This window comes from Chryseomicrobium excrementi (assembly GCF_002798305.1).
Taxonomy (GTDB): domain Bacteria; phylum Bacillota; class Bacilli; order Bacillales_A; family Planococcaceae; genus Chryseomicrobium; species Chryseomicrobium excrementi.
In genome coordinates this window covers 455,841-571,183 of sequence record NZ_PCGR01000002.1, presented here as the reverse complement: position 1 = coordinate 571,183, position 115,343 = coordinate 455,841, and the positions used below count along the sequence as shown (strand labels likewise).

At 42.8% G+C, this 115,343-nt stretch carries 100 protein-coding genes and 1 riboswitch (2 of these 101 cut by a window edge); of the genes, 24 read left to right on the top strand and 76 right to left on the bottom strand.

Annotated features, from left to right (window positions below; genetic code table 11):
• On the bottom strand, positions 1-68 hold the 5' end (the start) of the coding sequence (gene pdxS / locus CQS04_RS07400; protein ID WP_100353521.1) for a pyridoxal 5'-phosphate synthase lyase subunit PdxS. It extends 823 nt beyond the left edge of the window; 68 of the gene's 891 nt are visible here — the first part of the coding sequence; the start codon lies at positions 66-68; its stop codon lies beyond the left edge, outside the window.
• Between the two features lie 318 nt (positions 69-386).
• Between pdxS and CQS04_RS07395 the strand changes: the two genes are divergently transcribed.
• Complete coding sequence (locus CQS04_RS07395; protein ID WP_100353520.1) at positions 387-959, top strand: HRDC domain-containing protein; 573 nt, start codon at positions 387-389, stop codon at positions 957-959.
• Between the two features lie 427 nt (positions 960-1,386).
• Positions 1,387-3,063 (top strand): diguanylate cyclase domain-containing protein, encoded by a 1,677-nt coding sequence (locus CQS04_RS07385; RefSeq protein ID WP_100353518.1) that lies wholly within the window; start codon positions 1,387-1,389, stop codon positions 3,061-3,063.
• Between the two features lie 113 nt (positions 3,064-3,176).
• Here the strand turns inward: CQS04_RS07385 and CQS04_RS07380 are convergent, their stop codons facing one another.
• The 4 genes from CQS04_RS07380 to CQS04_RS07365 all read right to left on the bottom strand — a co-directional run bounded on the left by CQS04_RS07380 (position 3,177) and on the right by CQS04_RS07365 (position 6,586).
• Complete coding sequence (locus CQS04_RS07380) at positions 3,177-3,821, bottom strand: L-fuculose-phosphate aldolase (protein WP_100353517.1); 645 nt, start codon at positions 3,819-3,821, stop codon at positions 3,177-3,179.
• An 11-nt stretch (positions 3,822-3,832) separates the two neighbouring features.
• Positions 3,833-4,900 (bottom strand): S-methyl-5-thioribose-1-phosphate isomerase, encoded by a 1,068-nt coding sequence (gene mtnA / locus CQS04_RS07375; RefSeq protein ID WP_100353516.1) that lies wholly within the window; start codon positions 4,898-4,900, stop codon positions 3,833-3,835.
• Entirely contained in the window at positions 4,897-6,102 is a 1,206-nt protein-coding gene (mtnK, locus tag CQS04_RS07370) for an S-methyl-5-thioribose kinase (protein ID WP_100353515.1), read from the bottom strand. Before mtnK ends, mtnA begins: the two co-directional genes overlap by 4 nt.
• 229 nt (positions 6,103-6,331) lie before the next feature.
• On the bottom strand, positions 6,332-6,586 hold the full coding sequence (locus tag CQS04_RS07365) for a helix-turn-helix domain-containing protein (protein WP_100353514.1): 255 nt from the start codon (positions 6,584-6,586) through the stop codon (positions 6,332-6,334).
• Positions 6,587-6,916: 330 nt separating this feature from the next.
• Between CQS04_RS07365 and CQS04_RS07360 the strand changes: the two genes are divergently transcribed.
• Positions 6,917-7,687 (top strand): phosphotransferase, encoded by a 771-nt coding sequence (locus tag CQS04_RS07360; RefSeq protein ID WP_100353513.1) that lies wholly within the window; start codon positions 6,917-6,919, stop codon positions 7,685-7,687.
• A 231-nt stretch (positions 7,688-7,918) separates the two neighbouring features.
• On the opposite strand, the gene CQS04_RS07355 is transcribed toward CQS04_RS07360, so the two are convergent.
• The 7 genes from CQS04_RS07355 to CQS04_RS07325 form a co-directional block, all read right to left on the bottom strand.
• On the bottom strand, positions 7,919-8,857 hold the full coding sequence (locus CQS04_RS07355; RefSeq protein ID WP_100353512.1) for a hypothetical protein: 939 nt from the start codon (positions 8,855-8,857) through the stop codon (positions 7,919-7,921).
• Positions 8,858-8,884: 27 nt separating this feature from the next.
• Entirely contained in the window at positions 8,885-10,336 is a 1,452-nt protein-coding gene (locus CQS04_RS07350; RefSeq protein ID WP_100353511.1) for an MBOAT family O-acyltransferase, read from the bottom strand.
• A 36-nt stretch (positions 10,337-10,372) separates the two neighbouring features.
• Positions 10,373-11,761 (bottom strand): AMP-binding protein, encoded by a 1,389-nt coding sequence (locus tag CQS04_RS07345; RefSeq protein ID WP_100353510.1) that lies wholly within the window; start codon positions 11,759-11,761, stop codon positions 10,373-10,375.
• Entirely contained in the window at positions 11,754-12,002 is a 249-nt protein-coding gene (locus CQS04_RS07340; RefSeq protein ID WP_100353509.1) for an acyl carrier protein, read from the bottom strand. Before CQS04_RS07340 ends, CQS04_RS07345 begins: the two co-directional genes overlap by 8 nt.
• A 444-nt stretch (positions 12,003-12,446) precedes the next feature.
• The gene (locus tag CQS04_RS07335) at positions 12,447-16,553 is read right to left on the bottom strand and encodes a tetratricopeptide repeat protein (RefSeq protein ID WP_100353508.1); all 4,107 of its coding nucleotides are present in this window, start codon (positions 16,551-16,553) and stop codon (positions 12,447-12,449) included.
• A 257-nt stretch (positions 16,554-16,810) separates the two neighbouring features.
• Entirely contained in the window at positions 16,811-17,689 is an 879-nt protein-coding gene (locus CQS04_RS07330; RefSeq protein ID WP_100353507.1) for an AraC family transcriptional regulator, read from the bottom strand.
• Positions 17,690-17,779: 90 nt separating this feature from the next.
• Positions 17,780-18,514: a class I SAM-dependent methyltransferase gene (locus CQS04_RS07325; protein WP_100353506.1), complete on the bottom strand. Its 735-nt coding sequence runs from the start codon at positions 18,512-18,514 to the stop codon at positions 17,780-17,782.
• 121 nt (positions 18,515-18,635) lie between these two features.
• Between CQS04_RS07325 and CQS04_RS07320 the strand changes: the two genes are divergently transcribed.
• Entirely contained in the window at positions 18,636-19,268 is a 633-nt protein-coding gene (locus tag CQS04_RS07320; protein ID WP_100353505.1) for a hypothetical protein, read from the top strand.
• 78 nt (positions 19,269-19,346) lie between these two features.
• Here the strand turns inward: CQS04_RS07320 and CQS04_RS13775 are convergent, their stop codons facing one another.
• From CQS04_RS13775 to CQS04_RS07310, 3 genes are all read right to left on the bottom strand, one after another.
• Positions 19,347-19,514, bottom strand: a complete 168-nt coding sequence (locus CQS04_RS13775; protein ID WP_165775490.1) for a hypothetical protein — start codon at positions 19,512-19,514, stop codon at positions 19,347-19,349.
• A gap of 287 nt (positions 19,515-19,801) precedes the next feature.
• On the bottom strand, positions 19,802-20,254 hold the full coding sequence (locus CQS04_RS07315; protein ID WP_100353504.1) for a HEAT repeat domain-containing protein: 453 nt from the start codon (positions 20,252-20,254) through the stop codon (positions 19,802-19,804).
• A 202-nt stretch (positions 20,255-20,456) separates the two neighbouring features.
• Positions 20,457-21,281, bottom strand: a complete 825-nt coding sequence (locus CQS04_RS07310; RefSeq protein WP_100353503.1) for a hypothetical protein — start codon at positions 21,279-21,281, stop codon at positions 20,457-20,459.
• A gap of 157 nt (positions 21,282-21,438) precedes the next feature.
• Positions 21,439-21,618, top strand: a riboswitch (cobalamin riboswitch).
• 132 nt (positions 21,619-21,750) lie between these two features.
• Between CQS04_RS07310 and CQS04_RS07305 the strand changes: the two genes are divergently transcribed.
• Entirely contained in the window at positions 21,751-22,281 is a 531-nt protein-coding gene (locus CQS04_RS07305) for a hypothetical protein (protein ID WP_100353819.1), read from the top strand.
• A 7-nt stretch (positions 22,282-22,288) separates the two neighbouring features.
• On the top strand, positions 22,289-23,209 hold the full coding sequence (locus CQS04_RS07300) for an ABC transporter substrate-binding protein (protein ID WP_100353502.1): 921 nt from the start codon (positions 22,289-22,291) through the stop codon (positions 23,207-23,209).
• Here the strand turns inward: CQS04_RS07300 and CQS04_RS07295 are convergent.
• Complete coding sequence (locus tag CQS04_RS07295) at positions 23,202-24,599, bottom strand: bifunctional metallophosphatase/5'-nucleotidase (protein ID WP_100353501.1); 1,398 nt, start codon at positions 24,597-24,599, stop codon at positions 23,202-23,204. The two genes, CQS04_RS07300 and CQS04_RS07295, sit on opposite strands and share 8 nt — an antisense overlap.
• Before the next feature lie 53 nt (positions 24,600-24,652).
• On the opposite strand from CQS04_RS07295, the gene CQS04_RS07290 reads away from it, so the two are divergent.
• The 6 genes from CQS04_RS07290 to CQS04_RS07265 are packed head-to-tail and all read left to right on the top strand — an operon-like array spanning position 24,653 to position 27,958.
• Positions 24,653-25,231 carry a bifunctional adenosylcobinamide kinase/adenosylcobinamide-phosphate guanylyltransferase gene (locus CQS04_RS07290; RefSeq protein WP_100353500.1) on the top strand — a complete coding sequence of 193 codons (579 nt, stop codon included), beginning with the start codon at positions 24,653-24,655 and terminating at the stop codon, positions 25,229-25,231.
• Complete coding sequence (cobS, locus tag CQS04_RS07285; protein ID WP_100353499.1) at positions 25,185-25,931, top strand: adenosylcobinamide-GDP ribazoletransferase; 747 nt, start codon at positions 25,185-25,187, stop codon at positions 25,929-25,931. Before CQS04_RS07290 ends, cobS begins: the two co-directional genes overlap by 47 nt.
• Positions 25,904-26,512, top strand: coding sequence for a histidine phosphatase family protein (locus tag CQS04_RS07280; RefSeq protein WP_100353498.1), 609 nt, complete (start codon positions 25,904-25,906; stop codon positions 26,510-26,512). The genes cobS and CQS04_RS07280 overlap by 28 nt, the downstream gene beginning before the upstream one ends.
• On the top strand, positions 26,437-26,835 hold the full coding sequence (locus CQS04_RS07275) for a bifunctional adenosylcobinamide kinase/adenosylcobinamide-phosphate guanylyltransferase (RefSeq protein WP_165775489.1): 399 nt from the start codon (positions 26,437-26,439) through the stop codon (positions 26,833-26,835). Before CQS04_RS07280 ends, CQS04_RS07275 begins: the two co-directional genes overlap by 76 nt.
• A complete protein-coding gene (locus CQS04_RS07270; protein WP_100353496.1) occupies positions 26,826-27,308 on the top strand; it encodes an ECF transporter S component in 483 nt (160 codons plus the stop codon). The genes CQS04_RS07275 and CQS04_RS07270 overlap by 10 nt, the downstream gene beginning before the upstream one ends.
• Complete coding sequence (locus tag CQS04_RS07265) at positions 27,305-27,958, top strand: alpha-ribazole-5-phosphate synthase (protein ID WP_100353495.1); 654 nt, start codon at positions 27,305-27,307, stop codon at positions 27,956-27,958. The genes CQS04_RS07270 and CQS04_RS07265 overlap by 4 nt, the downstream gene beginning before the upstream one ends.
• Positions 27,959-28,075: 117 nt before the next feature.
• Here CQS04_RS07265 and CQS04_RS07260 read toward each other — a convergent pair whose 3' ends face one another.
• The 9 genes from CQS04_RS07260 to CQS04_RS13770 all read right to left on the bottom strand — a co-directional run bounded on the left by CQS04_RS07260 (position 28,076) and on the right by CQS04_RS13770 (position 36,986).
• The gene (locus tag CQS04_RS07260) at positions 28,076-28,828 is read right to left on the bottom strand and encodes an IS3 family transposase (RefSeq protein WP_281257845.1); all 753 of its coding nucleotides are present in this window, start codon (positions 28,826-28,828) and stop codon (positions 28,076-28,078) included.
• Between the two features lie 70 nt (positions 28,829-28,898).
• Entirely contained in the window at positions 28,899-29,252 is a 354-nt protein-coding gene (locus tag CQS04_RS07255) for a helix-turn-helix domain-containing protein (protein ID WP_100353493.1), read from the bottom strand.
• Positions 29,253-29,537: 285 nt separating this feature from the next.
• Positions 29,538-31,289, bottom strand: coding sequence for an ABC transporter substrate-binding protein (locus CQS04_RS07250; RefSeq protein WP_165775488.1), 1,752 nt, complete (start codon positions 31,287-31,289; stop codon positions 29,538-29,540).
• A 17-nt stretch (positions 31,290-31,306) separates the two neighbouring features.
• A complete protein-coding gene (locus tag CQS04_RS07245; RefSeq protein WP_100353491.1) occupies positions 31,307-32,305 on the bottom strand; it encodes an ABC transporter ATP-binding protein in 999 nt (332 codons plus the stop codon).
• 3 nt (positions 32,306-32,308) lie between these two features.
• Positions 32,309-33,304 carry an ABC transporter ATP-binding protein gene (locus CQS04_RS07240; RefSeq protein ID WP_100353490.1) on the bottom strand — a complete coding sequence of 332 codons (996 nt, stop codon included), beginning with the start codon at positions 33,302-33,304 and terminating at the stop codon, positions 32,309-32,311.
• Positions 33,305-33,313: 9 nt separating this feature from the next.
• Positions 33,314-34,204, bottom strand: a complete 891-nt coding sequence (locus CQS04_RS07235; protein ID WP_100353489.1) for an ABC transporter permease — start codon at positions 34,202-34,204, stop codon at positions 33,314-33,316.
• A complete protein-coding gene (locus tag CQS04_RS07230) occupies positions 34,201-35,241 on the bottom strand; it encodes an ABC transporter permease (RefSeq protein ID WP_100353488.1) in 1,041 nt (346 codons plus the stop codon). Before CQS04_RS07230 ends, CQS04_RS07235 begins: the two co-directional genes overlap by 4 nt.
• 2 nt (positions 35,242-35,243) lie before the next feature.
• A complete protein-coding gene (locus CQS04_RS07225; protein ID WP_165775487.1) occupies positions 35,244-36,200 on the bottom strand; it encodes an ROK family protein in 957 nt (318 codons plus the stop codon).
• A gap of 609 nt (positions 36,201-36,809) precedes the next feature.
• Positions 36,810-36,986, bottom strand: a complete 177-nt coding sequence (locus CQS04_RS13770) for a hypothetical protein (RefSeq protein WP_165775486.1) — start codon at positions 36,984-36,986, stop codon at positions 36,810-36,812.
• Between the two features lie 238 nt (positions 36,987-37,224).
• Between CQS04_RS13770 and CQS04_RS07220 the strand changes: the two genes are divergently transcribed.
• Entirely contained in the window at positions 37,225-38,601 is a 1,377-nt protein-coding gene (locus tag CQS04_RS07220; protein ID WP_100353486.1) for a hypothetical protein, read from the top strand.
• A gap of 302 nt (positions 38,602-38,903) precedes the next feature.
• On the top strand, positions 38,904-39,134 hold the full coding sequence (locus CQS04_RS13675) for a hypothetical protein (protein ID WP_165775485.1): 231 nt from the start codon (positions 38,904-38,906) through the stop codon (positions 39,132-39,134).
• Between the two features lie 26 nt (positions 39,135-39,160).
• Here CQS04_RS13675 and CQS04_RS07215 read toward each other — a convergent pair whose 3' ends face one another.
• The gene (locus CQS04_RS07215) at positions 39,161-39,550 is read right to left on the bottom strand and encodes a hypothetical protein (protein ID WP_100353485.1); all 390 of its coding nucleotides are present in this window, start codon (positions 39,548-39,550) and stop codon (positions 39,161-39,163) included.
• Positions 39,551-39,613: 63 nt separating this feature from the next.
• Positions 39,614-39,757, bottom strand: coding sequence for a hypothetical protein (locus CQS04_RS13765; protein ID WP_165775484.1), 144 nt, complete (start codon positions 39,755-39,757; stop codon positions 39,614-39,616).
• Between the two features lie 656 nt (positions 39,758-40,413).
• On the opposite strand from CQS04_RS13765, the gene CQS04_RS07210 reads away from it, so the two are divergent.
• The gene (locus CQS04_RS07210; RefSeq protein ID WP_100353484.1) at positions 40,414-41,199 is read left to right on the top strand and encodes an MPN domain-containing protein; all 786 of its coding nucleotides are present in this window, start codon (positions 40,414-40,416) and stop codon (positions 41,197-41,199) included.
• 273 nt (positions 41,200-41,472) lie between these two features.
• Here CQS04_RS07210 and CQS04_RS07205 read toward each other — a convergent pair whose 3' ends face one another.
• The 6 genes from CQS04_RS07205 to CQS04_RS07180 form a co-directional block, all read right to left on the bottom strand.
• The gene (locus tag CQS04_RS07205; RefSeq protein WP_100353483.1) at positions 41,473-41,934 is read right to left on the bottom strand and encodes a GIY-YIG nuclease family protein; all 462 of its coding nucleotides are present in this window, start codon (positions 41,932-41,934) and stop codon (positions 41,473-41,475) included.
• Between the two features lie 90 nt (positions 41,935-42,024).
• Positions 42,025-43,191, bottom strand: coding sequence for a type I restriction enzyme HsdR N-terminal domain-containing protein (locus tag CQS04_RS07200; protein ID WP_100353482.1), 1,167 nt, complete (start codon positions 43,189-43,191; stop codon positions 42,025-42,027).
• A gap of 4 nt (positions 43,192-43,195) precedes the next feature.
• Positions 43,196-43,537 (bottom strand): hypothetical protein, encoded by a 342-nt coding sequence (locus tag CQS04_RS07195; protein WP_100353481.1) that lies wholly within the window; start codon positions 43,535-43,537, stop codon positions 43,196-43,198.
• 520 nt (positions 43,538-44,057) lie between these two features.
• A complete protein-coding gene (locus CQS04_RS07190) occupies positions 44,058-47,261 on the bottom strand; it encodes an Ig-like domain-containing protein (RefSeq protein WP_165775483.1) in 3,204 nt (1,067 codons plus the stop codon).
• 191 nt (positions 47,262-47,452) lie between these two features.
• Positions 47,453-47,575 (bottom strand): hypothetical protein, encoded by a 123-nt coding sequence (locus CQS04_RS13995; protein WP_281257840.1) that lies wholly within the window; start codon positions 47,573-47,575, stop codon positions 47,453-47,455.
• A 152-nt stretch (positions 47,576-47,727) separates the two neighbouring features.
• Entirely contained in the window at positions 47,728-49,278 is a 1,551-nt protein-coding gene (locus CQS04_RS07180; protein ID WP_165775482.1) for a YifB family Mg chelatase-like AAA ATPase, read from the bottom strand.
• Positions 49,279-49,578: 300 nt separating this feature from the next.
• Between CQS04_RS07180 and CQS04_RS07175 the strand changes: the two genes are divergently transcribed.
• The 3 genes from CQS04_RS07175 (at position 49,579) to istB (ending at position 52,466) form a co-directional block, all read left to right on the top strand.
• The gene (locus CQS04_RS07175; RefSeq protein ID WP_100353477.1) at positions 49,579-50,100 is read left to right on the top strand and encodes a transposase; all 522 of its coding nucleotides are present in this window, start codon (positions 49,579-49,581) and stop codon (positions 50,098-50,100) included.
• 67 nt (positions 50,101-50,167) lie between these two features.
• Entirely contained in the window at positions 50,168-51,739 is a 1,572-nt protein-coding gene (gene istA, locus CQS04_RS07170; protein ID WP_100353476.1) for an IS21 family transposase, read from the top strand.
• Positions 51,717-52,466, top strand: coding sequence for an IS21-like element helper ATPase IstB (gene istB / locus CQS04_RS07165; RefSeq protein WP_100353475.1), 750 nt, complete (start codon positions 51,717-51,719; stop codon positions 52,464-52,466). The genes istA and istB overlap by 23 nt, the downstream gene beginning before the upstream one ends.
• On the opposite strand, the gene CQS04_RS07160 is transcribed toward istB, so the two are convergent.
• The 24 genes from CQS04_RS07160 to CQS04_RS07045 form a co-directional block, all read right to left on the bottom strand.
• On the bottom strand, positions 52,461-52,697 hold the full coding sequence (locus CQS04_RS07160; RefSeq protein WP_100353474.1) for a hypothetical protein: 237 nt from the start codon (positions 52,695-52,697) through the stop codon (positions 52,461-52,463). The genes istB and CQS04_RS07160 overlap by 6 nt on opposite strands.
• A gap of 569 nt (positions 52,698-53,266) precedes the next feature.
• Positions 53,267-53,842, bottom strand: coding sequence for a DUF4760 domain-containing protein (locus CQS04_RS07155; protein WP_133118812.1), 576 nt, complete (start codon positions 53,840-53,842; stop codon positions 53,267-53,269).
• 44 nt (positions 53,843-53,886) lie between these two features.
• Positions 53,887-54,897 (bottom strand): SDR family NAD(P)-dependent oxidoreductase, encoded by a 1,011-nt coding sequence (locus tag CQS04_RS07150; RefSeq protein ID WP_100353472.1) that lies wholly within the window; start codon positions 54,895-54,897, stop codon positions 53,887-53,889.
• Positions 54,887-56,245 (bottom strand): UDP-glucose dehydrogenase family protein, encoded by a 1,359-nt coding sequence (locus CQS04_RS07145; protein ID WP_100353471.1) that lies wholly within the window; start codon positions 56,243-56,245, stop codon positions 54,887-54,889. Before CQS04_RS07145 ends, CQS04_RS07150 begins: the two co-directional genes overlap by 11 nt.
• Positions 56,246-56,267: 22 nt before the next feature.
• Positions 56,268-57,290 carry a dTDP-glucose 4,6-dehydratase gene (gene rfbB, locus CQS04_RS07140; RefSeq protein ID WP_100353470.1) on the bottom strand — a complete coding sequence of 341 codons (1,023 nt, stop codon included), beginning with the start codon at positions 57,288-57,290 and terminating at the stop codon, positions 56,268-56,270.
• Entirely contained in the window at positions 57,277-58,146 is an 870-nt protein-coding gene (rfbD, locus tag CQS04_RS07135; RefSeq protein ID WP_100353469.1) for a dTDP-4-dehydrorhamnose reductase, read from the bottom strand. Before rfbD ends, rfbB begins: the two co-directional genes overlap by 14 nt.
• The gene (gene rfbC / locus CQS04_RS07130) at positions 58,143-58,712 is read right to left on the bottom strand and encodes a dTDP-4-dehydrorhamnose 3,5-epimerase (RefSeq protein ID WP_100353468.1); all 570 of its coding nucleotides are present in this window, start codon (positions 58,710-58,712) and stop codon (positions 58,143-58,145) included. The genes rfbD and rfbC overlap by 4 nt, the downstream gene beginning before the upstream one ends.
• A 12-nt stretch (positions 58,713-58,724) precedes the next feature.
• Positions 58,725-59,603 (bottom strand): glucose-1-phosphate thymidylyltransferase RfbA, encoded by an 879-nt coding sequence (gene rfbA, locus CQS04_RS07125; protein ID WP_100353467.1) that lies wholly within the window; start codon positions 59,601-59,603, stop codon positions 58,725-58,727.
• Positions 59,603-61,021 carry an MATE family efflux transporter gene (locus CQS04_RS07120; RefSeq protein ID WP_100353466.1) on the bottom strand — a complete coding sequence of 473 codons (1,419 nt, stop codon included), beginning with the start codon at positions 61,019-61,021 and terminating at the stop codon, positions 59,603-59,605. Before CQS04_RS07120 ends, rfbA begins: the two co-directional genes overlap by 1 nt.
• 79 nt (positions 61,022-61,100) lie before the next feature.
• On the bottom strand, positions 61,101-62,171 hold the full coding sequence (locus CQS04_RS07115) for an EpsG family protein (RefSeq protein ID WP_100353465.1): 1,071 nt from the start codon (positions 62,169-62,171) through the stop codon (positions 61,101-61,103).
• Positions 62,172-62,195: 24 nt separating this feature from the next.
• A complete protein-coding gene (locus CQS04_RS07110; protein ID WP_165775481.1) occupies positions 62,196-63,011 on the bottom strand; it encodes a glycosyltransferase family 2 protein in 816 nt (271 codons plus the stop codon).
• Between the two features lie 11 nt (positions 63,012-63,022).
• Positions 63,023-64,147 (bottom strand): non-hydrolyzing UDP-N-acetylglucosamine 2-epimerase, encoded by a 1,125-nt coding sequence (gene wecB, locus CQS04_RS07105; protein WP_100353463.1) that lies wholly within the window; start codon positions 64,145-64,147, stop codon positions 63,023-63,025.
• Between the two features lies 1 nt (position 64,148).
• Positions 64,149-65,264, bottom strand: a complete 1,116-nt coding sequence (locus CQS04_RS07100; protein WP_100353462.1) for a polysaccharide biosynthesis C-terminal domain-containing protein — start codon at positions 65,262-65,264, stop codon at positions 64,149-64,151.
• Positions 65,246-66,271, bottom strand: coding sequence for a polysaccharide biosynthesis protein (locus CQS04_RS07095; protein WP_100353461.1), 1,026 nt, complete (start codon positions 66,269-66,271; stop codon positions 65,246-65,248). The genes CQS04_RS07100 and CQS04_RS07095 overlap by 19 nt, the downstream gene beginning before the upstream one ends.
• Positions 66,272-67,399, bottom strand: coding sequence for a glycosyltransferase (locus CQS04_RS07090; RefSeq protein ID WP_100353460.1), 1,128 nt, complete (start codon positions 67,397-67,399; stop codon positions 66,272-66,274).
• Positions 67,400-67,411: 12 nt separating this feature from the next.
• The gene (locus CQS04_RS07085) at positions 67,412-67,963 is read right to left on the bottom strand and encodes an acyltransferase (protein WP_100353459.1); all 552 of its coding nucleotides are present in this window, start codon (positions 67,961-67,963) and stop codon (positions 67,412-67,414) included.
• Entirely contained in the window at positions 67,956-69,056 is a 1,101-nt protein-coding gene (locus CQS04_RS07080) for a glycosyltransferase family 4 protein (protein WP_100353458.1), read from the bottom strand. Before CQS04_RS07080 ends, CQS04_RS07085 begins: the two co-directional genes overlap by 8 nt.
• 14 nt (positions 69,057-69,070) lie before the next feature.
• Positions 69,071-69,916, bottom strand: a complete 846-nt coding sequence (locus tag CQS04_RS07075) for an NAD-dependent epimerase/dehydratase family protein (protein WP_100353457.1) — start codon at positions 69,914-69,916, stop codon at positions 69,071-69,073.
• A gap of 9 nt (positions 69,917-69,925) precedes the next feature.
• On the bottom strand, positions 69,926-70,540 hold the full coding sequence (locus CQS04_RS07070; RefSeq protein WP_100353456.1) for a sugar transferase: 615 nt from the start codon (positions 70,538-70,540) through the stop codon (positions 69,926-69,928).
• 79 nt (positions 70,541-70,619) lie between these two features.
• Positions 70,620-71,495: a UTP--glucose-1-phosphate uridylyltransferase GalU gene (galU, locus tag CQS04_RS07065; protein WP_100353455.1), complete on the bottom strand. Its 876-nt coding sequence runs from the start codon at positions 71,493-71,495 to the stop codon at positions 70,620-70,622.
• 126 nt (positions 71,496-71,621) lie between these two features.
• Positions 71,622-73,481, bottom strand: coding sequence for a nucleoside-diphosphate sugar epimerase/dehydratase (locus CQS04_RS07060; RefSeq protein ID WP_100353454.1), 1,860 nt, complete (start codon positions 73,479-73,481; stop codon positions 71,622-71,624).
• Positions 73,482-73,825: 344 nt separating this feature from the next.
• Positions 73,826-74,593 carry a tyrosine-protein phosphatase gene (locus CQS04_RS07055; RefSeq protein ID WP_100353453.1) on the bottom strand — a complete coding sequence of 256 codons (768 nt, stop codon included), beginning with the start codon at positions 74,591-74,593 and terminating at the stop codon, positions 73,826-73,828.
• Between the two features lie 15 nt (positions 74,594-74,608).
• On the bottom strand, positions 74,609-75,316 hold the full coding sequence (locus CQS04_RS07050) for a CpsD/CapB family tyrosine-protein kinase (protein WP_100353452.1): 708 nt from the start codon (positions 75,314-75,316) through the stop codon (positions 74,609-74,611).
• 3 nt (positions 75,317-75,319) lie between these two features.
• Positions 75,320-76,048: a YveK family protein gene (locus tag CQS04_RS07045; RefSeq protein ID WP_100353451.1), complete on the bottom strand. Its 729-nt coding sequence runs from the start codon at positions 76,046-76,048 to the stop codon at positions 75,320-75,322.
• Between the two features lie 144 nt (positions 76,049-76,192).
• Between CQS04_RS07045 and CQS04_RS07040 the strand changes: the two genes are divergently transcribed.
• Together CQS04_RS07040 and CQS04_RS07035 are read left to right on the top strand one after the other, a co-directional pair.
• Complete coding sequence (locus CQS04_RS07040) at positions 76,193-77,008, top strand: hypothetical protein (RefSeq protein WP_100353450.1); 816 nt, start codon at positions 76,193-76,195, stop codon at positions 77,006-77,008.
• Positions 77,009-77,023: 15 nt separating this feature from the next.
• On the top strand, positions 77,024-77,977 hold the full coding sequence (locus tag CQS04_RS07035; protein ID WP_100353449.1) for an LCP family glycopolymer transferase: 954 nt from the start codon (positions 77,024-77,026) through the stop codon (positions 77,975-77,977).
• A 533-nt stretch (positions 77,978-78,510) separates the two neighbouring features.
• Here the strand turns inward: CQS04_RS07035 and CQS04_RS07030 are convergent.
• The 11 genes from CQS04_RS07030 to CQS04_RS06975 all read right to left on the bottom strand — a co-directional run bounded on the left by CQS04_RS07030 (position 78,511) and on the right by CQS04_RS06975 (position 97,279).
• Positions 78,511-83,337, bottom strand: coding sequence for a S8 family serine peptidase (locus CQS04_RS07030; protein ID WP_100353448.1), 4,827 nt, complete (start codon positions 83,335-83,337; stop codon positions 78,511-78,513).
• A 444-nt stretch (positions 83,338-83,781) separates the two neighbouring features.
• A complete protein-coding gene (locus CQS04_RS07025) occupies positions 83,782-84,027 on the bottom strand; it encodes a hypothetical protein (protein WP_100353447.1) in 246 nt (81 codons plus the stop codon).
• A gap of 282 nt (positions 84,028-84,309) precedes the next feature.
• Positions 84,310-85,149: a hypothetical protein gene (locus CQS04_RS07020; RefSeq protein WP_100353446.1), complete on the bottom strand. Its 840-nt coding sequence runs from the start codon at positions 85,147-85,149 to the stop codon at positions 84,310-84,312.
• A gap of 127 nt (positions 85,150-85,276) precedes the next feature.
• Positions 85,277-86,311 carry an S-layer homology domain-containing protein gene (locus CQS04_RS07015; RefSeq protein ID WP_100353445.1) on the bottom strand — a complete coding sequence of 345 codons (1,035 nt, stop codon included), beginning with the start codon at positions 86,309-86,311 and terminating at the stop codon, positions 85,277-85,279.
• A gap of 132 nt (positions 86,312-86,443) precedes the next feature.
• Positions 86,444-87,454, bottom strand: a complete 1,011-nt coding sequence (locus CQS04_RS07010; RefSeq protein ID WP_100353444.1) for an S-layer homology domain-containing protein — start codon at positions 87,452-87,454, stop codon at positions 86,444-86,446.
• A gap of 353 nt (positions 87,455-87,807) precedes the next feature.
• Positions 87,808-88,830 (bottom strand): S-layer homology domain-containing protein, encoded by a 1,023-nt coding sequence (locus tag CQS04_RS07005; protein WP_100353443.1) that lies wholly within the window; start codon positions 88,828-88,830, stop codon positions 87,808-87,810.
• A gap of 39 nt (positions 88,831-88,869) precedes the next feature.
• Positions 88,870-89,889: an S-layer homology domain-containing protein gene (locus tag CQS04_RS07000; RefSeq protein ID WP_100353442.1), complete on the bottom strand. Its 1,020-nt coding sequence runs from the start codon at positions 89,887-89,889 to the stop codon at positions 88,870-88,872.
• 748 nt (positions 89,890-90,637) lie between these two features.
• Positions 90,638-91,654 (bottom strand): S-layer homology domain-containing protein, encoded by a 1,017-nt coding sequence (locus tag CQS04_RS06995; protein WP_100353441.1) that lies wholly within the window; start codon positions 91,652-91,654, stop codon positions 90,638-90,640.
• Positions 91,655-91,932: 278 nt separating this feature from the next.
• Positions 91,933-93,219: a C40 family peptidase gene (locus CQS04_RS06990; RefSeq protein WP_245858770.1), complete on the bottom strand. Its 1,287-nt coding sequence runs from the start codon at positions 93,217-93,219 to the stop codon at positions 91,933-91,935.
• Between the two features lie 219 nt (positions 93,220-93,438).
• On the bottom strand, positions 93,439-94,746 hold the full coding sequence (locus tag CQS04_RS06985) for a S1C family serine protease (RefSeq protein WP_165775480.1): 1,308 nt from the start codon (positions 94,744-94,746) through the stop codon (positions 93,439-93,441).
• A 325-nt stretch (positions 94,747-95,071) separates the two neighbouring features.
• Positions 95,072-97,279 (bottom strand): 5'-nucleotidase C-terminal domain-containing protein, encoded by a 2,208-nt coding sequence (locus CQS04_RS06975; protein ID WP_100353437.1) that lies wholly within the window; start codon positions 97,277-97,279, stop codon positions 95,072-95,074.
• A gap of 264 nt (positions 97,280-97,543) precedes the next feature.
• Here CQS04_RS06975 and CQS04_RS06970 point away from each other — a divergent pair, with 264 nt between their 5' ends.
• Complete coding sequence (locus CQS04_RS06970) at positions 97,544-98,692, top strand: acyltransferase (protein WP_100353436.1); 1,149 nt, start codon at positions 97,544-97,546, stop codon at positions 98,690-98,692.
• Positions 98,693-99,149: 457 nt separating this feature from the next.
• On the opposite strand, the gene csaB is transcribed toward CQS04_RS06970, so the two are convergent.
• From csaB to CQS04_RS06940, 6 genes are all read right to left on the bottom strand, one after another.
• Positions 99,150-100,232 carry a polysaccharide pyruvyl transferase CsaB gene (gene csaB / locus CQS04_RS06965; RefSeq protein ID WP_245858769.1) on the bottom strand — a complete coding sequence of 361 codons (1,083 nt, stop codon included), beginning with the start codon at positions 100,230-100,232 and terminating at the stop codon, positions 99,150-99,152.
• Positions 100,226-102,130 (bottom strand): DUF5693 family protein, encoded by a 1,905-nt coding sequence (locus CQS04_RS06960; protein WP_100353434.1) that lies wholly within the window; start codon positions 102,128-102,130, stop codon positions 100,226-100,228. The genes csaB and CQS04_RS06960 overlap by 7 nt, the downstream gene beginning before the upstream one ends.
• A 14-nt stretch (positions 102,131-102,144) precedes the next feature.
• The gene (locus CQS04_RS06955) at positions 102,145-103,707 is read right to left on the bottom strand and encodes a putative polysaccharide biosynthesis protein (protein WP_100353433.1); all 1,563 of its coding nucleotides are present in this window, start codon (positions 103,705-103,707) and stop codon (positions 102,145-102,147) included.
• Positions 103,704-104,441: a WecB/TagA/CpsF family glycosyltransferase gene (locus tag CQS04_RS06950; protein WP_100353432.1), complete on the bottom strand. Its 738-nt coding sequence runs from the start codon at positions 104,439-104,441 to the stop codon at positions 103,704-103,706. Before CQS04_RS06950 ends, CQS04_RS06955 begins: the two co-directional genes overlap by 4 nt.
• A 226-nt stretch (positions 104,442-104,667) precedes the next feature.
• Positions 104,668-106,638 (bottom strand): S-layer homology domain-containing protein, encoded by a 1,971-nt coding sequence (locus CQS04_RS06945; protein WP_100353431.1) that lies wholly within the window; start codon positions 106,636-106,638, stop codon positions 104,668-104,670.
• Between the two features lie 298 nt (positions 106,639-106,936).
• Positions 106,937-108,901 (bottom strand): S-layer homology domain-containing protein, encoded by a 1,965-nt coding sequence (locus CQS04_RS06940; RefSeq protein ID WP_100353430.1) that lies wholly within the window; start codon positions 108,899-108,901, stop codon positions 106,937-106,939.
• Positions 108,902-109,208: 307 nt separating this feature from the next.
• On the opposite strand from CQS04_RS06940, the gene CQS04_RS06935 reads away from it, so the two are divergent.
• The gene (locus CQS04_RS06935) at positions 109,209-110,600 is read left to right on the top strand and encodes an N-acetylmuramoyl-L-alanine amidase (protein WP_165775479.1); all 1,392 of its coding nucleotides are present in this window, start codon (positions 109,209-109,211) and stop codon (positions 110,598-110,600) included.
• A gap of 126 nt (positions 110,601-110,726) precedes the next feature.
• A complete protein-coding gene (locus CQS04_RS06930; RefSeq protein WP_165775478.1) occupies positions 110,727-112,397 on the top strand; it encodes a S8 family peptidase in 1,671 nt (556 codons plus the stop codon).
• A 68-nt stretch (positions 112,398-112,465) separates the two neighbouring features.
• On the opposite strand, the gene CQS04_RS06925 is transcribed toward CQS04_RS06930, so the two are convergent.
• The gene (locus CQS04_RS06925; RefSeq protein ID WP_245858768.1) at positions 112,466-113,521 is read right to left on the bottom strand and encodes a C40 family peptidase; all 1,056 of its coding nucleotides are present in this window, start codon (positions 113,519-113,521) and stop codon (positions 112,466-112,468) included.
• Between the two features lie 312 nt (positions 113,522-113,833).
• Between CQS04_RS06925 and CQS04_RS06920 the strand changes: the two genes are divergently transcribed.
• Positions 113,834-114,391: a helix-turn-helix domain-containing protein gene (locus tag CQS04_RS06920; RefSeq protein WP_100353427.1), complete on the top strand. Its 558-nt coding sequence runs from the start codon at positions 113,834-113,836 to the stop codon at positions 114,389-114,391.
• Between the two features lie 423 nt (positions 114,392-114,814).
• Here CQS04_RS06920 and CQS04_RS06915 read toward each other — a convergent pair whose 3' ends face one another.
• Positions 114,815-115,343, bottom strand: the 3' portion of a protein-coding gene (locus CQS04_RS06915) for a LysM peptidoglycan-binding and 3D domain-containing protein (RefSeq protein ID WP_100353426.1). Its footprint extends 230 nt past the window's final position; the window shows 529 of its 759 coding nt (coding positions 231-759); its start codon lies beyond the right edge, outside the window; it ends in the stop codon at positions 114,815-114,817.

Below are 115,343 nucleotides of genomic sequence, written 5' to 3'. Positions count from 1 at the left end.
ACGCCACCTTTTTGCATTTCTGCCATTCCTCGTTTGACACGATCTGTTCCTGTAATCTGATTACTCATGATGTCAGCCTCCATTTCGTTTTCTACTTAGAAGTTTATCGAAATCTGGCATTATAAAAAGTATCAGTATTGAATTAAATTAGGTGGTCAGATTATTTAGTGACTTTGTTTAAGGACCTATTAATGCTATTTAAAGCCCCTGTGTTCTTAATTGAAGCCCTACTCACTCCTATTAGCGACTCTACCACTTCTCAACCTAAAATTTGTAAACTACCAACCACTGCGCTACACTGAAATGGAATAACTGATCCGTCCTCATTGTGAGCGCTGCAGCTATTCACTTATCCCCGAACCATTCAAATAGAAAGAAGGGATTTCATGTCATCCATCATTGAAGCACCTCCTGCTCTACAACAATCACACGAACTCCGCACCGTATTACTCGCCTACCGTTCGCAATTCGCTAAACAATCGGGCCGCCATCCTGCCAACGTGTTAACTATCAAACTCATTGATGCTATCAGTGAACAGCGTCCTAAAACCATCTTCGACTTGATTCGCATGAAAGGCATCGGCGTCGACCGAGCTGAACTGATTGGTGAGGACATCCTTACCATTCTCAGACAGTACGAAAGCTCTGGGTTTTCTGGAATTACAGTCGACTGGACTTTAACAACTTCTCCTCTTCCAGAAGAGCCCTTTGATTTGCAAACGGAACTTTTAGTCACAGCCCTTAAAGCCTATCGGTACGAGATGGCCAAACAAATCGAACGGCCAGCTTATCATGTCTTCACGAATCAAACGATGCGAGAGATTGCGAAACAGAAACCAACCACTTTAGATGAACTGCTGGAGATTAACGGCATTGGGCCCCGGAAGCTTGAGGATTTTGGGGAAGGAATTCTTGAGGTAGTAGAGAAGAGTATAAAAGTTGCAACAAAAACTTTATAAATCACTAAAGGAGCCGTCATCGCGACCGCTCCTCTTCTTTTTTCTGCTTCCCCTCATACCTCCAAGAATCCCGACACATATCCTCCAGAGACCGACTCACCTTACATCCTAGCTCTTTCTCTGCCTTACTGACATCCGCAACGCTCACCGAGCAATCGCCAGGACGTCGACCCACAATTTCGTAAGGGATCTCGACTTGATTGACTCGCTCAAAAGTCTGAATCAATTCAAGCACAGACGTCCCTTTCCCCGTCCCTAAGTTGTAAACATGAATTCCCAAATGAGGAAGTGTTTAAATGATTAAGCTGTCCTAACATCTTGTTATATTGTATAATTCTTTAGACATGGGTAATTAGAAATGCAATTACCTCACTTCCAACAAAAACAAATTTCAGTTGACTACAATCTGTCGAAATGAGGGGCTCGGATGGAATTTTTAACATATGACTACAATTGGAGTCTAGTCGTACTTTCTGTTCTGGTAGCTATTTTTGCCGCTTTGGTCGCTTTGGACCTTAGCCGACTGCTATCGATCACAACTCCAGTCGGAAGACAAAGACTCATCCTGACAGGGTCGATTTTGTTAGGTGTCGGAATCTGGTCGATGCATTTCATCGGCATGCTCGCTTTGAAACTTCCAATTGACGTCACTTACAATGTTTTCCTTGTAGTAATTTCTGTGCTTCCTGCTTTTTTGGCGGGCGGTATCACTCTATATTTAATCAGCTTGCCCGAAGCCCCAAGATGGCGGGTTCCTGTAAGTGCGCTCATCTTTTCTGTGGGCATCCTTGCCATGCATATGTTGGGCATGGAAGCCATGGAGATGCCCGCTTTTCTCAACTATACCTGGTGGATGCTTGCATTAGCTGCTGTCGTTGGTTACGTGACGACTTATATCGGTCTTTCACTGCTCGCGAACTCTGAGAGGATTTCAAAAAATCGTTACACGAAACTAGGCAGTGCGGTTTTTATGGGATTTGGAGTCGTGCTCATTCATTATCTAGGGATGGCAGCCGTAATGTTCGTTTTTGATCCTACGCATTCTCACGGTACAGGCGTTGTGGTGAATACCACTTATCTAGGTTACGGCGTATCTGTAGCTGCATTTTATCTACTAAGCATCATGTATAAAAGTGTCTCTATGGATCGGAAGTTGTTAGTTCAATCCATTGAATCTGAATTGAAATTCCAAGCTTTGATCGAATCGGCTCATGACGCCATCATTGTCATTGCTGCTGAGGGAAAAATCGTCCAGTGGAACAAGGGAGCCGAGCGCCTTTTTGGATATCCGAAAAAAGACATTGTTGGCGATTCTATTTTCAAAGTAGTGCCTAAAAAGACTCACGCCACCTATCAACTAAATGTTGCGGAATTTTTGCAAACAGACGACACGTCCAATTTTCAGAGAATGAAGGAAACGACTGGAATAGCTCAAGACGGTTCCGAATTCCCGATAGAAGTAAGTATCGGTTCCTGGAAGATTGCAGAAGAACAGTTTATCAGCTTTATCATTCGAGACATCACCGACCGCAAACAGCAAGAAGCGCAAATGAAAGATTTGATCTATCTCGACGATTTGACAGGACTACCTAACCGCCGCATGTACACACAGCGGCTTCAATCCATGCTGATCCGCGCTAAGGAGCGAAATAGACAGTTTGCCATCCTTTATTTAGATCTAGACAATTTCAAATCGGTGAATGATAGATATGGACATTTAGTAGGAGATAAACTGTTAGTAGAGGTCAGCAAACGCATCTACAAGAAACTTGGTTTCTCTGACACGCTCGCTCGAATCGGGGGCGATGAGTTCTTGTTCTTGCTTACGGACACGGATGAGCGCCAGACCACTGAGTTTGCGGAGTGGCTCATCAGCTGTTTCCATGCTCCTATTGTCATTGAAGGCGTGAAGCACGTCGTCTCTCCTTCTATTGGCATCAGTATGTACCCAGAGGCCGGAGAAGATGCCGAAACACTCGTTCGAAATGCAGACATAGCACTTTATTGGGTGAAGGAACATGGCAAGAAAGGGTTTCATTTTTACTCTCAAGGCGAGCAATTCGACAATTCTGCATTTACGGGACGCAGCGTTTTGCAGGAGTAATGGAGCATGATTGGGATTCGGGACAAGGTTTGGACGATTCGCGTCAACTACCATCTAAATATAAATACTAAAGAGACCTCTGCACACTCGCAGAGGTCTCTCTATTTTCTACTCTATTTCTTCTGCCCATAACTTTTAAACTTCTCCGCCATCAAATCCATCTCCGCGTCATCTAAAATCACAGGTTCCCCGACAGCCTTCGCTCGCCAGTAGATCTCGCAGCAAAACTCGATCTCTTCTGCAACAGCAAAAGCATTCGGTAGATCTTGAGCTCCTGCTAGCAATCCGTGATTCGCTAGAAGCACGGCACGCCGGTCTTTCATCCCTTCGAATGCTGTCTCAGCAAGCTCCGGAGTTCCAAATGTGGCGTAATCAGAGCAGCGCACATTCTTCCCTGCAAACGCTACTAAGTACGACACGGCTGGGAGGTCCCAGCGCAGGCTCGCCAAAGTATGCGCGTAAGGACTGTGCGTGTGGACGATGGCTTGCAGGTCATCGCGACGCTCGTAAAAAACAGCATGCATTGGCCATTCACTTGAAGGCTTATGTTTCCCGTCAATAATCGTACCTTGAAGGTCTGTCACCACGATGTCTTCCGCTGTCAGCTGGTCGTACTCGAGACCACTCGGACTGATAGCCATATACCCAGTCGCCGGGTCAAAGACGCTGATGTTGCCTCCTGTTCCTTTCGTCAGACCGCTCGGGATGAGCTTCTGAAGATAGGTGACGATCTGTTCGCGTTCTTGCTGCATCACCATAGTCTATCCCCTCACTTTCCTACCACATGTTGCGCGTCTTCCGCAAATAGCTTTTTCAAGTTCTCTTCAAATGGCGCATAGACGATCCCTTTCTCTGTAACGATGGCTGTGATGAGATCCGCTGGAGTCACGTCGAATGCCGGGTTGTAGACCTGGACGTCTTTCGGAGCGGACCATTGACCGAAGCGGTTCGTGACTTCTTCCGTGTCGCGTTCTTCGATTGGAATCTCCGCCCCTGTAGGCGTTGCGAGATCAATAGTTGGCGTCGGTGCCGCCACATAGAACGGAATCCCGAAATGTTTCGCTAGAATTGCGACACCCATCGTACCGATCTTGTTCGCTGTGTCCCCGTTTGCTGCTACACGGTCACAACCTACAATTGCCGCCTGTACTTTTCCTTGAGACATGACCATAGCGGCCATGTTGTCTGTGATGAGCGTCACGTCAATACCTGCGCGTTGCAGTTCAAGCGCTGTAAGGGTCGAACCCTGCAAGCGAGGACGCGTTTCGTCCGCATACACTTTAAAGTTCCAGCCGCGCTCTTTCGCAAGATAGAATGGTGCCGTCGCCGTTCCATATTTCGCCGTCGCAAGTGCCCCAGCGTTGCAATGAGTCAAGAACCCTTGTCCGTCTTCAAGCAGCGTCAACAAGTTCTCTCCAATCATGCGGTTGATTTCTTCGTCTTCTTTGTGGATGAGCTGTGCTTCTTCTAAGAGCAATGCCTTCAACATTTCGATGTCTTTTGTGTCAGCATCCACTGCTTTCTGAACCAAGCGGTCAATCGCCCAGAACAAGTTTACAGCCGTCGGACGCGATCCCGCTAAGTAGTCGCGCTTCGCTTTCAAAAGTGACATAAAACTCTCATAGTCCCCTTCGTGACATCGAACGCCGAGATACAAACCGTACGCCGCAGCCACACCAATCGCTGGTGCCCCGCGCACTTTCATGACGACAATCGAGTCCCAGACGTCTTCAATCGTGTGGTTCTCCTCGTAGCGGATTTCATTTGGTAGCGTCGTCTGGTCGAGCAGGACGAGCGCGTCGTTTTTCCATTCAATCGAATTCAATGCTTCATTCATAGTTGGTGCTCCTTTACTTCATGTAATGCTTTTAAGTACGTATCGCCTGTTTGGTAGGCACTTGCATTTAGGATGAATTGGTTTGCAAGCGTCATGACGAGTCGTTCTGCACGCAGTCGTGCTTCGCCTTCTAAAATGGTGATGTCCTTCACTTTCGCAAGACCGACGATTCGGCGATTCATCTCAAGACCTGCCATGCCGGCCGTGTCTTTCAAGACGTCTTCTAAGTAGGTAGTAACAAATGCCTCGTTTTGAACTGCGAACGGTTCTATAGCGTGATTTTTCCAAGTCGCCACAAACTTTTCTTTAAATTGATCAACTACTTCCACGAGAGTCTTCTCAATCCAGTCGACAAACGAGTCATCTTGGCTAACAACCCCATTCGCCCAAGCGAAAATCAGGTTTGCCACAACATTCCCGACGTCATAGCCCATCGGTCCGTAAAATGCGAATTCTGGGTCAATCACTTTCGTCTCGCCTTCTTTGATGAAAATCGAGCCTGTATGCATATCGCCGTGAATCAAGCTCTCGCTTTTGGTGAGGAACGTATATTTTAACTTTGCAACGTGTCTATGTAGTTCTGTATTTTGATAAAGATGTTCTTCAACGAACGCTTCGTTCCCTGGAGTCACTTCATTGCGGTTGAAGTTGTTGTAATAAGGCTCCGTGAACACAAGGTCCTCAGAAATCTCGCACAGCTCCGGATTCACAAATCGCTTCAACTGCTCTTTCTTGTCTTTATGCGGCATGACGACATCACTCGTGCGTACGAGCGTCTCCGTCATAAAGGTCGTGATATGGTCAGCGAATTGTGGGAACATCTTATGCTCCACAAGCGCTTGACGCATGATCTGGAACTCCCCTAAATCCTCCATAGCGCAGCAGTTCATGACTTCATCGAAGAAGTAAATCGTAGGCACCAGGTCCGACACAAAGCTTCCTTGTAACGTAAGCGCTTCCGTTTCAATGCGATTGCGGTCCGGTGACAGCTTGAACTCATCCGAGATGCGAGCTGTGTCTCCCGCTTGCTTCAAGATGATCGACTGGCCAGTCCCTTCGTCTTTGATCCGGTACACATAATTCAAATTGCCGTCGCCAATCTCTTTCACTGACACGTGCGAAGCGGTGGCGAGCTCAGGCAATTTTTCTTTCACATAAGATAAAACGGTTTCTTCATTTAATAATTGGTAGGTTGAAAACATATGTAAGTCCCCCTTGTTTACATTCCCGTGGCGATGTCGCGTGCGACACTCAACCCTTTAAGTTTAGCAGATGGGATGTTTTGTGGACATAAGAAAAACGCCCTGGTGGGGGCGTTAAAGTACCATCAATTTGATAGAAAAATTAAGAGGACTGAACATACTCCATTTTATCTTCTAGATAAAATTCTTCTTTCACAACTTGCGGTTGATCTTCAAGTAATTGCAATAGTCACATTGCTGAACCATTCGGAACATTCGTACCAGCCTCCCACGCTTCTACGGTTTTCTTAGAAACACCTAACATTTGTGCAAATAGCAATTGGGTCAGTTCTACTTTTTTCCGAATTTCTTTACTATCTTCTGAAGTAAATTTTGGAATGGGTTTGATAGAAACTTTACGAGTTCTTACTTCTCTCTTTCCCTCCGTATGTTCGATAGCTTCATTTAAGCTTGTTTTTAATGACTCAAAAAGTGATTTATCCATTTTTATCCCTCCCATAACGCGTCTTCAGTTCCTCTACTAAAACCCTAAGCTGCGCTTTCTAACCAGCTACAAATTGTTTAATTCAACTAGGATTCTAGTAAATCTCTACATTAAGATAGAGAATATGCCCTCTGTTGGAGACATGGACATACTGATTTAATTTAAAAATGACATCGTTCACTACAGTTTCCTCGATTTCGCTAAAGTTACCCCTAGTATATCAAGGAACATCCGATGTGAATATATGGTTTTCGTGGGTAGATATGTCTAGTTTTGTCGTAGAGCTTCCAGTAATATGAGGAGGACAACTGATTAAAGGAGACCTCTACTATGCAAAAACAACTTCAGACTCACATCGAAGCGCTCGTTGGTCCAATCACGAAGTTGGAAATGCTAGCTGCTCAAGGTGCCACTTCGAAAGTTTATCGTTTTGAGACCGAGCAAGGAACTTTTGCGCTGAAAAGTTGCTTTAAAGAGCGCTATCGTCAGTGGCTCTCTGAAGAGGCTGAAGTGCTTGAAAAGCTTTCGAATGTCGACAAAGTTCCTGCACCAATGTTTTATGGATTTTTTGAATTCGAAGAGAGCAGTCATTTGATTACGTCTTTTGAAGCGGGAGTGACGTTGACAGCGGCTTTGGAGGCAGCGGTTTCTTTAGACGAAAAGAAACTTTTGGTAGCAAGCTTCGGGAAGTTTCTCCAGAGACTTCACGAGCTGTCCCCGCCCCCTTCCTTCGAAACGGAGAGTGACTGGTTGGATCGTCAGTTTCAGAAAGCCCAGCGTTACATCGAGCTTGGGCAGACGTCTGGGAGTCGGGAGCTGCTTTCGGAGTTAATGTTAACTCGTCCCGAGCCAGTTGCTCAGACGATGATTCACGGGGACTGCACGACAGACAATGTGCTAGTGCGGAACGGAGAAGTCGTGATGTTTATTGACGTAGCTGGTATGACCGTTGGCGATCCGCGGTATGATGTGGCGCTTGCGATTGGAGATTTTCATGAAGATTCCGAGCTACTCGAGGCATTTTATAGCGGCTATACGAGATTCCGGATTTCTGACGAGGAGCTTCGGTACTTTGAGCATGGGGTTTATGAGTTTTTCTGAGGTTTTGTGAAGGTCGAATGAGTTTTATGAGACGAATCGTGCCAAGGGTGGGGCGAGTTATGCCACTGGTGAAGTGAATCGTGCCAGCTCAGAGAGAATCGTTCCACGAGAAAAGAGAATCGTGCCACGAGCATGGAGTTTCATGCCACGGGCGAGGTGACCTGCAGCCCAATCTCGACACCCCTACCACACCCCAAGCATACCAAAAGGCGACCCCACGAGGTCGCCTTCCTATTTCCGGCCAACCGGAATGGATTCGGGACGATGCAAGTAGCCCATCTCCTTCAAGTCTTCATAGACGATCTCGGAGTAGACCTTGCGTCCCGTTTTATTCAAATGATCGCCGTCGATAAAGTACTCTCGACTACTCGCAAACCGTTCATCGTTCATATAATCGAGCAACGGCACGTCGAAGTCCAGTGCATCTAAATGTTGAAACACCAAACGCTCCATGTCGTCTTCGCTAAAGTAAGCAGCATACGATTCGTGTACTGGCTCGATCGTCAACACGACCGTATAGTCTCGCTCCTCGCAATACTCGATAATCTTTTTAAGATAACGCATGTTTTCAGAAATCGTATTCGCTTCGACAGCCGCCGCATACTCGGCTTCTACTCGCTTTGATTTTCGCTCCGCATAAGCATCCCCATTATCCACCCAAGGTTTGTGGTCATCCCAGCGAAACTCTTTAAACTTGCCAGCGACGGCAGATAAAAAGCTCGCCGTATTCGCACCAGGTAAATACAGGTAGCTGTAATAATCGAAGACGTTATACGGGTCGATGTCTTCTCGGTCGAGAATCTCGTAATAGTTGCCGATGAATTTTGTCTCGGTGCTGCCAAACGTGATTTGGGAGAGCGAGACGAGCACGACACCGTCGTCCTTCAAATGCTCACCGTATTCTTTCAGTAATTTGTAGTCATACTCAATTGTCTGAGCGGGTAACGCCAAGTCAAGATGCTCGAGCCCCGTCGACTTGAAATTGTAGCCATACATCGAGTGGGACGCGCCGACATTGATGATGTCGACTGGACGCGGATTGTTTTTAAAGTTGAGAATCGCGTGGTTGATGTTGTAATCGTGCGATACACTGACGAATTGGTTGACGGGCACAAATACGAGCCCCACCACAGCTGCGACAGCTAAAATCTTGATGATGAAACGTCCCATAACATACCCTTTCTTCGTACGACTAACCTAGAAGCCACCGTAGATAAATCCATTTTCTGAAACTCCGTACACCACAATCGACAACACGACAAAACTATAGAAGGCGAAGCGGCTGAACACCGGAAGCTGGGAGAGCCAGTTCCACGTGCAGCGATGCTTTCGCTCCATGTATTGAAACACTTGGAAGACAACAAAGAAAAATGCAAACAGTACAAAATCAATCAACGAAAACAACTGGAATGTCTCTAAAATGCCGACTGGGTTCCAAGAAGTAGGCGTTAGGAAAAGTCTTGCATTTTCAAATGCCTCTGCCACTGAATTCGAACGGAAGAACACGCGCGAGTAGCAGACCAACAAGAATGTGACCGCAATCTTCCACCACGTATGAATCGTCGGTCGTTTGGATATCCCCACAGTCGTAGCGATTTGCTCACGAACATGTTTTGTAGCGTCTCCAAACACACGATAGAATCCGTGAATCAGTCCCCACAACACGAATGTCCAGGCAGCTCCGTGCCAAATCCCACTCACCAAAAAGGTGATGATGATGGCGAAATAAATCTCGCCGCGCTTCTTCTTTCCTTTGCATAGCGGAATGAAGATATAATCGCGCAACCAGTTGGAAAGCGTGATGTGCCAACGATTCCAAAAGTCCGCAATCGATACAGCGAAGTGCGGCTGCTTGAAGTTCTCAGTCAGTTTGATGCCGAACAACCGAGCACAACCAATCGCAATGTCACTCACCGCTGAAAAGTCCGCAAACAATTGAATCGAAAACAGGATCGTTGCGACCACAATCTCAGAACCTGTCGCATTCGGACTGTCGTAAACACTCGAGACAATCGGTGCGAGCCGGTCGGCAATCAACGTCTTCTTAAAGATTCCCCACGCGATGCGCTTCATCCCGTAGGTGATGTTGTCGTAATCATATTTCTGCTCCACTTTGAACTGCGGAATCAACTTGCGAGCTCGTTCGATCGGACCTGCAACAAGCTGCGGGAAAAACGCAAAGTAAACGGAGAAATAGCCGTAGTGCCGCTCCGGTTTCTGCTTACCAAAATAAATGTCGGCGAGATAACTGACCGCTTGGAACGTGTAGAACGAAATGGCGAGCGGCAGTACTAGGTCTTGATACGGCACGTTGTAACTCAAACCTAAAAAGTCGGCTACGTTTCGCAACGACTCATTGACGAAATTGAAGTATTTGAACCAGCCCATGAAGAACAATAGCACCGAGATACCGGCAAACATCACGTACTTCTTTCGCTGCTTCGTCTGTTGCTTCTCAATAACAATTCCCGTCACGTACGTCACTGCGGTACTTGCAAGAAGTAGCGGCAGGAACTGGACGCTGAGAGAGGCGTAAAACAAATAGCCCGCAAGTAGCAGAAGTGCCCACCGGAAACGATGCGGTATGAAATAATATATAGTTACAATTCCTGCGACAAACAGCAGGAACTCAATGGATATAAAGGACATGCCATCACCTGTTCAAACTAAACTTACGGATTTCTATTAGCGCGGTAATTCCGAGTAAAGAATTTTGCCGTACGGATTTCGAGGAAACGCGTCGAGCTTTCGAACCGCGAAGCCTCTTAAGTTTAAGTTTTCTTTCATTAGTTTTTTTACTGCATCTTGATCGTCCTGCAGCGTATAGATGAATAACTTGTCATCTTCACCGGCACAGACCACCTCGTGACCGTGTTTATTTAGTAGCCCTTCCAGTTCATCAAGACTGATACGTGTGCCGAACATTTTGATCATACGCTTGAGTCGACCCGTAATGGTGAAATACCCGTCTTCATCAAAGTACGCGACGTCCCCAGTTCTCAAGCTGCCTTTGTTGTCATCGCCTTTTAAGAGATCTTCTAGCGACTCGGCATAACCTAAAGATACATTCGGACCATTGTAGAGCAGTTCGCCACTCACGTATGGTTCCGTAATGCGCTCGCCGTTCTCATCTTCAAGAAACAAGTCGCCACCTGGAATCGCGATTCCGATAGTCCCTGCTTTCTCCAAACTCTTGTTGCTTGGCACATAACTCATGCGAGCGGTCGCCTCAGTCTGTCCGTACATCGTGAAGAAGCGAATCCCTCTCTGGTCGCACAGCTCTGCGAACTTCTTCGTAAGCGCAGGTTGCAACTTCCCTCCTGCTTGCGTGAGCTGTTTCAGGCTCGGCAACTCCATCTTCTCGAACTTCATCCGGTCGAGCATCTCGTACACAAACGGCACTCCCGCAATCGATGTCACCTGCTGTTCTTTGCACAACTCCCAAAATTCTTTCTGAATGATAGAAGCTTCCGCCAACACAATGCCAGCCCCTCGAACGAGATGGCTATTGATGACCGAAAGGCCGTACGAATAGTTCATCGGCAGCGTGGTGATTGGTCGGTCGTCTGGTTGAATGTCGAGATACGTCGCAATGGAATCCGCATTACTAAATAGGTTGTCGTAACTCAAACGAACGAATTTTGGACTACCAGTTGTCCCTGAGGTTGTCAGCAGGAGCGCTAGGTCTTCATGTAAATCGTAGCGGAAAGGATTCGCTGCTTCGAAAAGAGTGTATTCACCGAAAACAAAGGAAGCATTCATCGTTTGGTTGAAACTCTCGTGGTCACTCTTCGCCCAGATATGTGACGGTTTATAGAGGTCGATGAGTTTTGTTAGGTGTTCCGGAGACATTTCTGCATCCAAAAGCACCGCCACTATTCCATTTCGAACGAAACCTACATAGCCAGCTACAGATTCTAAATTGTTTTTACACAAACAAAAAACGAGCGTTCGTCTGCCAACCGCCGCCGCAATCCGATCCGCACTCTTGATTAGTTCTGAGTACGAATACTTCCGGTCTGCATAGATGGCGGTTTGATCAGCAAATGGCTCGAGATTGGTAAAGCTACGCATTGTTGAAGTCGACTCCTAAGCGTTCCAGCAAATCAATTCCCGACTGGTACGAGTTGAACTCGGTGATGATGTCGTAGTCGATCTCGACATCGAATACATCCTCTATCTCCGCGATGAGCCCCATGTGACCAATTGAGTCCCATTCTTTCGTGACGTTTAGTTTTAGCTCTTCTAATACTGCATCTTGATCCAAATCGAGACCTTGGATTAATGCATTTCGGTATTTTTCTATATTGTTCATAGTTCGTTTCCTCTTATCTATAGTTGGATTGGCTTCGATAATGCTTGTAAATAAATTATAGTGATATAGATTGAATTCAAATTAATTGAGAACGATTATCATTTTCGAACTTGATTTTAGCATAGGGGCCGACGGATGGTCAATGGCTTGTGGAGAAATTTATGGCGGGTTTGAGTGAGAATTCGGTTTGATTTGGGGTTTATTAGAAAGTGGTTTGTGAAATTAGGGTTTGGAATTTTGGGTGGTGGATTAGATCGTGCGAGCATCGGGATGTATCGTGCCACTAGAGAACTGACTTGTGCCACCACCTGACCTATACGTGCCACCAGAGGGCTGACTTGTGCCACCTCCAATCAATAGCGACAACCTCGCTCCTCCTCCTAAAAAGACTTCAGCGACAAAAAAGAACCTTGCCGCGGCAAGGTTCTTCCTCTTTCTATTAACTTACAACAACCCCACCAACAGTTCATCCTCTTCCGCCAGCGCTTCAAACATTCCGTCGTGATCCTTAGCCAAAACGCTTCGAAGTAACTTGCGCGCTGCGTTCTTATTACCAAGTAGCACTTCGACTCGAGCTCGTTCGAAACGAGACGCGTCGTATTGATTGGAATCGGGCCCGAATGAATCAAGCAATGCAATTGCTGCATCGGTGTCTCCTAAATCGACGAAAGCAACAGCGCGCTCAATTCGGAAGTCCTCGTGCTCTAGGACAAGAGCCGGCATGCGGTCTGTGAATGCTTTTAAATGTGGTCCTGATTTTTCTTCATGCCAGAACTGGAGAGACTTCCAAATCATCGAGTAGAACTCAACATAATACGGATTCACTTCAAGTCCGCGCTCCAGCACTTCGATGGCGCCTTTGTAGTCTTCGTTACCTGCTAAGTACTCTGCCCAGATATCATAAAGCGGCAGGTCGTCCGGAGTATGTTCGATCAACCATTCGATGCGTTTCTCAAATGTTGCGATATCTTTCGGTTTCGCTTTATCTTTGATTTTCTCGCTGTATGCAAACGTCAGCATGCGCTCGACATCTAGGTTCTCACCATTCGCATAAGGCAGCAACACTGTCTCCGCTTCGTCCGGCAAGTTCATGTTCATGTGGAACTCCCCGATTTGAAGGGCCAAGGCGACGTTTTTAGGATCGCGCTTCAAGGCCGTGTCATAGAATGCGAAGGCGTACCCACTATAAAAGATCAGCTTGGCTTTTTGTTTTAATGCTGCGAGGCCGGTCTGATCCTCTTCCATAAAGGCCAGGATTTCCTCGCCAAGTTCCTTGGCTACGTGCTCAAGATGCTGATTCAACTGGGCTCTTGGGAACCTTCTCATGTAAGCCTCGAGGAACATCATTTTGTTGGATTGCTTCAACGCCTCCACGAAATGCTCCGCGTAGTCTGGATTTTCCGGATGTTTCTTCATCAAGCCTCGAATGTATTTTAGCGCTAGTTTTGCGCGACCTGTAACAAACAAGAACTGGATATATTCGAACTGAGAGGCATAGGCTCCTGGCTCGTTTCGAGCTTTCCCTAACAACACCTCCGCCGCTTCCACATCGTCTGCTGCATGTGCAATGGCCGCTTTCACGACATACCACCACTCCGGATTCACCTTATGTTTTAGCGAATCGATGAACTGAGACAACTCGTCGAGCTTGTTTTCTTCGAATGCAGCGATGACGATTGCATCGTGACGCAACAGCTGGTAGCTATAGTGGTAGCCGAAGTAGCCAACTTGCAACACCGCTTCGTAATCTTCGCGGACCATAAATAGCTGGATGAGATTCTGAAGCCCTTCCTCATGATGCGGCATCACAAGCAGCAAGCGCTTCAGTCGCGCCAGCAGCTCGTCGTCATTCTCCTCGGCAAAATCCACCATTTTAGCGAGTTGATTCAATGCGACGTGATTTCCTGCCTGTTCGTATAAAGCTTTGGCAACATCTCGAGTGCCCATCTGTTCATGGAGCTGCCCCTCGAGTCCGAGCAATTCCGGCGTCGTCTCGCGGGAACGGATCGCCACAAATGTATCAAGCGTCCGTGCGAATAGAGCCGGTTCGTTGGAGAAGTCGATGTAATGAATCGCAAGGTCTTCTAACTCATCGCCAGTTGCTTGCTCCATCAACTGTTCCAGTCGGCACATGACACGACGCTTGATCTCAAGATCACCAAGATTTTGATGGACATATTGCGCGATTTCAAAGAGACCTGAACGGTCTTCTTTGGCTAAACTAGCCTCCACCACTGCAACTGCTGCTGCCGTATCTTTCTGAAGAACCAGAATACGAGCGATCGACATCTGAATGTCCACATCATCAGATTGCAACTCGCTTGCTTTGCGGTACAAGTCGAGCGCCACTGCATAATTGCCTTGCTCGGTCTCGAGTTCAGCAAGCATCGTATAGAGCGGAACAGCTTTAGAAAGGTTCTCGATCCCTTCACGGAGCACGTTGCGACTGCGGTCCGTATCGTCTGAATAGAGCTCGGCCATACGCAGATACGCAAATGGTTCATTCTGGTCCATTTCGAGCGATTTTCGGTAGAGTGCCTCTGCTTCTTCGGTACGTTCTTGGAACTGGCGAGTACGAGCCATTTCATAGACCGCATAAGCATCTTTGTCATCTTCTTTAGCCATCGATTCAAAGCGTGTGTATGCCTCTTCGTAGGCCCCATTGTCGAAATAGACCAGTGCTTCCGTGACGCGAACGAACACATCTTTTGGCGCCATGCGCATAGCAACATCCGTCCAGCGGTACGCACGCATTCCAGAACCCAACTGCATATGGATCCGTGCCAGATAGCTATAGGCGATTGGTTGGTACGGACTGGATTCAATCGATTTGTGAAGGGCGTTCTCCGCGTAGCTCAACTCCCCAAGTCTCAAGTGACTGACGGCTTTCATAAAGAGCGCATTGGAGTTGTTCCCAAGACCTTTGAACTGCAGCATCTCCAGTGCTTTATCGAACTCATCTTTCCAGTAGTAGTAGTGGCCTTTCAGCAATTTGACGTCTACGTGTTCCGCTCCAAATCTTTCTTCTACTAATGCCAGCCACTTTTCTGAAATCTCATCTGGCACGTCGTTTGAGTGCGATAAGATCCCGATGACCGCAGCTGCCACGTCCGTTGGATGCTTTTCGAAATAGGTTACGACATGCGTGCATGTCGCTTCATCTTCTGCTGTATTGCTATGAAGTTCGGCAAGCGTCTCATGCTCCTCAAGGTCGATCCAGTCACGGATAAACGCTTTGTCTTTCGGGAAGAACACGAGGCTCAGATTGTCTCGCAGTTGATAGGCAGTTTTCAAACGGTCATAGCGCAAGTTGAACGGATGGACTTCATTTGGGTCTTGGATTTTTAGCGTCTTCAACCGGTCATCATAGCCGACGACGACCTGGACGTGTGCGTTCATCTCGACCAATGTGCTGAGCATGACCGGAACTCCGGCATCGAGAAGCTTCTTATAAAGCTCCACGGTTCCTTTGAAGAACAGGCTCTCGTATCCAATCGACTCCATATACTCACGCGCGTGATGTAGCTGTGTCCCTTGGTCTTCTTTCACGGCACGGGCGATGACTTCTTGCTCTTCGTTCTGACCAAACGCCTGCAGAATGACGGCTAGCGACGCAGGAACGCAGTAGTTCACTTTTTGTATTGGCTGCTTGAGATTGAGTAGTACACGTTTCCCCTCTGCGTCTGCAGTAACTTCTTTGTATGGATGCCCTTTGAAATAATCTGGGTACGTCTTCACGTGCGAAACGAGTTCTTCTAAGCGATCCAGCTTGTAGAGAATATGTGCCTCAATCGTGACAAAGGAATGTTTCAAATGATGATACGGATTATTGGCGTTAACTAGGCGAAGCTCTTCTAAAGCTTGCTCGAGCTGGCCAGCAAGATAAAGTGGTGACACGCGTTCAGCTCTCAGGACGAAAGAGTCCGGATTCTGTTCGACAAGAGCTGTTAAGTAGTCGAGCGATTTTTCCGGCTGGCCTTCTTGCAGATAAAGGTCCGCGAGCATTAAATCGAGACGGTGCTGCTTCTGCGCACGTTCTTCTTCTGCTAGCGATTCGATTAGAGCAATCGCTTCTTCGCGGTCGATTTTGTCCATCAAGTAGTGCGCTTTATAAAGGGGCGTCAGGCTATCGAGCTTCTCCAGTAAGCGGTGCTGCTCTTCCACTTCTTCGTAGCGCATGAGCGCCCCATAAATACGCGCAAGGATTTGCGTCGCCTGCACTTGAAGCTCGTGAGGGATTGGTCCGTCGAGACTTTCGACGAACACACGGTTCACGATCAGTTCTTCTGCTTTGAAGAAGCGGCCATAGTTCGCCTCGACTCCAGCTTGCCACAAAGTGGTCTGGAGCGAGTTGATTTTTTTGTGAGCTTGGCGTTTCAAGAAATCCGCGTACTGGGCCATATGGTTTTCATAGGCTTGTTGAATCAACTCGTTGAACTCGTCTTCTGTATGTAGTGTTCCGAGGAATTGTTTGAGTTGTGTTAGGGATTGCTTTTCCCATAGTCGTTCTACCGTCTGGATGAGGGCTGTTTCTACTGTCGATGTTGTCATTCGTGGTCTCCGTTCGTCTGTTTTAAGGTACTTCCCTCTATCATACGACGGACGGTTGTAAAATTATAGAGATTTTTCTAACAATTTGGGGTGGCTAGAGAGGTGTGGGTGGTGAATCGTGCCACCTCCACAGAATCGTGCCACAAGACTGGCGAATCGTGCCAACTTTTTGGATTCGCGACAACCTCCCCTCCCTAAACAGAAAAAACGACCTTGAAATTTCAAGGTCGCCAAATCCGAAATACTTAAAAGACTTTCTAGTTCGAGCTTTTCGTTACCGGAATCCAAATCTCGCTCCGATAGTCAGGGAGTGAAGTGTCAGGGCTCTCGTTCCACAAAATCTCTGGGCCTTCCGAAGCTTCGTAGCCAGAAGAGGGGAACCATTCTGAATAGATCTTCCCCCAAACAGATTGGAGCGTTTCGGGAAAGGGGCCTTTCGCTTCAAAAACTGCCCATGTCCCAGCATTGATAGGCAGAACATCAAATTTCTCTGCACCCTTTGTAGTTGAAGCGACGCCGATATAATGATCGAGCTCGCCCTTTTCTTCCATCCGGCCTTCTGAGAAGTTGGCTGAAGCACTGATGATGCCTTGGGGCTCGCTATCAGAGAGGCCTTTGAGTTCCGCTACAATTTCAGGCGTGAGTAGTGCGGTCATGTCGGCAATATCCGGATTGACCCCTTCAAACACGATGGGAACGCGTTTCTTAAAGCCGATTAATTGAAATGCTTCTTTTTCTACGATTCGGTAGTTCATTTCATCCGCTCCTTTTATAGTCAGTTGGAAAGACAGCCGTGGATAGGATTTGATTTGAAAGTTCCCGTCGCGAGCTTGCGAAGGTAGAATTCCGTGCATGGCTTGGAAAGCTCGTGTGAATGAGTCGGCAGAATCGTAACCATATTTGACCGCTACATCAAGTATGCGAAGTTGCGTGTTTTTCAACTCGAGAGCTGCTAGGGAGAGCCTTCTTCTGCGGACGTATTCTGAGAGCCCGATTCCCGCGAGAAACGAAAACATTCGTTTGAAGTGATACTCGGAGCAGTGTGCAATTTTCGCTACTTCTTGATAATTGATGGGATCTTGCAGATGCTCCTCGATATAGCCGAGAGCGTCATTCATCCTTTTCAACGAATCCATACAACGACCTCCTTTCTTCATCATCATATAAAATGCTATACCCCTCAATCCGACTATCGATGCCCGAGTTTGTCGTTTGAACCCTTTTCATCAGTCGATTTGAACGAGGACATGATAAAAATACGCAAACTTTTTAAACTCGGTTTTTCTGGAAAGGGTTTCTTCCAATTGGATCTGAAGACCTTCTTCTCCGGAAACGCCTTCGCAGTAATCCATAAACACGCTGAGTCCCCGCACCTGAATCTCCACATCACGTAACCACGACTCAATCTCAGTTAAAGGATGGAGAACACGGTCATCCACCTGCTTCTTTATAGTTTGCCCTATGAGCGAGTCAAACGGCTCAAACAGTTCGAGTAACCGCTCCAGGTCATCAGCAAAAGTGGACCACTCAATCCCTTCCGTGCGAAACGACTGCTCAATCGCTTTCGCAGCAGGGTTTTCCACAACTAGTGAAAGCTGACCACCCGGCTTCAGCTGCTCAACTAATTTCTGCAACACAAGTCGAGGCCGGTCGCTGTGCGCCAACACATTGTGGCATGTGATCAAATCAAATTTCTCATCAGTCGAAAACTTGTACTGCTCAATATTCGCAATCTGATAGTCGATTGATAGATTTTTAACCGAAGCGAGATAGCGACACCTCTGGATGACTTTGAAATGCTTATCGATCCCTAAAATCGCCGCCTCCTGATAACGAATTGCCAGTTCGCGAGTCAACAATCCTTCCCCGCAACCGACATCAAGAATCGCAGAATCCTCAGAAACCGCAGGTAACTGACGTAACAACAAACTATAAAAATGATGAGGAATGTAACTCTCCATAGGCGCCTCCACACGTTTCAAAACTTTATTTTAGTTTACCAGAGAATCATTGGAACTTTTTAACACAACTGTTCGTTTTATAGGAAAAGCTCGTACTACTACGGTTGAAGGAAGTCCAAATATGAAAAAATATAGTGTCCCCTTAGCTCTTTTCAGTAGCGGATTGTTACTACTTTACATGATTTTAGAGCTTGTAGAGGCCAGCACTTTTCCGTTCACAGTCGTTGTTTTTGTAAGTTTCGGACTGTCCTTGCTCCTTTCATTATATGTTCTGATCACGCAAAACTGGAGACCATTCGCTATTCAAATCAGTGTCCTGGTCTTCGCAGTATGCATCCCTCTTCTCTTTCAGGTCGAAGTGAACTACTATCATTTCTTAGATGATCGAGAGCAGCTTATCGAAATGCTTGAGAATGGGGAGCTCGAGAGGACTTCTGATGATGGTTCTAGTGTCAGCTATCTCACGCCAGATGCCTATAAGCGCGCAGTTGGTTCGAATCAACTCCCTGTAGTCAGCCATTATGAAAACGAATTTTATGTCAAATTTTGGGTGGATGAGCCTATCTTCAATCCGAACGGAGCGTTTGAAGGGTTTCTATATTCTTCGAATGGGGAGTTTCCCGCAACCGACAGCGCTCTGTATTTCTACGAATACAAACAGATCGATGCGAATTGGTACTATGTCTCGGATTACTCGAGCGATTTAGAAGAAAACTGTCTGTTCCTATGCGGGGACATGATTACAAACGACTAAAAACACAATTTGAGGATGAGCCATCATACAGAAAAACATTCTTTTACTTGCCCTATTTAGCAGCGGCAGATGGTCGTTTTACATCGGCAGATTGCTCCGAATCGTCGAGACAGATTTCGATGCGGGATTATCGTCGGCAGTTGATTGTTTTACGTCGGCAGATGGTCGTTTTACATCGGCAGATTGCTCCGAATCGTCGAGACAGGTTTTGGCTTTCTTTCTTTCACAAGAAATAGAGAAAGACAATCCATTGTCTATGGGAAGTTAAGGAGTATCTGCCTCAGTTAGTCGAGTATCGATCTTAGATTACGAAATATCGGCTGCAGTTCTTCAAGTATCTGCTACATTGCTGAGTATCTGCCGCAGCTGGTCGAGTATCGGTCTAAAATCACGAATTATCTGCTGCAGTTCCTCAAGTATCTTCTACACCTTAGAATACCGACAACGAACTAATCACTAGCGATAAGCACGTGGGAACCATTATTCTCCCACAAAAAAACCGACCTGTGAAAGGCCGGTCAGAAAAGTACTATTTATTTCTTCGGCAAGTTCATATAGCGGTTCTCGATCCACTGGTCGAACTTATCTTTGTGCTCGTATTGCATCACGTCGTACATCTCTGGATTTGTTGTGCTGAACTTCTCTTTAAATACATCCAAGTCGAACTCTTCCATTTCAAGCTCACGCTTCACTTGGTGGAACAGTTTCGTGAAGTCACTGTTCTTGTACTTCGTGTCTTTCTTAGTGACCACAACTTTCTTGCCTTCGTTCGTCGTATAGTTCATGCGGTTTGCGATGCTCGCTGCTTCTTCCTTTACGGCATACACGCGGTCATGCGTCGCTAGGCTGATCAGGACGTCACGCGTTTTTGGCGTATCGTGGTTCTCTAGCTCTTTGATAGCTTGCAGGCGTGTCTCCCAGCTCGAGCGGTCACGGGCCTTGCCGATCAGTTCTGTTACCGTTTGTTCTGTATGGTTTTCAGTCATCATTATCTCTCCTCATTCAGCTAGTCTACCTCTACGTGCGAATAGCATCCCTTCATTATAGTCGGTATTGGGAAGGTTTACAAATGCACGCGGAGAATCCACGAGAGTTAGTACCTGTACAAAGTATAGAGTGTAATGATGCATGCAAGAATCTTGAGTTACAGTTAACACAAACTACACTTCCCTGCTTTACTGGTTGCTACTAAAAGCTTTTAATGAAATCAAATGCCTTGCGTTCATAGCGCAATCCCTGTTTTTCTAGCTCGTTGCGAATCACTTGCATCATTTCCCGATCATCGAGATGATGATTCGTAAATTGAACGTCTCGTATGAAGGCAAGCTTGCTTTCCTTAGAGCTCGTAGCGAGAAATGCTTTTAGCAGCTCCACGTCAACATCTTCATCTTCCTTAACCTCGAATTTCGTATGTACTCCCTCTTCTCCCACTACACCAAGTCCATCAAGCGTTGACATGACGATTTGCTTCTCGCGAGCTGCTTTCACTTCGATTTCGATATACTCATAAATACTTTCAATGGGCTTCACATCAAATTCCTCTCGAATTCGTTTCAGTACATGGGATGTCTCTCTTTTGTAGTCATCATCCATCTCTTTATGAGACTTTTTAAAATCAGAAAGCATACGAGCGTAGTCTTCTTCAGTCTTGACTAGTTTAAAGTTCGCGACATCGATAGCATTCCCAGTCGTCCAAGCTAAATTCAAGAATTCACGAAAATTTCTAGCCACAATCTTATGTTGATCTCCGAAATCCATAGGTGCGATCAGCACAATGAAGGCTTCCTCGATGTCTTGAATTTTTCCAAAGTCCGTCAAGAGTCCGTAATGAATCCCATCTACACCAATACTTCCGAAAGGAATTACGTCGAGTGGCGTTACTTGATAATGCGTAACATCTTCACTCAATAGAAGGCCGAATTGATCAAAGAGTGAATAGCCTTCTTTTTGAAGTTTTTTGTCTAGAGTTTTTAGTTGGTTGTAGAGCTTGGGCATCTTGTAGTTTGGGTGCATGGATGGGCTCCTTTAGCGACTGGCGTTTTAGATAAGTATAATCCTTTAGCTAACTGAATTGACATTATTATCTAAAGAAACAACACGAAATTTTTTAGCCTATTGCTCCTACGAATCCAACAATGCTATACTTATCTCGGTTTTATGAATTCAATATTTTGTGGATGTTTTGTTCAGGTACTACAACATGTAGTTTAAAAGGGAAGTTAGTGAGAATCTAACGCTGTCCCCGCAACTGTGACGCTGACGAAAGCTCAAGAACCACTGTGCAGGCTGCACGGGAAGGGAGCTAGAGGATGACGCAAGCCAGAAGACCTGCCGAGCAAAACCGTTTGTTACGTTTCTTCGGGGATTGGGAAATGGAGACTTTCTTCATTTCGTTATGATGAACCGTTTCCATTTCCAAGCTGTCTCTTCGGAGGCAGCTTTTTTTGTTGGGAAACGTGGACACAAGATGGAAAGGAGCTTTATGACAAAAACGAAATCGAAGGCTCGCTACACGTGTTACCCGTTCATGCGCGAGAAAAGTTGCCTCGTCGATTACGAGATTCGCACGGATTCGTTGACGACGCGTATCGGCGAAGCGCTTGCTGTACTGCGAGACGAACAGCAGCACGAAGAAGTGGCGATTCTTGAGCACCTGCAGCCGCTTGCTTATCATGTGAACGGCTCAGTGCGCGGCCGTATGGCGATCACCCAGCAAGATCTAGACTGGCTCGATGGCGTCTACGACCGGTACATTGCACGGCGGGATGACTGGCAGAACTTCTATCTGCCGCAAGGTACAAAAGGCGCCGCTCTTCTACACGTGTGCCGGAGCGAAGCGAAGAAATCGTACCGGGCGTTGCATCACGTCTCAACAGAACGCGAAGTAGACGAGATGTTGTTCTCATTCCTCGGCTTGCTCGCAAACGTGTTCTTTGTCCTCGCAGTTGCCGTCAACGACAACCAAGACACTGAAGAAATTGTCTTTCACTCAAAATCATATGGAAAAGGATGACGCACTCATGAAAAAATGGCTCACAGCAGCAGCTGCCCTGACACTCTTTCTAGCAGGCTGCCAACAACAAGAATCTTCACAAGCAGTAGAACAACCGGAATCGACCGAATATACGGTGACTGATGACCGCGGCGAAGACGTGACGCTACCGGACGTACCGGAGACGATTGTGTCTTTGCAGCCAAGCAACACGGAAATCCTCTTTGATTTAGGTGTCGGCGACAAAGTGGTTGGCGTTACGGAATTTGATACATACCCAGCAGAAGCTGCGGATATCGAGCGCATCTCGGACTCTATGACCATCAATGCAGAACGCATCATCGAGCTAGACCCGGATGTCGTCATCGCCTACACAATCGGGGATGACCTGCAGATCGCACCACTTGAAGAAGCCGGCATTCCTGTATTTGTGATTGAGACAGCTGCTACTTTTGAAGACGTCTACGGTGACATCGAACAAATCGCGACTGTCGTCGGTCAAGAAGAACGCGGTGACGAGCTCGTCGACGAAATCAAAGCACAAATAGATGGGGTGACAGAAAAAGTCGCGTCACTCGAAACGAAGAAACTTACGTACTTTGAAATCTCCCCTGCTCCAGACATCTGGTCTGCTGGTGAAGGCTCATTCCAACAAGAGATCTTGAAAGCAGCTGGTATCGAAAACGTATTTGCTGACCAACAAGGCTGGTTCAACGTCTCGGCTGAAAGTATCATCGAGAAGAATCCAGAAGTGATTTTGACGACTGTGAACTATGTCGAAGACCCAATCGGTGAAATCAAATCGCGTCCTGCATTTGACAGCATCACAGCAGTTAAGGAAGACGCGATCTTCCAAGTCGATAGCGACATCATGAGCCGTCCGGCGACTCGTATCGGCGAAGCGGTGGAACTTGCGGCGAAGACCGTGTATCCAGAGCTGTTCAAGTAACGGAGACGCCACTTAAGGCATCAAGCAGGATATGCGGAATGGTGCGCTCTGTCACAGAGAGCACCTTCGCTGTTTTGTAGAGAGGGAAATCATACCCCGTCAACCGGTAGCGATTGACGGCGACCCGGAACACCTGGCCTTGCTGAATATCGACGCCGTTCACTTGACACGAAATCAAACGAGCGCCTACAGGCTGGCTGAAGTCGAATGCATAGTCGATACCGCCCCATACATCGAAAACATAAGGCGCGGGAGCCAGTTCTGGAAGCTCCGTCGCAAAACAGACCGCTCCCGTTTCAGGGTGCTTCGCAAAAACAGCCGCTCCTTGTTCGAGGAGGGACCGGACGTCACGTCCTGTCAGTTCAATGACATGGAGCGGCGCTTTGTGAGGCGTATGCCGCAGCACGTCTCGGCGTGTCACAGGTCCGAAAAAGCCCCCACTCTCGAGATACGGCATCTCAAACACCGTGAGCTCCGCTACAGTCGCTTTGACAAACACGTCGTGAATGAGCGCGTGAAATGGCTGCTTCTGAAGACGCGCTTCAAGCATTCCGGAAAACCGTTCATCCACTGCCACATCTGCGATGACTTCATCAAGCCACGCGTCTGCAAGCGTCGGTTCTGTGGTACGCTGAGTAGATAGCGAGACGAACTCAGCTGCGACTTTGTAACCTTCACTCGACTGATTGATTGTAATATCCATATAGCCCGTGGCATGAGACCCTGGTTGGATGACTTTCACACCGTTCACAACGCTGTTTATTCGCAGGTGCTGGTGGCCTGTGATCAACAAGTCGATGTCAGGAAACGCTTCCGCAATAGCAAGTGCTTCGTTCTCAGTTGGCGCACCGTGAAATGGCACACCGCTATCAGGGTCTTTCGAGAACCCACCGTGGTAACTGACAATCAGGATATCTGGTTGCTCCTCCTCGCGAATGACCGAAATCCATTTTCGCAGTGCGCCTAATGGACTTGAAATCTCAAGGTCACGAAGTTGTCCCGTCTCATCCCATTCCCTGACCATCGAAGTCGTGAGACCGAGGATAACGACTTTCACTCCCGAGACGTTGCGCACCGTGTACGGCTTGAACCCGGAGACGTTCGCACAGATCCATTCGAACTTCGCAAGGCGCCGCGCTTTCTCAAACGTCTCGTACGAATGCGTAAAATCGTGATTTCCTGGAACGGCGACTGTCACGACTTCATCCGCAAGTTCTAGAATCGGTGGCCAGATGGCGTTCTCTTCGTAATAGAACGCCTCCGGACTGCCGTAAAAAAAATCACCGTTATCAAGCACCAGATCATAGTTCTTCGTTTTCAATTCGTGGACAAGAGCACGATAGTTGCGCTCCTCACCGTGGACATCACTTGTGACCGCCAGTCGGATCATGTGAACACCTCTCTCCTTGAGGAGTAGTATACAAAACCGCAGGAGGAATCTCTATGCTTATTTTTATTTCAGGGGGCGCCCGTAGCGGGAAAAGCCAATACGCAGAACGGTTAGCCGCCACTCTGACTGGCGCGCGTCCCCCGCTCTACATCGCATCCGGCCAAGCACTCGATGACGAAATGAAGGCTCGGATCCAGCATCATAGGGACCTGAGAGACCAGTCGGGCATTCTTTGGGAGACCATTGAAGTGCGAGACGAACTGACGCCACTCGACCGTCCGTTTTACAAAGAGCAGGCCGTTCTCTGGGACTGTCTGACGACGTGGCTCGGCAACTTTTGGTTTGCGGATGTAGATAAACATGCTCTTGTCGACGCATTGAAACACCAGATCCTCACATGGAAAGAAGCCGGTATTCCGGTGATTTTGGTATCGAACGAAGTGTTCGATGAACCGGTCTCGGTGTATCCGGAAACGGAAGAATACCGCAACTGGCTCGGCTCGCTTCACCAGTGGATCGTGAAAGAAAGTGACGCCAGCATCGAAGTCGTCTTCGGGCTGCCTAAAGTATGGAAGGAGCCAGCCAATGAAACAGACTCTCAGCGGATTGCCGTTAGCCTTACAGTTCTTTAGTCAAATCCCCATCCGTATGAACTTGCCGATGACGAAGCAGTCGGTGACGGCGATGTTTTTGTTCTTTCCACTCATTGGGCTGCTTGAAGGGGCATTATTGTTCGGAATATCAAATATCGCTCCTACCTCGTTCCATCTGTTTCTCGTAGCGACCTTGCTGCTTCTCGTGCGTTTGGCGTTTACAGGAGGATTGCATCTAGACGGACTTGCCGACACAGCCGATGCTTATTTTTCGTATGGTGATATAGCTAGACGCCAAGAGATTTTAAAAGACCCACGCATCGGGGCATTTGGTGCGATGGCAATTGGCATGGCGCTGTTATTGCGACTCGCCATATACCTACAACTGCTGACTGCAGATGTCTCACTCCTCTACTTTCTTGCAATACCTGTTCTGATCCGGAGCGGGATGACTCTCTATTTGATCAGTACGACTCCCGCGAAAGCTTCTGGGATGGCGCACTTTTTCAGAGAGAAGTTTCATTATGGCGTACTAACTATAGGGCACTTTGCGTGGCTTCTGGCCGTAGTGCTTATAGTTCCGAAGATGCTTCTCGTAGCCGCTGCACTTCTTGTGTTCCTCTGGTTATTCAAGTGGTGGACGCGCAAACACTTCGGCGGCTCGTCCGGAGACATGTGCGGGGCATTTGTGGAAGGAGGCGAACTGGTGCTATGGCTCGTTCTACTCAGCTTTTTGTGATGCGGCATTTGCCGACAGCAGGGAACCGGAATAAACAGTACATCGGCTGGACGGATGAACCAATCGTCTCAAGCGATGTAATACCACTAAGTAACGCATCATTTCAAATACATACGAGTGACCTCAAACGGACCCTCGAAACGGCGAAAAGGTATTTTCCGAATGCGGAACTTGTAGAGCATGATGCGCTCCGTGAACTACACTTCGGAGACTGGGAGCAAAAGACTTATGCCGAACTTTGTGAGGATACGACTTACCAGGCATGGCTTGATAATCCGTTTGAGGTCACAGCCACAGGAGGCGAATCGTTTGAGACATTCAACAAGCGAGTTACGGAAATTATCGAAGACCTTTTGAACGCTGCATCAGGTCCTCTTATTCTCGTGGTCCATGGAGGCGTCATTCGTTTGCTGAAAAGCCTGTGGACCGAATCAAATTTCTTAGAAGCACACGCAACACATGATACCGTGGCACACTTTACACTAGAAAAGCAGGAGGAATGGCTATGCACATCGTACTCGGAGGTGCCCATAACGGAAAGCGCGCGTTGGTTCGCGACTACCTCGCACGAAACGGACTGACCTCTACGTGGCTTTCAGATAGCATCGAAAACTGGGACCAAAAAACGGACGTCCTCGTCATCGATAGCATCCCACAAGTCTTGTTTCCCATAACTCGCGAACAGCGTATCAACTGGCTAGAAACTTACATACTACCTACTAGTAACGTCATTTGGATTATCGAAGATGTCTCACGCGGCATCGTTCCGATGGAGAAACACCAGCGCATTTACCGAGATGAAAGTGGTCGCATCACGCAGCTTCTCGTTGAAAAGGCAACATCCGTGACCCAGGTGTGGTACGGCTTAATCGAGATGCGAAAAGGAGAATCGCCATGGGAGTAACACGAAACTGGACGCTCGCTGCCCTATTTATTGCACTTTGTGGCATCGGCGCTTTATTAAAAATTCCTGGTCCGTTTAGCAGCGTGGCATTGGATCTTGCCCCGGCACTGATCAGTACGCTGTTTTTAGGTCCTGTCTGGGCTGGCGTCATCGCTGCTTTCGGCCATCTGATTTCTGCTTTCACGGGAGGCTTGCCGCTTGGGCCATTCCACGCGATTGTAGCTCTGGAGATGCTAATAATCGTCCTAGTGTTCGGTCTAATGATGAAGCGAGGCTGGCGTTCTGCAGGCTTTTTGTTCGTAACACTCGCTACAGGGCTTCTTGCGCCATTGCCCTTCTACTTTTTGATCAGCCCTGCACTGTACTTGACTCTCGTCCCGATTTTACTAGTGGCCACCGCTATCAACTGCGCTGTCGCCTGGATCGCTGTGCCGTTCTTGAAACGCATCAAGCCCCGTGAGGTGATTCGATGAGACATGCTGTTTCTTTAGGTGGTGGTCTGTGGATGGGGATGGACAACTCAGCAGGCATTGGCGAGAAACCACAAGACATCATACAAGCACCAAATAAACTCGTCTCCTATATGGCCGCTCGTGTAGCGCTACTAGAACTATGGTGTGCTGGTGCTGAACCGAATACCATTCTGTTGACGAACTTTACAGGAGAGTCAGCGTGGCAAGACTACGAGAAAGGCATCCAGCAAGTGTTCGATGAAATCGAGACTCCCTTACCCCCTCTTGCAGGCAGTACGGAATCCAATATCGAGACGCTTCAGTCGGGTCTGGCCGTTCAGTTGATTGGACGCATCACACAGGATATCGACACGTGCGGTGACTGGTATTTGATTGGCTCCCCTTTAGTTGGACAAGCCGTTCTCGAGCGAGCTGATGAAGTCGTGTCGTTAGGTGAGTTGCAAAAAGCACGTCAGTCTGGTGCTATTTCGTACGTGCATCCATGTGGTTCTGGTGGCGTTACGAAGGAATTGGAGCGGCTAGGGATTGTTGCTTCTGTTGAGGTTCCTGAGGGCAGTGCGGGACCTTCTACTTGTGTGTTGGTTCGGTCGAGTTTAGAGGAAGTCGAATTGCGAAAGAGGTTTACTGCTCCTGTTTTGAAGTTAGGATAAGCTGACAGCTGGTACCTGCGCTAAAATTGGTGCCATCTTCCAAATGGTGCCTGTAGTCTAGCTCCCAAATAATAGAGTCGGTACAAATTATACAATTTGATTCTTAAGGAACTGCTGCTAATACATGTTTGGGGACAGATATTGCAGGCGTTTCTGTCCGCGTACATTGTTGTAATAGGCGATGTATTTATGCAGGTCCTTCTCGATCTGATCTAGTCCATCCATCGATGAATGGAATGGGAACTCGGTCTTCAAATGAGAGAAGAAGCTCTCAATCACCGGATTGTCCCAACAGTTTGCCTTTCGAGACATGCTCTGTGTGAACTTCAATTCCTGGGAGTGCCGTCTAAATTCCCTCGAACGGAACACGGACCCTTGGTCTGTATGGATGACGAGACCTTCCAAGGTATCGACATCGCGAGAGCGAACTGCAGCTTGCAGCGTATCGGTCACTAAGTAGGCATCGGGATTCAATGACAACCCAAAACCAACCACTTGGCGGTCGAAGAGGTCGAGTATCGCACATCCATAGAACTTCGTGTTGAAATAGTTGAACTCCGTAAGGTCTGCTACCCACTTCATGTTGGGCAACAAGGCGTCAAAGTCCCTTTGTAGGAGATTCGGAACGACAGTGTCCACTGTATATTCTGCTAAGAGGTTGTTGCTCCTCTTCTTACGAATCTTAGACTGTAAGTTCAGTTCTCCCATCAGGCGTGCCATTCGCTTATGGTTGATGACGACATTGAAATGCGCTTTCACAACACCAGCGATGGATTTGACGCCGATCGTTCCATTTGAACGACGGAACACCTTACTGATCAACTTACAGTCCTCGATATCTCGTTTAGATGAGGTGGGTTTCGGACGTATCAGATAAGCTAAAATCCAGATTCAGAGACTTCAAGAGCACGACAACAGCTTTTTACCGTGTACTCTTCTCTTAACGAGATGATCGCTTCGAAACACTTTGATTTTCGCTCGCCTCGAGAGAGGCCCGGAACTTTTTTAGAATCTCGATGTCCTCCTGGGCCTCATAATATTTTTGTTCGATCACACGAAGACGCTCTAGCTCTTCGATGGGCGTTTCTTTTTTACTTTTTGAAGGAGCTTTTGTCTCTAATCCTGCCACTCCTTCAATCTGATAACGCTTTAACCAATTGTTCAGAGTGCCTAGGGATATGTTGTTCATGATTGCAACTTCCATTCTTGGGACACGTTCGTCAATCAGCAGATTGACCGCCTTCAGCTTCGTCTCAAGTGGATGGTGCTTTGATTGGCTTCTTTTTCTTGGCATATCTACTCAGCCCTTATACATGATTTATACAGTTTATTTTACTCTATATCTCTACTTTAAGGGGGGTGACCACTGTGCACGACACTATTCTGATTATGAAAGACAATTACATAGACATGCGAAGGCGACCTTGGTAGATCAAGGTCGCCTGAATAATTATAAAATTGTAGTGTATTGTGCGGTGCACAGGTACCGATTTTGAATCGTCTCCATTATAGGTCACTGTATATGGAATTGCAATATAGAAAATATTTTACAGTTGTTAGGTCTATTTTCGTGTGAAGATTAGTCGATTGGTTTTAGATCTCCGTTCAAGATTTTGATGATAGCAAAGTTATCGTCTCCAGCACTGTTTAAATACAGATCGTCATTGCCTCCCCACTCTGTACGTAGCCCATCACTTGTTATATTTTGTGTCCACTTTGAATAGATCGGAAGATACGGAACGGTTTCATTCACAGTATACGCAATCTTTTCAACGATTTTTTTCTGAGCGTCCTCATCCCAGCCACGAGTTGATTCTGTGAGCAATTGCTCTAAGTCAACAGTACCTGCTTCTTTCGTCTGTTGCGTCATCTCATAGCCTAAACCTTTCGGAGCATTTGCATTGCTGACAAGCAGCGGTGTCTCATAAGCAAAGAACGGATGCGGTTGCCCCGTACCAAAGAAGGAGAGAGCCACATCAAAGTTTCCGTCGTTAATATTGGACTGACGTACAAGCGGGTCGATTCCGTCAAATGTGGCATCGATTCCAAATGCCGTCAATTGCTGAGCAACTTCAGCAGCAGCTGTCGCCGCATCGGTCCATGTAGCAGGAGCTTGGATGGTCAAAGTAAATGGAGAACCATCTGGCTTCTTCCACTTGCCGTCCTCAAGCGTCAATCCAGCAGTTTCTAACAGTTCGGTCGCTTGGTCCAGATCAACTTTGTAGTCGATCAGCTTTGACGGATCAATCCACGTTTCCGTCATTAAGTCTCCCATACCTGATACATATTTCGTACCTCGCGTAATTCCAGGTAACGCTACTTCTCCGATACTATCTCGGTCAATAACATAGGCGAGCGCTTGTCTGACCTCGACTTGATCGAATGGTTCTTTTCCTGCATTGAAATACATCGCGAGTCCATCCACACCTTGTAGTTCTAGCGTATCATAGCCAGCGCCTGCAAAGGTTTCCATCGATGCAGCAGGGAATTGATGTGTCAGATAGTCGATACGTTTATTCAAGACTAACGGTGTCAAATCGGGAACATCACCGTTGTAGACCACCACTTTATCAAAATTCACCGTATCCGCTAAGAAGGAACTCTCATTTTTTACAAGTTCCACATGGGACTGGCTGACATTGGCAGGATCTAAGTAATAGGGACCTGTCGCATTGACCGTTTCAGGACGGAAGTTCGTAAAGTCTGCTACAAGCTCTTGCCATTTTGCAGATGTCTCCTCTTCTCCTGCTTCAATCAACTCGTCTACTTGAGTTGCATACGCCCCGTAAGTTTCCGTATCCACAATCGGTTTTCGCAAAATGTAACGATAAATCATCGTCGTCTCTTCACGAATATGGAAAGCTACTTCCTGGTCATTGACGACCTCTACTTCATCGATATAGTTCCATACAGGATTCCCAGCTAGTTTATACATCAGAAATGTCGTGCGAACATCCTCCGCCGTGAAAGGAGTTCCCGAATGCCAGACGACATCGTCTTTCAACTTCACAATCAATTGTTTCTTATCCTCAGATAACTCCCAGCCATCCGCTAACAGCGCACTGTAATCATCTGACACAGCATTGTATGTAGCAAGCGGAAGCTGATGGAGCTCTCTATAAAATTTCAAATCGATGGCATTTGCCACAAACATGTTGTAATGTCCTGTAGGTACTGTCGCATAAGGCCATCCACCGGCAAATTCAGTTTCTTTATTTGGACTTTCCTCTCCTGTTGACTGTTCATCTGAACACGCTGCTAGAAAAATAACAGCTACTAAAAGTAAAATCCAAAACAGTGTCTTTTTCGTTACTAGATTTAGATGGTTCATACGTGTAACCCCCATTCTTATAGTGGTGAATCTGACTTCCTGTACAAGTGACAAGCTACATAATGACCAGTAGTTGATTCAATCTCTGGCGGTCGAAGACGATCACATAGTCCCTCGATCTTTTGTGGACATCTCGGATGGAGCGGACAGCCTTGAGGGATTTGTGTAAAAGATGGAATGTCCGTACCACCTAATACATACGTCTCAAATTCGGAAGATTCGTCTAGCAATCCTTTATTCCCGGCAGCAGCAGATAAGATGGCTTTTGTATAAGGATGGAGCGGCTGCCCAATTAGTTCTTCTGTCTGGCCTTTTTCGATGATTTTACCAAGATACATCACCATGAGTTGTTGATTTTGAGCGAAGTAGCGTCCTAATGCAAGATCATGTGTAATAAAGAAATAGGAGACATTCGTTCGCTCTTGAATTTCTTGTAACGTCTTCAATAGATTGATTCGTAATGAGGTATCGATCATACTGGTCGCTTCATCTACAACAATCAGTTTGGGATCCATGGCAAGTACCCTAGCAATCGATACACGTTGTCTTTGGCCACCTGACAAGTGAGAAGGATATTTATCAACAAAGTCGCTGACCGGCGTAAGTCCGACAAGTTCTAACAGGCGAGTCACTTCAGGATACAATTCAGCAATCGTTTTCATTTTTTTGTGCTTGCGTAACGGATTCGCAAGAATATCAAATACCATGGTCGTCGGATTTAAAGATTCGTATGGGTTCTGGTGAATCAATTGGACATCTCTACGGAATTCTTTCTTTTCTTTTTTCGAAAGCCGAGTGACATCCTTCCCTAAAAACGAATAGGTCCCTGTTGTAGCAGGAAGAAGGCCTGCCAGAACCCGACCTAGAGTCGTCTTACCACAGCCAGACTCTCCCACAACACAAAGTGTCTGTCCTTTTCCAAGCTGAAGCTGAATCTCCTGCAAAATAGAAACAGGAGGTTGTCTCTTGTGTTGAAAGTCTTTAGATAGATGATGCACCTCTAGTAGATTTTTCATATATCACACTCCCAAATATGGATGCCAACACGCATATTCATGCTGGGAATCCTGACTCGTTGTCATTGGTGGCATTTGTTCTGTGCAAAGACTGCTCTTGCGGTGGCAACGTGGCGCAAAAGGGCATCCACTAGTTTGTTCAATCAAATCGGGAGGCGTTCCTGGAATTGACACCAGCTCCCCCTGCTCAAGAGCAAGCTTTGGCATAGCATCAATCAATCCTCTACTATAAGGATGTTTCGGCTGTTGGAAGAACGATGCCACAGGAGCCGTCTCGATGATGCGCCCTGCATACATCGTCACGACTCGATCTGCTAGTTCCGAGACGATAGATAAGTCATGTGTGACAAACAAGTAACTAAAACTAAATTCCTCTTTTAACTCATTTAACAGGGCGACCACTTTTTCTTGCGTCAAAAGATCCAGTGCAGTCGTTGGTTCATCCAGAATGACTAATTTCGGTTCAAGAAGTAGTGCCAAAGCAAGTAAGGCACGTTGTTTCATACCACCTGACAACTCATGTGGATAAGCGTTTAACACGCGCTCCGCATCCAACATCACGAGAGTTAGGAGCTTTTCTGATTTCTTGAGAATCTCTTTCTCCGTCATCCGTGGATGATGCGCTTTTGCAGCATCTATAAAATCCATACGCACCTTTTTCACCGGATTAAATGAACTTTGCGACGCTTGGAACATCATGGCAATCTGGCTCCACAGTAAGGTGCGAAACTTCTTTTTCTTCAGAGTCAATAGATCCACTGTGTTTCCGTCGCTTTGTTTATATAAGATTTCACCCTCCGTCACTCGTGCTCCTAACGGAAGGATGTCTACAATAGCTGTTGAAAGAGTTGTTTTTCCACATCCCGACTCTCCAATCAACGCGACCGATTCATGTTCATGAATCACTAGAGAGGCATCATTGACTGCTTTCAAATATCCTCGTTTTGTTTTAAATGAAATAGAAAGATTTTCAATCTCGAGTAACGGTGTTGTTTCCACAGAATTCCCCTACTTTCGTAACGAAGGATGAAAGACATCTTCAAGAGATTTACCAACCCATACAAGGGACACGATCAGCAAACAAATCATCAGGGTCGGCGCCAAAATGTAAACGATTGAATCTGGATTGTAAATGACGCCTTGCGTCCAGGCCTGATTGATCATCACTCCCCAGTTTTGCTCTAGTGGAAGGATGCCCAAGAAGACAAGACCGACTTGCGCGTAAATTGTAGCCTTCATCAGAAGTGTATAATTGATGGCAATAAAGCCAATTAGATTCGGTGCGATTTCTTTAAAAACGATATGTGAAAGTGAGAGATCTTGCATAAATGCCGCTTCAATAAAAGGGCGCTCTTTGAGCGATAACACTTCAGCTCGAATCGTTCGGTACAACCCTGCCCATGACAAAATGGCGAGTAGGACAGCAAACGTCACACTATTCAATGTAATGAAAGCAGAGAGTACGACGAGGAGTGGAAGTCTTGGTATAGAGAGCCACACATCAGCTAGCAACAACAGCAAACTATCTACTTTCCCACCGATAATCGCAGAAAAGGCTCCTAAGATCACTCCGAGAAAAATACCTAACGTAGCTGTAATCAATGCCATGACCAGAAGGTCCCGACCTCCATTTGCAATCTGTGCAAAGATATCCCGACCTAAATGGTCTGTACCTAAAATATGCTCTGTACTTGGGGGTTGAAGAATGGCGGCTGCATTGGATGCGCTATCTACTGGAAATACCCAAGGCGAAATGACTGACAGAATACAAATTAATGCCAGAATCACGAACCCTATGAAGCCCGAGACATCATGAAAGATGGCGTAGCGTGCTTGAACCAACGTTTTTTTCCATTTGCTTGACTGTGAAATCGTTTGAAAAACTGCTGGCTGTGTCATGTGATCGCCCCCTTAGTTGCTTTGATTCGGGGATCCAGTACCGCATAAAAAATTTCCGCAAGAAAACTGCTGACGACAATGGCGATGGTCATGATGAGGAAAATCCCTTGCATCAGAGGATAGTCTTGTCCACTCGTTGCCTTTAACAGCTCCAGACCGATTCCCTGATAGACAAACAATTGCTCAATAATGAGCGATCCTCCGATAATAAATCCAAGTCGCATCGCAAACTCGGTGGAGATAGGCAACAACGCATTTCGTCCGACATAGGCCGTCAAAATTCGCCGTGGTTTGATGCCTCGTACTTTGGCAAGTGTCACATAGTCTGCGGATAATGTGCTGATTGTACTTCCTTTCATAAGTAGCACCCAGATCCCCACTTGAGAGATCGCATAGGTGAGAATAGGCAACAAGCCGTGCACGAAGGCATCTGTCAGAAAAGCGAGATTCCATCCAGGAGTGACTCCGATGCTGTAATTTCCTCGTAGCATATCAATCGGTAAAATCGGATTTCCTCCACCCCATGTCACAACGCCAAATAAAATCAGCAAAAAGATAGCAATGAGAAAGTCAGGAATAGAACTTAAGAAGGAAGAAACTCCTGAAACAACTGGTTCATACCAGCGGTCTCTTCGATAGGCAAGCAGCGCTCCTGCACTTATCCCAATGACGAAAGATAAAAGCAAACCGGACCCTACAGTGAAAAGTGTCCATGGCAAGCGTTCCGCGATAATAGACATAACGGGTACACCTGGAGAAAGAAGAGAATTCCCAAAATCGAGCTGTATCACTTTCAAGAGATAGGCTCCGTATTGTTCGAGTAGCGATTGGTCTAAGTCCATTGAAAATAAGAAAGATGCTTGTGCTTTTGCTTCTTCTGCGCCTAATCCATATTGAACCATTTGAGTTTCAATGTACCGATCGATTGGGTTCGAAGGCATCAAGCGGATCAAAAAGAAGATAATCGTTGTGACAAGCCAAATAGTAAAGAGCATTTTGAGAAGACGATTTACAATAAATCGGATGGTGGTTTGCATGGTTATCTCGCACCTACCTTTGCAATGAAGTCATCCACAAAGTGATGGATGGAAAGAAACGCTGCTCCTTTCCCGGGATGAAGAGTCTCTTCTCCCAGTGCAAACTCAATGTTATAAGGAAAGTCGTATTCTCCAATCCACCGATGCAGTATAGTCAATTCCTCATCGGTGATTTCTGCTAGGTAGCTGCCTGTAAACACTACTTTTTCGGGGTCTAATAAATAACTAGATGTAGCAATATGGGGCATTAGTTCTTGAATCATCGTATGTAAATAATCCGGCTGTCGGCGATTGGCAATCTCGGCAAAACGAGTGCCTTTATAAAAGAATTGGCCAGCCGCTCCGTTTTTTCCTTTATAGAGCTGACCATGCAGTAGGATGGAACATCCGATACCGAATGGTTCTTTGTTCAGCATGTAGATCAGAACATTTCCGTGCTCTTTTTGTTGTGTGACTTGATAATGGATGGCTGTACAGTGTGCATCATTTTCAATTGCAAGGGGCAGTTCAGGAAAGTGGCCGCGTAAACGCTCAGTGAGTCCCACCATCTCCATCCGTTCTTGCTCGCCTTCGCGGAGACCAAATTTGATTTTGTCACCTTCCAGCACCAATCCGTTGATTGCGATACCTATTCCTTTGATCGGTACCTCGTTTGTTTGCTGTTTTCCTATCATCCGAACGATAGTTTCCTCAACATCATGTGGTGAATCGATTTTTTCTTCCATTTCAGCTAGTACGTCTCCGTCTAAACCGATTCGAAATAGCTGAACAGCAGGACCTTCTACATAAATCCCTAGAAATTGAGCAAAAGTATTATTTAGCGTCAGTAAATTTCCCGGTTTGCCCGGGCCTCTATCGTGACTGATCTTACCTGTTGAAATGAGGAGACGCTCTTTCAGCAAGTCGTTGATCAGATAAGACACTGTGGATGGTTGAAAGGCTATCAAATTCTTTACCATGCTCTGTGTTAAGGGCCCACGCTGTCGAAAGAGAAGGATGATAGTTGCTAAATTTTTTCGGCGTTCGTTTTTTCTATTCACTCCGTCTCACCGTCCTTTTAGATACACTACTTATTTAGTTCAAATTTTGAATTAATTATAGTCCTTCAGCGTTTTCCATGTCAACCAATTTTTAGAATCCTCTAATTTATCTGATATTTTTACGAAATCCATTACAAAAATTAGATAGGGAACCCTGTTTATCTTTCCATATTTTTGAGTAAGAGAATTTGCATGACCAAAATTGGAATTACGCATTGACCTCACCACATTGCAGTTTACAAAACTCAATTAAGAGCAGCTTGATGGAAGTAAACTGATTGCCTAACCGCTTGTGAAAGAACAGCAGATTCGTTATGTGAATGGGGATGCACGGTAAACTTTTCCAAAATCCCCCTATCGTGTGCCTGTTCCAAAATATCCCTATTGCGTACCTGTGCGCCAAACTACTCAGATTAGTCACGACAATTCTATAAATATAAAGAAGGAACCCCGTCGCAGCAAGGTTCCTTCTTTCTTTATGCAAATTGTGTTGAATTGTGTAATGCACAGATACAGATAAAAGAATACCTATTCTTTATGTGCAATTGCCAAAGCAATCGACGATAGACCAACCACTACAGCAAGCGGCAAAGCTTTCGGCATCATAAATCCTGGAGCATAATCTGATAGGTATACAATGATGAGACTGATGGTTGCTACTAATACGATCCCCAACAAAATCCATTGAATAATTTGTTTGTTCATTTAGAGAACCCCTTAACTAATATTTGTAAATAATAGTAGCATATAACTCATTACTATTAGCTTAATTTCAAAAATAATTTTTATAGCGGTACTTGCCAGTGGACTTTACATCACTTGTTGCGCTACCAGAGCAATCCCGATACCAAGCCGACTTACTAATTGTGTCAAAACATGTTGCATTTTCCTACTAGATGACCGATTATGAAAGGAACATATGAATTTGAGAGGAGGCCCTTTTGTGAAGAATGTGATGAAGCTAGTGTTGATACTAGGAATCTTTTTAGTAGCCGCGTGTTCAGAAGAAGCAGCTCCAGTAGAAGAAGCGGCTGAACCAGAAGTGTTGAACTTTGAGTGGTCGAGTGAGCAAGAGATTCCGCAACAACTCGCCTATGAAGTGAAGAATCTTGTGCAGACAGCTGTTGTCAGTGCACCTAACTCTCAGTTTCTTTCAACCATATTCGAAGCCGAGGATCCTGAAATGCCTTTTATCGATCTGGTTGTTGAGGTAAAGAATCTCAAACAAGACAAACAACTAGTCACTGAACTTCTAGACATTCGCTTTTTGGTGAACGAACAAGAATATCCTGTTTTTGTGCAGGTGGAAAAAAGAAACGGAAGTCAATTTGAGGACGGTGAATACAAATCTGTCGAGCCACTCACATCCACCATCGTTCACTACATTGCGTCCGTCCCAACTTTGCAACCTGAAGATGAACTCGTCATTCAGGCAACTATGAACGAAGAAGTATATGAAACTACCCTCTCCCTTAAGGAATTTGAGGCGTCTCGAAAGAACATCACGCTCGGTGATGAATTAGAAGTCCCACAATATGCAAAGCTCGCCTTAAAAGATATCTATTACACAGACGGTCTTTACCCACCCGATACCAGCTGGTTTCATACGTATTACACACCTGAATCCGAAAACAATACGTACTTGATCCTTGAAATGCTGGTGGAAAACTTAAAATCTTCGGATCTTGCTAGTGATACCATCGTAGCAGCGAAAGTCACCTACGAACGCTACTACGAATATACGGGCAGTTCCACATTATTAGGTGAAGATGAGACAGACTTTGATGATACGTCGATCACATCTATCCCTTCACTGAATGAAAGAAAACTCTTCTATCTTTTAGAAGTTCCTAAAGAACTAGTTGGAAAAGAAGCGGTCGTCTCGATTTGGTTTAATAATGACTACCACTACCTAGCGCTTCCAGGAAATCTAGAAATGAGAGAACCGAAAGCTTTAAATCAAGTTGCACAACAAGAGGCTGAGGAAGAGCAAGCCGAACAGAGCGCTTCGCCCTCTGAAAATACTTCTCAAGAAGAAGCATCCGAATCTACGTCAAGTGAACCCACAATCCGCAAAGGCCATAACGCCATGACAGAACAAGAAGTCCTAGATTTGATTTCTCATAACGAAGGAATTGATTTTTCCACACATACCTACGAAATGTACTTGAATTCGGATGATTACTTAATCATTGAGGTGGGTCAAGGCGAGATGGCTGTCGGAACTTACAAGATCGACAGTGATGGAACGCTACTGCAGTTTGATGTAAGCACGGGGAGTTATCATCCAGCGCAGGATGTGGAGTATGGTGGATCTTAAAGTGCAATAGGAATCAGGAGTCTTTTGGACTCCTGGTTTTTTTGTGGGGATTTTATTTGGTGCCTGTCACCCACACAATTCATACACAATTTATAAATACTCATATACCCCTACAACAACAAGGGTATCATTGGATTTCTATACATTTGTAGCGTATATTCTGATTTTTTCCGGTGACAGGCACCTTCTTACCATAAATACTCAAAGACCCCTGCAACAGCAAGGGTATCATTGGATTTCTATACATTTGTAGCGTATTTTCTGATTTGTTCCGGTGACAGGCACCATCTTTTTATGAAGTCGTGTCATTGAGTGAGTTGCATCAGGCGCTGAAGTCTGGTGCCGTCTCGTATGTGCATCCATGTGGATCGGGTGGGATTGCGAAGGAATTGGAGCGGTTAGGGATTGTTGCTTCTGTTGAGGTTCCAGATGGGAGTTCGGGGCCTTCCACTTGTGTGTTGGTTCGGTCGAGTTTAGAGGAAGTCGAATTGCGAAAGAAATTTACTGCTCCAGTTTGCAACTATTATAGTTAAAAATAAGAGAGAAACTGATAGTCGGATTACTCGACTACCAGTTTCTCTCTCTCGATTTCTATAGTATCAGGGCCATAGTCTTCAAAGTTGTAGTCGAAGTAAATCGTGGTTCCACATTCCAAATCCTCCACATCAAGAGACAGACCATCAATAGTCACAATCTCGAAGGTTCCTATCCGTTTGATTCGCACGTCTTTCGCGAAATCTTCATATCCTAGACCATTTGCTTCTGCGTATTCAACATATGGCTCTGTAATGTCGATATTGATAAACTCGTCATCCACTTCCATAAGAAAACCAGCAATCGGGTCGTTCAGACCTTGAAGCTGCTCTTTGGTCAATGTTTTATCTGGCATGCAACCGGAAAGCATTATGCTAAAGATAAGAAATAATAAAACAGAAAGTTGCTTTTTCACACTAGTAGCTCCTAACCTTCGCATAGTGGAGTGATGAATAGCTATAAGCTTTTAATACTCCAGCTACTCTTTGTAAAGAATAGCATACGCAATGGAACAGAGACCGATTACGAGTGCCACGGGAATGGCTTCTGCCATCAATACTTCTGGAATATAGTCTGCGGTGTAGACCCAGATCAATTTTACAGTTGCTACAATTATTATCACTAGAAAAAACCACTGGATGATTTGTTTGTTTATTAAAAGAACCCCTTAACGTTGCAAAACTTGAAATCAAGATCATCAAGGGAAGACTGATAGCGAGGAGCAGTTTAAAACCGACAACCATAGCATTCGAGAAACTGTTTCCTATCGAACTAATTTGTATAGCAACTTTATTTTCTGACTCTTGATACGAGTACCGTTTCAATCCCCCTCTAAATCGAGCCATCGCATGTTCTACTAATAAAGACTGAGTATGATAATTACTTCTTGTTTGTTTGTTTTTCTTTCATTCGGTAAACCAGTAATTTGTTGCTATAAATAGCCTAGCGAATTGTAAAATACTTAATTAAAGACTTAATTGTGATAATCAATAGTGCTATTAAAACCAGTGTGAAGAGAAGAAAGAAGATATCCACCGGACCACCTCATCATTTTTGTTTAAGTATAAAATTAGCGGTAATAGGAATTTGTTTAAAAGGTCGGATTTTGGTGGTTTTTAGAGAATTAGCAAAACTTTTGGAGTTAACTTCAATTGCTTAGCAATATGAAGAGATATTATAGAGATCAAAATCAGCTAGATAATTCTAGAATGGTAGTGTATTGTGTGATTCATAGGTGCCATTTTCACTACCCATCTCATAACTATTGGAGGTCTTTTAATGCAGATCGAGTTCATTAATAACACACTATCGACGATGCTATTAGACTGTATTAGTCACTACCCAGAACAAGGAAAACAAAAGGAGTGTTTCGGACTCATTTTTGGTGAGCAAAGTAAGGAGGCTATTGGTGAGTATACATTTCCGGTAGCAAATGTACTTGATAAAAACGATTCAAGTGTTTTGGCAGATGAAGATATTAATGACATTGTAAAAGAAGCTCGAAAACTAGTGGTAACTAGTGACTTTGTTGCGTGTTATCATAGTCATCCCTATGATGAGGAATTTGAAGATATGGCTAATCCTAGTATTGGGGATCTTAGAGTCGCCAAAGCTATCAATTCTACTATTGAAGTTATTTTTGCTTTGGCAAAAATAAAGGGTGGTGACTCAACATCCCCATTAAAGCTCAACTACATACAGGAGACGCAGTATCGATTTCTAGATAAAAAAGGTGCGAGATTTGATTCAATTCCGAATGACGAATATTTGAATGATGATGGGAATGTAATAGTGGGTACTTATAAAGATTATGTATTTAGAGTGCATGCTTATCAATGGACAGGAAAAGCCTTAGAGGACATAAAATTGTACTCATCGGAAGTGGAATTGAACATGGTATTAAGTAAAGCAGGGTTGTCAGTTGAAAATTTACCAAAAGAAGCCATGTATTATGTGAGGAAGTTAGAGTATTCTTTACGACTAGCGAATAAAGAAAAATACAGCGAAAAAATCCCTTATTTACTTGAGAAAATAAAGTCAACGTCTTCAACACAGCTCTTATGAATTAAAAATTAGAGGAGATCGAGAGACGGATTTAGTGACTTAGAGTGTTAGAAGATGGTTAGATGGAAGGTTTAGTGTAAATCACAATTAGATGAAGAAGCTAAGGCGACCTTTAGAGATCAAGGTCGCCTGGATATCAATGAATTGTAATAATGTATAGTATGGTTTATTATACGGTATCTTAAGAGCCCAATGATATCATTTCATTTGACTAAACTAACTGAATTTAGTCTGTGAAGCTAGAAATTCCAATTAATTTTGAAAAGACTCATTCTATCTCACTGAACGACTGTTGTATATCGGAAGCTTTGGTCCATTTATAAAGGCACTTTCCATTTCCTTACGTCCAATCTTCAATTCAAAATAAGTGACCTTCAAATTATCTAAGGCGTATTTAGTAATTGCCTCTTCAATAGATGGATGATATTTTTTCACTGAACTTGATATGGAATAGTGTTCGTGATTTTGGAATAGCGCCTTACCTAATTTTCGACGCAGTGTGTGATTATATGTATTCCTCAAATCCTTCATTCTTTTTTTCAAGTTTGCGCTTTCGCCGACATAGACAATTTCATTTAAATGAAATACGAAGTAGATTCCAGGTGCACTCGGTGCCATTTGAAGCCAATCGTCAGAATAGAGAGGATACTCTGTTCTCTCTTTCAAAGAATTTTGAATTTGCATAAATAAGCTATTATAGAAATTCTCTTGTTCGACTAAATCAAGTTTTATCAACGTCAAACCCCCAATTTATGATTATTAGGCTGAATAGTAAAACCCTTGAATTATACTTCTTTAAAACCAACTAAAGTCTAGTACCATATTTTAATTAGACTTTTTTAGTCTTTTTTTAGATTTCCTAACCTTTTTCAAACTATCTCTACAAGCTGAATAAGCTAGAAGTCTTTCTATTAAATCAGATCCTTCTTCTACTGTAATCGATCTCCCTATAGGAAGAGTTCCTAAAAACACTTTACCTTTAAAGATTAATTCAGGTTCTTTTTGATTAACTATTCCTATCACATCCTCATTTTTGAAACCGTTTCTTCTCCCATTGTGAATTATGTCAAATGAAAAGCCTCTGGAGTCAGCAACCAGGAAACTGTCCAAATTTAGTTGCAAAACATTTGTAGATATACCCGCATTTTCAACAGCTACAACTAAATAAGTATTTCCTTTCCGATTCCCATATGTAGGATCGTTTTGCAATTCCGCAGTGCCAAAAATAGCAATACGGAAAATCGTATGATTTCCTTGAGGTGACTTAACTAGTAAACTTCGATAATAACCAGTATAATTTCCACCACTTGCATTTCCCGAATTAAAAGTTCCATATGATAAGTCTTCTACTATTTTATGATTGAACCGCCCTCTTGGAATAAATTCTCCACACAAAAGATAATTTTGTAATTCGGCAATTAAAATATGTAATTCCGGTTTTGTACTTTGTCCAAGATAACTCGTACTTTTTAAAAAATTTACGTACTTATAGTAAGAAATTAATTCATATGGAAGCCTTCGCATCTTTAAAAGTTGCTTATATTTAACTTCTCCATTTATTAAATCTTTATAACTATAAAAATCAGTAGCTAATAATTTCAATCCATCATTGGTGCATTCATATAGCTCCGTAGTCTTTCCATTTGAGACTCCCAAATACTTAGCTTTTAACAACGAATTATACTTTTTCACTTGCTCAATGACTTCATCTGTCAACGTGATATGACCTGCTTTAAGTTCTATCACGAGAAATGGAATTTTATTTTTACATTGATCCTCTTTCCAAACCACTATGTCTGCTCTCATATTAGAAATGGAGTCAAATTTTTTTAATGGATATTCTATCGAGATATATTCATCTGGAACATTCATTTCATCTAGTAAGAAGTTTAAGACGTGCTGTCTTACAATTTCTTCTGGTGTTCTTTGTAAAAGGATTTTACGATTACGGCATAGAATTAGTTCTTTCCTTCCTCTCTTGTATTTTCCCATGTATCTAAGCACCTTCTTTCAAATATATTGCCAGAGGAAATCTATCAACAATTCCAATATCTATGTATTCAATAAATCTATTCGCTAAAGCTTCTAAATCTGTATTAATAATACTTCCTTTATTATCAGAGATTTCATACAATACTACATCTTCTTCAAATTCAAATGTGAAAAGTGCCATGAATAGACTTAGCTGATGCTGATTCTCTACTATAATATTTTCATCTAGTGCAACAATCACTTTGTAAGGATTTCCAACTAAAAGGGATTTTACGTCTTCAACTGTCAACATGTTATCTACTCTTTTTAATGCTTCTCGATTAATGAATATTCTCTCTTTAAACATTGATATAGTACCTCCGTCAGATAATTTATCTCATTTTTCAAATTATTACATTCATTTTCTATTTTGCCAATCAATAATTAAAGGGATTCTATCACAATTAATAAACATCTCTTCTAATAATTGATATAATTTGTGGTTAACTTTCGAGATTAATTTGAGATCTTGTGGCAAGTATTGAGATTTTTATATGTAGTATAAAACACTCTTCCTTATCTTTAGATATCTAATTAGGGATTAAATGAACTCTCTTCAATATAGATTGTGCTAACTATTTGATCTTTACGTTAAAACTACACATTATTAAAGAAGATCAACTCACTCTATTTCGATTTTGGGGGGCGATATTGGGCAATTAGATGGCAATGATGGGTCTTTACTTTGGCTTTGAGCTTCTGAACACGACCTTGGTAAATATGATCGCCTGGATATTTATTGGGATATAGTGAAAGTCACGGTGCATAGTTAACATCTGAATTAAAAAACGAGTAGAGGGCAGCTTTTATCCTCTACTCGTTTTAGATTAACGAAATTCTTTATTTAAAGCTTTTGCTAAGAACATAGAGAACTCTGCGCGTGTCGTCGGGTTGCTTGGACGGTAGGTCCCGTCTGGGTAGCCCACTGTCAGGTTGTTCTCATACATAGCAGCGATCGATTGATTCGCCCAGTGAGTGGCTTTCACATCACTGAAATGCGCAGGTTTCTTAGCCGTCAAATCATAGGCGGTGCTGAGGAGTGTCGCCATCTCGGCACGTGTCAATTTCCCAGCTGGATTGAAAGTGCCATCAGGGTTTCCTTTGAACACTCCTGCTTTTGCAGCTGCAACAATGTAATCATTCGCCCAGTGACTACTTGCAACGTCCTTGAAGATAGATGGTGTGTCGACCACCTCTAAGTTCAGTGCAGAGGCCAACATACGAGCTGCTTCAGCACGTGTCGTCTGGCGATTTGGTTGGAATGTTCCATCTGGATAGCCACCGATGATTGATGCGTCTGCTAGATACATCACTTGCTTATAAGCCCAGTGTGAGGATGCTAGATGTTCATACTCTTTTTGTGCTGCAACTACAACCTTGATTGTAGGACTCACATTACCTACAGCGTCCCAAGCAACCAGGGAAAGCTCTGTTTGAGGTGCCTGAGCTGCAAATGTCAATGTAAACGCTCCTGATTGGTTCGCTGTGGCGCTTCCAATTTCATCGCCACCTTTTGATAGCGTAACTGTAGCGCCCGCCTCTGTCTTTCCAGAGAGTTTCGTAGAACTCGACGTTACCGCTGTGATCTCTGATATCGTAGGAACCGTCTTATCCACTACTTGTATCGTTACCATCTCACTTCGATTACCAGCAGCATCAATAGCCGTTATGCCTAGACTTGTGCCTGTTAGCTGTTTGGCAATCGAAATCGTGAAGCTCCCTTGAGCTGAGGCTGTCCCACTAGCTAAAATTGTATTGTTCTTTGAAATTTCAATTTTCGCATTTGGTTCCGCTTGTCCCGAGACAGACACGGATACATCTGAGACCTCATTTACGGTCGGTTTAGCAGGAGCAAGTGTATCCACAACAAGTACTTCGACTGGCAAACTGCTGTTGGACGCTGTATCAATCGCAACCACTGTCAATTTGGTGTTCCCTACTTGTTTTGGAATGGTGATGCTAAATGTACCTTCACTAGTAGCTTTTGCTTGGCCTATTACAACAGAGTTATTGCGAACTTCCACTTTACTACTCGCCTCTGCTTTGCCTGTTACAACAGTTGATTGATCTGTAATTTTATTCACAATCGGGACTGAAGGTGCTGTTACATCTAGAACAGTTGTTTTAGTTGCTTCACTGGTATTTCCAGATGCATCTCTCGCTGTTACAACAAGTTCTGTTCCTGCTAGTTGTTTCGGAATCGTAACTGAAAACTTGCCATCAACTCCAGCTTTCACAGTTCCTATCTCTTGGCTGGCTACTTTAACTGAAATCTCGGTAGCTATTTCTCCTGTTCCCGTAACAATCGTTGATTGGTCTGTTACTTTATTAACTGATGGGGCTTGTGGTGCTGTTACGTCTATTACCGTTATCTCTTTTGTTTCACTAACATTTCCAGCAGCGTCTTCAGCAGTCAAAGTTATTTTGGTTCCCGCTTTCTGTTTTTCAATCGGCAAATAAAACTCACTTGAAGAATCCGTTTCGATGGATCCGATTTCTGTTTCTTGATTGCTAGCAGTTATGATAGATTTCGCTTCTGCTGTTCCACTAATAATTGTTGTTTGATCTGTAATTTGATTGACGCTGTAAATCTCTGGTTTTATCACATCTTTTATTGTAAATGTCCCAGCATTCAAATCAGTATCTTCTTTGCTAACTAGCGTCGTATTTTGATTTGTATCTTTAATTTCTATAGTGTCAACAATCCAGTTACCGATTTCAGCACTATTCTCTGCATAAAACTCTCCAATAAATTGATTTTGAATTTCATCGTATTGCAGATGAATCGGCATAGTAGTTTGAGTTAGCGGAGAAATGAAATTTACAACGGCTTCTGAAAGTAAGGTATCGTCGTCTGCACTCACGTATACCTTTACTAATTCTCCTGGTTCTAAATCTTTCTTATTGAGAGAAATGCTATTGAAAGTCGGAGGATTTTGTTCACGATAAAATGTGAAATCACCATCTCGGTATTCATCAATGTCTTCATATAAAGCAGTTGATGTACCCATAGAACTGTAAATAGCTATGAAATCCAATGGATAAGTACCTTCTTCAAAGTTAAGGCTAGGCGTAAAACTCCCCTCAAATAAACCCGTTTCTGAATTTACATATAGGTCAACATTAAAACTGTACCCTGTCCTAGGGGATGTATAGTTTAAATTCAAATAATTTATTCCAACAGCATTAGTTAACTTCACAGTGAAATTCATTTTCTCTCCGACCGTGACGTAACTCTTATTAATAGAAATATCTTCTACTAAATTCTCAATATCCATACCACTTACAGAAAAATTACCATTATCAAATAGACCATTATAATACCTACTATAAAACGCTGTTGTGTTTCCACCATATTCATATGTATTCATCATGTCTAGAGTATAGACTCCATTTTCCATAATTCCTGTAATTGGTATTTCACCTTCGAAATTAGCAGTCTCATCGTTATAATATAGCGGCACTGTTAACATCTGATTAGTCACTGGTGAAATAAAATAGGCGTTCATATAACGCACTTGCTCAAATGAAGATGTTTGTACTTGAATGTTTACTGTATCACCTAGTTCTACATCATTTTTGTCTACATTTATACTTTGAATAAATTCAATGCCAGCTGTATCTTTAACTTCAAAAGATCCTAATTCAAACCCATCATATTCATGACTATATATCGTAGTTATGCGATCGTTGTACAGACTTATCATATTAGGTGTATATATTCCTGATTCGACATATTCCTCAACAGGAAAGTTACCTTCAAACAATTGTGTCTGTTCATTATAGGTAAGTCGAATTGTTATACCCTTACTAGTAATTGGAGAAGAGTAATAAAGAATTGCATACCTATAATCGCTGTTACTAGTAACACCTAAATTTATATATACAACTTCACCTGTAGTTACTTGCTTTTTGTCGACAGCTAAATGTTCCACAGTAGGTTTTGTAATCTCATCAATGGCACTAACATGTTGAATAGGTATGATTGTAAATAAAAGAAAAGCAGCAACTACGACTTTAAAAATTTTCATTCTCATTTCCTTCCTTGGTTTCTTCTATAACTTTTTATAATTATTCTCAATTAATTATATAATAGTTCCTATTTGAAACTAGTTATATTTGTATATAAAACAATCTTAATAGAAAAAGGTCCTTTGGATATTTATAGTGATATAGTGGTCCATCGCAGCAATAAGTACTTCCATTACACTTACATATAATTTCAAAACAACTTCAACTGCTGCTTCTCCTTCTTCACCTCCCCCACTGTCGAATAGCCAAGAGTTTTATATCCTTTCAATCGTTTCTCAAACATCTTCACTAATGCTTCTTCTTTGTGATCCACATAATCGTATACTTCGACGGATTCTTTTCCTTCGTAGGCTCGGTGAAGTCGACCTACATACTGAGCGAGAGTTCCTAATATGCAAGTTCTTAGTCATTCGAAAACTCCAAAACAATAAAAAAGAGCCACATGTCTGCTGCTCCAGAAAAATATTACTCTTCTAAACTCGTTACTTCCCCACCTTCTTCTGAAACATTGGCGTCGCCAGGAGTGGGCATGAGCTTGCGGTAGTTGACCGCGAATTCGATGGACTCGTCGGTGAGGCCATAGGTGCCTTCGAGGTCGGAGATGGTACGGGCGATGCGAATGAGTTTGAGTTGGGTGCGGTTGATGCATTTGTTTTCGTAACAGGCGTCGTTGATGGTTTCAATCTGCTTGGGTGTCGCCTGACAGGAATCAAATACAAGTTTTGCTGGTGCGTTGCCGTTCAAGTACTTGCCGTTATAGCGAAGTTGTTGCTGTTTGCGAGCGGTAGTAGTGCGTTCACGGATGACTTTTGATGTCTTTCCTGCTCCGTCATCTAGGATGCCGGTGCTCTTTAGACTCATGATGAAATCGAGACGGTCGTTGAGCGGACCGGATGCCTTCAACTGATAGTTACGGACTTGGCTAGCGGAGCAGCTGCAGTAGCGCTGGTGCGACCCGTGGTAGCCGCAGGGGCAAGGATTGGTCGCGGAGATGAGGATGAAGTTCGCTGGATACCTGACGGCCTGTTTGACGCGAGAGATCTCGACGGTGCCGCTTTCCATCGGTTGCCTCAACATGTCGAGCGTCTTCCTCGAGAATTCGCCGAGTTCATCGAGGAACAACACGCCTCGGTCAGCAAGAGAGATCTCGCCAGGTTTCGGGTAGGTCCCGCCTCCGATCAGAGACATGGCGGAAGCAGAATGGTGCGGATGCCTGTAAGGTGGACGCTTCGTGATGGGGCGGTCCTGTTTCGCGAGCAGGTAGGTGTTGTGCACGTCGAGCACCTCTTCTTCTGTCAGGTTAGGGAGGATTGTATGGAAGGCTTCTGCGAGCATTGTCTTGCCGCAGCCGGGTGGTCCTGTGAACAATACATGATGCCCACCTGCCGCTGCAATCTCGAGCACCTTCTTCGCTTCTTGGTGGCCTCGGACTGCGGAGAAATCGACCGTGAAGGAGTCGTCTGCCTCCGGTTGCGGGAGCGGTTCGGGTTCCGTCAGTCTGAGTATCGGTTGTCCGTTTAGATACTGGATGGTCTGGGTGATGTCTTCGAGTTCGACGAGTTCGATGTCGTCTTTTGGAAACAGGCTGTAGTTTGGTCCAGCGGGTACTAAGATGCGCTTGAATCCGAGTTTTCGCGCCTGGTTGATGGACGGCAGCAGTCCGTGGAAGGGCATGAGGGCGCCGTAGAGGTTGATGGATGCGAGAACGCACGTCTCCGGTCCGATTGGGAGCGGCCTTTTGTTGATCCGGTCGATGACGGCGAGCGCCATGGCGAGGTCGAAGCCAGTGCCTTGCTCCTGACGGTCTGAGGGGAACAGCTGGATGGTGACCTTGATCATCGTGAGGTCGAGGATGAGGGCATGGAGCGCACTCATCACCCGTTCCCTGGATTCTTTCAGCGTGGCGTCGGGTAATCCGACGATCACCACGTTCTCCTTCTCTTCTCGGATTCGGGCCTCGATGGTGACGATGTGGCCTTGGGATCCTTCGAGTCCGACTGAGTAGATGGCGCGCATGGCGACTCCTCCTTTTGTTGTAGTAAGAAGAGGATAGCACTGCGGGTAGTGCGCTGTAAATGGAGGAACTTGTTGAGGCGAAATGCACAATTTCATTGTGTATCACTGATTATTGGTGAGTGGGACGACGATAGTTTCACGAAACGTATGAGAGTCGGAAGATTTCTTTAACATCCGTGTGTGTGTACACAATTCCATTTTCAGGGCCGTTCGGGCTTCAAAATAGAATTTTGAGCGAGGTGCGCGTGATCGCTGGTGATGATATAGTGGCTTCATCTATAAATAGAGAAGAGGTCATCCATGAACCGAAGACGCAACTTCAACAACAATAGTTTCTATCACTGCATCCTGAGAGGCAACAATCGGCGTAATATCTTCGAGACCACACACGACATGCAGGAACTGCTGCGGGCCTTCGACTTTGCCTATGACTTTGTGCCATTTCGGATGCTGGCGTACTGCTTCATGACGAACCATTATCATGTGTTGATCCGTGCTGAAAAAGAGGATGTCGGAAAAGTGATGCGTCTCGTCAATCGGCGCTATAGCGATGTCTACCGGATGAGTCGGGGCCATGTCGGTCGCATCTATCAGCGCCGCTACTGGGCAAAAGAGGTCGATACCGTGATCGGTCTGCTTCACACCAGTGGCTATATCCACCGCAACCCGATCGAGACACAGGTTCCGATGGTGTCCTCCCTCATCGATTACTCCTACAGCTCTTTTCTGATTATGGCCATTAAAACGTACCACCTTTGCCAAGTTATTTACCACCTAACGACACAGGATTTACCACTCACCGCCAAGTACATTACCACATGATGGAATACCTTTATATAATGAATGTGCACACCTTCCGGTGTGACATTGTTATAGGAGGTATTTTTTTATGCTTCATTATTCTAGGATTCTGAGGTTGAGAAATGAAGGTTTTAGTCTCAGGAGTATTGCTTCAAGTACAGGAAACTCGAGACAAAAAGTTACTGAGGTGATTGAGAGAGCAGAGAGTAAAGGTTTAACAGGTCCACTAGATGAAGAGATGGATGACAAGTGGTTAGAGGAATTTCTTTATCCAGAAAAAGCACTTGAAAGTTCAGGGAGACAGCCCATCCGTTTCGACTACATCCATGATGAACTAGCAAAGCCAAATGTCACTCTAAGTCTACTACACCATGAATATGAGGCTGAGTGCAGGGTGAATAATACCATTCCCTACTCCTATCGTAGCTTTCTCCGTCATTACAGCAATTACGCAGCGAAGTATAAAGCGACCATGCGAATTCGTCGGAAGCCTGGAGAAATCATAGAGGTTGACTGGGCAGGTTCGACTGCATTTATCATCGATCGAGACACGGGAGAAAAAATAAAGGCATATGTCTATGTAGCAACATTGCCATGTACTCAGCTCTCTTATGCGGAAGCTACGTTGTCGATGGATCTATCATCATGGATCACGGCCCATAATCATATGTATGATTATTTTGGGGGTACCACACAGATCATCGTCCCAGATAATCTCAAGACCAGTGTGACAAAACATTCTTTACAAGATCTGATTCTGAATCCTACATACCGTGAGATGGCAGATCATTACAACACAGTCGTGATGCCAGCAAGGGTGGGTGCACCGAAAGACAAATCAAGTGTTGAAGGATCTGTCGGGACGATATCTACATGGATCATTGCGGCATTGAGAAATACACATTGTTTTAGTATTGAGGAGTTAAACGAGGAGATCAGAAAAAAGCTAGATGAGTTCAACAATAGACCTTTTACAAAGAAGAATGGCTGTCGCTTCTCCGCATTTGAAGAAGAGGAGAAATTTGCGCTTTCTCCACTCCCTTCAACGCCATACAAGATATCCGTATGGAAGACGGCAAAAGTAAGACCTGACTATCACATCTCTATTGAAAGCATATTCTATTCAGTGCCATACGAATATATCGGTAAACAGGTAGAGATACGCCTAACAGAACACCTTATCGAAGCCTACTTCAACCATATGCGGATTGCGACCCACAAACGATTATATGGGAAGTTTGGACAATTTTCTACTCACCCCGATCATATGCCGGACAATCATCGACTCTATATCGAACAGACTCCAGAGGACGCTAGAGAATGGGCCAAAGGCGTGGGAGAACATACAGAGTCGGTCATTGAGAACTTCTTGAAGAACTCACAAAACGAGAAGGTAGCATTAAAGGCCATATTTTCATTGAAAAAATCAGAGCGCCGCTATTCAAAGTATGAGATCGAGCGTGCTAGCAAGATGATATTGTCTATGACGAAGAGACCGACGGTCAAAGCTTTACAAACACTTTTAGCAACCAATAAAAAGAATGACATAGAAAAGGAGGCCGTTCAAAGGTCTCAAAAGAATAAGGAGAAATATGGTTTTATCCGTGGAGCTGCATATTATGGGGGGAGAGAAACTAATGAACGAACAGACACTGAGTAAATTACATGAGATGAAACTAAGTGCCATGGCAGAGGCCTATATTGAACAGGTGACAAACCGAGACTATCAAAAGATGGATTTTGAACAGCGTCTCTCACTTCTTGTAGATCTAGAATATTCTCGACGTAAAAGCAATAAGTTACAGCGCCTCGTGCAGGCAGCATCATTTATCAACTCTAATGCGTGCATTGAAGATATTGAATACCATCCAGATCGTCGCCTTGATAAGGAGTTGATCCTAAAACTCGCTAATGGCGTCTATCTCTTAGATGGACATAACATCATCTTGAAAGGACCGACAGGTTCGGGTAAAACATATATCGCTACCGCCTTCGGCGTCTCAGCGTGCAGACAGTCATTTAAAGTGAAATATATCCGTCTTCCTGAACTGCTTGATGAGTTGACGTTAGCTAAACTTGCGGCTGATGGCAGTTATAGAAGGCTCATCAAAAAGTATACCAAGGTTGATCTACTCATCCTTGATGAGTGGCTACTGACAGAGTTAACTTCAGACGAGGCTGCGATTCTTTTAGAGATCTCAGAATCTCGTCATAAGACTGCATCAACAATTTACTGTTCTCAAATCGACCCTACTGGCTGGCATCTGAAACTAGGAAATGAAACAATAGCTGAAGCCATTTTGGACCGTATCATTCACGATTCCTATCAGATCATGATTGACGGTGAAGTTTCAATGCGGGAAAGACACGGGCTCGTACAACTATAATTTCATTTGAACATAAAGTTGACCGCCTTTCGCAGGTTTTACGTGCTGAAGGCGGTCAACATATTGGTAAAGGGTTTGTCGTACAGTGGTAAATTCGATGGCGCAGAGTGGTAATATTTTTGGCAGAAGTGGTCTAACTGATTGGCGGTAATCATTTTCCGAACTATGCTGCTCCTGGCACTCCACTTCCTCGTTTCTTGGATATCGACCTGCTGCCGAAATTGATGCCATGGCCGTATACTCCTGACCATGTGGGATATTGTGAGTTTGTTCTGAACAACCGGTTCTTGGCGGAGGAGGATCCGCATCCGGAGGATTGATTGAGAGGAGACGGTTCTGGAAGGACAGATAAGTAAGTTCCAGAATTCCCCTATTACGTACCTGTGCGCTACACTATTCTGATTATGAACGACAATTGCATAAATATGCTAAGACGACCTTGGTATATCAAGGCCGCCTGAATATTTATAGAATTGTAGTGTATTGTGCGATGCACAGGTACCGATTTTAAGGAGAAAGCCACTGCTATTCAGTATCGTTTCAATTAGGTATAGTTCCCTGGATGTGGTTCCCTGGATATAGTTCCCATTTGGTGCCTGTCACCCACACAATTCATACACAATTTATAAATATTCAAAGACCCCTGCAACTGCAAGGGTCTCATTGAATTTCTATTCATTTGTAGCGTATTTTCTGATTTGTTCCGGTGACAGGCACCATCTTTAATAGAATAGTAGTGTATTGTGCGGTGTACAGATACTTTTTTTAAACGATTACAACTATATAATTCAACACGCATGCTATAGTGGTGTAATACTTTGATTCTCTAGTGATTCATCAAGAATTTCTTTAGCTTCGATAGTATGTTTCATATCTTTAATATTGTATTTGTTTTTAATTCTTTTGATGAGATATTCAAATTCGAGAGCATAGTATTCATTGTTTGTTTTTCTTCTCTCAGTGATAAAATCTTCAAGAATGATATAAAGCCTTACTATCGATGGACCAGAAGCACTTTTGAAAACCCAAATTGGAAGAAACTTCTTTCTGACCATCATTCCCCAAAAATTAAAGAAAGAACAGATTTCAGAAGCTGCCTTAATATCCAATTCAATTTCACCATTTCCCGCAGCATAGATTTTATTTCTATTATCAATCATTTCTGGTGTATCGCCAGTTTGATAATATTCTCTAACAGCTTCGAATAGAGCAGTTCTCTTGGAAGAAAAGCTCATAATAACACCAGAGACTCCAGATGCAATCGCAGCCATTCCGACAATTAAGTTGAGATTAACCTTATTAGTCACAATGAATAAATCATCGCGGAAAAGCCAAAGAGCGAGTAATATTGATATAGTCATTAAAATGTAAGCCAAAATTCTTGACCTCAACATACAAAGCCTCCCTAAAGTTATTGCTGCTATTTTTTATAATACTCCACATACCATTCAGCAAATTTCTCTAGACCCTTTTCAATAGAAGTCTGAGGCTTAAACCCAACTGCCTGTTGAAGAGCATCTGTAGATGCATAAGTTGCTGGCACATCTCCTGGCTTAATCGGTTCAAATTCCTTCTTGAATTCAATCTCTTTTCCAAGAGCTTTCGATAAAGCTCCTTCAAGCGCATGTATAAAGTACATTAACTTCTCAGGGTTGTTATTACCGATATTGTAGACTTTATGTGCAACTTCTCCAGTAGGTGGTTGATCCGTCAATCTAACAATACCTTCAACGATATCATCAATATAAGTGAAGTCACGGTACAGGTCATTGTCAAAATCACCATTGTTATAGATCTTGATGCTCTCACCTGCAAAGTACTTATCCGTGAAGCCAAAGTAGGCCATATCTGGACGCCCCATAGGTCCATATACAGTAAAGAAACGTAACCCTGTAGCAGGAATTTTATAAAGGTGGCTGTATGTATGCGCCATCAACTCATTAGCTTTTTTAGTTGCAGCGTATAAAGAAACAGGTGTATCTACAAAATCAGTCTCTTCAAATGGCACTTTTTTATTGGAACCATAAACCGAACTTGAAGATGCATAAATCAAGTGCTTCACTGGATAGACTCTGCATGCTTCAATTACATTAAAGAATCCCGTCACATTACTCTCAATATAAGCATCAGGATTCTCAATTGAATATCTCACACCAGCTTGTGCAGCAAGATTAACTACTACATCAAATTGGTTCTCAGCAAACAAGTTCATGATAAATTCCTTATCCGCAAGGTCACCTTTTATAAACGAAAAGTTTGAATGTTCCTTAAGACTAGCAAGCCTGTCTTCTTTCAACTTCACATCATAATAGGAATTCAAATTATCGAGTCCTACTACTTTGATGCCCATATCAAGGTAAGCCTTAGACAAATAGCTGCCGATAAAACCGGCAGCTCCTGTTACTAAGTACATAAGTTGGTTATTTTCCATTACTTACAATCCCTTCTCGAACTCGTTCAGTAGAACTACGTCCAATTGAGTGATACTCAACATTCGCTTGTTGCATCTCTTCAACAGAATATACATTACGGCCGTCATATACTAATGGCGTTTGCATAAGTTCTGTGTACTCATTAGGTAACACACTTTTCACTTCTGGCCATTCTGTATACAAGAATGCCACATTTGCATCTTCAAGCGCAGCTTGTGGAGAAGTGACATATGTGATGGAACCATTTAGATTTTTACCCTCTGGATAAAAACGTTTAAAGTTCTCAATTCCTACTGGATCAAATGCAAAAATATCTGCACCTTTTTCCAATAGTAACTTCACATTATCTAAAGAAGCTGCTTCACGCAAATCGTCTGTACCTGGTTTAAATGTTAATCCTAAGACAGCAACCTTAAGTCCAGAAAATGTAATAAGTCTCTTTGCAGCTTTTTTAAATAACTTCACTTTTTGCTCAGTATTTACGTCAACAGCTGCCTTCACAGTCTTCAAGTCATAGCCGTTCTCATGTGCTATATGCTCTAAAGCTTTCGTATCTTTAGGGAAACAAGAGCCACCAAAACCAATACCAGCATTTAAGAACTTGCTACCGATACGTGCATCATAGCTCATACCTCTAGCAACTTCTTGAACATCTGCTCCTACTAATTCACAAAGGTTGGCAATATCATTCATGTAGGAAATCTTGAGAGCTAGAAAATCGTTTGATGCATACTTAATCATTTCAGCTGAACGACGATTAACAGAAACTATTGGGATATTGAATGGCTCATAGATTTTCATAAGCATCTCTTCTGCCCATTTGCTTTCAGTTCCAATGACAATACGCTCTGCATGCAAAGTATCATGAACAGCTGATCCTTGTGCCAAAAACTCTGGGTTAGATGCAACTTCAATACGTACATCGTTTACTAAGAAGTCTTGAATAAACTGCTCGACTTTATCGTTTGTCCCGATTGGTACTGTAGACTTAACAACCACTAAACAGTCTTTTTCTACTGACTCAGCAATCTGGCGAGCTACAGTTGCTATGTATGAGAGATTTGCTGAACCGTCTGGTTGTTCAGGTGTTCCTACCCCAATAAAGATTGCATCGGCATCTTTATATGCTGATTGAAAATCAGTTGTAAAATCAATGCGACCCGCAGCGAAGTTTTTCTTCATAAGCTCTTCTAATCCTGATTCGAAAATAGGAGATATACCGGATTTCATAAGTTCCACTTTGTCCTGATCTATGTCGACACATAAAACTTGATGACCCATTTCGGCGAAGGTTACACCGGCGACTAGGCCAACGTAGCCGGTACCAGCGACGGCGATTTTTTTCATTTAACTTCCTTCTTCCCTATACCTATTTTAGCGTGTACTGTTTATCAAAATAATTTTGGTACTCACCGTTAATTATTTGTTTCCACCATTTTTGATTCTCTACATACCATTGAATTGTTTGAGCAATCCCTGTTTCAAAATTATAAGTAGGTTTCCAACCGAGATTCTCTAATTTAGTAGGATCAATTGCATAGCGTTTATCATGACCTAAACGATCTTCAACAAACTCAATTAATTCTTCAGACTTACCTAAAGCTTTAATAATAGTTTCGACAACTTCTAAGTTCGTCTTTTCATTATGACCACCAACATTATATACTTCTCCATTGCTACCATCGTGCATTACTAGTTCGATTGCTGAGCAGTGGTCTTGTACATGCAACCAGTCACGGATATTTTGGCCGTTTCCATATACAGGTATCTTTTCATCGTTAAGTACACGAGAGATTGTGAGAGGTATTAATTTTTCCGGGAAATGATATGGGCCATAGTTATTTGAGCAACGAGTTATATTTACAGGAAGCTTATAAGTTTCATGATAAGCACGGACTAATAAATCTGAAGAGGCTTTACTTGCACTGTACGGACTGTTAGGTTGCAATGGCGTGTCTTCAGTAAAGAATGTAGTTGGGTCAAAGTCTAATTCTCCATATACTTCATCCGTAGATACGTGCACAAACTTCTTAATCTCAAATTCTTTAGAAGCATCAAGAAGATTTTGAGTTCCAATGACATTCGTTTGAACAAAAATTCCTGGATCTGTTATCGAACGATCCACGTGGCTCTCAGCTGCAAAATGAACGACATAATCATAGTTTTCTTCAGAAAATAAATTCAAAACACTTTGTCGATCTGTAATATCTAGTTTCACAAAATGATAATTCTCTTTTGTTTCAATAGACTCATGTTTCGTTAAATCTCCTGCATATGTAAGTGAATCTAAATTATGAATCATATAGTTCGGATATTTACTTACCATGTAGTGAACGAAGTTGCCTCCGATAAAACCTGCACCACCGGTGACTGCAATTTTAGTTTTTTTCATTCGACTTCTCCTTTACTCCTAATTCATCCAAATAGTTTGACAAAGCGTCTTTCCAATGTGGCAACTTATTGAATCCATTCTTATTTAACTTATTTTTGCTTAATCTAGAATTTAAAGGACGCTTCGCTATCGTAGGATATTCAGAAGTAGGTATGGCATTCAAAGTTACGTTTTTATTAGACTGGTTAAATATCTCCTGTGCAAACTCCGCCCAACTACATATTCCTTCATTAGTCACATGATAAGTTCCATAAGAATCTGTTTGAATCATATCAACAATTAAATTAGCTACATCAGGCGTATAGGTTGGTGAGCCAAATTGGTCTCCTACCACATTTAACATATCGTGAGATTCAGCCAACTTTAACATTGTCTTAACAAAGTTATTTCCGTTGACTCCAAATACCCAGGAGATACGTAATATGTAGTGCTCATCGATAGTATTACGAACGATTGTTTCTCCCTGTTCTTTCGTCAGACCATAAAATCCAATTGGATGAACAGAGTCCTCCTCAGTAAATTCAGCAGTTCCTTCACCATTGAATACATAATCCGTACTTATATAAACAAACTTTGCATTATTTTTTTTCGCCGCTACTACTATATTTTCTGTCCCCTCAACATTCACCTTATAGCAAGTCTCTTTATCTTCTTCTGCTTTATCGACTGCTGTATATGCAGCACAATGAACTATTACATCTGGATGAATTTTTGAGATATAATTAGAAACTTTTTCTTCATCAGTAATATCTAAATCAGCAGATCCGACACCTATCATTTCGAATCCAGCTTGCATTCCGGATTTCACCACGTCATAGCCAAGTTGTCCTGTATATCCTGTGACGAGGACTTTCATTTGTTACCACCTGTAAACGTGAAATTCAGTTCAGCACTAGCTAGTTCTGGAGCTTTTTCATCTTTGGCGGACAAAATTGGAGTATCTATAGTTGGCCAATCAATTGCTAAAGTTGAGTCATTCCAAATGATATTGCGATCATGTTCTGGCGAGTACAATTCATCTACTTTATATTGGACTTCAACATTCTCAGATAACGTAATAAAACCATGTGCAAATCCTTTAGGAACTAAAAGTTGCTTCTGATTGAGTGCCGACAATTCTAACCCATACCACTCTCCAAATGTAGGGCTACCATCACGCAAATCTACTGCGACGTCAAAGATAAGTCCTTTTGTGCAGCGCACTAACTTTGTTTGAGCTTTAGGTGCTAATTGATAATGCAAACCCCTTAACGTACCTTTTGCTGCCGAAAAAGAATGATTATCTTGTATAAAGTTTAGGTAAAGGCCTTTTTCTTCAAAAGCTTGCTTATTGTACGATTCATAAAACCAGCCTCTATGATCTCCATGTTTTGTAGGCTCAATTATGTAAAGATCTTTTAACTTTGTTTCAATAATTTTCATTTCCGACCTCCGTTAATACTTAATTTCGCCATTAGCTACTTTAAATAAATACTGACCATACTCTGTTTTACTCAGAATTTCTGCAGACTGAATTAATTGTTCTTTTGAAATCCATCCATTTACATAAGCAATTTCTTCAGGAGCAGCAATTTTCATTCCTTGATGTTCTTCAACTGTTTTTACGAAGTTTGTAGCAGCAACTAGACTTTGGTGAGTGCCTGTATCTAACCATGTGAATCCACGTCCTAGTAATTCCACATCAAGTTCTCCTAATTGAAGGTAAGTTTCGTTTATTGAAGTAATTTCAAGTTCACCTCTTTCTGAAGGCTCAACGTTTTTCGCTATTTCAACTACGCGGTTGTCGTAAAAATAAAGTCCTGTAATTGCATAATTCGATTTTGGGAATTTTGGTTTCTCTTCTACACTAATAACTTTTCCTTTTTCATCGAACTCGACAATTCCGAAACGTTCTGGATCATTTACATGATATCCAAATACTGTTGCGCCAACCTCTTTATGAGCTGCATGTTGAAGTATTTTGCGCAGGCCACTACCATAATAAATATTATCTCCTAAAACCATCGCGACAGAATCATTCCCAATAAACTCTTCACCCAATACAAATGCTTGTGCCAAGCCATCTGGTGATGGCTGAACCTTATATTGAAGGTCAAGCCCAAATTGGCTTCCATCGCTAAGTAACGATTCAAATCTCGGTGTATCTTTTGGTGTGGAAATGATCAAGATCTCCTTTATACCAGCCAACATCAAAGTTGTTAGCGGATAGTAAATCATAGGTTTGTCGTAGATAGGTAATAGCTGTTTACTGGTAACCATAGTTAAGGGATATAGTCTTGTTCCACTTCCTCCTGCTAAAATAATGCCTTTCATTAATATTCCTCCATAGAGCTTCTTTTATTATAAAAATAGAGAATACTATCTTTAATAAATTTGAATTTGTAAATGAAATAGGAAATATAAATTAGAAGTATAATTAATACCATGATTTCCTTATTAAAAAATTGAATACTAATAATAAAAATAAAAATTATAGAGAGAGTTTTAAAATTTTCCATTTTATCAGAAATACCAAATTCATTTTGTATAACTTTATCAGCCAGTAAAGATCTAAATATCAACGTTACTAAAATGGAAAAAACTGCCATATTTAAACTATTGAATATTATAGTTGATAGTGTAATAGACAAAATGCTTAATAACACAGAGTAGATGTTAATTTTGAATAATTTATTTTCAAGCCTTAATGTTTTTAAATAAGTAAATAATAATAAATTAACTCTACCCTCAATTAGGAAAATAGGAAATAGAACAGAAAAATACATTAATGCAATTCTATATTCCGGTAGCCAAAATTCAAATAAATTGTAAAGTGGTAAAAATAAAATTAGAATTGGTATGGCAACAATAAAATAAATTCTGTTTGTATAAATATAAAAATCTTTCAATTCTGTAATTTTAGTTTTTCGTAATACAGGAAATAATACAATACTCATAGCATTAAAAAATATAAGGAATGTTGTTGAAATACTTAGTATAAGTGAGATTTGAGCAAATACCACTATATTCCAATTCAATTCTATACCTAACCTAATTATTCCGATTATAAGTAGGTTGGAAATATTAGCCACTAACAATTTAACTCCCGTCGATAAGTTTTCAAATATTTCGAAAAATTGATTTATGAAATTTTTTGGAGTCAATAATGTTATATCTTTGCAAATTATAATTGCATAAATTAGCGAAAATGCTTTACTAAGCAAATCTATGAAAAGGTATATCTTTAAATTAGTGTTATTGAAAATAAATAATAATACCAAACCAATAAGTAAACTGATTCTATCAAGATTATTAATTAATGCGAATTCCTTTATCCTATTGGTAGCTTGTAAAATAGAAACTAACATATTTCTCGTATTAACTAAAACCATAGCAACAAATACACATTTTAATATAAATATTTTTTTTTGATCATAGTCAAAGTAAGTAATGAGTGACATTAATATTACTAGTAAAATTAACTGGAATACAAACAGGAGCCAAAACTGTGAATAAAATGCTTTTCTGTTTAATTCTTCGTAATCACGGCCTCCCCATTTTAAATAGATCCCATCATTCCATCCTAAGTGCCCAAAACCTACGTATGTCAGATAAAGAAGATATAGCTGCCAGTAACCATAGTCTTGAACAGTTAATATTTTGGGTAATACTAGAATAAGTATTGCAGACGTAACAAGCACTAGCATATTTGTGGAAAATGAATACAAGAGATTCTTAATTATGGATTTCATTTCTTAATATTCTCCCCCTAATGAAAAATCTATTGAAATTACTCTTATACAATTCATAATTCACAATTTAAAATTACAGTTATATTATACTTTCAAAAAAGATATTATTCTTAAAGATAGGGGAGATAATATCTTCATCAGGAGATAAAACTAAATAGTACACACTGAGTAATAAGCCAAATATGATAATAACCATTAGTGAAATAACTTTACTTTTTCTTGGTAATGAAAAATATACATTAGAAAAAATTATAAAGTTAAAAATCATGATTATACGAAAGCCCCTTTCAAAAGTTCCATTAACAATATAAAAAGGGAATAATCCAATTAAATATATATTTAATTTATATATGATCATATCTAGTTGATTTACAATACCAATTTTAGTTAGATATTTTTTTGAGTAAAATACACCAGCTAATAATGATAATTGTATGAAGTACTGGATTAAGAACCCAAATTCCGCTCTATTTTCAAAGTAATGGGCAATCCGCTCAGACGGAACAAACAATATGAGTATATTCAAAAAAATATTTGTATAAGCAAATGGGGTTGCAATCAAGACCCAAATGCTTATTGTTTTAATTAATTTATATTCACTCATGTTGATCACAAATGGAATAAATATAAATACTATGGAAATAATATGAATGGAGCTAGCCACTGCAATAATAACAAAAAAAATAAGTAAATCTTTTTTTGTTTTTTTAAGCAAAAAATTTATTGAGAAAATTACTAAACTCATGGCTAGAAAATGTTTAATTTGAATTAAATCTAACAAAAATGGATAAATGAAATATAATACATAAACAATTTGTGGTTTTTTTGAATGTTTTTCTACAGTTATATATATTAAAAATAATGCAATTGAAGAAAATAAAGCCAAAAATTGTGTATAACTTAAACCAAAATACAATGCTATTTTAATTATGAAAATTAAACCGATTTGAGATGTTTGGAATCCAATGCCATTTAATCCGACGTATTCATATAAAAATTGATAGTTCTCTAAATCTGGATTTTCAATGTTCCCCCACAACAAAATCCACATATATGACAACATAGCTACTGAAAGGGTCCTAGATTTCCCTTTAAGGAAAGTTGTTATTATTAATAACAATAGTAGTATAATTCCAATAATAATATTCATCTATTACTCCATTTACCTCTATTATTAAAGATATTTTTTATATATTTGATACGATTCTTTCACCATATAATATTTTTTCTTTGACTCAATACTTTTTACACTCGCACTTTCATGATGAATTATTTTAATATTAGGATCGTATAGAGTTACACCATTAACACTTTCAACTTGATTTGAGAGTAAGGCTTCCTCTCCCCACATAAAAACTCTATCGTCTAATTTTTCGTAATGATTAAAGAAGTTATTACTTAGTACATAACAAGCACCAATTCCTCTCTTAATTTTCATTTGAGGATAACTATTGAGCTTTGGTTTTTGACTTGAAAGCTTTTTAATTAGAGTTTGATTAATAAATTTAAAAAATTGACCTATATAATAATTAGAATTATAAATTTGAGCTTTTAATTTTTCTGTTCTTGTAACCCTATGAATTACATGGGGGTTTTGTTGTCTACCGTCTTTAGTTATAATATTTGGAGCTATAACTAAAGTGTCGCTTTCTATATCAATTAGTTTAAGATTAAGAATAAATTCTTTTTCAAATGTTAAATCATTATTACCAATTATTAAAAATGTATTACTGTCTTTTGTGCATGAGATGATTCCTTCATTAAGGCCTTTGAAATATCCGACATTTTTTTCTAACCAAAGTACTTTAGTATTTTCATTTCGTTCAGCTATTTCGATTAGTCTATCTTTATCCTCCTTTTTTGAATCATTATCTACAATAATAATCTCAATCTGGTCACTTACATCCTTAGATAACTCATTAATACTATTAATATATTCTTGTGTGAACGTTGAACCATTATAGTTAACTGCTATAAATATAAATCTCAAAATGACACCGCCTATTTATTCCATATTTTCCTATTAATATAATCGGTATAAGAAATAATGATTTTCAAAACCTTCTCCCCAACATTAGGCATAGAGTAATCCGCCACTAAACAGAGAGTATTTAATTCCTGTGTTTCTAAAATCTCTAGCCCCTGCAAGATCCGTTCTTTCTCCAGACCAACCATCATAACAGCTGCTTCTTCCATTGCCTCAGGACGCTCATGGGCTTCACGAATATTTAGTGCACGGAATTGCAGAATTGATGACTCTTCACTGATAGTCCCACTATCACTTAGTACAGCTTTGGACTTGATTTGCAGTTTATTATAATCAATAAATCCTAGTGGTTTCAAAGTTTGGACGTTCTCATGAAACACAATGCCTTTTTCTTCAATCATATTCTTTGTTCTGGGATGTGTGCTAATTATTACAGGGTAATCGTACTTTTCAGCAATTGTATTTAATGTATCCATTAAGTTTAAGAAATTCTTTTCTGAACTGATGTTTTCTTCTCGGTGTGCAGATACTAAGAAATATTCATCTTCTTTTAAACCTAAACGAGTCAATACATCAGAATTCTCAATTTCTTCTTTTCGGCTTTCTAAGACTTCAAACATCGGACTACCCGTTTTAATAATCCGATCAGCAGGCAGACCTTCACGAAGCAAATATTCACGAGCAATATCTGAGTATGTTAAATTAATATCCGCTATATGGTCAACAATCTTGCGATTTGTCTCTTCTGGTACACGCTGATCAAAACAACGATTCCCTGCTTCCATGTGGAAGATTGGAATTTGACGGCGTTTTGCAGCAATTGCACATAGACAGCTATTTGTATCGCCTAACACTAGAAAAGCATCTGGTTGTACTTCTTCAAGTACTGGATCGATTTTGATTAGAATATTCCCCACTGTTTCGATAGCTGTGCCAGTAGCTGCATTCAAGAAATAGTCTGGTTTTTTCAAATTGAAGTCTTCAAAGAATACCTCGTTTAATTCATAATCATAGTTTTGACCTGTATGAACTAGAATATGCTCAATTGCATTCGATTCTTCTAACTTATTGATAACTGCAGAGAGACGGATAATTTCAGGACGCGTTCCAACAACAGTCATTACTTTTAATTTTTTCACATTAAACCTCCAAGAAATAGGTATCTGGATTTTCAGGATTAAATGGTTCATTCACCCACATAACAGTTACCATATCTGTTTCTCCCAAATTTTCGATATTGTGTGTATAACCAACAGGAATATCTACAACTTCTAATTTATCTCCACTTACAAAGTATTCGATAACCTTCTCTTCACCTGGCTTGCGGAAGCGAATAATACCACTTCCACTTACAACTAAGAATTTTTCGTTTTTCGTATGGTGCCAGTGGTTACCCTTTGTAATTCCTGGCTTAGAAATATTAATGGATACTTGACCTCTATCTACTGTTTTAATAAATTCTGTAAAAGAACCTCTCTGATCAACATTCATTTTCAACTCATAACTAAATTGATCTTCTGGTAAAAAACTTAAATATGTACTATATAATTTCTTCTCACATAGATCATCTAGTTTTGGAACGCTTTTATTTTCTCGTGAAGCTTTAAATGAATAAATCAAATCAACAATCTCGCCAAGTTTCTTTTTATGAACGACTGGTACTTCTCTGTAAAGAGTATCCATACCATCTAAGCATTTGATGAATTCATTAATTACGTCATCGATATAGACTAAAGTCAGTTCAACATTCGGATCATTAACTTGTATAGGAAGGTCATGAGCAATGTTATGACAAAATGTTGCAATCGCACTATTATAATTTGGTTTGCTCCATTTACCGAATACATTTGGTAAACGATAGATTCCACAATCAACATTATTATCATTAGCGTATTTTTCCACTGCTTCTTCTGCAGCTTTTTTGCTTCTACCATAAGGATTATCATTACTTGCTTGAGTAGATGAAGAAACTACGAGAGGAACGGTGTTGTTTAACTCGACCAGAGTTTCAATAATCTGTTGAGTGAAATCTTTATTCCCTTTTTCAAATTCACTTTCTAATATCGGACGATTAACACCAGCTAAATGAAATACAAATTCAGCTTCTTTTAAAATCGACTTCAATTCTTCTAGAGTGGTATCGCGAGTAATATGAGATTGATTTATAAAACCTTGATTCTTAAGTTCGCTTGTTAAGTTCTTTCCAATGAAACCGTTAGCTCCTGTAATAGCAATCTTTAACTCTTTGCTTGCCATTTGCCTAACTCCTCTTGAACATAATCTAAAGCTAATAATCTTTCTTTAATTTCAGTAATAGTAAGTCGGTGTGTGTTGTGCGAGTTGTATTCATGTTCTGTTGACAGCTTTTGATCACCCTCTACAAAATATTTATCGTAATTCAGATCACGCTTATCTGCAGGTACACGATAGAAGTCACCCATGTCTTGTGCAACGACATGTTCTTCTCGAGTTAGTAATGTTTCGAATATTTTTTCACCATGTCGAGTACCAATTACACGTACTTTATTATCTACATTAAATAATTCTTTCAAAGCAGTAGCCAGCTCACCGATAGTAGATGCAGGGGATTTCTGTACCATGATATCTCCTGCTTGAGCATTCTCGAATGCAAAGACAACAAGCTCTACAGCGTCTTCTAAACTCATTAAAAAACGAGTCATTCCTGGATCTGTAATTGTTAAGTCTTCACCAGCTTTAATCTGCTCAATAAATAAAGGAATAACAGAACCACGTGAGGCCATTACATTTCCATAGCGAGTTCCACAAATCAATGTTTTTTCTGGATCAACTTTATTTGCCTTCGCTACAAAGACTTTCTCCATCATAGCTTTTGAGATACCCATAGCATTAATAGGGTAGGCAGCTTTATCAGTAGAAAGACAAATAACTTTTTTTACACCTTCTTCTACTGCAGCTGTAACAACATTGTCTGTTCCAATAATGTTAGTTTTAACAGCCTCCATTGGGAAGAACTCACATGATGGTACTTGTTTCAACGCAGCTGCATGAAAAACATAATCAACCCCATACATCGCTGTCTTCAAGCTATCAATGTTTCTTACATCTCCAAGATAGAACTTCAACTTATCATCTTTATATTTTTTACGCATATCATCTTGCTTCTTCTCATCACGTGAGAAGATACGAATTTCTTTTACGTCTGTGTGTAAAAACCTTTTCATTACAGCATTTCCGAAGGATCCTGTTCCTCCCGTTATTAGCAAAACTTTCCCATTAAACATTTATCTATCTCCTACATTCTCTAAAAATTTTTTTGTTCTTTTATAGAATTCATCCACTGTAAATTTATTTTCAAATCTGTATTTTAAATAATCGTTGATTTCTATTTCAGTAATCTGTTTTTTTAGAGTTGATTTTTCCGAATTAATAATCATACCATTTATTTTATTATCAATATATAATTTGATATCACCAATATCATTTGTGAGTACTGGTGTTTTCAGAACAATTGATTCCAAAAATTTCGTAGGAAAACCTGCCTTATTAGCTAATGTATCTGGACGTATATATATAAAGAAGTGGGAATTATATATTAATTTTAAAGTCTCATTATGTGTCAATTTCCCATAGAAAATACAATTATTAATCTTCGGGATAGTACCATAAATCTTCTTATAGCGGCTACGAAATTCTAGCTCATCAATTCCAACTATATTTAAAATTTTCTTAGTAGACTTTAATTCACTAAATACACTTACAATTTTAGCTATGTCTTCTTTTTCGAAAAGTTTCCCAGGATTACCTGCATATGTAAAATGGATAACATCATTAGAAAGATTTTTAGTAGATTTTAACAAACTCCATTTATTGTCATGAGAGTTTAATAAATTCGGCAAATGCAATGTTTTAGTCTTTTCCTTATACTTCTCCTCTAAAAACTTACTTATAACAAAGAGGCCATCAAATTTTTCAAGTAAAATTTTCATTCTTATTTCCGTATCAATGTTTTTATAAATTTGGTAAATTCTATTGTGTCCTGAATTCAAACCAAACCACTCTGTAACATCACCGATTATTTTAATATTATATTTCCTAGCTAGTTTAACTAACCTCCAACTAGCTAGACTCGGATAATTATATAAAACTATGAATTTGAAACAATATCTGTTCGATAATTTTAGAATGTATTTTTCAATGAAATCAATTTTATAAATCTGTTGGTGTTCAGGGATTATATTAATATTTAAACCGTTGTCTTCATTATATGAATTATTATCTTGCCAAGTTGATACAAATTTAGTTTCATATCCAATTCTCTTAAATAGTTCTGCATTGCTTTTAACTCGTTGAGCCGCAGCTGAACCATCTGGAAAATTAAACCTACCTATATAAAGGATTGCATCTCTCATGTCACCACTCCACTATTGTGTTAATACTGTTATTTCACTCTTATTTAATATAATAGCGTTCTTTTCATATTCACCTTTTATTATAGCTCCAGCACCGACCACTGTGTTTTCACCAATCTTTGTCCCTCTTAAAATTACTGAATTTGCCCCTATCCATACATTATCACCAATTTGTATTGGGTCTGTCTTATATTTCATATCACTCACACCGTTTTCACTTCTAAAATCATGATCATGATCGAAAATCATAACATTAGGCCCAATCTGTACATTTCTACCAATTATTATTTGTTCATGAGAAACAATCATAGAGTTATAATTTATAAAAGTATTGTCTCCTATAGTTATTTTTGCAGCTTTTCTTAAATGTATTTTCACGCCACTTCTAATTTTCAAATTTTCACCAAAAGTTAACTTAGATTCTTTCGATAATTGTATATTTGTCAATGGAGATATAAAATTAAGATAATGAAATTTAAATGAGTTTATATGTAATAGTTTTAATGATGTGAATTTCACACTATTACAAAATATATAAAAAATAGCGTGTAGGTATTTAGTCATTAGTATTAATTTCCTTTAGGTATTTTTTTACTACAATATTTCTATTAAAATTCAATTCAATATGTTGTCTTGATAATAAACCCATTTCAATCTTTTCATCATTGTCTTTATTTATAAATTTATCTAAAGCTTTGACTAAGGATTCAAAGCTTTTTTTCTTAAATGTATAACCATTTTTACCAGTGATTGTTTCCCTGCATCCTGCGATATCCGAGGCAATCAATATTCTTCCCATAGCTCCCGCCTCTAATAAGACATTCGATAACCCTTCACCACCATGAGAGGGCTGGATTAAGCAATGTGAATCTACTATGAAAGGCTTTACATCTTTTTGATAGCCATGATATGTAATTACCCCTCGATCATTTAGATCGTCAATCCATTCTTTATAATGAGAATGTGTCGATTCAATAAATCCGACAACGTTAAATTTCACATTCTTATGTTCTTTCTTTATCTTTTCAGCAGCTTTTAGATATTCCTCAATTCCCTTATCTTTCATTATTCTACCGATAAATAAGAAATTGACGGTATCTCCTTCTGGTAGAGGATGGAATTTAAATTCATCAAGATTTACTCCAGAACCCGGAATTAGTTTATAATCACCTCTAATAATTCCTCTACTAGTCAATTCTTTCATATCTTCAGTATTTTGAAAGAATACACAATTAGCTTTCTTCAATCCTGCTTTATATAGTTGAGTCAGTACGTTTCTTAAAATCGGATTTCCATTGAAACCACTACCTAGACCAGTTATGTTACTTATATAAGGAATCTTTAAGATTCTGCATGCTAATCCACCATACAAGTTAGGTTTAATGGTATATGTAAGAACAACATCTGGCTTAACACTTCTAAGAATTTCGATATAATGTTTAACTAACTTTGAATCAGTTACTGGGTTGGTGCCTCTCCGATCAACATTAGTTTCAATAAACTTACAGCCCCAGCTCTTCATAATTTCAACTTTTTCATCATAAGGAAGAGAAACGTATACTTCATGGCCATCATCTAACAATTTCTTTATTAACTCTTTTCTAAAGTTATATATAACGAAACCATGATTACCCAGTAACATTATTTTTTTCTTCATTTAATTGCCACCTATCATAGACTTCTTTTTATTGAATTAACAAAATCAGCAGTTTGATACTTTTCATTATCTTCCTTAACATAAACCAAATTCCCAAACATTTTATTCACAACATTAACACGTGAAACAAGTAAAAAAATCAAGGGATTAAATAAGCGGGTCAAAAGTATTTTTTTCCCTTGTTGCTCAGCAGCTAATCGAACCAATTCACTTGTATTCACATATTCACGATTTTGAGGCAGAAATAGACCTCGATCTTGACTATCTGTTACTAATCTTATGAATTCACTTAAATTATCAATAAACAGCATACTGCGTTGATTATCGTAGGCTGGAAAGATTGGAGTTAATTTTGCTAGCTTTAGTAACTTCGGAAAATTCCCCTTGGAATTAGGACCATAAATCATTGGAGGTCTTACTACTGCTACTCTAAAACTCTCATCTTCAATTTCGTGTAACAGTTTTTCAGCTTGTAACTTACTATCTCCATAAAAATTGCTCGGATTAGGTGCTTTGTCTTTAGTGATGACATTTAATTCTTTATCTCCATCACCATAAACAATGATGCTACTCATAAAAATAAAATGCTTTACGCCATTGTTTTTTGCATGTTTAGCTATTTTAATTGTGAGGTCGCGATTTACCTTATAGTACAAGTCTTCCATTTTAGGATCAGTCGATACATGTGCAATTCCTGCAACATGAAGCACACAATCATACCCACTAAAATTATGCTGCTTCCAGTCATCACCGCGCACTGAAATCGCTTCAACCTGATACTCATCCGGCCATTGGCTAACCCACTCCATGAACTTAGTACCCACATAACTATTCTTTCCGGTAATCAGAATTCTCTTCATCGTAATGGCCTACTTTCTCTCTTCCAGCTGCTTCACCACTTCAGACTTCCCTTCAACAACCCCATCACTCTTCAAAACACTCAAGATTGTCAAAAAGAAACACTTCGTATCCATCCACAAACTTTTCTTCTCCACATACTCTCCATCTAACTTCGCCTTCACATCAATCGGCAACTCATCGCGCCCATTAATCTGTGCCCAACCCGTCAATCCAGGAGGTACATCATTGGCTCCATACTTATCACGTTCTTCAATCAAATCATATTGATTCCAAAGCGCTGGACGCGGCCCGATAATACTCATCTCACCACGGAAAATGTTCCAAATTTGAGGTAATTCATCCAATGATGATTTACGCAAGAATTTTCCGATTTTCGTAATGTATTGATCGGGGTTTTCGAGTAAGTGTGTAGGTGAATCTTTTGGCGTATCAATACGCATTGTGCGGAACTTCAAAATATTAAATTGTGTTTTATTTAAACCTACTCGTTTTTGTTTGAACAATATAGGCCCTTCAGATTCTTTCTTTATAAGAATAGAAAGAATCATAAAAACAGGTGATAGTAAAATCAATGCAATTCCTGAAAGTACGATATCAATAATTCGTTTAGTAATCTGATACATATGTTCCACACTTCCCCTCACAAAGAAACGCACACCGGTCCACAAATCTCCCCGGGTGCATTCTTCAGAGTTTCTTCTATTATATATACTCTTTTTCAATCACTTTATCTAGATACGAAAGTAACTCCTTACGCAACTCCGGACGCTTCAGCGCCATTTCAATTGTAGTTTGAATAAATCCAAGCTTCTCACCAACATCATAGCGAGTTCCTTCAAAATCATAAGCATACACAAACTGCTTCTCATTCAAAGTTTGAATCGCATCCGTCAATTGGATTTCGCCACCCGCACCCTTCTCTTGATTCTCTAAAATATCAAAGATCTCAGGTGTCAAAATGTAACGACCCATTATTGCTAAATTAGATGGTGCAGTTCCTGGAGCTGGTTTTTCTACAAATTGATTTACTTGGTAACGACGTCCATCTTGTACTGCAGGGTCAACAATCCCGTAACGATGTGTCTCATTTTCACCAACTGTTTGAACACCAATCACTGAGCGTCCTAATTTATCATACTCATTGATTAACTGTTTCAATCCCGGTGTTTCAGCATCCACAATGTCGTCACCTAAAAGAACAGCAAATGGCTCATCACCGATGAACTTACGTGCACACCATACTGCGTGCCCCAACCCCTTAGGTTCTTTTTGACGAATATAGTGAATTTCAACATTAGATGATTTCTTCACTTCATCTAACACATCCAACTTACCTTTACTCTCAAGCAACTGTTCTAATTCAAATGAGTTATCAAAATGATCTTCAATAGCTCGTTTTCCTTTACCAGTTACAATCAGAATATCTTCAATTCCAGAAGCAATCGCCTCTTCAACAATATATTGAATCGTTGGTTTATCAACAATTGGCAACATCTCTTTTGGCATTGCTTTTGTCGCAGGAAGGAACCGTGTTCCTAGACCTGCAGCTGGAATAATTGCTTTTCTTACTTTGCTCATTCCATAACTTCCTTCCCCAACACCAAAGATGGTGTTCTCTTCATGTCGCCCTAAGGCCGACACTTTCATATCTATTAAAAGTCCGAAGGACTGCTTCTGATATAGTCGATTGAAGGTTCGTATCTATTACGCCTTTAATAATGTCGAAGGTGCTTCTTCCTTCTTCCGCTCCATCAAACTCCCCACATTCTTCCGATTAGCAAGTCCCACAAGAACTGATTTAATCTGTCCTTCATCCATCGAGGGCAACTTCTCAAGCACATAAGCAAGCTCGCTCGCAATTATCGGCGTCGCACGCCCAATATGAATCTTAGGAAACACAAAGCCTTGTTGAATCTCAGCAGGATCTAAAAGCTCTTCAAACAGTTTCTCACCAGGACGCTTGCCAGAAAACGTAATGCCGATCTCATCGACCGAGTAGCCAGACAACTGAATGACATTCTTCGCAAGATCCACAATCTTCACAGGCTCACCCATATCAAGAACAAATACTTCGCCACCTTTGGCGAGGGTGCCTGCTTGAATGACTAATCGTGAAGCTTCAGGAATCGTCATGAAGTAGCGGGTCATCTCTGGGTCTGTAACCGTAACAGGTCCACCAGCTGCAATCTGCTTTTTAAATAGTGGTACAACAGAACCACGTGACCCAAGAACATTCCCAAATCGCACAGCCGCAAAATTCGTTTTGCTTGATTTTGCCAAGTTCTGAACAATCATCTCAGCAAAGCGCTTCGTCGCACCCATGACGTTCGGTGGGTTTACTGCTTTATCAGTAGAAACTAGAACAAAGTGACCGATACCAAACGTATCTGCCGCTTCCGCCACATTTTTCGTACCGTAGATGTTGTTCTTCACTGCTTCAAAAGGATTAGCTTCCATAAGCGGCACGTGCTTGTGTGCAGCGGCATGGTAAATCACGTCAGGACGATACTCTTCCATAATAGCGAAGATACGTTCCCTATCTTGAACATCTGCAATTATTGGAATGATTTTCGTTCCTTGAGGAACCTTTTCTCGTAGTTCCATGTCAATTAAGTAAATCGAATTTTCACCATGACCGAGTAACAACAGCTTTGACGGGTTAAAACGCAACACTTGGCGGCATATTTCAGAACCAATAGAGCCACCAGCACCCGTCACTAGGATAGTCTTGTCCGTCAATTTTTCAGAGATCGCATTTAAATCCAGCTGGACTTCTTCGCGTCCAAGCAAATCTTCAATGCGAACATCTTTGATATCACTCACAGATACTTTCCCTGTTAACAAGTCTTCAATAAGAGGCATCGCTTGCACTTTGACACCTGTATCTACTGCAAGTTGCTTAATTAATGTAGACGTCGTCTTATCTGCTGAAGGAATCGCAATAATGATCTGTTCAATCGTATTGTTCACTACATGTTCTTTGAGCATACTCGTATCATGTAACACTCGTAATCCTAAAATCTCAAGTCCTGCTTTATTTTTGTCATCATCCACAAACGCTATTGGATGTAGTGGAGAATCGTGATTTTTTAATAACTGACGCGCAACCATCATTCCTGCCGAACCGGCTCCTACAATCAGTGTCGACTTTTTCGTATCATACTTCGTTCGAACGAGCAAAGTATCCCTGACCACACGCCATGACAACCGGGATCCACCAATCAATAAGATATGTAACATCCACGTGATCATCAAAGCCCGAAGCATGACATTTCCTGTAAAAAATAACTGAGCTGCCGCAACTACTACAATTGATAATGTTACAGCTAGTGCTATAGACACCAATTCTCGAATAGACGCATATTCCCATACTTTTTTATATAACCCAAAATAGAAAGCAAAAGCATGATGGGCTAAAAAGATGGAAAGTGAGCTCACAAACAGGTAACTGGATGCAAAAGGGTTGTCGATCGGATATAAAAAGAAGTACCCGATATATATAGAAAATAAGACAATAACTGAATCGACGACGATTAATGTCGACATACGTTTACGCAACGACAAGTTCGCACGCTCCTTCCAATTTCAGTCTTAAGTATACGATTTTTCACAACAAATTTCGAGCTATATTTTGTAATTATATTGAAATACAATTGTAAAATTATCGTTAATTAGTGTATATATACCTATCAAAATTAAAAATAAATTCTTATTCGAGTTAATTCGACAAACTAGTAATTGTATTTTTTTGAAAAAATACTACTTTTATGACCTTTTACTTTATTCGAGTAAATTAAACATGTCGATTGATTCATTTACCACTCATACAGCATTTTTTCCACCAACATGGAATTATTACCAAAATGGGAAATGTCGAAAAAAAAGACCTGACAATCAAGTTGTCAGGTTCAAGCAAATACTTTCCACCATTTTTTCTCTTCTAGTAACATCGGCTCTAGAATAATGGCATCCTTCTTTTCTAGTATACGCGCATTGTTTTCTAAGAATAGATCAACGTAGTCGGTCAATTTCTGTTTATCTAATGTATCTAGTCCTTCATTAAACAAAAACGGACGTGACGATAAATTATGTACGTCGGATCCATAAAAATGTATTAAATTGCTTCGAATGAGGCTAAACGCAGCTCTTTGAGCACCTTTTCCAAAGTGACCTGCTACACTGCCTGACGTCACTTGAGCAAGTGCCCCATGAGAAATCAAGCGCTCTAATCGAGCTGGTTTTTCCGCAATAGCCTTATTTCGTTCCGGATGTGCGATGATCGGCATGATATTTTGATTTAATAATTGTTGAATCAGTGGGATCGCAAAGCTCGGCACACTTGAACTCGGAAGTTCAATAAGCGCATAACGTGAGTTCGCGAGAGTCAGAGCCTCTTGTTGTTCAAGTACTTCCGCTGTCTTATCTTGCACACGGAGTTCTTGTCCCGAGTGCAGAGTGATTGGGATGTCATGAGCATCAATGACTTCTTGCAACTCCAAAAGTTTCTTTTCTACAGCTGCTTTTCCTACATGGTAATGTGGATTGTAGGCGTGGGACGTTGCAATTATATCTGTTATGCCTTCGTCTACCGCTTTGCGTAGCATGCGCACAGCTTCATCTAACGTTTGCGGGCCATCGTCTACGCCAGCAAGTATATGGGAATGCATATCGACCATTTCAACTATCCCTCCTTATTCTTCATTACCGTAGTATTGATAGTAATATACATCATTTTCATACGTGTAGTTATTCATAACAACACCAAGAACATTGGCATTTGATTTTTCAAGAAGCTCTTTCGCTTTTTCAAGAGCATCTTTTTCTGTCTTAGCCGTATTAAGAACGAGCACAGTTCCGTCTGCTTTATTCGCTAAAATTTGCGCATCTGTCACAGCAAGTACTGGCGGTGCATCAAAGATTACGACATCGTACTGGTTCAAAATTTCTTTGATTACCGAATCCATCATACGAGACCCCAAGAGCTCTGAAGGGTTCGGAGGAATCGGACCACATGTCATAACACTCAAGTTTTCTTGATCTGTTACTTTTACGACATCGTCAAGTAACGCTTTACGAGTCAATAAGTTACTAAGTCCCATCGTGTTCGCAATATGGAACGTATAGTGCACGGTTGGCTTTCGCATATCTGCATCTACTAATAGTACACGTTTTCCTTCTTGTGCAAACACTACTGCTGTGTTGGCCGCTACTGTGGACTTCCCTTCACCAGGAGAGCCTGATGTGAAGACCAGTGAGCGAATTTCTGTGTCTGAGCTTGAAAACGATATATTTGTACGTAATGTTCGGAACTGTTCCGAGATGACAGAAGAAGGATTTGCATTTGTGACAAGCTTACGCGCCACAGATTGTAGGGCTTGTTTTGGTTTTTTCTTTGCCATTCGTTACACCTTCCTTCTTCGATTCGTTAATTGCATACGAGTTGACTGTAAGTCTTTATCGGAAATTGTGGCAATCATTCCGATAACCGGATAACCAGTCAAGTCTTCAACGTCTTGTGTTGATTTCACTGTTGTATCTAAGTATTCTAATAGGAACGCAATACCGACACCTAACATCAATCCAACCACAGCAGCAATCGCCATATTTAAAGTCGGGCTCGGTTTCACTGGCGATGGGTTTTCTCCTACATTTGCAGGAGCTAAGATGTTCACGTTGTCCACACTCATCAAATCAACGATTTCCTGCTGGAAGACTTCTGCTGTTGTGTTGGCGATTTCTTCAGCTCGGAAAGGATCTTCATCTTGTACAGTAAGTGTAATAACCTGAGAGTTCTGTTCGCTAGAAATCGTAAGTTTGCTGCTTAATTGACTTGTAGATTCCGGAAGATTCAGTTCTTCCTTCACTAGCCCTAAAATAGCAGCACTTTTCATGATGACATTGTATGTATTAATAATTTGCACATTGGTTTGAATATCTTGAGCAGTAATAGCAGTTTGCTCTGACTTTTCTTGATTTACTAAAATCTGAGTAGACGCCTGGTAAATTGGAGTCAGTAGTAAAAAGCTAATAATTGCGGCTATAGTAATGGCCGCAACCGTGGATAGGACAATCAACCAGATATGCTTTTTCAGTGTTGCAAATAAGTCTTGCAAACTAATAGTTTCTTCCATAGAATACGGTTCTCCTTTTATTTACGAATATACACGTTGGCAATTATAGCATAATTATTTGAATACTCATATGCAATTTTGAAAAATTATGTCATAATCAATGTAGAATTATCCCTATTTTTTTTACATAGGAAAGGAGTCACTATGAGGAATAAAGGACTATTTTTAATCATATTTACACTAGTTTGTGGCATTCTTATTATTTTTAGCTATTTAGCTTGGAAAGAAGAACTAGATTCTGTCGCTCGGCCTGTAGAACGTGTCGAAGCTTCTGCAGAAGAGAGTGAAGAAGTCACAGAACCTACAGAGGAACAAGCGGAGGAAACTTCTAGTTTAGATGAAAGTTTCACTGCCTCTCTTGCGAATATGGATGATGAAGTACGTGCTGTATTTGAAGCTCGTAAAACTTCCGGAGAGAAGATTCAACTTCTGATCCTTGCTTCTGATTTAGTCGATATGGGAACTCCTAGTGTGAGTCAACTTGTCGAAGAGAAATTGAAAGCTACATATGGAGAAGACATTGAGATTTCCAAACAAACATTTAATGAAAATTCAATCACAATCACGGAACAAGAGTTGATTGATTATGACGGAGAGTACGATATAGTGTTGTTCGAACCCTTCACACTTAAAAATAATGGTGAAGTGGATGTTGAAACCGAACACGCCCACATCACGTCTATTGTAGAGACGTTTCGCTCGGAAGTTGAAGATGTGGCAATTGTCTTTACCCCATCTAATCCAATCTATAATGCATCTTATTATCCAGTTCAAGTAGAAGCGCTTTTGACTTTCTTGAACGAGCAAGATTATCCTGTCATTGAACACTGGCAAAACTGGCCAGACCCAAAAGACGAAATGATCAAAGAGTATTTAGATGAGAACAGCCGCCCGAATACCCAGGGAGCTGCTGCATGGGCAAAAGCAATCACTTCATACTTCACAGGAACCAACGAATAGAAAGCAGGTACAGGCATGTCAGAAAAGATTCGCGTTAAGAAGCGCCGCAAGAAAAAGTCAAAAGTATGGAAGTGGATTCTCGGTATCATCGCATTTATAGTACTGCTTGGTGGTATGTATACGGTATACGTCTACAAGCAAGTAACGGATACAGCTAAAGAAATTCACGAACCACTCGTAGATCGTCCAGCATCAGAAAAGCGAGATGAAGGACATGTAGATGTAGAGAAAGCTCAACCCTTCTCCGTCCTTGTATTAGGAGTCGATGAGCGTGAAGGTGACGCTGGGCGTTCGGATACAATGATTGTCATGACAGTCAACCCGAATACGAACTCATCCAAAATGGTTAGTATTCCTCGTGATACGTATACGGAGATCGTCGGTAGAGGAATACAAGATAAAATTAACCACTCCTACGCATTCGGCGGTGTGAGAATGGCTATGGATACGACAGAGAATCTGTTAGATATCCCAATTGATTATGTGGTACAGGTTAATATGGAAAGCTTCAAAGACATTGTGGACGCAGTTGGTGGAATCACTGTAAACAATACATTTAGTTTTTCTGAAGCAGGTTTCAATTACCCTGAAGGCAAAATTGCATTAAACGGTGAAGAAGCACTTGCCTACGTCCGTATGCGGAAACAAGATCCGAATGGTGACTTCGGTCGTCAGGATCGTCAGAAACAGGTCATCCAAGGCGTCATTCGTGAAGGGATGTCTGTTAACTCAGTATTGAAGTTAAATTCAATTCTCGATGCAGTTGGCGACAATGTGCGTACTAATATGGCATATAGCGAGATGGTAGATGTGCAAGCGAACTACCGTTCAGCAGCTGGAAAAATCGATCAGCTGTATTTTGAGAAAGGCTCTGGGGATACTATCAATGGTATTTGGTATTACATCATGAACGATGCGGAGCTTGCGTCTGTGCAAAATGAGTTAAAGCAACATTTAGAGCTTGAATAGGCTAAATTAATAAAAGCAGTTTCTCTTAAGTACTGATGAGAAACTGCTTTTTTCTGTGCTCTTTTTTCGTATTGGTGAAGTGCTCTATAGGAGCAAGTTTTAGAAATGCTAAGCCGAGTGCACTTTAATCGTGCCTGACTTGGAGCTGTTTCCAAAAGGGCCGTGCCGAATCTTCCCAATCGCTTCACGGGTGAAGCGACACGGGTGATATCCGGCATCGACCTGCTCCTTCAGGAAACAGCCCCAAGATCTACGGCACGCTATTTGCAACATTCTTTGCAGCTACTACTATGGGAGAGTGTGAAAGAAAGATACGCGTTCCGTGGCTTCAGAGTGGTTTGAAGAACCCGCAGCGTAGGCCAAAGCGCAAGCTTTGGTATGCCGCGAGGATTCTGATGGCCGCTCCCACAGATAAGCGTTTCTTTTCCGAGTGCTCTCAACATACTTTTGAAATAAACTTAATGAGAAAAAAGGCAGCTCCTCAAGTGAGAAGCTGCCTCTTCTATTGTGCCTAAGGGCGGAGGTGAAATTGTTTAGAATTCACCAAGTGTAGTTAAAAGCATGTACAACATAGTTGCTGATTCACCGCGTGTTGCATTCGAACGTGGGTCGAATGAGTTGTCGGGACGGCCGCTGATGATTCCTGCTTCATAAGCAGTTTTCACATCTTCTTTAGCCCACTCTGCGATTTTTGAATCATCTGCAAACTTGTGACGACCTTCGTACTCATCAGAGAATCCAGGGTACATGTACTCTGCTGCACGCACAATCATAGACGCCATTTCTTGACGTGTGATCTGAGCAGTTGGAGCAAACGTGTCTGGTGTACGTCCGCTGACGATTCCTGCTTCGTACGCCGCTTCAATGTGTTGGTAGCTCCAAGCTTGAGCCTCTGTAACGTCTTTGAAGACACCAGAGTACTCGTTTAACGGCAAGTTCATCGCACGAGAGATCAGTACTGCGAACTCTGCACGAGTGACTTGATCATTTGGAGCAAATTTCGTCTCAGATTTACCGAAGATGATAGAACGTGATGCAAGAACTTCTACATAGTCACGGCTCCAGTGCTTCTCGATATCTGGGAATGTTACATCTTTCTCATAGGCAGTGTACGTACCTGTTTTCTTAGCTAAGAACACGATTGTGCTGTCGAATACAAATCCGCCTGAATAGGTCTGAGCCAAGTTTTCAGCTACATGGTACGCTGCTGCTTTACGCTCATCAGTAACGTCTGTATCCAGTTGAAGTGCGACAACGACCATACCAGCAAGGTCCGTAACTGGAGTTACTTCGTCGCCTTTTTTCACTGATACTTCAAGAGTATAGTCACCAGTTAATTTTGTTGCTACTGCGTCTGTTTGATCGATGAAACCGTTCTTCGTCAAGTCGATTACATAACGGTCTGCATCTGTTGCTAACCAAGCTTCAAGTGTCTCATATGAGTAGAAGTAGCTCGCTTCTGGTCCATACATCAACTCTAATGAGTACCAGTTTTCAACTAGAAGCTCAACCGCTTCACGAGTCAACTCAACTGTTTCTGTCTCACCATCCGCTAGTTCAGAAAGATCAAATGTTGCATAGCCTTCTTCGCTATCGATGAACGGTTGCACGTCTTCAGCATCGATGACTGTTTTACCGAACTCTTCCGTTACATCAACTGTAACCGTTTCAGTAGTTGCATTACCTACTACGTCCACAACTTTTACTTCGAATTCATTGATGCCGTCTTCTACTGGAAGCTCGACTTCAACTGTCTCAGAATAGTCTTTCAACTCATATGGCTCACTTAGTTCGTTGAAGAAGACTTCATCACCGTTCACGTAAACGCGAACTTCGTCGAAGTTGTCTCCCACTACTAGGTCAGCAGTAACTGAAGTAGCATCAAGTGGCGCTTCTTCTGGAACGTCTGATACATCAAGAGTCGGAGCTGTTGTATCTACACCCACTTGACGCTGGATATCAAATACGTTGCCGTGCTCGTCTGTTGCTGCAACTTTCACTTTGTGCACGCCATCAGCAAGAGTCAATGTGTGCGCATAGTTTGTGCCGTCGAACTCGTCAGCTTGCTCACCGCCAACTGTTACTGTGACAACACCAGAATCATCCGTTACTTGACCTGTGAACTCGACTTCAGAAGAATCGAAGAACGCTAGGTAGTCTGGAGTTTCCCAAATGATGTTCGGTACGTTAGTTTCGTATTCTGTAGACGCTACACGCTTCGTTACTTCAGTTGCGTTTCCAGCTACGTCATACGCTACGAATGTGACATCGTCTCCAGGTGTAACTTCAGAGTAATCAAATGCACTAACGGCACCTGTCTCATCCGCAATCAAAGTATCCACTAATTCGTCTTCTACGTATACATCGATGACATCTACCCCAGAAAGGTTGTCAGCTGTTTCAAATGACATCACTTCTTCTGTCGTATCTACATCTACTGCTAAAGTAGGAGCCGTCAAATCTAACTTGATTGGGTAAGTCATAGATTGCCATTCAGCACCTTCAAAGTCGATGACCGCTTTAATTTCAATCTGGTACTCGCCTTCAACTGGCGTTTTGCCATTGATTTTGCCGTCCCACGCATATAATGGATTGAACGTGTAATAGCTAGATGTTGGATCATAGTGCTTACGTAAGTTTTTGCTTGTTCCGATTGTACGAAGCTTCTTGCCATCTTTGTCTAAGATATTGACTTCAAAGTTCTTTACGTTACGTTTTAACGAGAAGATTGGAAGTGCCGTATCAAAGACTCCGTCCCCATTTGGTGAGAAGGCAACTGTCGTATAATCGTATGACTTATCTTCGAATGTTTTACCTGGTAAAGAGTATCCTTCTTTTGTTGCAATCATCCCATGAATGCCGTACTTCGATGTTTCTTCCCAGAAGTTATCGTCGAAGATCGGTGCATCATCCCATGATCCGTTAAAGCCGAAGAATGGTACGGTTAGCGTCGGGAGGTTTTCCGTTTCGCCTTCCTCAGGTGTAGAGTCTGTAAGTTGAACAAATCCATCCACGAAGAAACCGTTTGTGAAGACATCCATTAATTCTTGAGCGCCAGTTAAGCTCACATTTACTGTGAATTCTTGTGTGCTGTTAGGGGCAACAGTTACAGTTCCAGGAGCATCTGAAGTGTAATCTGTTCCTTCTTCAAGTACTACAGATCCAATTTCGTTTGGCGCTGTAACCACACGGTCACCAAGAGCAGCGGCATAATCTGTTTGAAGCTGTAGGCTCAAATCATATACTTTTTCCGTATCTGAGAAGTTCTCCGCAGTCAATGTGAACTGGAACTGACCGTCTGCGATTTCTTTCAGAGCGACTTTCCCTTCACCTGTGTTCTTTTCATAGACGATTACGTCTGTTTCAAGAGCGTCTGCAAGTTGCATGATACCCGCACCTTGACGACGTGGTGAAACGAATTCAGTGATGCCATCATACTCAGCAAATACAACTGGTTTCGATGTATTCATAAGTAGGTTTTTCGCACGCTGTGCACGGTCATAACCAGATAGGTCGAAATCGTTGTCAACGCGTTCGAAGATAAGTGCTGATCCACCCGCTACGTGTGGCGCTGCCATAGACGTACCGCTCATCAGACCATACTGGTCATCGTTCATTGTCGAGTAAATATTTCCACCAGGAGCTGTGATCTCTGGTTTGAAGTCTAAGTTTGGAGTTGGTCCCCAAGATGTAAACGAAGACATCAGGCCTGCTTCAGGGTTAGGAGTAGAGATAACTTCTCCATCAAATCGAACTGTCACTGCTTTCCCATCGTCGATAAGTGCCTTCATTGCAAGACCATCAGCTTGTAATGATGACATGTAAGGGATTTGGATTGCAGGGTCCGAAACCATGTTGATAGTTCCTTCTGTATTGTTGTGGACGATGATACCTGCCGCACCCGCTGCTTGAGCGTTTAGCCCTTTTTCGACAAACGCAATAGCTCCGCGAGAAACTAATACAAATTTCCCTTCTACATCTAAACCTTCATAATCTGCAGCTGTTCCTAATCCTGCATATACAACGTCATAGTCGACACCTTGTGCCGGCTCTACGTCATTTGCAAGTAAGAACATCGCTTCGCCAGCATCCACACCGTCAGCTGCATAGTTGAAACCAACTGCTGCGATATCTGTGTTTTCAAATGACGCGACTCCAAGTGAGCCTTCAGAAACCGATGGAGAACCAGTCAGCCCGTAGTCTTGATCCGTTGCATCGTTGTAATCAAAGCCAGAACCGTACATATCTGAGTTCCCAGCAGAGATAGAAACAATAAGTCCATTCTCTTTCGCGCGAGCGACTGCTTGCTGCTCAGGAGAAGCGTTGTCCACGAATCCAGCTGTAGCACCAAGAGACATGTTAATAACGTCTGCTCCAAGTTTGATGGAATCATCAATTGCTTTTACGTAGACGTCCCCGAATGTAGAACCGAAGTTCTGGTCGTTTCCGAATACTTTCATTGCTAGGATCTGAGCTTCTGGCGCTACCCCTTGGATTCCACCGTTCGTCTCGTCCCCGTTTGCTCCTACAGTACCAGATACGTGTTGCCCGTGCATCGATGCGCCAGGAGCGATATCTTTTACTTCTTGGTTGTCATCCATGTAGTTGTAACCGAATGGAATCTTCGCTGAGAAGTATTTCCCTCCTGATACATCTCCAGCTTCCACATGTGCCGATACTTCATCAGATGTGATTTCACCTGTAGAGTCATCTGTCAATTGGAAGTCTTTATGGTTTGGATCAATCCCGCTGTCGATAACAGCTACGACTGCGCCTTCACCACGGTATGAATATTTGTCCCAAGCAAGTTGCGCTTGAACCAATTCTTTAGAAGTAATCATTTCTGGCTCTACTTCAGGGCGTTTGTATTCTTGTGACTCGTATACTGCTTTAACTCCTTGTAGTTTCGCGATTTTCTTAACGTCGCCAGCTTTGACTTCAAGAGAGAACCCGTTGAATACAGTCGTGAATGATTGTTTCACGTCAAAGTCGCCAATTGCTAACTTCATAGCTGCCTGAACAGAAGCTTGTTGTTTTTCAACAGCTGCCTCAGCAGAAGCTTTAGAAGATGTGGAAAGATCTTTATAGCTGAGCCCCTGAGCTGTTGCTTCAGAGATCGCTGGTGCCTTGTCTAATTCGACAATCACGCGGACGATTTCTTTAACGTCAGCAGGTTGCTCGAATTTTGCAGGAATTTTAGGTAGTGCTTTTTGCGGAGTTGCCAATGGCGCGACGGATTTGCTGTTAGGTAGTTTGCTGTCGACAGTTTCAGCTTGTGCAACTGGCAGACCAGTCAATGCTGTCGAGGCTGCTAATGTTGAGGCCATGGTCATTAGCAAGGCTTTTTTCTTTTTACTCACTCATGTTCCCCCTAGTCAATTTTTTGTTCCGCTATTCTAGGTTTCAAAATAGTCCAACAATTCATAATTTACCATAATGACGCTAGATTGCAATATAAAGTTAATTAAATTAAACAAAATAGGCCTGTGTTTTCTGAATTTTAAGTCTAATGGCACAGCTTATTTAAATATGTAGCAGGTGGATGTAAATGGTTTGAGAAAATTCCGTAAGGAAATTGTAAGATTTTAAATAGTGAAGGTATGAGAGGTTTTAGATTTTAGAACACCGAAGGTGTGCAATGCACACAATCTAGTGAAAGAAAGTAAGCTAGGCTTAAATCGTGCTTGACTTGGCGCCCCGCAATGTTAAATGGCATACTGAGAGCGCTTGGAAAAGACACGCTTATTTGTGGGAGCGGCCATAAGAATCCTCGCGGCATACCAAAGCTGATCTAGTTTCACCGGCTAGAAACCCACTCGAAAATCGGCCACACCCAATGAGGCAAAGAACGCCTCATCGGGTCCGTCCAATTCCTGAGAAGTTTCTGACCAAGCCGGTTCCACTTTTCCTAGCGCTTTGGCCTCCGCTGCGGGTTCTTCAAACCACTCTGATACCACGGAACGCGTATCTTTTCCTTCACCCTCTCCTATTCTAAATAATTCAACTTTGATTATAAGAGAAAGAAGAATAGATTTTCCCCGAAAAATCATTTCCCTCCTAGTTCTTTATCTACTTAAAATTACCGATTCCACTTTCCATATAAGCGAAGAAGCGTGCCGTAGATCTTGGTGCTGTTTCCCGAAGGATCAGGTCGATGCCGGATATCACCCGTGTCGATTCCTTGCGAATCGACTGGGAAGATTCGGCGCGGCCCTTCTGGAAACAGCACCAAGTCACGCACGATTCAAGCGTTAAAAAGCCGATAATTATTTCTTATAAAAAAAAGCATCAGGTAGGTGCCCGATGCTTGGTAAGTCATATTTGTTTAATAATCAGCCACCGGTGACTTGGCTCAAAAGTTCAGAACGGCGCTCCGCTTTACGCGCTTTGTAAGCTGATTCGTAAGCACTTGCTTGTGATTTCGTGAAGCCATTCGCAACAAATGCGTTTTGAACTACAGCAAGGGTCGAATAAAAGGCGGCATCTGTGGCTGCTTCTAAATTTGAAGCTGCAGAAGAATACTTACGGTAGAAGTAGCCATAATCAATACTTTCCCCGCTCGCTTTTTGCTCCACATATTCCGCTTTCGCACGAGAAACTAGAGCTGCTAAGCGCCCTTCTGCTTGTGCTTCTAGTCCCGCAAATACTGGATCATACTTCGCTTTAATCTCAGCTATCGTCAAAGTGGTAGCTTTACCTTCATTCGAAGAATCGGACTCTGATCCACTTGATCCACCCGAGCTACCCGATGAAGATGAACTAGATCCAGATTTGGAACTCCCTTCGCTACTGGAAGATGAAGCGTTGTTCTTTCCTGAACTTGTAGAATTATTGTTTGCAGAAACACTAGCGTCGCCGTTATCCTCGTCTTCGGTTGAAGATGAACTGCCATTAGAAACATTCCTAGTCGCAGTGGTATCTGCAGTGGATGGTGCTACAGTTTCACTAATAATGTTACCTTCCGCGTCTTTTTCTACTACATTTCCATCTTCATCGATTTCAAGAGTGCCCCCTTCAGGAAGTTGGATCACATAAGAGGCGCGAACAATTTCTTCAACTTGAGAATCGGCAACATCATATTCTTTAAACTTGGCAACATACAGCAAATAGCCTCCTATAAGAAGAACGAAGCTTCCTATAAGAAGTGCTGCGATTTTCAATACTTTTTTCATGGTCGTCTCCTTCTACTACAATGATTTCTCTGAACCGTAGTGTATAGAGGCACTTTTTAAACACAATCAGTAGTCTCCGGCCTTCGTATAAAAAGACCCCAGCCTTAGGGGCCAGGGTATTCAGATATTATTGGAACGAGTCAAACTTGAACGTATACTCGATCACGTTATCAAAGTTATCTGTGATTGTAAATGTCAGTTCTTTATCGACAAGGTCTGTCGCTGGAGAGTCTTCAGTTAATCCTAATTCAGCAATCACTGTTGCACGTGCTACTGATGGAGAGACTGAAGTTAAATCTACAGTAGAGTCACCTGCGAAAGCTGTTTGCAAGTCGCTATAAGGAATCATCGAGAACAAACCTGTGTTTGCGATATCGCGCAATTGAAGTGGGCGACTTTCTGCTGCCGGTACATAAGTATCAAAAATGGTAATTGTCACTTCATTAGTTTCCGGATTAAATACAGCTTTTACAGGAATGCCAGCAGAGTTATTGAACTCTTCGATTCCCATTGCAAGTTGTGTATCTACTTTTAATTCCACATCTGCCTCTTCTGCATTTACGACGAATGACGCCATTGCATCACGACGTACGAATGCGTTTGGAGAATACGTTGTTTTTGTAGTACCAGCTGTTACATCGTAGAAGTACAAGCCTTGTACATAAGAGAAGTACCAACTAGTTGAAGCTACATCCGTAAATGGAAGTTGTGTAGTGCTCGGCGCATATAAGTTATATGCGAAAGTTAAAATAGAAGCCATTTGAGAACGAGTCAATTTGTCGTTTGGACCAAATTTACCGTTGCCATATCCGTTAAGAATTCCAAGCTCAGTAAGCGCAGCTACTTCATCATAGTACCATGCACCCTTTTTAAGATCTGTGAATTCTGGGTCTGCATACTCCGAAGTGTCCAGTTGTAAAGCTTTAGCAAGGATTACTGATGCCTCTGCACGTGTTAAATGGCCAGCTGGACGGTATGTACCATCTGGGTAACCAGTTACGATGTCACGACCTGCTAGGTTGTAAATTTCATCGTAGTGAACATTTGTTTTTGGAACATCACTAAATGTTGACCCGTTCGCTGAAGCCGTTGTTGCAAACATACTAGATGCGAGTACTACTGCTAAAGCAGTTTTTGTGACTTTTTTAGTATAAAATTTCAATTAAGTTTCCTCCTCTAGGCTAATTTAATTACATTTTCATAGTACCATACTCATTTGGTAGATAGTAGGAAATTTTAGAAATTTATGAATATAACTAAACCCGTACTGACTAGAGTACGGGTTGCCAAAGGTTTATTTATTTTTAAATTCTACTGTGTATTCAAACGTTTCGCCATTGCGACCTTCGTATACGAAAGTGATAGACTTTCCACCTAAGTCATTTAGATCTGACTCATAAGTCACACCTAGGTAATCAATGATGTAATCGTATGCGTCGTTATAATCTGCAGCAGTCAAGTCAAAGTCAGTGCCTTTGATATAGGATGCTTGGACTTGGTAACCTGGCAAGATGAAGAAGAACAAGTCTGTCTCATAGAGCTTGTCTACCATTTTACGAGTAGCTGCGATGTTGACTGTCATTGTGTTTGTATTTAGGTTTAGTGACGTTTTTGCTGGGTTTGTGCTGTCATCATTGTACATTTCTGACCAGAAAGGCATCAGCTCTTCAGCTTTCGCTTCTTCCGATACCATTTCTGAGTTCACTACGAATGATGCCATTGCATCACGACGAACGAAGTCGTTTGGCGCATATTTCGTTTTTGAAACTCCAGAAGTCACGTTAAAGTAGTAAAGTGCTTGTACATATTCGTCATACCAAGAACCTGCGACTACGTCTGTGAACGGTGTGTCGATATAGTCAGCTGTGTAAAGACCGTAAGCAGCTGTTAAAATCGATGCCATTTGAGCACGAGTCAATTTGTCGTTCGGTCCAAATTTACCTGTGTTGTAGCCACTGATGATGCCCCACTCTGTAAGAGCTGCGACTTCTTCATAGTACCAAGAACCTTTTTTCACATCTGGGAATCCTGGATCCGAAACGCCAGCTGTGTCTAGTTCAAGTGCATTTGTTAAGATGACGGCTGCTTCTGCACGAGTCAAAAGACGAGCTGGTTGGTACGTGCCATCTGGGTAACCTGTGATCACTGCGCGGTCAGCAAGGTTGTAGATGTTGTCATAGTGGACGTTAGTAGATGGGACATCTGTGAATTCGATGCCTTTTGCAGAGGCTGTTGTTGCCCATGCGCCTGAAAGTAGTGCTGCCGCAAGTGCAACGTTTGTAGCTTTTTTCATTGAAGCTTTCATGTGTGTGGATTCTCCTTAAGATGTGATGGTTCAAACAAAAATTATTGTAGCATAGTGCTAAAGTTCCCCATAGATGTGAAATACCTATGTTTTTATTAAAAAAGCTACCGTTACAGCATTGAAAACTGATAATTTAGTAAGATTTTGCTAGGTATGGAATCTTCTTTTCGCTCAGATCACGCCTGACTTGGGGCTGTTTCCAAGTTTACGACCTTCATCTGGCTGTTTGTGCTTTTAGCTCGCGCTCGTTTGAGCCCTAATTTGATCGTTTGTTCCCTTAGCTTCTCTGTTTGTTCCGTTTGTATTTTGAACATAGAAAAAACACCGGCCAAGGCCGGTGTATGTAATTTGATTTAAGGAGTTTCGTTAATGAACGTGACCGTGTATTCGAACTCTTCGCCATAAGCGCCTTTAAAGACTAAGGTGATGTACTTGCCGCTTAGCTCGTTGGCATCCGCTTCGAACTCAGCCCCCAGTTGGTCAAGAATGTAGAAGAAGCTCCCGTCCCCTCTAGTGAGTTCCGCAACGTTGACGGTCTGCCCTTTAACATAGACTTCTTCAGTTTGCTCGATTGGCAAAAGCGTATAGAACACTTCATACATATCAGAGGATTCAAGATTTCTGTCCGTTGGAGCAATCGTCACATGGATCAAGTTTTGGTCCGTGTCTACTGTGGCCGTGTAAACATCTCCAGGATTTGTATTGTTGTATTCGCTGACGCGAGTTGCCATCCACTCTTCTGCCTTCTCTTCTTCAAAGACTTTTTCAGCGTTCACTACAAATGACGCCATCTCGTCTCGACGTACGAGGGCTTTTGGTGCAAATTTTGTGGCAGACGCTCCTGCTGTCACATCGAAACGGTAAAGGCCTTGCACTGCTTCGTCATACCAAGCCCCTGCTTGGACATCTGTAAAAGGAATGTCGATTTCAGAAGCCGCATAGAGTTCATAAGCATTTGCCAGAATAGTTGCCATCTGTGCACGGGTCAAGTTGTCGTTGGGACCGAAATTCCCGTTTTCATATCCCGAGATGATCTCATTCTGCACAAGGGCATTGATGTCATCCATGTACCAAGAATCTTGCTTCACATCAGGAAAAAATGAACGTCTGTGGTCTTCCGTTTTCAGTCCAAGTGCTTTCACCAAGAGGACGGCTGCTTCTGCACGAGTCAAGTTTTTGGCTGGTTGATACGTACCGTCTGGATAGCCCGAAATGATGTCTCTGTTTGCTAAGTTGTAGATGTTGTCGTAGTGGACGTTAGTTTTGGGAACGTCCGTGAATGATGCGCTTTGTGCTGAAGCAGTTGGGACAAGTCCTGTAGTTAAAACTGCTGTTGCGAGTGCGAGTCCCGCTGCTTTTTTGATGGATGGTTTCATTAATGGTTGCTCCTTTGAAATGCTCGTTTTGGTGAAGCGTTAGTTGTCTTCGTTCTGGTAAATGATCGTGTATTCGAACTCTTCGCCGTACACACCGACAAACACGAGTGTTAAAGATTTGCCTCCGAGGTCGTTGACGTCAGACTGGAATGCGACTTCGAGCTGTTCCATGAGATAGTCGTATAATTCGCTATCCATATCAAGTGTTGTCAGATCTACTGACTGTCCTTTGACGTAAACTTCTTGCATCTCGAAGATTGGCAACAGTAAGCCTGCCACTGCGGCAAGATAGGTGTCTTCAATTTCTAGCGGCGATTGTGGGATGGTTACGAGAATCTGATTGGTGTCCACATCGGCAGCCACTTGTGATTTGTATCCTTCAAGGGCATTGTAGAAGCCGACGCTGTAGTCCATCCATTCTTCCGCAATGTCTTCTTCAGGCACAGACTCGGCATTGACGACGAACGAAGCCATCGTGTCGCGACGGACGAACTCGTTTGGCTCGAACTTTGAAGGAGTGAGACCCGCTGTCACTTCGAAACGGTAGAGCTCCTGCACTGACATGTCGTACCAAGAATCTTCTATGACATCCGTGAACGGAAGGTCGACTTCGTTGAAAATCTCCAAGTCGTAAGCTGCACTTAAGATTGTGGCCATTTGAGCGCGAGTGAGCTTTTCATTCGGTTTGAATTTTCCGTTCGGATAGCCAGTAATGATCCCGTAATCAGCAAGTGTTGTCACTTCGTCGGCATACCAAGCATCTGGATTCACATCCCAGAAGGCACGTTCTGTAACGTTTGAAGTATCCAAGTTTAAGGCGTTTGATAAGATGACGGCTGCTTCTGCACGGGTCAAGTGACGAGCTGGTTGGTAGGTACCGTCTGGATAGCCCGAGATCACGGCGCGCTCTGCCAAGTTGTAGATGTTGTCGTAGTGGACGTTGGTTTCAGGTACGTCTGTAAACTCGATTCCGTTTGCTGAAGCTGTTGGTGCCAGAGCGCTTGCTAGCACGGCTGTTACCAGTACTGTTTTTGTAGCTTGTTTGAGCTTGTTTGTCATTGGATGTGGCTCCTTTTTTATGTAGCATATCGTGCAAGTTGCACGTGAATTCCTTGAATCGTTTTTGATTCTTACTTTTTTGGAAAAGTTGCCATAAATATCCTTGCATTTTGAGCATAGCACATGGGGTTTTTGTTGAATAGATGCTCTCTGCTACTTTTCAATTGTATAAGTACTTCTTTTTAGGGAGAGGATGCCGCTATAATCGTGCCTGACTTGTCTAAATAGGTTGTTTGAAATGGCATGCTGAGAGCGCTCGGAAAAGACACGCTTATCTGTGGGAGTGGCCATCAAAATCCTCGCGGCATACCAAAGCGGATCTAGTTCCACCGGCTAGAAACCCCCTCAAAAATCAGCCACACCCAATGAGGCAAAGAACGCCTCACCGGGTCCGTCCGATTCCCGAGAAGTTTCTGACCAAGCCGGTTCCACTTTTCATAGCGCTTTGGCCTCCGCTGCGGGTTCTTCAAACCACTCTGATACCACGGAACGCGTATCTTTTCCTTCACCCTCTCACATAATGACAGCTTCAAGGAATGTTGCGAAAAAAGCGTGCCGTAGATCTTGGGGCTGTTTCCTGCAGGATCAGGTCGATGCCGGATATCACCCGTGTCGCTTTACCCGTAAAGCGATTGGGAAGATTCGGCGCGGCCCTTTTGGAAACAGCCCCAAGTCAGGCACGAATTAAGTGGTAAGCATCATTCTTTCAACAAAAAGCACCAGCCGAAGCCAGTGCTTAAAATCTAAATCATGGAGTTTGGTTTGCGAATGTGATCGTGTATTCGAAAGTTGAGCCGTCATAACCTTCTAGCACGAATGTCACTTGCTTGCCTTCGACATCATTTAGGTCAGCCGTCTTGTCGACACCTAAAGCATTGAAGATTTCTTGTTCTGCAAGCTCTCTTTCTCCCATTGTCAATTCGTAATCAGAGCCTTTTACTTTAGCTGAGTAGAAATCGTAAAACGGAATCAAGCTGAAGAATGTACCCGATGTGTTTAGGAAATCTGCGGTCTTAGCTGTGTCCGCAATACCTACCATGATTGTGTTCGTCTCAGAGTCCCATCCAGCTTGAAGAGTTTTGTCACCTTCACTGTTGAATACTTCTAAATAAAGAGGCAACCACTCTTCGTACTTCGCTTCTTCCGGAACCTCTTCTGCGTTCACTACGAATGAAGCCATCGCATCACGACGAACGAAATCGTTTGGACCGTACTTTGTTGCTGAGATTCCTGAAGTGACTCCGAAGAAGTACAGATTCTGAACGTATGCATCGTACCAAGAACCAGGTTTTACATCTTTAAATGGAGTTTCTTTTTCTTCTAATGTGTACAGATTGTATGCCATTGAAAGTAATACAGCCATCTGCGCACGTGTTAATTTATCGTTTGGTCCGAAGTTGCCGTTGTCGTATCCACTAATCACACCATACTCTACTAGTGCAGCGACTTCATCGAAATAATAAGCACCTTTTTTCACATCAGGAAATCCTGGATCTGCTGCTTCAGAAGTGTCTAAACCTAAAGCGTTAGTCAAGATGACAGCCGCTTCTGCACGAGTTAAGTGACGAGCAGGTTGGTAAGTACCATCTGGATAACCAGATACTACACCACGACCTGCTAGGTTGTAGATGTTGTCATAGTGGACGTTTGTTTCTGGAACATCTGTAAATTCCGGCATATCTGCAGATACTGTTGTTGCGAATGGACTTGTTAGTAGTGCTGTAGCTAGTGCTACCTTTGTTGCTTTTTTAATTGAAACTTTCATGTAAACTGATTCCCCTAACTGTGTATTTGGTAGTGCCTTTTCCCCGATGTTACCGCTTACTATTTATTACTCATTATGGAAACAGGACCATAATTTCCTTACTTCTGAAGAATATCATATTGAATTGTGTTTGTATACTGAAAACTGTAATATTTGTAATATTTGTTACATTAATGACTTATTAATGGTTTCTCTACCCATTTGACGTATAATTTTTGAAGAAGTTCCAGGATATGAAAAAAAGCATCGGCTTATGAGCCGATGCTTGGGTGTGTCTATTAATCTGCTGCGTAAAAACGCTTGTAGCTATCAAAATGCTTCTTCCAATACGAGTCGTTCAAGCTAGTAATGGTGATGCCTTTGCTTCCCGCGTGGATGAACTGATTGTTGCCGATATAGATCCCCAGATGTGAGATGCCTGAAGTGTATGTATTCGCAAAGAACACGAGATCTCCGACTTGTGGTGCGTCCAAATAATATGACCGTGCATCCATCCCTTTCGAATTGGTCCGAGGGATTGGAATTCCTGCTTGCTGGTACACATAATAGATGAATCCAGAACAATCGAAGCCTGCAGGTGTCGAGCCCCCCCATAAGTAAGGAACGCCTACCATCGATGTGGCAATCGCAACAATCTTTTCAGCTTGTGCTGCGTCCACTGGTGGTTTGGCCGGCTCTGGTGGTTTCGTTGGTGACGGATTTGCGACAGGTTGCGTCGGTGCTGCCGCTGCGCCACCTATTGTAAGTTTCTGTCCGACAAAGATGACGTCAGAAGTGAGCTTGTTCCACTCTTTGATGTTCGCAACCGTGGTCTTGAACTTCACGGCAATCTTCGACAGCGAGTCTCCGGAAACTACTGTATATGTAGTCGTTGTTGCAGGAGCTGGCTGAGTTGGTTGTGTTGGTTGTGTCGGTTGTGTCGGTTGTGTCGGTTGAGATGGCTGGCTTGGTGTCGCTTGTTTCCCGTTGATTTTTAGCTTTTGTCCTACAAAGATCAAGTCCGATTTTAGATTGTTCCACTTTTTGATGTCCGCCACTGAAACTTTGAACTTACTACCAATCTTTGAGAGCGAGTCTCCTGACACTACTGTATATGTTGTTGTCGCTGGAGCCGGCTGTGTTGGTTGTGTTGGCTGAGCCGGTTGCGTTGGTTGTGTTGGCTGAGCCGGTTGCGTTGGTTGTGCAGGTGTTGCAGCAGTTCCGTTGATGGTCAGTTTTTGTCCAACAAAGATCAAATCCGATTTTAAGTTGTTCCACTTTTTCAAGTTGTCTACCGATACTTTGTGCTGTGCTCCAATTTTAGAAAGGGAGTCACCTGACTGGACTGTGTAAGTCGTTACTGACGTGCTTGGTGCCGGTGTCGAAGGTTTCGTTGCTGGTTTTGGTGTTGGTGTAGTCGTGTTTGCAACTTTTAGCGTTTGCTGCGGATAGATCACAGTGCTCGTTAAGTTGTTCCACTGAACGATTTGATCGACTGTGACTTTATGGGCATTGGCTACTTTCCACAGTGAGTCACCGGGTTGTACCTGGTAGTTGCTAGCTTCCGCTTCTTGTGCGTAGAGCATTAGGGCTAAGGCTGCGCTGCCCAGGACTGCGTACCTGCTTTTTCTCACTCAATTCCCTCGCTTTCGTAACATCGATGCTTCCATTATAGTTTTCTGACAATAATTAAGCAATAAAATTTTTATCAAACAAAAAAAAGAAGCCAGAAAATTAGCTTCCAGAGAAGTCATAAATGAGCCAGAAAAAAAGAACCTGCTAAAAGCAGGCTCTAAAAGAATAGTTTATTGAAGTGTATTGATCCGGTAATCGCCGAACTCGTCGATGACCACTTCCATCGTGAACGTTCGCTGGTAAAGTGTTGGTTCTTCTGTAGATGTGTCCGCAACGATGATATCAAACACCACGGTGCTGCTCGTGTCTCCGATATCGATTGACTGAATGACTGGTGATCGGTATTCAAGTGCAGTCACTTTGCTTAGGATGTCTGCACGGTATGGTGGGACAATCGAGTCCGCCATTTCTTGTGACTTAAAGAAGTAGTTGTAGTAGGTCAAACTTTCGTCCGTTAAATAGTAGAACAAGGCTTCGTTGAACCCGAAGACATATTGTGTCAAGTACTCTTCAGTGAACGGAATCGGTTCGACGACTGGCTCTTCTGGCTTAAAGGCATCTTCGCCTTTAGCGTCTGCTTCTGAGATATACTGTGCAGCCAGACCCGTTACTAGATGGATCGGCATCGCATAGCCGATGGCTGGGTTCTCTGTTTGAACAATCGAGTTGATGCCAATCACGGCTCCAGTCTTGTTGGAGAACAGCGGACCGCCACTAGAACCCGGTTCGATTTGAGCGTTCATTTCGTAGAGCTGGTCGTACAAGTAGCCGTTGTCGATGGTGACGCTGGTCGCTGTGATTTCACCGGTCGTTGCGACATTCGGCTTGTTGCGCGGACTTCCGATAGCTGTGACGGCGTCTCCAACAGCAGCCATGGCAGATGCCATTTTGAGTGGCTCTTTTCCAGCAAGCTGTGGGACTCGAACTACGGCGAAGTCGACGGATTGCGATTTGCCGATGACGTAGCCTGTGAAGGTCTGTCCGTTTGAGTTGACGACGCTGATTTCTTTGGAGTCTTGCACGACGTGTGCATTCGTCACAAGGTCACCTTTTGTGTTGTACAGGAAAGCAGACCCTTGGGCTTCTGCTGAGTAGAGAGTGTAGACAGCGGCTGTTGCGTTTGCAAGAACTAGAGAGGCTTCGTTCTCTTTTTCCGTCTCGTTTGCTTTTTCCGTGTCGACGACCACTTCGACTTCCGTGACCGACTCGTACTCCGTATCTTCTTCTTCTGCCGGCTCCTCTGCTACAGGTTCAGAGGGCTCTTCCTCGGTCTGCTCCGGCTCCTCGACTTCAGTTTCGTCGGACTCTTCAATTGGTTGTTCTGGTGTCGGGGCGACGATTTCGTTTTCGACTTCTTGTTCTGGCAGTATAAACGACTGCACGAGCAGGTAGCCGATGACGAGGATGAGTGGCAAGATCAGTAACGGAATGAACCGTTTTGCGAAGCGTTTCTTTCGCTGGGTGCGGCGTCGGGTCATGGGACGGTCTCCTTTATCTGGTGTCATTAGTGTATTGGACGTCGCGTGGACGTAAAATGTTTCAGTATGACACTCATTATAGCACAGGAGGCTCTAGTTTATGAGACACGAAGGTAGGCAATTGTTGGGGGAGTCAATAGTTGGTGGGGGATGACGAAGAAAGTGGGTTTGATGCAGAACAAACAGCGCCTCTTGCAGATGAAACACAGCTTGATGAAGAACAAACACCGCTCCCTTGCACAAGAACGCCCGCTCACCCGCTCGCCCCCTCCAGACCACACAAAAACCCCCTCGCCACTAAAGGCGAAGGGGTTCGGACTAGTACTTATCGTGCTTCGTAGTATTTCACGTAAGGAGCAAACATCGAGATGATGCGAGCTGCTTCCGCACGAGTTGTTGTAGCACCTGGTTTGAATGTACCGTTCGGATATCCAGAGATGATTCCGTTAGCATACATGTTCCAGATAGCGTCAAGCTCTACTTCTGGTAAATGGCTCACGTCAGAGAAAGGATATTCTACAACTTCTTCTGCTGAGTCAAAGTAACCCGTTGTGAATACATTGTCTACCATCAATGCGAAGTGAGAACGCTTGATGAATGCACGTGGGCTGAATGTTGTTTCAGTTGTACCGTTGATTAGGCCGGCCGCATACAATGCATGAATCTCGTTTTGACGAGCTACTGGTAGGTCTGCGATATCCGTGAATGGTGCTTTGTCTTCTTCAGCAATGTCTTCTGTTGGAAGGTCAAGTAGACGAACCATCATAGACGCTAACTGCCAACGTGGCAATGTGTTGTCTGGTGAGAATGTGTTTGTAGTCGTACCTGTCATGACGTTACGTGAGAACAAGTCGTTCACGTATGGGTATTCCCAGTCAAGAAGGTTAACGTCCGTATAAGGAAGAACAGTTGTAATACGCCCTTCCATTAACGGCCAAACCATATCAAGAGATGTTACATAATCGATGAACATTTCATAATCAACGAATCCTGGCTCAGAAACGCGGCCATCTTCATATGCTTCACCGAAAGATGTGAATCCATCTTTACCAGTTGCGATGTATGTGTTCGTTGCTACTTTGTAATTTTCGTCTTCAGAGATTGGTAGACGTCCGTCTTCAGTTACAACGTTCGCATCGACAACGCGTTCGCCTACTGGTTTTGAAGGATCGAATACGAACTCAAGACCTGATACATGTAGGAATGAACCTAATTCAGATGGGTAGCTGCTTACAGACACTTCAAGAGCTGCAAGTAGTTCAGCACCCGTTAAGTCCATGATTGCTAATGAGTTTCCGAAAGGCATTACAGAAAGAACTTCACCATAAGTGATGTCGCCAACGTCGATAGAGCTACGGATACCTCCGCCGTTTTGTACAGCGATCACTGTTTCTGGATCGATTTCTTGAGCTTTTGAAAGCATTCCGTCAACAATTAAGTTACCAAGGTTTGTTTCAGATGTACGAACGCCACCCATATCACGAGTACCGTTTAAGAAGACTTCTGCGTAAGCACCGATTGACTCAGCACCTTTAGCATCAACGATTTCTTTGTAAGGAGCAAGGATTTCAACAGCTGCTGGGTCTGCTACTGCATCTGCAACTTTGTGGTGTTCGCCAACATGAGATGTGATGACACCCATGTCATCAAATGTTACGTCTAATTCACCAAGTAATGAACCGTTCGAACCTGCTTGAACGATGACTACTGGGTCACCAGATTCTTCATTTGTCAGCATAGTTGGTGGCATTAAAGCTGTGTGACTGTGACCGCCAACGACTACGTCAATTCCCGCTACAGACTGAGCAAGTAAGATATCGTTGTCCCAAACAGCAGAGTCATTGTAACCAAGGTGTGTTACGGCAACGATTTTGTTAACGCCAGCAGTTTCAAACGCTGCTACTGCTTCTTCTGCAGCTGCGATGTAATCTGTGATGTCAACAGCTTCTGTGCTTGAGATGTTGATTGTCTCTTCAGTTGTTAGACCGAAGATCCCGACTTTTTCGCCGTCGATTTCTTTGATCATTCCGTTGTAGATTTGGCCCTCTTCTGCCATATCTGTGTAAGTGTCATTTTGAAGACCGTCAAACTTCGCATCTCCAGAGAAGTCTACGTTAGCTGAAACGAATGGGAAGTCAGCTCCTGCCACGAAGTCCGCAAGTGCTTGGTGCCCGTCTTCTGATAAACCTAGATCAAATTCGTGGTTACCGAAAGTCATTGCATCGTAGCCCATGTAGTTCATAAGCTCTAAGTCCGCTTGACCACCGAACTCGTTGAAGTAAAGGGATCCTGAGAATACGTCCCCAGCATCTAGAAGTAGGCTGTTTTCATTTCCTGCTTCAGCACGTAATTCTTGTACTAGAGTAGCACGTTTTGGCGCATCTTTAAGAGCTGCGTGCGTGTCATTCGTATGAAGAATTGTCAATGAGAAATCTGCGCCGTTTGCTTCAGTTGAAATTGGAGCGTTAATTCCAATGACGCCCATTGCTAATGCTGCAGCAACGCTTGCTTTGACCATTTTGTAGCTTTTCATTCGACACCATCCTTGTGAGTTTTTTGTGACCGCGCTTATTTTATGTATGAGAAAAGAACCGGGTTGTAAGCGCAATCATGCACAGATAAGTATAGCAATCTTTCAATCTGTAGACAACATTCTATTCAGAAAATTACCAACTTAACAAATCCTTTATAAAATTTATGCACGCTTTACACTTTTATAGGGAATTTGGCGGTCTTTGCGAAGGTCGTTCACTTTTTGCTAAACTAGAGCTATTCTAGGAAAAGCTGGTGACTTGGTATGCAATTGAAACGACCTTTTTTAAGTGAGGTCCAGTGGGCTCGAGCACTCGCATTGTTTGCTGTGTTGTTTGTGCATTCGACGTCTACAGGGATGGGGGCTTCCGCTCCGTTCTCGCTTCCTTATACAGGCTATAGTATTTTAAACATTGCTGGAAAGATCGGGACGTCGACTTTCATCTTTCTGAGCAGTTTCATCTTATTCTATACGTATTACCCACGAGAGTTCACGACGAAGCTGTTCACGAGCTTCTATAAGAACCGCTTGTTATACATCTTGGTTCCGTACATCGTGTTCTCTATTTTCTACTTTGCACTTCGCTATGACATCAATGGATTTCAACTAACGTGGCCGGAAATCATTGCGAAGTTCACAGATGAGTTGTTGTCGGGGAATGCTTACACGCATTTGTATTTTGTATATGTCAGTGTGCAGTTCTATCTGATGTTCCCGATTTTCTTGTATCTGTTCAAACGATTTGAATGGCTTCGCAAGTGGGCATTGCCTCTTGGGATTGTGATTCAGTGGGTGTGGGTGCTGGCAAACACTCATTATTTCCAGGTGGATGAGAAGGGCTCGGTGTCTCTTTCGTACTTCATGTTCTACTTTATGGGGGCGTTCCTCGGAGTGTATTATGAGTCGTTCGTTGCGTGGTTAAAAGATGCACGGCGCAGCCGCGGTGTGTTGATCAGCGTTGTGGCTTTGTATCTCGTGATGACGGTCTCCTACTATTATGTGACGGTGATGGCGCGGACAGGCATGAAGTTTTATCCTTCGTGGGTCCATGAGCTGACGTGGAGTACGATGGCTTTGACTGCCGGGTTCTTGATTTTTGTGGTGGCACATGCGTTGAAGCGCTTCAATGTGCCTCGTTTCAAAGCGACGCTTGTTGAGATTGGTGCGGTGTCGTTTGGGATCTACTTGATTCACCCTTACTTGCTGTACTGGATGCGCGAGTGGTTGCCAGGTGGCGCGCCGCTTGTGTTCCACGGCTGGCAAGTACTGACGTTCTTCGTGGTGTTCTTCGGTAGCTGGCTGATTGTCCGTCTGGTGTACGACTTTGTGCCGGCTAGTTGGATCATTTTTGGTAAGGGGAATAAGGTGTGGGGCTGGAAGGGCCGTGTGAAGAAAGAACCTCGAGTTATTTAAATTGTGTGATGGCCGATTCGCCTTTGGGCGGATCGGTTTTTGTATCTCAAGGTCTTTGGTGTGTTAGGGGCTTACTAGTAAGGTCTTTTGTGTCTCAAGGGCTTTTCTAGAAAGGGCTTTTGTGTCTTAAGGGCTTTTCTAGAAAGGGCGGTTTTGAGGTATTCAGTTAGTTTGGGTGGAGGTAGAATTAGGAAATCAGAAAAATCGCGACCGTTGATAGCTCCCTGATTATGAATCGTCGGCAGATACTCCGTTTACGGAGGCAGTTGGTTGATTTACGTCGGCAGATTGCTCATTTACATCGAGACGCTCCTGCCAGGTTTTAGTACCGTCGGCAGATTGTTGATTTACGAAGGCAGTTGCTCGTTTTACGTCGGCAGATGCTTTATTTGCGTCGAGACGTCATTCTTCTCCAAAACTTCTTCGCAAAACAAAAGCAAGGGCGCGGCCCTTGCTTTTAATGTGTCTGGATATAGTCGATGACTTGGCGTGCTGTGTCGTTCGCTCGTTCGATGTGAGGTGCGACAGTTGCTTGCAAGTGAGCGGCACGGTCTTTGATAGACTCAAGCTGCTCGTTCGCTTCGCGGTAAAGGTCGTCCGCCGTCCAATCGTTCTGTTCGACGTGGCCGATTACCGGCTGGTCCGCAAGCTGTGCGAAGGCATCGATTTTTGGATCGTATGAAAGTGCGATGAACGGTGTGTTGCCAGCTGCTGCGAAGATCAATGCATGCAGGCGCATTCCGATCAGCAAATCTGCATCTCGGATGACGGCCATCTTGTTTTCGATGGATGCGTCATAAGGTGAGATGTGGACAAAGTTTTGGTTCTTCATCTTGCTGCGAAGCTCTTGAGACGTCTCGTCGTCATGCTTCCCGTGCATCGGCACGAGCACAATCGTGTTGTTTTCAGCTGCCAAACGATCGAGCGCTTCAGCGAGTTTCGGCATGAAGGCCTTACTATTCGCCCAGTCGCGGACGGAAACTGCGATTACCTTCTTCACTTTCTTCACCTTGAAAAGGTTTGTGAAGCCAGACGGATTAATTCCAAGCACAGGGTCTGGAACAATCGAAATGTCTTTTTTGATGCCAAGCTTCGTCAGCAAGTTCTTGGAATCTTGGTCGCGAACGGCCACTAGCGACGCGTGCTTTAAGACCCATTTCATCATCAGCTTGTTTTGGGGTTGTCTGACCGGACCCATGCCTTGTGCGTAGACGAAGAATGGCGTGCCCGAAGCTTTCGCCATTCCCATTACCGCTAAGTAATACGGGATCGTCTTCCAGCTCGTCTGATCCTGCAGCAAGCTTCCCCCACCACTGATCAAACCGTCTGCATTCTTGATGACTTCGTGTACTTCTTGAAGCTTCCAACGGTTGACGGCATTGACTTTATAGGTCTTTGCCGTTTTCGTTGGTTGGTTGGAGAGCACGGTGATGTCGACATCTGGCTGCTCTTTGCGCAGCGCATGAATGATGGCGTAAAGGATGGCTTCATCGCCCACATTATCGAATCCGTAATATCCGGATAACACTAGTTTCAACATACCCACCTCTTTCGATCCCATTCGCGAAGAATGACCTTTTTCAAATACTCATAAATTACGATGAACACAAGACCAATCAAGAAGCCGAGGACGACACTGTAGCTTGTGCGCAGTAACGACACCGACAACGGAATATGGAAATGTGTGAATGTGTTCATGATAGATAACACGCCAATGACGGCTGGTATTAATAGATAGTAGCTTGTCTTCACATGTGTCTTCGCAACATGCAGAGCGAGCACTAGAAGCGGCAAGCCGATTAAGAATTCTTTTGTTCGTGGACGGATGTATAGGACTTGTTCTAGCCACAAACGGAATTCGAGTTCATAAGGGATGACTACACCTTGGTTCCCTCCACGACCCAAATAGAAGATTGCGAAAAGCCCAATAGCGCCTAAAGCAATCACATGCCAGTAAGCGATGGATGACTTCAAAATCTTACCGATGTTCTTCCACGACAATACCAATAGTTTGGAGATGCTCTCCCAAAGTGTATAAATAGCTAGGAACGCGATTGGCACTGAATACACAAGATTTACTCCTTTAAAGTGGTTGATCCCTAAGAAGTAATCATTTCCGTGCATCAACACGACAACAAACCATACACCTAGCATAACGGTTGCAATTGTCGCTGCATAGGATTTTATTAGATAGCCTTTTTTAGATGGATCTCTAGGCAATAACACAGCGGCGATTGGAGCTGCGATGGCTAGACCCAAGACTAATGCTTTGAGTAAAATACCTACTCCAGTTATTAAATAAACTAAAGCAATCAATGAGAGTCCAGCCAATCCGATATAAGTCAACTTACGACGTTTGAACACGACCTCCGCTGCGAATCCTAAGAACGCAACTAGACCAATCAGTCCCACGATTTTCTGCCAAAATGGCTGTTCCACTTTGTCTAACGTAATAGCTTGACCACGTGTGAACGCTCCTGGCAATGTCGCTTCGAGTTCATTATTAAACTTCTCTAACGCTGTCATGGCTTCTTCATAATCTTTAATCTCTAGATTGACAAAAGCCATTCGGATGTTGCGTTCTTTGAATGCTCGAACATAGACGTTTACTTCATCTTGAATTGCAGACTCGGTTACTTTACGACTTAGCAATCTCACAACATTCAAATCATTTAAGTAAGCCAGTCGATTAAAGCCAATCATTTCATTGAACTCAATTAAGCCTATAGCATATCCTGATTCTTTCAACTCATTTGCAAACTTACTTTGTTTTCCTGGCATCGTACCATACGGAACTGTTGATCCATTAAAGATAACTGTCTGGATTCCATCTTGCTTTAATTCAACTAGTTGTTGTGTCATGTACTCCATGACTTCTGGATCGGCGTAATCCCCAATTCGAGGAATCACGTTAAACCCATCTTCTAGGATTTGACCAATCATTTCATGATCGTAACCAACTGGTTGCTTCATAATGTCTTTTGAGCTTCCAGGAATGAATGTGTATGGAGTTCCTTCCACATTAATCGATTGCGATTCTAAGAACGCTTCTGAAAGCTTTAAATCCATCGGAGCATTAGGTTGCAGATAAACAAACACACCGTCTTTATTGAATGGAGGTTCAAGAGAAGGTTTTTGATTTAATACCAAAAATTCTTTCATGTTTTTAACTGTAACAACCGTTATTAGCCCACGCTTTTCTAAGGATTCTAGAGAATCGGGTTCCACCGCAAGCGAGTCCACGCCATTCGCTTTTAGGCGTTCATGAACGTCGTCCGCAGTGAGCTCTGGATTTTCAATAAGCCATTCTTGAATTTTCAAGTAAGGCATCGCCGTCTCTACCGTCTTATTCGGTTCTTCCGTCATGACACGGCTATAAATAGAAGGAATCGTGAGCAACATGGCCGCGATACAGATTCCGAGTAATATCTTCTTCACGTGGGAAAACACCCCTATTTCGTTTTTGTAAATCGTTTGCCGATGACTGGCAAGGACTGTAATAGTTCGGGACTCAAGGCTTTGGTGACGAGTAACAAGGCGAAGTAGATGGCGCCTCCAATGGCTGCTGCCAGTGCGACGTAGCCTAGTGCTGCCAGCCGGCCTGCTCCTTCGATGTCTATAGCAAGCATCGGTGCGTAAATGATGGCCCCCATGACGAGCGATGCGATAAGGACCATCACATCTGGTCGTGTGAACCACGGAATGGCAACGACTTTGCGAATAGCGATTCCGTTCGCAATGAATAATAAGACATAGATTGCGAGTGTCGAATACGCGGCCCCTTCAAGACCGTATGCGTTGACGAGCACGATGTTCAAGATGACTTTGATGACGACACCTGCGACGATGATCCACGCAGCAAGCTTAGCTTTATCCATCCCCTGCAAGACGCCCGTTCCTAGTATCGTTAGTGACGTGAACAACGAGCTGAACGAAATAATGGTTAGGACCGAGTTGCCTGCTGTGTCCGTGAACAAGCCGAGGTTGATCGGTGTCGTGAGGACGACTAACCCCACTGCTGCTGGTACTGAAAGTAATAAGGTTAAGAAAAATGTTTGGTTCACGAGTTTTGTCGCTTCTGCCTTCTCGCCTTTGACGAGTTTAGCGGAGATCGTCGGGATGAGAGGCAAGATGACCGAGCTCGCAAAAACCGTCACGATTTGCACGATAGTCAGGCCTCGACCGTAAATTCCGTATTGATACGTGATATCTTCAGTCGAACCGAGATAGTTTCCGAGTGCATTCGGTATCGTGAATGAATCCACCATGTTCAGAAGCGCCATAGTGATGGCTCCAAACGCGATGGGTAGTGACAATGTTAAGATCTGCTTCGCACGAGTTTTGAACTCTTTCGATGTTAGGCGCGTTTCAGTTTTGACTCGAGCATCGGATTTCGCATACAGGCTCAGTAAATAGATGAGCGATGCGATGGCTCCGAACACCGAACCGATCATGATGCCTCCTGCAATGTTTTCTGCGGAGTAGTTGGCATTCACGAGGTACACGGCGATGGCTAGGATTAAGCCGACTCGAACGAACTGCTCGATGACTTGTGAAATGGCTGTTGGGTTCATCGATTGGTGTCCTTGGAAATAACCACGGTAAACCGCCATATACGGAGCTACTAATAGAGTTGTAGCGACCGTGACAAGTGCCAGACGTGTTTCCTGTCCACCCAGCTGTTCAGCAAGTGGTGCCGAGAAAAACCAGATTAGGCTGAAACTGATGATTCCGAAGACGATTCCTAAGATTCGTGCGGTGCTGTAAATGTGACGCACAGCAGTTGTATCTTGTTGCGCTCTTGCTTCTGCAATCAGTTTCGAAATAGCGATTGGAATCCCCGCGACTGATAAAATCAGGGCCACCATGTAGACCGGATAGACAAGCGTGAAAATCCCGAGTACTTCATCGCCCGCTATGTTTTGAAGCGGAACACGGAACAGACTGCCGAGTATTTTCGAGACGAGTGCGGCCACCGAAAGAATGACGGCACTCTTGAATAAGGTACTTTTCATTTTTTATGCTGGCCCCGTTTCCGGAGCATAACAAGCGCAAATTGTGGCAAAACGAGCATGCGCTTCCAGCGAGACGGTTGCTTTACGAGACGGTAGAACCACTCGAGGTTTATCTTCTGCCAGATTTCAGGCGCTCGCTGGACGTTACCAGATAGCACATCTAAGCTGCCTCCGACTCCAATAAAGATACCTTTGTCAAACTGGTTGAAATGCTGGTCAATCCAAAGTTCTTGTCGCGGGAATCCTAATGCAACAAAGACGAAATCCGGTTGCGCTTCTTTGATGCGCTCTGCTAGTGATGGATCACTCCAGTCGAAGAACCCGTGTTGGTTGCCAACCAAGTCGATACCTGGGAAGTCTTTGCGGACGCGGTCTGCTGCTTGTTCGTTCGTTGTTTCAGAAGCTCCAAGCAAGAATACTTTGAGGTTGCGAGCATCTGCTTCTTTAAGTAGATCCATCATGATATCGTACCCACTCACGCGTTCCGGAAGCGGTTGACCGATCAGTTGCGCTGCTTTGACGATCCCGATGCCGTCCGCTGTGATGTAATCGACGCGCTCCAGCAAGTCTTTGTAGCTCTTATCTTCCTGAGCGTGCATGACGATTTCTGGATTCGCTGTGACGACGAATGTCTTTTGATTGGTAAGCGCTCGATCAACGAGTGTGTCGATGAAAGCGCGGTGCGTTGTATTTATAAAAGGCACATCGAGGATGCGCACGACATTGTGATTCATATGGGGTTTTCTCCTTTTTGGGGCTGAAAAATTCTAATCTACTATACCATAAAATTAGAAGAAAATCCGGATTCTTTTGGCGTACCTGTGCGTCAAACTATTCCAATTATTAACGACAATTGCATAAAAACAACAAACCGACCTTGATACATCAAGGTCGGTTGTATAATTATGGAATTGTAGTGAATTGTGTAGTGCACAGGTACACAAAAGGGGATTCCTGTAATTATTTCGCTAACGGAATCAATTTAAGTAAATCAGAACGCACATAAGCATTTGTATAAGTACGTTCTTCTGGAACCACACGGAACCAGTCGATGGCGTTCGGGATGTCGATAGTCTCTTTCACGCTGACTGTCAAACCGTTCTCCGGAAGAGCATATAGGGACGCATAATTCGTAGAAGCATCTCGACGGAAGTAAACAGGAGGTCCCGTCTCAGCTGCTGTCATATACAACGCTTCCTTAAAGATATCTTTCTTACCAAGGAACACATCTGCACGGTACATGTGACCCGCAATCTTTTCGCCCCAGAAAGGATCTGAAGCATATCTCACGTTCATCCCTTGCGCTTTGTTACCAAGGAATGACCCATTGTAATAATCGCCTTGGACTAGCTGATAGTTGGTGACTACTTTATTAACAGTATCCTCGATTGACTCTTTGTAAGAATCGTATGTCAACGCATTCTTATAGGCATCTGAATCAAAGGCTCCAGAACCAAATAAATTATTTTTATCTTGAGCGATCGGGCTCGTTCCCCACTGACTTTCATGAATGGCATGTGCCATCAGGTAAAGAGCATTAATATCTCGTTCTGCTTCAATCGCTTTTAAATCTTTACCAATACCCACTAGAGGACTATCCGTCCAAACTTTCTCATGCTTCTCTTCATTATAATAAGGAAACGCTTCTTGCAAATATCTGTCCAACTCTTCTGCTGTGTAGGAAGTCTTAGTTCGCAGTGTGAGTTTGTTGAAATACTGGTGGGCTTCTGTAACGAACTTTCCACTCATATCAGTAAACGTGAGTCCGTCCCAACTGTAATAGTTTTGACCTGTTACAAATTCTTTTGGTGCGATTCCCACTCTACCTGGGGTTTCAAATCTATTCTCCTCATAATTATATATGTAGTGAACCAGATGATCTCCCGATCGAATATAGTAAGACCTCGTGTTGTTCATTTCGTTTGGTATCAGATTCAGGGTAGTCGGATCTACATAACCCATTTTTCCAGCCAATTCGACTATTACATGTTCTTCAGTAGCATCTACAAACTTCATCTGCGTATGAGCATCAATGAAAGGTCGGAATTGACGAAGGCGTAGACTTCCCCCTTTCCAAGCAAGGGTTGTATCAGGAAATACGAAAGTGTATTTATTAGATACAGCCATCCCTTCTTTGATCCAAACAATGATGCCGTCGCGTTGGACGACTAAAGATGTACCCGCAGCTGCCACGTTTTTAGCTTCTTCAAATGTATCGAATTGTTTCACGATTTCAGGTGTACCCGTTTTAACCGAAGCTACTTGATACGCTTTTGGTTCTTCAGTAAATACGATATCTCTTCCGTTCAACATGACCAGAGCTACCATCCAGCGCTCTGAAGAGCCTTGCGGATCAAAGTAACCACGACCATCTCCGTTAATCACTTTGTAATGTGCGACAAGTTTAACGTCATCTAGATAAGCCGGATGAATTTTAGTTGCGTCTTTAAAAGTAAGGTCCGAGACTTGCTCTCCTTCTGCTACGATCCCTTTCGCCTTTAAAGCTCTTGCTACCATTGCGGCCATCTGCTCGCGAGTGATCAAGGCATTCGGTTTAAAAGAGCCGTCTGGGTAGCCAGAGACCACACCTGCATGGACAGCATCTGCGATCCAAGGGGCAAACCATTTCTTAGAGTCTACATCTGTAAATTTCAGATCTTCTGTCGCTGCGGTTTCACTGTTCGGAACTTGTTCTTCGCTTTGAAGTTCGAAGGAAGCGACAACAAATTTGGCAAACTCAGCTCGCGTCACCGTGCGTTCGGGTTTGTATGTACCGTCTGGATAGCCAGCGATAATTCCTAGATCAATCAATTCTCTCATTTGGCTCTCGTATTTGTAGCCTGTCAGGTCGTCTTCCGCTAAAACACTGAAAGTACTCATGAGCAAAGTGAGTAGAATGAGCAGCGGGATGAATAGGGTCTTTCGAAACATGTTGGAAACAACTCTCTTCCCTCTGGTCAAAGTGACCAATTAATAGATAGTACACGATTGTCTAAATATAACAAACCGACCTGTCTTTTACAACGAGAATTTCCCCCATAAATAAAAGCCCGTCCGAAGACAGGCTAGTTGTTGAGTTGTTTGGGTGTACCTGTGCGCTACACGATTCCAAATATAAACGACAATTGTATAAAAACAACAAACCGACCTTGATATATCAAGGTCGGTTGTATAATTATGGAATTGTAGTGAATTGTGCGGCGCACAAGTACACTAAAGGGAAAAATTGTTATTTAGCTAACGGGATCAGCTTGAGTAAGTCTGAGCGCACGTAGGCATTTGTGTAAGCACGTTCTTCTGGAACCACACGGAACCAGTCGATAGCGTTCGGAATGTCGATGGTTTCTTTGACGCTGACCGTCAACCCGTTCTCAGGAAGTGCATAAAGTGCTGCGTAATTCGTTGATGCATCACGGCGGAAGTTCACCGGGCTGCCGGCATTCGTCATGTAGAGTGTTTCTTTAAAGATGTCTTTTTTACCCAGGTGAATATCTGCACGGTACATGTGACCGGCGATCTTCTCGCCCCAGTAAGGATCCGATGCGTAACGGACGTTCATTCCTTGTCCTTTGTTTCCAAGGAAGGAACCGTTATAGAAACTTCCGTTCACTGTTTGGTAGTTCGCAGTGACGCGTTTTGCTGCGTCTTCAATCGAATCTTTAAAGGTGTCGTATGTGTAAGCACCTTTATAAGGATCCGAGTCTACAGCGCCGTAACCGAAGAGATTCTTTTTATCTTGTGCGATTTTACTAGTTCCCCAGCCGCTCTCGTGGATCGCATGTGCCATCAAGTAAAGAGCATTGAGATCATACTGAGCTTCTAATTCTTTTAGAGCTTGGCCGATACCAACAAGAGGACTTGTTGTCCAAAGCTTTCCTGCGACTGTCTTATTATAATGAGGAAATTTCTCTTTCAAGTACAAATCGAGTTCCTCTGCTGTATAGTTCGACTTCGAACGAAGGTTGAGTTTATTGAAGTACTGGTGCGCTTCCGTTACAAACTTTCCGTTAGCGTCTGTAAATGTGAAACCATCCCAGCTATAGTACTTCTGACCTTCGATGAAGGCTGCCGGAGCGACTCCGATAATACCAGCAATTTCATAACGGCCGAGACCGTAGTTATAAATGTAATGAAGCATGTTCGTTCCTGAACGAGTGAAGTACGACTGTACCGTCATCATTTCTGTAGGGATCAAGTTGATGCTTCCTGGATCCGCATAACCAACTCGGTCTGCAAGTTCCACTTTTACATAGTCTTCTGTTGCATCCCGGTACTGTAGTTCCGTATGTTGCGTCACATAAGGACGGAATTGGCGCTCGCGTTGCGTACCTGATTTCCATGCCAAGTTTGTTCCTGGGAACAAGTTGACGAATTTGTTGGAAACTGCAATTCCGTTCTTGATCCAGACAATGATGCCTTCTCGCTGAACTACAAGCGCTGTTCCTGCTTTTGCGTAGTCTTTTGCTTGTGTGAACGTATCAAATTGACGCACGACTTCAGGCACTCCATCACGAATCGCTGCTACTTGGTAAGCTTTTGGTTCTGTAGGGAACACAATTTCACGTCCATTCAACATAACAAGAGCCACCATCCAACGAGTTGAAGAATCTTTTGGGTTAAAGTAGCCAAGTCCGTCTCCATTGATAACTCCGTGGAATGTTACAAATTTAACGTCTTCAATATAAGAAGGATGGATTTTGTCTGCATCTTTAAATTCTAGTTCAGGGATATCAAAGCCTTCAGATAAAACTCCTTTTGCATGTAAGGCACGTGCGACCATAGCTGCCATCTGCTCGCGTGTGATTAAAGCGTCCGGTTTGAACGTTCCGTCTGTGTAGCCGGCAACCACTCCAGCGTTGACCGCATCTGCGATCCACGCAGCGTACCATTTATCCTGTGGCACGTCTTTAAACGTCAACTCCTGAGCTGCAGCTGTTTGCATAGTAGGCACTTCTTGTTCGCTTTGCAGCTCGAAAGAAGCAACGACAAATTTCGCAAATTCAGCGCGAGTTACCGTCCGTTCCGGCTTGTAAGTGCCGTCCGGATACCCCGCCATTATACCTAAATCAATCAATTCCCTCATCTGATGCTCGTATTTATATCCAGTCAGATCATCCGCAGCTGAAACACTGAAAGTTCCGACAAGTAGCGTGAGCACTGAAAGAATTAGGAACATTGCACTCTTTCTCCACATTTTAAAGCCATCCTCTCTTCCATTTGATATATGTATAAAATTTCTACTTATTACTTTATCCTATTTAGCTACTTGCTTCTATCATACGATGGTATCAAATTAACAAACTTCTTCTCCTCAAATGAATATAGTTCCATCGATGGGTCAAAGTACACTGACGATTCTTACAAATTTGAAATAGTTTTAGAATAAACAACTACCATTGTCTTATTTTGCAAGTAATATGCTCAATTATCTGAAATTCATGGTACTATCATTGTAGCGTTTATACCATATGAAAGGAGCTTCTTTTAAAAGAATGCTTACAATGAAGAAATTTGTACTACTAATGATGTCTCTGCTCCTTGCATTCACGGCCTTTTTATCTACCACTTCACCAGTCTCAGCATCTATTCCATTCCGTGATATCACATCAACTGATCACGAAATCATCTATTTATATGAACATGGCTATATTGCGGGGACTTCGTCTACGACTTACAGTCCAGAAATGGCTGTAACGCGAGAGCAAGCTGCTACCATGATCGGTCGTGCTTTGAAACTTGACGGCACGTTACGCGCGACGTCGTTCCCAGATGTTTCAAAAAGCAGCTATGCATCAGGATATATCGATAGTGCTTACAAGGCTGGATTTATCTCCGGATATCCGGATGGCACATTCAAACCAAGAGAAATTATGACACGTGGCGAGATGGCTCATATGTTAAGCCGCGCCTTTAAATATTCGGCAACTTCCGCCATTTCGTTCAAAGATGTTCCCTATAGTGCAGATGCTAACAGCCTGTATCTAGCCGTTAACAAGATTGCTACAAATGGTGTCGCCGCAGGAACTGGCAATGGCTACTTCAGCCCGAAAGCGGAGCTGAACCGGCGTCAATTCGCCATGTTCATCGCTCGTGCGATCAATCCAGAATTCAAAGTCTCTTTTGAAATGCCTGTGATTGATACGTACCAATCCACTGTCGACGCCTTAAACATTCGCAAAGGCCCGAGCACAAGCTATAGCATCGTCGGTCGAATGAACAAAGGTGATCAGTTCAAAGTTTATGGGATCGCAAACGGCTGGGCACACGGAGCATTTGGCTCAGTGACTGGTTATGTCAGCACCTCTTACCTATCTAAAGTGCCTGCCGCGAGCGACTCTCGGATCATGGTGATCGACCCAGGTCATGGCGGGAAAGATCCTGGTGCTGTCTACAACGGCCTTCAGGAGAAAAACGTCAACTTGTCTGTTGGGCTTCGAGTTGAATCGAAGTTGAAAGCTCGAGGTATTACTGTGTTGATGACACGTCGCACAGATGTGTTCTATGATTTAGATTATCGTGCTGCATATGGGGCGCAAAATGGGGCAGACGCATTTGTCTCGATCCATGCGAATTCCAATGCGAACACAACTGTATCTGGTTCTGAGACGTACTATTCGTCTGCTCTAGATACGCGTTCTGAGCATAGCAAGCAATTAGCTACTTTCATTCAAAACCGCTTGTATAAAGCGATGAATCACAACAACCGTGGCGTTAAAGATGCGGACTTCCGTGTCATCGACAAGAACCCACTTCCAGCTGCACTAGTGGAACTTGGTTTCTTGACGAACACGTCGGATGCAGCCAAGCTAGGAAACGCGACGTATCAAGACGCAGCGGCTCAGGCCATTGCAGATGGTATCGTAGATTACTACAACTGGCGCGACAAGCAATAACTTTTACACCTCCGGCGACGGGGGTGTTTTTTTAACGACAAAATAGTTCTTTTTTTGAGTTACCACAGCTATTTATTAGGGTATTGCTATATAATGAAAGAAACTGTATGCAGGAGGTTAGCGCCGATGAAACGCACCACATTTACTCTCACCCTACTCATCTCACTTACAGGTCTCTCCACGACCGCTTTTGCCACCCCTGCCGAACTAACCAAACCTGAGAAAGTATTTATTCAATTTGATGAAGCGATTGATTATGACTACTTGAAAGCCATTGGAGCGACGATCACTGCCGACCTCCCTGCTATCTCGTCCGTCATTGCAACGCTCCCTCCCACTGATTCCTACGCTACTTTCCAACTTGCTGAGGAAGACATCGCCATTACGCCTTATCCAGAAGACGAACTGTTCTACCAGACAGCTGAAACGACCAATTGGGGCTACAAGCCCGTCTTAGCCGATAAAGCGTACGCTCTGGGATACCGGGGAGACGGAATTAAAGTAGGTATCATTGATTCCGGAATCAATGCGCAGCATCCGGACCTTCGCGTAGTCGGTGGTGTCAGTTTTGTAACAGGCTCTCATCTACGAGACTCCACAGGACATGGTACCCACGTAGCAGGTATCTTAGCCGCACAAGCGAATTCAATAGGCGTTCGAGGTATCGCCCCGAAAGTAGATTTGTATTCGATTCGGATATTTGGAGAAGGAACTTCTAGTCCAAGCGAAAATTTGTTAAATGCAATTCAATGGGCCATCGATAACGACATGGATATTCTTAATATGAGCTTAGCTGGTCCAGATGGTTTAGGGGTTCGTGACATGATGAAAAAGGCTTATGATGAAGGGATTCTGTTAGTAGCGGCTTCGGGGAATGGCTGGAATATCCGAAACTACGATGTCCAATTCCCAGCCCAATACCCGAGTGTCATCGCAGTCGGTTCGCTCGCCAAAGACAATTCCATTTATTACTCATCTTTCCGAGGCCCTTCCCAAGAATTCGTAGCACCTGGAGAAGACATCTATTCAACCGCCGTCTTGACAAGCACTATGACTCAGGAAGACTATGCCCTCAAGACCGGCACTTCCATGGCATCGCCTTTTGTGGCGGGAATAGCGGCTCAATATATGCAAGAGTACCCGACGTTGACAAATGATCAGATTCGAAAACTGTTGCAACAGAACGCAAAAGATTATGGCCCACGAGGTCGTGATTCAACTTACGGGTTTGGCTTGATCCAATCTGTAAAAGAACCTCCCGGCTTGTTTCCAGACACCAAAGCTTCCGCTTGGTATTCACAAGCGCTGCAAAAAGTGTACGATGAAGGCATCATCGCCGGCTTTCCAGATGGACTGTTTCGACCGAACGACCCTTTGACTCGAGCCCAAGCTGTCTCGATGTTAGGACGAGCCTTAAACTGGCCAGCTACTACACAATCGTATTTCCAAGATGTCTCGAGAGATTCTTTCGCCTTTTCTCCTATCTCGTATGCCTTTGAGCAACAGATCGTAAAAGGAGTGAGTCCGACTCGTTTTGCCCCGCAATCAGGTATTAAGCGTGGCGACTTAGCTTTGATTCTTTCGAACACACTAGAGCTTCCTCCTGCAACTACCAAAGCGATGTTTCCGGATGTGTCCCCTGAGAAGTATTACAGCCGAGCGATTGACTCGATCGCTGAGTACGGAATCATGGTGGGGTATCCAGAAGATCAGACGTTCCGACCGGAGCAAGCTGTTACAAGAGCAGAATTTGCTATGATGCTGTACAACGCATTTTATTCGGTACAAGCAGATTAATTTTGAGTTTCTTCCTATTATATAGGCACAAAAAAAGGACTGGCTTTTGCCAGTCCTTTTGAATTGTCTTATTTAATTGAGTTGTAAACGAATTGAGCAAATTCAGCACGTGTTGCGCTTGCGTTTGGCTTGAATGTGCCATCGTTGTACCCGCTTGCTACTTCAGCAGAAGCCACTTTCATGATGCTTGATTTCGCCCAGTGGTTGTTGATGTCTGAGAAGCTTACGTTTGAAGTTGTTGCTGTCATAGAGAATGCACGTGTCAAGATCACTGTGATCTCTCCGCGAGAGATGTCCCCTTTAGGTACGAATCCTTCAGGACGACCGCTTACGATTCCTTTTTGCGCTAATGCATTGATGTAACCTGAAGCCCAGTGAGATGATGGAACATCTTTGAACTTTGAACCTGAAACTGGTTTTAATCCTAAAGCTTTCGCAACCATAACTGCTGCTTCTGCACGAGAAACGTCTTTTTGTGGAAGGAATTCAGAACCGTCATAACCAGAGATGATGTTATCAAGGCTTAATTCTGTAATTGCTTTGTTAGCCCAGTGCTTATCAGAAACGTCGTAGTACTCACCTTTTGGTAGGTCAGGACGTGGTGCTGGCTTAGGAGCTGGAGCTGGGTTCGAAACTTGAGTTGTACCAGAAGTAACGCCAGGTACACGGCGTGCTGTAATATAACGTGGTGCCCAATAAGAGTTTGTGTTTAAGTCTTCAATCGCGATACCTTTTGAGCTAGTCGCAGAGATGAAGTCACCGTTTCCGATGTAGATTCCAACGTGACCTACGCTAGAGCTACCAGCTGTGAAGCTGAAGAATACTAGGTCACCTTTTTGAAGGTTTGATTTTGAGACCGCTGATCCGACCCCAGCTTGTGAACCTGATGTACGTGGTAAGTTAAATCCGAATTTTTGGTTAAATACATATGTAGTGTATCCTGAACAATCAAATCCAGAAGGCGTGTTGCCGCCCCACTTATAAGGTACTCCGATAAATTGTTTCGCATAGTTTACTATCTCATCTTGAGTTGCTGATCCACTGGCTTGTGCTTCGTTCGACATAAATGGTGTAGCTGTAAAAAGTAGTACAGCAATAATCATCCATACAATTCGCTTCTTCAAGTCGTTGTCACCTCATAAGTTTTTTGTTGATTCTGGATGCTGATCAGGCATTGAATCGTAATTTGTTTGAATTTTTTCTACAAGCTCAATATTAGCAGATACAGTTCATCTTTATAGTTACAGTTATATTACAGTTACGTTACAAATGACGAATTCATGTTTAGTTCTATAAAAATCGGTTAAATGTGGTAACTTTCACGCTTTATTAGGTCAACTTTTAAATTGTAACTATTTATTAAATTTGAATATTGTATATTTTTAGACTTTATAAGACAATAGAGGGAGAACGATTTAATTCGAGAGGTGAAGTAGTTGGAATTTCCAAAGGTCGAAATCGGTCGCCGCATTCGTATGATGCGCCGCGAACTGGGTATCACATCAGAAGAACTGGCGAAACGTGCAGGCGTCAGTCAAAGTATGGTCTCTCAGATTGAGAGAGGTCTTGTCTCCCCCTCCCTTGAAACATTGTGGAATCTTGCGAACAGCTTGAATGTCCAGATTTTTGCCTTCTTCGATCAGACAGACGGCGAGCGTGTCAATGTCTATAAGAAAGACGACGAACTTGTCGTCAAACGGATTCGACCGAATAGCGAATACCACTTGCTGTCCCCTAGCATCGGAAAAGACATCGGCTTCTTCAAACTCGTCGTCGATCCAGGCGATACAGTCGAAGACCAAGTCATCCAGCACAAAGGCGAGGAATGTGGCTACGTTTTAGAAGGAACGCTCATCGTCGAAGTCGGTACAGACCGCTTCGAACTTGTCGAAGGCGATGCCATCTTCTTCGATAGCGAGCTGCCCCACCGCTTCTTCAATCCGGGCGACAAACCTGCTATTGCGATTTGGGCGATGACGGCGAATTGGCGGTAGTACATAGAAAAGTGGAGAACGCCACTCTAGAAATCTTGTAAAAATCAGGCGTGGCTATAGAGGCGCTTTTTGCCTCTATAGTTGCGAATGATTTTTGCGGGGATTTCTAGCGTTCGTAACTGGACATAGCGAAATGTGGAATCGGCGGGCTCAGAAACTCTTCGAGAACCGGGCATGCTCTATGAGGCGCTTTTTGCCTCTATAGTTGCGAATGATTTTTTGCGGGGATTTCTGGCGTTCGTAACTGGACATAGTGAAAAGTGGAATCGGCAGGCTCAGAAACTCTCCGGAAACCGGGCATGCTCTATGAAGCGCTCTTTGCCTCATAGAGTGTGACCGGTTTTTGAATGGGTTTCTATATAGTCGGTTGCACATCTAAACAGAAAAAACTCCCACAGCGACTTTTGCTGTGGGAGCACTCATTTATTTTAAGATTTTAACTGTAACCGTCTTACGACCCCAGTTAAGAGCATCTGATTGGCTTGGGAAGAAGACATCGATTTTGTTGCCTTTAATAGCGCCGCCAGTGTCTCCAGCGATCGCTTCGCCATAACCTTCAACCCATACGCGTGATCCTAGTGGAATCACTTTTGGATCTACTGCGATGACTTTTAGGTGTGGATTTGCACGTAAATCAATTCCTGTAGCTGTTACTCCTGAACATCCTGAGCAATATGCTGTGTAAGCTGTCGCTTCCACTTTGAATTCTTTCACTGCTTCAGGAGACGTTTGTTTTGCTGGTGCTGGGTTGCTCACTGGTTTCGTGTAGCTGCCGCCTTGAACCGCTAATACTTGTCCAGGGAAGATCAAGTCTGATGAAAGACCGTTCCAACCTTTCAAGTCGGCTACGGTTACACCGTGGTTAACAGAGATGCGGTAAAGCGTATCTCCACTTTTGACTGTGTATGAAGACGCATCTGATTTTGATGGCTTCTGAGCTGGTTGTGCTGGC

Excerpts from the sequence above, each read along its gene's own strand:
- CQS04_RS07305 (WP_100353819.1), top strand. The coding sequence starts at position 21,751 with ATGACAAAAACGAAATCGAAGGCTCGCTACACGTGTTACCCGTTCATG.
- CQS04_RS07085 (WP_100353459.1), bottom strand. The coding sequence starts at position 67,963 with ATGACTAAATACCTACACGCTATTTTTTATATATTTTGTAATAGTGTG.
- CQS04_RS07050 (WP_100353452.1), bottom strand. The coding sequence starts at position 75,316 with ATGGCAAAGAAAAAACCAAAACAAGCCCTACAATCTGTGGCGCGTAAG.
- CQS04_RS07300 (WP_100353502.1), top strand. The coding sequence starts at position 22,289 with ATGAAAAAATGGCTCACAGCAGCAGCTGCCCTGACACTCTTTCTAGCA.
- CQS04_RS07010 (WP_100353444.1), bottom strand. The coding sequence starts at position 87,454 with ATGAAAGCTTCAATGAAAAAAGCTACAAACGTTGCACTTGCGGCAGCA.
- CQS04_RS07120 (WP_100353466.1), bottom strand. The coding sequence starts at position 61,021 with ATGAAATCCATAATTAAGAATCTCTTGTATTCATTTTCCACAAATATG.
- CQS04_RS07325 (WP_100353506.1), bottom strand. The coding sequence starts at position 18,514 with ATGGAGAGTTACATTCCTCATCATTTTTATAGTTTGTTGTTACGTCAG.
- CQS04_RS07045 (WP_100353451.1), bottom strand. The coding sequence starts at position 76,048 with ATGGAAGAAACTATTAGTTTGCAAGACTTATTTGCAACACTGAAAAAG.
- rfbA (WP_100353467.1), bottom strand. The coding sequence starts at position 59,603 with ATGAAAGGCATTATTTTAGCAGGAGGAAGTGGAACAAGACTATATCCC.
- CQS04_RS07075 (WP_100353457.1), bottom strand. The coding sequence starts at position 69,916 with ATGAAGAGAATTCTGATTACCGGAAAGAATAGTTATGTGGGTACTAAG.
- CQS04_RS07000 (WP_100353442.1), bottom strand. The coding sequence starts at position 89,889 with ATGACAAACAAGCTCAAACAAGCTACAAAAACAGTACTGGTAACAGCC.
- CQS04_RS07100 (WP_100353462.1), bottom strand. The coding sequence starts at position 65,264 with ATGGCAAGCAAAGAGTTAAAGATTGCTATTACAGGAGCTAACGGTTTC.
- istB (WP_100353475.1), top strand. The coding sequence starts at position 51,717 with ATGAACGAACAGACACTGAGTAAATTACATGAGATGAAACTAAGTGCC.
- mtnK (WP_100353515.1), bottom strand. The coding sequence starts at position 6,102 with ATGTTTTCAACCTACCAATTATTAAATGAAGAAACCGTTTTATCTTAT.
- CQS04_RS07080 (WP_100353458.1), bottom strand. The coding sequence starts at position 69,056 with ATGAAGAAAAAAATAATGTTACTGGGTAATCATGGTTTCGTTATATAT.
- CQS04_RS07255 (WP_100353493.1), bottom strand. The coding sequence starts at position 29,252 with ATGCCAAGAAAAAGAAGCCAATCAAAGCACCATCCACTTGAGACGAAG.
- CQS04_RS07385 (WP_100353518.1), top strand. The coding sequence starts at position 1,387 with ATGGAATTTTTAACATATGACTACAATTGGAGTCTAGTCGTACTTTCT.
- CQS04_RS07190 (WP_165775483.1), bottom strand. The coding sequence starts at position 47,261 with ATGAAAATTTTTAAAGTCGTAGTTGCTGCTTTTCTTTTATTTACAATC.
- CQS04_RS07280 (WP_100353498.1), top strand. The coding sequence starts at position 25,904 with ATGGCTCGTTCTACTCAGCTTTTTGTGATGCGGCATTTGCCGACAGCA.
- CQS04_RS07095 (WP_100353461.1), bottom strand. The coding sequence starts at position 66,271 with ATGTTTAATGGGAAAGTTTTGCTAATAACGGGAGGAACAGGATCCTTC.
- CQS04_RS07350 (WP_100353511.1), bottom strand. The coding sequence starts at position 10,336 with ATGTCCTTTATATCCATTGAGTTCCTGCTGTTTGTCGCAGGAATTGTA.
- CQS04_RS07040 (WP_100353450.1), top strand. The coding sequence starts at position 76,193 with ATGAGGAATAAAGGACTATTTTTAATCATATTTACACTAGTTTGTGGC.
- CQS04_RS07270 (WP_100353496.1), top strand. The coding sequence starts at position 26,826 with ATGGGAGTAACACGAAACTGGACGCTCGCTGCCCTATTTATTGCACTT.
- CQS04_RS06930 (WP_165775478.1), top strand. The coding sequence starts at position 110,727 with ATGAAACGCACCACATTTACTCTCACCCTACTCATCTCACTTACAGGT.
- CQS04_RS07115 (WP_100353465.1), bottom strand. The coding sequence starts at position 62,171 with ATGAATATTATTATTGGAATTATACTACTATTGTTATTAATAATAACA.
- CQS04_RS07005 (WP_100353443.1), bottom strand. The coding sequence starts at position 88,830 with ATGAAACCATCCATCAAAAAAGCAGCGGGACTCGCACTCGCAACAGCA.
- CQS04_RS07290 (WP_100353500.1), top strand. The coding sequence starts at position 24,653 with ATGCTTATTTTTATTTCAGGGGGCGCCCGTAGCGGGAAAAGCCAATAC.
- CQS04_RS07365 (WP_100353514.1), bottom strand. The coding sequence starts at position 6,586 with ATGGATAAATCACTTTTTGAGTCATTAAAAACAAGCTTAAATGAAGCT.
- CQS04_RS07340 (WP_100353509.1), bottom strand. The coding sequence starts at position 12,002 with ATGAACAATATAGAAAAATACCGAAATGCATTAATCCAAGGTCTCGAT.
- CQS04_RS07380 (WP_100353517.1), bottom strand. The coding sequence starts at position 3,821 with ATGGTGATGCAGCAAGAACGCGAACAGATCGTCACCTATCTTCAGAAG.
- CQS04_RS06990 (WP_245858770.1), bottom strand. The coding sequence starts at position 93,219 with ATGCTCTACGCACAAGAAGCGGAAGCTAGCAACTACCAGGTACAACCC.
- istA (WP_100353476.1), top strand. The coding sequence starts at position 50,168 with ATGCTTCATTATTCTAGGATTCTGAGGTTGAGAAATGAAGGTTTTAGT.
- CQS04_RS07250 (WP_165775488.1), bottom strand. The coding sequence starts at position 31,289 with ATGAACCATCTAAATCTAGTAACGAAAAAGACACTGTTTTGGATTTTA.
- rfbD (WP_100353469.1), bottom strand. The coding sequence starts at position 58,146 with ATGAAAGTCCTCGTCACAGGATATACAGGACAACTTGGCTATGACGTG.
- CQS04_RS07210 (WP_100353484.1), top strand. The coding sequence starts at position 40,414 with ATGCAGATCGAGTTCATTAATAACACACTATCGACGATGCTATTAGAC.
- galU (WP_100353455.1), bottom strand. The coding sequence starts at position 71,495 with ATGAGCAAAGTAAGAAAAGCAATTATTCCAGCTGCAGGTCTAGGAACA.
- CQS04_RS07180 (WP_165775482.1), bottom strand. The coding sequence starts at position 49,278 with ATGCGCGCCATCTACTCAGTCGGACTCGAAGGATCCCAAGGCCACATC.
- CQS04_RS07315 (WP_100353504.1), bottom strand. The coding sequence starts at position 20,254 with ATGACTGAAAACCATACAGAACAAACGGTAACAGAACTGATCGGCAAG.
- CQS04_RS07360 (WP_100353513.1), top strand. The coding sequence starts at position 6,917 with ATGCAAAAACAACTTCAGACTCACATCGAAGCGCTCGTTGGTCCAATC.
- CQS04_RS07295 (WP_100353501.1), bottom strand. The coding sequence starts at position 24,599 with ATGATCCGACTGGCGGTCACAAGTGATGTCCACGGTGAGGAGCGCAAC.
- CQS04_RS07310 (WP_100353503.1), bottom strand. The coding sequence starts at position 21,281 with ATGCACCCAAACTACAAGATGCCCAAGCTCTACAACCAACTAAAAACT.
- CQS04_RS06985 (WP_165775480.1), bottom strand. The coding sequence starts at position 94,746 with ATGACCCGACGCCGCACCCAGCGAAAGAAACGCTTCGCAAAACGGTTC.
- CQS04_RS06975 (WP_100353437.1), bottom strand. The coding sequence starts at position 97,279 with ATGAAAAGCTACAAAATGGTCAAAGCAAGCGTTGCTGCAGCATTAGCA.
- CQS04_RS07160 (WP_100353474.1), bottom strand. The coding sequence starts at position 52,697 with ATGGCATCAATTTCGGCAGCAGGTCGATATCCAAGAAACGAGGAAGTG.
- CQS04_RS07200 (WP_100353482.1), bottom strand. The coding sequence starts at position 43,191 with ATGGGAAAATACAAGAGAGGAAGGAAAGAACTAATTCTATGCCGTAAT.
- CQS04_RS07145 (WP_100353471.1), bottom strand. The coding sequence starts at position 56,245 with ATGAAAAAAATCGCCGTCGCTGGTACCGGCTACGTTGGCCTAGTCGCC.
- CQS04_RS07150 (WP_100353472.1), bottom strand. The coding sequence starts at position 54,897 with ATGGAAAATAACCAACTTATGTACTTAGTAACAGGAGCTGCCGGTTTT.
- mtnA (WP_100353516.1), bottom strand. The coding sequence starts at position 4,900 with ATGAATGAAGCATTGAATTCGATTGAATGGAAAAACGACGCGCTCGTC.
- CQS04_RS13770 (WP_165775486.1), bottom strand. The coding sequence starts at position 36,986 with ATGAACAAACAAATTATTCAATGGATTTTGTTGGGGATCGTATTAGTA.
- CQS04_RS07275 (WP_165775489.1), top strand. The coding sequence starts at position 26,437 with ATGCACATCGTACTCGGAGGTGCCCATAACGGAAAGCGCGCGTTGGTT.
- CQS04_RS07090 (WP_100353460.1), bottom strand. The coding sequence starts at position 67,399 with ATGAGAGATGCAATCCTTTATATAGGTAGGTTTAATTTTCCAGATGGT.
- CQS04_RS06945 (WP_100353431.1), bottom strand. The coding sequence starts at position 106,638 with ATGTTTCGAAAGACCCTATTCATCCCGCTGCTCATTCTACTCACTTTG.
- CQS04_RS07265 (WP_100353495.1), top strand. The coding sequence starts at position 27,305 with ATGAGACATGCTGTTTCTTTAGGTGGTGGTCTGTGGATGGGGATGGAC.
- CQS04_RS07035 (WP_100353449.1), top strand. The coding sequence starts at position 77,024 with ATGTCAGAAAAGATTCGCGTTAAGAAGCGCCGCAAGAAAAAGTCAAAA.
- CQS04_RS06970 (WP_100353436.1), top strand. The coding sequence starts at position 97,544 with ATGCAATTGAAACGACCTTTTTTAAGTGAGGTCCAGTGGGCTCGAGCA.
- CQS04_RS07320 (WP_100353505.1), top strand. The coding sequence starts at position 18,636 with ATGAAAAAATATAGTGTCCCCTTAGCTCTTTTCAGTAGCGGATTGTTA.
- CQS04_RS06950 (WP_100353432.1), bottom strand. The coding sequence starts at position 104,441 with ATGAATCACAATGTCGTGCGCATCCTCGATGTGCCTTTTATAAATACA.
- cobS (WP_100353499.1), top strand. The coding sequence starts at position 25,185 with ATGAAACAGACTCTCAGCGGATTGCCGTTAGCCTTACAGTTCTTTAGT.
- CQS04_RS07235 (WP_100353489.1), bottom strand. The coding sequence starts at position 34,204 with ATGACACAGCCAGCAGTTTTTCAAACGATTTCACAGTCAAGCAAATGG.
- CQS04_RS07225 (WP_165775487.1), bottom strand. The coding sequence starts at position 36,200 with ATGGTAAAGAATTTGATAGCCTTTCAACCATCCACAGTGTCTTATCTG.
- CQS04_RS06955 (WP_100353433.1), bottom strand. The coding sequence starts at position 103,707 with ATGAAAAGTACCTTATTCAAGAGTGCCGTCATTCTTTCGGTGGCCGCA.
- CQS04_RS07070 (WP_100353456.1), bottom strand. The coding sequence starts at position 70,540 with ATGTATCAGATTACTAAACGAATTATTGATATCGTACTTTCAGGAATT.
- CQS04_RS07020 (WP_100353446.1), bottom strand. The coding sequence starts at position 85,149 with ATGAAAAAAGTATTGAAAATCGCAGCACTTCTTATAGGAAGCTTCGTT.
- CQS04_RS07330 (WP_100353507.1), bottom strand. The coding sequence starts at position 17,689 with ATGGATTCGTTGAAAAGGATGAATGACGCTCTCGGCTATATCGAGGAG.
- rfbB (WP_100353470.1), bottom strand. The coding sequence starts at position 57,290 with ATGAAAAAAACTAAAATTGCAGTCACCGGTGGTGCAGGTTTTATCGGA.
- CQS04_RS06940 (WP_100353430.1), bottom strand. The coding sequence starts at position 108,901 with ATGTGGAGAAAGAGTGCAATGTTCCTAATTCTTTCAGTGCTCACGCTA.
- CQS04_RS07025 (WP_100353447.1), bottom strand. The coding sequence starts at position 84,027 with ATGATTTTTCGGGGAAAATCTATTCTTCTTTCTCTTATAATCAAAGTT.
- CQS04_RS07195 (WP_100353481.1), bottom strand. The coding sequence starts at position 43,537 with ATGTTTAAAGAGAGAATATTCATTAATCGAGAAGCATTAAAAAGAGTA.
- CQS04_RS07055 (WP_100353453.1), bottom strand. The coding sequence starts at position 74,593 with ATGGTCGATATGCATTCCCATATACTTGCTGGCGTAGACGATGGCCCG.
- CQS04_RS07335 (WP_100353508.1), bottom strand. The coding sequence starts at position 16,553 with ATGACAACATCGACAGTAGAAACAGCCCTCATCCAGACGGTAGAACGA.
- CQS04_RS07395 (WP_100353520.1), top strand. The coding sequence starts at position 387 with ATGTCATCCATCATTGAAGCACCTCCTGCTCTACAACAATCACACGAA.
- CQS04_RS07345 (WP_100353510.1), bottom strand. The coding sequence starts at position 11,761 with ATGCGTAGCTTTACCAATCTCGAGCCATTTGCTGATCAAACCGCCATC.
- CQS04_RS07245 (WP_100353491.1), bottom strand. The coding sequence starts at position 32,305 with ATGAAAAATCTACTAGAGGTGCATCATCTATCTAAAGACTTTCAACAC.
- CQS04_RS07230 (WP_100353488.1), bottom strand. The coding sequence starts at position 35,241 with ATGCAAACCACCATCCGATTTATTGTAAATCGTCTTCTCAAAATGCTC.
- csaB (WP_245858769.1), bottom strand. The coding sequence starts at position 100,232 with ATGTTGAAACTAGTGTTATCCGGATATTACGGATTCGATAATGTGGGC.
- CQS04_RS06935 (WP_165775479.1), top strand. The coding sequence starts at position 109,209 with ATGAAGAAATTTGTACTACTAATGATGTCTCTGCTCCTTGCATTCACG.
- rfbC (WP_100353468.1), bottom strand. The coding sequence starts at position 58,712 with ATGAAAATTATTGAAACAAAGTTAAAAGATCTTTACATAATTGAGCCT.
- CQS04_RS07355 (WP_100353512.1), bottom strand. The coding sequence starts at position 8,857 with ATGGGACGTTTCATCATCAAGATTTTAGCTGTCGCAGCTGTGGTGGGG.
- CQS04_RS07175 (WP_100353477.1), top strand. The coding sequence starts at position 49,579 with ATGAACCGAAGACGCAACTTCAACAACAATAGTTTCTATCACTGCATC.
- CQS04_RS06995 (WP_100353441.1), bottom strand. The coding sequence starts at position 91,654 with ATGAAAGTTTCAATTAAAAAAGCAACAAAGGTAGCACTAGCTACAGCA.